Annotated in this window: 89 protein-coding genes and 2 pseudogenes; 45 read left to right on the top strand and 46 right to left on the bottom strand. The window is 71.1% G+C overall.

Features of this window, described 5'->3' with window-relative positions; all coding sequences use genetic code 11:
• Nucleotides 1–138: 138 nt before the first annotated feature.
• Nucleotides 139–321, top strand: coding sequence for a YegP family protein (locus ACZ7OH_RS46225; protein WP_470286732.1), 183 nt, complete (start codon nt 139–141; stop codon nt 319–321).
• 47 nt (nt 322–368) lie between these two features.
• Here ACZ7OH_RS46225 and ACZ7OH_RS46220 read toward each other — a convergent pair whose 3' ends face one another.
• Nucleotides 369–1,217, bottom strand: coding sequence for an SDR family oxidoreductase (locus ACZ7OH_RS46220; RefSeq protein WP_470286731.1), 849 nt, complete (start codon nt 1,215–1,217; stop codon nt 369–371).
• A 78-nt stretch (nt 1,218–1,295) separates the two neighbouring features.
• Between ACZ7OH_RS46220 and ACZ7OH_RS46215 the strand changes: the two genes are divergently transcribed.
• Both ACZ7OH_RS46215 and ACZ7OH_RS46210 read left to right on the top strand, forming a co-directional pair.
• The gene (locus tag ACZ7OH_RS46215; RefSeq protein ID WP_470286730.1) at nt 1,296–2,090 is read left to right on the top strand and encodes a helix-turn-helix transcriptional regulator; all 795 of its coding nucleotides are present in this window, start codon (nt 1,296–1,298) and stop codon (nt 2,088–2,090) included.
• A 94-nt stretch (nt 2,091–2,184) separates the two neighbouring features.
• A complete protein-coding gene (locus tag ACZ7OH_RS46210; protein WP_470286729.1) occupies nt 2,185–3,108 on the top strand; it encodes an aminoglycoside phosphotransferase family protein in 924 nt (307 codons plus the stop codon).
• Here the strand turns inward: ACZ7OH_RS46210 and ACZ7OH_RS46205 are convergent.
• From ACZ7OH_RS46205 to ACZ7OH_RS46190, 4 genes are read right to left on the bottom strand one after another with little or no spacing between them, the layout of a single operon-like run.
• Complete coding sequence (locus ACZ7OH_RS46205) at nt 3,071–3,616, bottom strand: DinB family protein (RefSeq protein WP_470286728.1); 546 nt, start codon at nt 3,614–3,616, stop codon at nt 3,071–3,073. The genes ACZ7OH_RS46210 and ACZ7OH_RS46205 overlap by 38 nt on opposite strands.
• A gap of 45 nt (nt 3,617–3,661) precedes the next feature.
• Nucleotides 3,662–4,078 carry a VOC family protein gene (locus ACZ7OH_RS46200; RefSeq protein ID WP_400891567.1) on the bottom strand — a complete coding sequence of 139 codons (417 nt, stop codon included), beginning with the start codon at nt 4,076–4,078 and terminating at the stop codon, nt 3,662–3,664.
• Between the two features lie 48 nt (nt 4,079–4,126).
• Entirely contained in the window at nt 4,127–4,486 is a 360-nt protein-coding gene (locus ACZ7OH_RS46195; RefSeq protein ID WP_400893398.1) for a helix-turn-helix domain-containing protein, read from the bottom strand.
• A 60-nt stretch (nt 4,487–4,546) separates the two neighbouring features.
• Nucleotides 4,547–5,533 carry an AraC-like ligand-binding domain-containing protein gene (locus tag ACZ7OH_RS46190; RefSeq protein ID WP_470286727.1) on the bottom strand — a complete coding sequence of 329 codons (987 nt, stop codon included), beginning with the start codon at nt 5,531–5,533 and terminating at the stop codon, nt 4,547–4,549.
• Between the two features lie 155 nt (nt 5,534–5,688).
• Here ACZ7OH_RS46190 and ACZ7OH_RS46185 point away from each other — a divergent pair, with 155 nt between their 5' ends.
• The 13 genes from ACZ7OH_RS46185 (at nt 5,689) to ACZ7OH_RS46125 (ending at nt 18,694) form a co-directional block, all read left to right on the top strand.
• Nucleotides 5,689–6,642, top strand: coding sequence for a VOC family protein (locus ACZ7OH_RS46185; protein ID WP_470286726.1), 954 nt, complete (start codon nt 5,689–5,691; stop codon nt 6,640–6,642).
• An 11-nt stretch (nt 6,643–6,653) separates the two neighbouring features.
• Complete coding sequence (locus ACZ7OH_RS46180; RefSeq protein ID WP_470286725.1) at nt 6,654–7,640, top strand: alpha/beta fold hydrolase; 987 nt, start codon at nt 6,654–6,656, stop codon at nt 7,638–7,640.
• Nucleotides 7,637–8,815, top strand: a complete 1,179-nt coding sequence (locus ACZ7OH_RS46175; RefSeq protein ID WP_470286724.1) for an acyl-CoA dehydrogenase family protein — start codon at nt 7,637–7,639, stop codon at nt 8,813–8,815. The genes ACZ7OH_RS46180 and ACZ7OH_RS46175 overlap by 4 nt, the downstream gene beginning before the upstream one ends.
• Nucleotides 8,812–9,444, top strand: coding sequence for an alpha/beta hydrolase (locus tag ACZ7OH_RS46170; protein ID WP_470286723.1), 633 nt, complete (start codon nt 8,812–8,814; stop codon nt 9,442–9,444). The genes ACZ7OH_RS46175 and ACZ7OH_RS46170 overlap by 4 nt, the downstream gene beginning before the upstream one ends.
• Nucleotides 9,445–10,442: 998 nt before the next feature.
• Nucleotides 10,443–10,853, top strand: coding sequence for a hypothetical protein (locus tag ACZ7OH_RS46165; protein WP_470286722.1), 411 nt, complete (start codon nt 10,443–10,445; stop codon nt 10,851–10,853).
• 74 nt (nt 10,854–10,927) lie between these two features.
• On the top strand, nt 10,928–12,280 hold the full coding sequence (locus tag ACZ7OH_RS46160) for a DUF6002 family protein (RefSeq protein WP_470286721.1): 1,353 nt from the start codon (nt 10,928–10,930) through the stop codon (nt 12,278–12,280).
• A gap of 41 nt (nt 12,281–12,321) precedes the next feature.
• Nucleotides 12,322–12,837 (top strand): thiamine pyrophosphate-binding protein, encoded by a 516-nt coding sequence (locus tag ACZ7OH_RS46155; RefSeq protein ID WP_470286720.1) that lies wholly within the window; start codon nt 12,322–12,324, stop codon nt 12,835–12,837.
• Complete coding sequence (gene cuyB / locus ACZ7OH_RS46150) at nt 12,834–13,616, top strand: cysteate racemase (protein ID WP_470286719.1); 783 nt, start codon at nt 12,834–12,836, stop codon at nt 13,614–13,616. Before ACZ7OH_RS46155 ends, cuyB begins: the two co-directional genes overlap by 4 nt.
• Before the next feature lie 37 nt (nt 13,617–13,653).
• The gene (locus ACZ7OH_RS46145; RefSeq protein ID WP_470286718.1) at nt 13,654–14,805 is read left to right on the top strand and encodes a GNAT family N-acetyltransferase; all 1,152 of its coding nucleotides are present in this window, start codon (nt 13,654–13,656) and stop codon (nt 14,803–14,805) included.
• Complete coding sequence (locus ACZ7OH_RS46140) at nt 14,805–15,800, top strand: aspartate carbamoyltransferase (RefSeq protein ID WP_470286717.1); 996 nt, start codon at nt 14,805–14,807, stop codon at nt 15,798–15,800. Before ACZ7OH_RS46145 ends, ACZ7OH_RS46140 begins: the two co-directional genes overlap by 1 nt.
• Nucleotides 15,775–16,368, top strand: a complete 594-nt coding sequence (locus tag ACZ7OH_RS46135; protein WP_470286716.1) for a thiamine pyrophosphate-dependent enzyme — start codon at nt 15,775–15,777, stop codon at nt 16,366–16,368. The genes ACZ7OH_RS46140 and ACZ7OH_RS46135 overlap by 26 nt, the downstream gene beginning before the upstream one ends.
• 20 nt (nt 16,369–16,388) lie before the next feature.
• Nucleotides 16,389–17,342 carry an ATP-grasp domain-containing protein gene (locus tag ACZ7OH_RS46130; RefSeq protein WP_470286715.1) on the top strand — a complete coding sequence of 318 codons (954 nt, stop codon included), beginning with the start codon at nt 16,389–16,391 and terminating at the stop codon, nt 17,340–17,342.
• A gap of 38 nt (nt 17,343–17,380) precedes the next feature.
• Nucleotides 17,381–18,694: a hypothetical protein gene (locus ACZ7OH_RS46125; RefSeq protein WP_470286714.1), complete on the top strand. Its 1,314-nt coding sequence runs from the start codon at nt 17,381–17,383 to the stop codon at nt 18,692–18,694.
• 31 nt (nt 18,695–18,725) lie between these two features.
• Here ACZ7OH_RS46125 and ACZ7OH_RS46120 read toward each other — a convergent pair whose 3' ends face one another.
• Nucleotides 18,726–19,970 (bottom strand): MFS transporter, encoded by a 1,245-nt coding sequence (locus ACZ7OH_RS46120; protein WP_470286713.1) that lies wholly within the window; start codon nt 19,968–19,970, stop codon nt 18,726–18,728.
• Between the two features lie 66 nt (nt 19,971–20,036).
• On the opposite strand from ACZ7OH_RS46120, the gene ACZ7OH_RS46115 reads away from it, so the two are divergent.
• The 3 genes from ACZ7OH_RS46115 to ACZ7OH_RS46105 all read left to right on the top strand — a co-directional run bounded on the left by ACZ7OH_RS46115 (nt 20,037) and on the right by ACZ7OH_RS46105 (nt 22,369).
• Nucleotides 20,037–21,017: an ArsR/SmtB family transcription factor gene (locus ACZ7OH_RS46115; RefSeq protein ID WP_470286712.1), complete on the top strand. Its 981-nt coding sequence runs from the start codon at nt 20,037–20,039 to the stop codon at nt 21,015–21,017.
• A 127-nt stretch (nt 21,018–21,144) separates the two neighbouring features.
• Nucleotides 21,145–21,405, top strand: coding sequence for a hypothetical protein (locus ACZ7OH_RS46110; RefSeq protein WP_470286711.1), 261 nt, complete (start codon nt 21,145–21,147; stop codon nt 21,403–21,405).
• Between the two features lie 295 nt (nt 21,406–21,700).
• Nucleotides 21,701–22,369, top strand: coding sequence for a fumarylacetoacetate hydrolase family protein (locus tag ACZ7OH_RS46105; protein WP_470286710.1), 669 nt, complete (start codon nt 21,701–21,703; stop codon nt 22,367–22,369).
• Between the two features lie 447 nt (nt 22,370–22,816).
• Here the strand turns inward: ACZ7OH_RS46105 and ACZ7OH_RS46100 are convergent, their stop codons facing one another.
• Genes ACZ7OH_RS46100 through ACZ7OH_RS46085 form a run of 4 tightly spaced genes read right to left on the bottom strand, consistent with a single transcriptional unit; the run spans nt 22,817 to nt 27,725 of the window.
• Nucleotides 22,817–24,499, bottom strand: coding sequence for an MFS transporter (locus ACZ7OH_RS46100; RefSeq protein ID WP_470286709.1), 1,683 nt, complete (start codon nt 24,497–24,499; stop codon nt 22,817–22,819).
• 47 nt (nt 24,500–24,546) lie between these two features.
• The gene (locus ACZ7OH_RS46095; protein WP_400891550.1) at nt 24,547–25,089 is read right to left on the bottom strand and encodes a MarR family winged helix-turn-helix transcriptional regulator; all 543 of its coding nucleotides are present in this window, start codon (nt 25,087–25,089) and stop codon (nt 24,547–24,549) included.
• A 47-nt stretch (nt 25,090–25,136) separates the two neighbouring features.
• Nucleotides 25,137–26,774 (bottom strand): peptidase M16 family protein, encoded by a 1,638-nt coding sequence (locus tag ACZ7OH_RS46090; protein ID WP_470286708.1) that lies wholly within the window; start codon nt 26,772–26,774, stop codon nt 25,137–25,139.
• 3 nt (nt 26,775–26,777) lie between these two features.
• Complete coding sequence (locus ACZ7OH_RS46085; protein ID WP_470286707.1) at nt 26,778–27,725, bottom strand: hypothetical protein; 948 nt, start codon at nt 27,723–27,725, stop codon at nt 26,778–26,780.
• Here ACZ7OH_RS46085 and ACZ7OH_RS46080 point away from each other — a divergent pair.
• Both ACZ7OH_RS46080 and ACZ7OH_RS46075 read left to right on the top strand, forming a co-directional pair.
• Nucleotides 27,709–28,704: pseudogene (locus ACZ7OH_RS46080) on the top strand (GH25 family lysozyme); the annotation flags it as partial. The gene ACZ7OH_RS46085 and the pseudogene ACZ7OH_RS46080 overlap by 17 nt on opposite strands.
• A 21-nt stretch (nt 28,705–28,725) precedes the next feature.
• A complete protein-coding gene (locus ACZ7OH_RS46075) occupies nt 28,726–29,607 on the top strand; it encodes an LGFP repeat-containing protein (protein ID WP_470286733.1) in 882 nt (293 codons plus the stop codon).
• On the opposite strand, the gene ACZ7OH_RS46070 is transcribed toward ACZ7OH_RS46075, so the two are convergent.
• Entirely contained in the window at nt 29,598–30,497 is a 900-nt protein-coding gene (locus tag ACZ7OH_RS46070) for a hypothetical protein (RefSeq protein WP_470286706.1), read from the bottom strand. The genes ACZ7OH_RS46075 and ACZ7OH_RS46070 overlap by 10 nt on opposite strands.
• A gap of 13 nt (nt 30,498–30,510) precedes the next feature.
• Between ACZ7OH_RS46070 and ACZ7OH_RS46065 the strand changes: the two genes are divergently transcribed.
• Together ACZ7OH_RS46065 and ACZ7OH_RS46060 are read left to right on the top strand one after the other, a co-directional pair.
• Nucleotides 30,511–31,794 (top strand): FUSC family protein, encoded by a 1,284-nt coding sequence (locus ACZ7OH_RS46065; RefSeq protein ID WP_470286705.1) that lies wholly within the window; start codon nt 30,511–30,513, stop codon nt 31,792–31,794.
• Between the two features lie 281 nt (nt 31,795–32,075).
• A pseudogene (locus ACZ7OH_RS46060) lies at nt 32,076–32,539 on the top strand (IS5 family transposase); the annotation flags it as partial.
• A gap of 257 nt (nt 32,540–32,796) precedes the next feature.
• Here ACZ7OH_RS46060 and ACZ7OH_RS46055 read toward each other — a convergent pair.
• From ACZ7OH_RS46055 to ACZ7OH_RS46015, 9 genes are all read right to left on the bottom strand, one after another.
• Nucleotides 32,797–33,129, bottom strand: a complete 333-nt coding sequence (locus ACZ7OH_RS46055) for a helix-turn-helix domain-containing protein (protein WP_400893397.1) — start codon at nt 33,127–33,129, stop codon at nt 32,797–32,799.
• Between the two features lie 554 nt (nt 33,130–33,683).
• Entirely contained in the window at nt 33,684–34,121 is a 438-nt protein-coding gene (locus ACZ7OH_RS46050; RefSeq protein ID WP_470286704.1) for an ATP-binding protein, read from the bottom strand.
• Between the two features lie 79 nt (nt 34,122–34,200).
• Complete coding sequence (locus ACZ7OH_RS46045) at nt 34,201–36,105, bottom strand: glycoside hydrolase family 127 protein (RefSeq protein ID WP_470286703.1); 1,905 nt, start codon at nt 36,103–36,105, stop codon at nt 34,201–34,203.
• On the bottom strand, nt 36,102–38,105 hold the full coding sequence (locus tag ACZ7OH_RS46040; protein WP_470286702.1) for a glycoside hydrolase family 31 protein: 2,004 nt from the start codon (nt 38,103–38,105) through the stop codon (nt 36,102–36,104). The genes ACZ7OH_RS46045 and ACZ7OH_RS46040 overlap by 4 nt, the downstream gene beginning before the upstream one ends.
• A 31-nt stretch (nt 38,106–38,136) precedes the next feature.
• Nucleotides 38,137–38,955, bottom strand: a complete 819-nt coding sequence (locus ACZ7OH_RS46035; protein ID WP_470286701.1) for a carbohydrate ABC transporter permease — start codon at nt 38,953–38,955, stop codon at nt 38,137–38,139.
• Nucleotides 38,952–39,908: a carbohydrate ABC transporter permease gene (locus tag ACZ7OH_RS46030; protein ID WP_470286700.1), complete on the bottom strand. Its 957-nt coding sequence runs from the start codon at nt 39,906–39,908 to the stop codon at nt 38,952–38,954. The genes ACZ7OH_RS46035 and ACZ7OH_RS46030 overlap by 4 nt, the downstream gene beginning before the upstream one ends.
• Nucleotides 39,909–39,912: 4 nt before the next feature.
• On the bottom strand, nt 39,913–41,166 hold the full coding sequence (locus tag ACZ7OH_RS46025) for a sugar ABC transporter substrate-binding protein (protein WP_470286699.1): 1,254 nt from the start codon (nt 41,164–41,166) through the stop codon (nt 39,913–39,915).
• Nucleotides 41,167–41,196: 30 nt separating this feature from the next.
• Complete coding sequence (locus ACZ7OH_RS46020; protein ID WP_470286698.1) at nt 41,197–42,219, bottom strand: LacI family DNA-binding transcriptional regulator; 1,023 nt, start codon at nt 42,217–42,219, stop codon at nt 41,197–41,199.
• A gap of 19 nt (nt 42,220–42,238) precedes the next feature.
• Complete coding sequence (locus tag ACZ7OH_RS46015) at nt 42,239–45,856, bottom strand: LamG-like jellyroll fold domain-containing protein (RefSeq protein WP_470286697.1); 3,618 nt, start codon at nt 45,854–45,856, stop codon at nt 42,239–42,241.
• A gap of 211 nt (nt 45,857–46,067) precedes the next feature.
• Here ACZ7OH_RS46015 and ACZ7OH_RS46010 point away from each other — a divergent pair, with 211 nt between their 5' ends.
• A complete protein-coding gene (locus tag ACZ7OH_RS46010; protein ID WP_470286696.1) occupies nt 46,068–49,193 on the top strand; it encodes an ATP-binding protein in 3,126 nt (1,041 codons plus the stop codon).
• Here the strand turns inward: ACZ7OH_RS46010 and ACZ7OH_RS46005 are convergent.
• The 5 genes from ACZ7OH_RS46005 to ACZ7OH_RS45985 form a co-directional block, all read right to left on the bottom strand.
• Complete coding sequence (locus ACZ7OH_RS46005; RefSeq protein ID WP_470286695.1) at nt 49,171–49,938, bottom strand: ABC transporter permease; 768 nt, start codon at nt 49,936–49,938, stop codon at nt 49,171–49,173. The two genes, ACZ7OH_RS46010 and ACZ7OH_RS46005, sit on opposite strands and share 23 nt — an antisense overlap.
• Nucleotides 49,935–50,870 carry an ATP-binding cassette domain-containing protein gene (locus ACZ7OH_RS46000; RefSeq protein ID WP_470286694.1) on the bottom strand — a complete coding sequence of 312 codons (936 nt, stop codon included), beginning with the start codon at nt 50,868–50,870 and terminating at the stop codon, nt 49,935–49,937. The genes ACZ7OH_RS46005 and ACZ7OH_RS46000 overlap by 4 nt, the downstream gene beginning before the upstream one ends.
• A 93-nt stretch (nt 50,871–50,963) precedes the next feature.
• Nucleotides 50,964–51,281: a DUF1048 domain-containing protein gene (locus ACZ7OH_RS45995; protein WP_470286693.1), complete on the bottom strand. Its 318-nt coding sequence runs from the start codon at nt 51,279–51,281 to the stop codon at nt 50,964–50,966.
• A gap of 1 nt (nt 51,282) precedes the next feature.
• On the bottom strand, nt 51,283–51,639 hold the full coding sequence (locus tag ACZ7OH_RS45990; RefSeq protein WP_470286692.1) for a DUF1048 domain-containing protein: 357 nt from the start codon (nt 51,637–51,639) through the stop codon (nt 51,283–51,285).
• Nucleotides 51,636–51,962, bottom strand: coding sequence for a PadR family transcriptional regulator (locus tag ACZ7OH_RS45985; RefSeq protein WP_470286691.1), 327 nt, complete (start codon nt 51,960–51,962; stop codon nt 51,636–51,638). The genes ACZ7OH_RS45990 and ACZ7OH_RS45985 overlap by 4 nt, the downstream gene beginning before the upstream one ends.
• Nucleotides 51,963–52,052: 90 nt before the next feature.
• On the opposite strand from ACZ7OH_RS45985, the gene ACZ7OH_RS45980 reads away from it, so the two are divergent.
• Nucleotides 52,053–52,817 carry an ABC transporter ATP-binding protein gene (locus ACZ7OH_RS45980; protein ID WP_470286690.1) on the top strand — a complete coding sequence of 255 codons (765 nt, stop codon included), beginning with the start codon at nt 52,053–52,055 and terminating at the stop codon, nt 52,815–52,817.
• Nucleotides 52,814–53,575: an ABC transporter permease gene (locus ACZ7OH_RS45975; RefSeq protein ID WP_470286689.1), complete on the top strand. Its 762-nt coding sequence runs from the start codon at nt 52,814–52,816 to the stop codon at nt 53,573–53,575. The genes ACZ7OH_RS45980 and ACZ7OH_RS45975 overlap by 4 nt, the downstream gene beginning before the upstream one ends.
• Before the next feature lie 182 nt (nt 53,576–53,757).
• Here the strand turns inward: ACZ7OH_RS45975 and ACZ7OH_RS45970 are convergent, their stop codons facing one another.
• Nucleotides 53,758–53,967, bottom strand: a complete 210-nt coding sequence (locus ACZ7OH_RS45970) for a hypothetical protein (RefSeq protein WP_470286688.1) — start codon at nt 53,965–53,967, stop codon at nt 53,758–53,760.
• Nucleotides 53,968–54,133: 166 nt separating this feature from the next.
• Between ACZ7OH_RS45970 and ACZ7OH_RS45965 the strand changes: the two genes are divergently transcribed.
• The 8 genes from ACZ7OH_RS45965 (at nt 54,134) to ACZ7OH_RS45930 (ending at nt 63,576) form a co-directional block, all read left to right on the top strand.
• Nucleotides 54,134–56,206 (top strand): APC family permease, encoded by a 2,073-nt coding sequence (locus ACZ7OH_RS45965; protein WP_470286687.1) that lies wholly within the window; start codon nt 54,134–54,136, stop codon nt 56,204–56,206.
• Between the two features lie 164 nt (nt 56,207–56,370).
• Nucleotides 56,371–57,132, top strand: a complete 762-nt coding sequence (gene fabG, locus ACZ7OH_RS45960; RefSeq protein WP_470286686.1) for a 3-oxoacyl-ACP reductase FabG — start codon at nt 56,371–56,373, stop codon at nt 57,130–57,132.
• Nucleotides 57,133–57,137: 5 nt separating this feature from the next.
• Nucleotides 57,138–57,590 (top strand): MaoC family dehydratase, encoded by a 453-nt coding sequence (locus ACZ7OH_RS45955; RefSeq protein WP_470286685.1) that lies wholly within the window; start codon nt 57,138–57,140, stop codon nt 57,588–57,590.
• Between the two features lie 110 nt (nt 57,591–57,700).
• Nucleotides 57,701–58,717 carry a phosphotransferase family protein gene (locus ACZ7OH_RS45950; protein WP_470286684.1) on the top strand — a complete coding sequence of 339 codons (1,017 nt, stop codon included), beginning with the start codon at nt 57,701–57,703 and terminating at the stop codon, nt 58,715–58,717.
• Nucleotides 58,718–59,941: an acyl-CoA dehydrogenase family protein gene (locus ACZ7OH_RS45945; RefSeq protein ID WP_470286683.1), complete on the top strand. Its 1,224-nt coding sequence runs from the start codon at nt 58,718–58,720 to the stop codon at nt 59,939–59,941.
• The gene (locus ACZ7OH_RS45940; protein ID WP_470286682.1) at nt 59,938–61,122 is read left to right on the top strand and encodes an acyl-CoA dehydrogenase family protein; all 1,185 of its coding nucleotides are present in this window, start codon (nt 59,938–59,940) and stop codon (nt 61,120–61,122) included. Before ACZ7OH_RS45945 ends, ACZ7OH_RS45940 begins: the two co-directional genes overlap by 4 nt.
• Nucleotides 61,119–62,213: an acyl-CoA dehydrogenase family protein gene (locus ACZ7OH_RS45935; protein ID WP_470286681.1), complete on the top strand. Its 1,095-nt coding sequence runs from the start codon at nt 61,119–61,121 to the stop codon at nt 62,211–62,213. The genes ACZ7OH_RS45940 and ACZ7OH_RS45935 overlap by 4 nt, the downstream gene beginning before the upstream one ends.
• A gap of 490 nt (nt 62,214–62,703) precedes the next feature.
• Nucleotides 62,704–63,576, top strand: a complete 873-nt coding sequence (locus ACZ7OH_RS45930) for an alpha/beta fold hydrolase (protein ID WP_470286680.1) — start codon at nt 62,704–62,706, stop codon at nt 63,574–63,576.
• On the opposite strand, the gene ACZ7OH_RS45925 is transcribed toward ACZ7OH_RS45930, so the two are convergent.
• The 4 genes from ACZ7OH_RS45925 to ACZ7OH_RS45910 are packed head-to-tail and all read right to left on the bottom strand — an operon-like array spanning nt 63,573 to nt 69,283.
• Entirely contained in the window at nt 63,573–65,996 is a 2,424-nt protein-coding gene (locus tag ACZ7OH_RS45925) for a hypothetical protein (protein WP_470286679.1), read from the bottom strand. The genes ACZ7OH_RS45930 and ACZ7OH_RS45925 overlap by 4 nt on opposite strands.
• The gene (locus tag ACZ7OH_RS45920) at nt 65,993–66,616 is read right to left on the bottom strand and encodes a TetR/AcrR family transcriptional regulator (RefSeq protein WP_470286678.1); all 624 of its coding nucleotides are present in this window, start codon (nt 66,614–66,616) and stop codon (nt 65,993–65,995) included. Before ACZ7OH_RS45920 ends, ACZ7OH_RS45925 begins: the two co-directional genes overlap by 4 nt.
• A gap of 41 nt (nt 66,617–66,657) precedes the next feature.
• Nucleotides 66,658–67,626 carry a phosphotriesterase family protein gene (locus ACZ7OH_RS45915; RefSeq protein WP_470286677.1) on the bottom strand — a complete coding sequence of 323 codons (969 nt, stop codon included), beginning with the start codon at nt 67,624–67,626 and terminating at the stop codon, nt 66,658–66,660.
• Between the two features lie 4 nt (nt 67,627–67,630).
• A complete protein-coding gene (locus ACZ7OH_RS45910; RefSeq protein WP_470286676.1) occupies nt 67,631–69,283 on the bottom strand; it encodes an AMP-binding protein in 1,653 nt (550 codons plus the stop codon).
• A 286-nt stretch (nt 69,284–69,569) separates the two neighbouring features.
• Here ACZ7OH_RS45910 and ACZ7OH_RS45905 point away from each other — a divergent pair, with 286 nt between their 5' ends.
• Nucleotides 69,570–70,379 carry a hypothetical protein gene (locus ACZ7OH_RS45905; RefSeq protein WP_470286675.1) on the top strand — a complete coding sequence of 270 codons (810 nt, stop codon included), beginning with the start codon at nt 69,570–69,572 and terminating at the stop codon, nt 70,377–70,379.
• Here the strand turns inward: ACZ7OH_RS45905 and ACZ7OH_RS45900 are convergent.
• Nucleotides 70,359–73,427 carry a glycoside hydrolase family 2 TIM barrel-domain containing protein gene (locus ACZ7OH_RS45900; RefSeq protein WP_470286674.1) on the bottom strand — a complete coding sequence of 1,023 codons (3,069 nt, stop codon included), beginning with the start codon at nt 73,425–73,427 and terminating at the stop codon, nt 70,359–70,361. The genes ACZ7OH_RS45905 and ACZ7OH_RS45900 overlap by 21 nt on opposite strands.
• Before the next feature lie 98 nt (nt 73,428–73,525).
• Complete coding sequence (locus tag ACZ7OH_RS45895) at nt 73,526–73,966, bottom strand: MarR family winged helix-turn-helix transcriptional regulator (RefSeq protein ID WP_470286673.1); 441 nt, start codon at nt 73,964–73,966, stop codon at nt 73,526–73,528.
• Between the two features lie 90 nt (nt 73,967–74,056).
• Between ACZ7OH_RS45895 and ACZ7OH_RS45890 the strand changes: the two genes are divergently transcribed.
• Both ACZ7OH_RS45890 and ACZ7OH_RS45885 read left to right on the top strand, forming a co-directional pair.
• Nucleotides 74,057–75,274: an amidohydrolase family protein gene (locus ACZ7OH_RS45890; protein WP_470286672.1), complete on the top strand. Its 1,218-nt coding sequence runs from the start codon at nt 74,057–74,059 to the stop codon at nt 75,272–75,274.
• A 33-nt stretch (nt 75,275–75,307) separates the two neighbouring features.
• Nucleotides 75,308–76,132 carry an enoyl-CoA hydratase-related protein gene (locus ACZ7OH_RS45885; protein ID WP_470286671.1) on the top strand — a complete coding sequence of 275 codons (825 nt, stop codon included), beginning with the start codon at nt 75,308–75,310 and terminating at the stop codon, nt 76,130–76,132.
• Between the two features lie 54 nt (nt 76,133–76,186).
• Here the strand turns inward: ACZ7OH_RS45885 and ACZ7OH_RS45880 are convergent, their stop codons facing one another.
• Complete coding sequence (locus ACZ7OH_RS45880; RefSeq protein ID WP_470286670.1) at nt 76,187–78,841, bottom strand: lectin; 2,655 nt, start codon at nt 78,839–78,841, stop codon at nt 76,187–76,189.
• Between the two features lie 190 nt (nt 78,842–79,031).
• On the opposite strand from ACZ7OH_RS45880, the gene ACZ7OH_RS45875 reads away from it, so the two are divergent.
• Entirely contained in the window at nt 79,032–79,544 is a 513-nt protein-coding gene (locus tag ACZ7OH_RS45875) for a dihydrofolate reductase family protein (protein WP_470286669.1), read from the top strand.
• Here the strand turns inward: ACZ7OH_RS45875 and ACZ7OH_RS45870 are convergent.
• From ACZ7OH_RS45870 to ACZ7OH_RS45860, 3 genes are read right to left on the bottom strand one after another with little or no spacing between them, the layout of a single operon-like run.
• Nucleotides 79,541–81,088 (bottom strand): acyl-CoA carboxylase subunit beta, encoded by a 1,548-nt coding sequence (locus ACZ7OH_RS45870; RefSeq protein WP_470286668.1) that lies wholly within the window; start codon nt 81,086–81,088, stop codon nt 79,541–79,543. The two genes, ACZ7OH_RS45875 and ACZ7OH_RS45870, sit on opposite strands and share 4 nt — an antisense overlap.
• Complete coding sequence (locus tag ACZ7OH_RS45865) at nt 81,085–81,855, bottom strand: SDR family NAD(P)-dependent oxidoreductase (RefSeq protein WP_470286667.1); 771 nt, start codon at nt 81,853–81,855, stop codon at nt 81,085–81,087. Before ACZ7OH_RS45865 ends, ACZ7OH_RS45870 begins: the two co-directional genes overlap by 4 nt.
• Entirely contained in the window at nt 81,852–82,604 is a 753-nt protein-coding gene (locus ACZ7OH_RS45860) for an SDR family oxidoreductase (protein WP_364449862.1), read from the bottom strand. Before ACZ7OH_RS45860 ends, ACZ7OH_RS45865 begins: the two co-directional genes overlap by 4 nt.
• Nucleotides 82,605–82,788: 184 nt before the next feature.
• Between ACZ7OH_RS45860 and ACZ7OH_RS45855 the strand changes: the two genes are divergently transcribed.
• Entirely contained in the window at nt 82,789–83,919 is a 1,131-nt protein-coding gene (locus tag ACZ7OH_RS45855) for a serine hydrolase domain-containing protein (RefSeq protein WP_470286666.1), read from the top strand.
• A 52-nt stretch (nt 83,920–83,971) separates the two neighbouring features.
• Here the strand turns inward: ACZ7OH_RS45855 and ACZ7OH_RS45850 are convergent, their stop codons facing one another.
• Nucleotides 83,972–84,736 carry a S1 family peptidase gene (locus tag ACZ7OH_RS45850; RefSeq protein ID WP_470286665.1) on the bottom strand — a complete coding sequence of 255 codons (765 nt, stop codon included), beginning with the start codon at nt 84,734–84,736 and terminating at the stop codon, nt 83,972–83,974.
• A gap of 267 nt (nt 84,737–85,003) precedes the next feature.
• Here ACZ7OH_RS45850 and ACZ7OH_RS45845 point away from each other — a divergent pair, with 267 nt between their 5' ends.
• Entirely contained in the window at nt 85,004–85,930 is a 927-nt protein-coding gene (locus ACZ7OH_RS45845) for a hypothetical protein (RefSeq protein WP_470286664.1), read from the top strand.
• A 6-nt stretch (nt 85,931–85,936) separates the two neighbouring features.
• Here the strand turns inward: ACZ7OH_RS45845 and ACZ7OH_RS45840 are convergent, their stop codons facing one another.
• Together ACZ7OH_RS45840 and ACZ7OH_RS45835 are read right to left on the bottom strand one after the other, a co-directional pair.
• Nucleotides 85,937–86,716 carry an alpha/beta fold hydrolase gene (locus ACZ7OH_RS45840; protein ID WP_470286663.1) on the bottom strand — a complete coding sequence of 260 codons (780 nt, stop codon included), beginning with the start codon at nt 86,714–86,716 and terminating at the stop codon, nt 85,937–85,939.
• Between the two features lie 20 nt (nt 86,717–86,736).
• The gene (locus ACZ7OH_RS45835) at nt 86,737–87,189 is read right to left on the bottom strand and encodes a cupin domain-containing protein (RefSeq protein ID WP_470286662.1); all 453 of its coding nucleotides are present in this window, start codon (nt 87,187–87,189) and stop codon (nt 86,737–86,739) included.
• A gap of 130 nt (nt 87,190–87,319) precedes the next feature.
• Here ACZ7OH_RS45835 and ACZ7OH_RS45830 point away from each other — a divergent pair, with 130 nt between their 5' ends.
• A complete protein-coding gene (locus ACZ7OH_RS45830; protein ID WP_470286661.1) occupies nt 87,320–87,940 on the top strand; it encodes a TetR/AcrR family transcriptional regulator in 621 nt (206 codons plus the stop codon).
• On the opposite strand, the gene ACZ7OH_RS45825 is transcribed toward ACZ7OH_RS45830, so the two are convergent.
• Nucleotides 87,927–88,430, bottom strand: a complete 504-nt coding sequence (locus ACZ7OH_RS45825) for a MarR family winged helix-turn-helix transcriptional regulator (protein WP_470286660.1) — start codon at nt 88,428–88,430, stop codon at nt 87,927–87,929. The two genes, ACZ7OH_RS45830 and ACZ7OH_RS45825, sit on opposite strands and share 14 nt — an antisense overlap.
• A gap of 65 nt (nt 88,431–88,495) precedes the next feature.
• Between ACZ7OH_RS45825 and ACZ7OH_RS45820 the strand changes: the two genes are divergently transcribed.
• Together ACZ7OH_RS45820 and ACZ7OH_RS45815 are read left to right on the top strand one after the other, a co-directional pair.
• Nucleotides 88,496–89,341 (top strand): helix-turn-helix domain-containing protein, encoded by an 846-nt coding sequence (locus ACZ7OH_RS45820; protein WP_470286659.1) that lies wholly within the window; start codon nt 88,496–88,498, stop codon nt 89,339–89,341.
• Between the two features lie 141 nt (nt 89,342–89,482).
• Nucleotides 89,483–90,424 (top strand): NADP-dependent oxidoreductase, encoded by a 942-nt coding sequence (locus ACZ7OH_RS45815; RefSeq protein ID WP_470286658.1) that lies wholly within the window; start codon nt 89,483–89,485, stop codon nt 90,422–90,424.
• On the opposite strand, the gene ACZ7OH_RS45810 is transcribed toward ACZ7OH_RS45815, so the two are convergent.
• Nucleotides 90,421–91,179 (bottom strand): SDR family oxidoreductase, encoded by a 759-nt coding sequence (locus ACZ7OH_RS45810; RefSeq protein WP_470286657.1) that lies wholly within the window; start codon nt 91,177–91,179, stop codon nt 90,421–90,423. The two genes, ACZ7OH_RS45815 and ACZ7OH_RS45810, sit on opposite strands and share 4 nt — an antisense overlap.
• Before the next feature lie 99 nt (nt 91,180–91,278).
• Between ACZ7OH_RS45810 and ACZ7OH_RS45805 the strand changes: the two genes are divergently transcribed.
• Nucleotides 91,279–92,130 carry a helix-turn-helix transcriptional regulator gene (locus ACZ7OH_RS45805; RefSeq protein WP_470286656.1) on the top strand — a complete coding sequence of 284 codons (852 nt, stop codon included), beginning with the start codon at nt 91,279–91,281 and terminating at the stop codon, nt 92,128–92,130.
• Nucleotides 92,131–92,178: 48 nt separating this feature from the next.
• On the opposite strand, the gene ACZ7OH_RS45800 is transcribed toward ACZ7OH_RS45805, so the two are convergent.
• From ACZ7OH_RS45800 to ACZ7OH_RS45780, 5 genes are read right to left on the bottom strand one after another with little or no spacing between them, the layout of a single operon-like run.
• Nucleotides 92,179–95,082, bottom strand: a complete 2,904-nt coding sequence (locus ACZ7OH_RS45800; RefSeq protein WP_470286655.1) for a carbohydrate-binding protein — start codon at nt 95,080–95,082, stop codon at nt 92,179–92,181.
• A 30-nt stretch (nt 95,083–95,112) separates the two neighbouring features.
• The gene (locus ACZ7OH_RS45795; protein ID WP_470286654.1) at nt 95,113–95,976 is read right to left on the bottom strand and encodes a carbohydrate ABC transporter permease; all 864 of its coding nucleotides are present in this window, start codon (nt 95,974–95,976) and stop codon (nt 95,113–95,115) included.
• The gene (locus ACZ7OH_RS45790; protein WP_470286653.1) at nt 95,973–96,935 is read right to left on the bottom strand and encodes a carbohydrate ABC transporter permease; all 963 of its coding nucleotides are present in this window, start codon (nt 96,933–96,935) and stop codon (nt 95,973–95,975) included. Before ACZ7OH_RS45790 ends, ACZ7OH_RS45795 begins: the two co-directional genes overlap by 4 nt.
• Nucleotides 96,932–98,296 carry an ABC transporter substrate-binding protein gene (locus ACZ7OH_RS45785; protein ID WP_470286652.1) on the bottom strand — a complete coding sequence of 455 codons (1,365 nt, stop codon included), beginning with the start codon at nt 98,294–98,296 and terminating at the stop codon, nt 96,932–96,934. Before ACZ7OH_RS45785 ends, ACZ7OH_RS45790 begins: the two co-directional genes overlap by 4 nt.
• A gap of 12 nt (nt 98,297–98,308) precedes the next feature.
• Nucleotides 98,309–99,961, bottom strand: a complete 1,653-nt coding sequence (locus tag ACZ7OH_RS45780; RefSeq protein ID WP_470286651.1) for a glycoside hydrolase family 13 protein — start codon at nt 99,959–99,961, stop codon at nt 98,309–98,311.
• Between the two features lie 96 nt (nt 99,962–100,057).
• On the opposite strand from ACZ7OH_RS45780, the gene ACZ7OH_RS45775 reads away from it, so the two are divergent.
• Nucleotides 100,058–101,086, top strand: coding sequence for a LacI family DNA-binding transcriptional regulator (locus ACZ7OH_RS45775; protein ID WP_470286650.1), 1,029 nt, complete (start codon nt 100,058–100,060; stop codon nt 101,084–101,086).
• The last annotated feature ends 188 nt before the right edge of the window (nt 101,087–101,274 follow it).

The following is a 101,274-nucleotide window of genomic DNA, read 5'->3' as shown; positions in this document are numbered from 1 at the left end:
CAACTCGTCGGGCACCAGCCGCCGCGACAACTCGTCCATCACGAATCATGATCTTGCCCGCACCGCAGCCAAGATCCAAGTGAGACACGCTCTTAGCGTCGAACGGCACCTGAACGAGCGCGGGACAAGGAGGTCACCGTGGCCGGGAAGTTCGAGGTCTACCGGGACAAGGCGGGCAAGTACCGCTTTCGCCTCAAGGCCGGCAACGGCGAAGTCGTCGCTGTCGGCGAGGCCTACGAGAGCAAGTCGAGTGCGCGAGCCGGCTGTGAGGCCGTCCAGCGAGCCGCCGCCGGAGCGTCGATCGTCGAAACCGACTCCTGATTCGCGGCAGCCGGGCTGGAGCGCGAGACCCGCGCTCCAGCCTGGATTCAGCTGAAGTCCCCGGCGTGGTCCGCGGCCCACTCGGCGAAGCCGCGCGCCGGGCGGCCGGTGACCTCCCGGACGGTCTGCGTCGTCGGCTGCGGACGGTCCACCAGCGCGGCCAGCCGCCGGATCCGGGCCTCGATCACCTCGGCCGACCCGACACTGCCGAGCCCGCGTGCCTCGAACGCCGCGGTGAGCTCGCGGCGGTAGTCGTCGAGGTCCTGGGTTTCGACGCGGACCGGCCGTCCGGCCACCCGGCCGAGCACCGACGCCTGCTGCCGCACGGTGAGGGACTCGGGACCCGTCAGCGCGTACGCCGCACCGCGGTGCCCGGAGGTCGTCAGAGCGCACGCGGCGACGGCGGCGATGTCGGCTTCGTGGATCAACGCCGAATGCGAATCCGGGAACGGGTCGCGCACGACGCCGTCGCGGACGGACCTGGCCCACAGCAAGCGGTTGGCCGCGAACCCGCCGGGACGCAGGAAGGTCCACGGGATCCTCGAGTCGCGCACCGCCTGCTCGGCTTCGCCGTGGGCGCGGGTGATGGCGTCTTCGGACGCCGGATCCGCGCCCAAGGCCGACAGCAGCACCACCTGCGTCAAGCCGCGCGCCCGGGACAGGAACCCGCCCAGACCCGCGGTACCCGCATACAGGAACGCCTTCGTGACGCCGTCGAGGGCCGCGTCCCAGCTCTCGGGCCGGGCCAGATCGGCCGCGACCACCTCCACCCCGCCGGGCAGCCGAGCTCCGCCCGGGTCGCGGCCGGCCGCCCGGACCTCGTGTCCGCCGTCGAGCAGTTGTCCCACCAGCGCGCGGGCGACGTTCCCGCGGGCGCCGGTCACCAAGATCGTCATGCGCTCACACTCGCCGCCGCGGCACGGACCGGGGTAGGCACTGGCGGTACCACCCCGGCGCGGGGTGATGATGGGAGCGTGGACAGGACGGAGCTGAGCGGGTTCCTGCGCAGCCGGCGGGACCGGCTGCGGCCCGAGGACGTCGGCCTGGCGCCCGGCCCGCGGCGGCAGGCACCGGGGTTGCGGCGCACCGAGGTCGCGCTGCTGGCCGGGATCTCCGTCGACTACTACGTCCGGCTCGAACAGGGACGCGGGCCCCGCCCGTCGGAGCAGGTCCTGACCGCCCTCGGCCGCGCGCTCCGGCTGACCGGCGACGAACACGCGTACCTGCTGAGGCTGGCGCGCCCGGCTCCCGCGTCCGCGCCGCGGCCGGTGCCCGGGAACGTCTTGCGGCTGCTCGACCGCCTCGGCGACGTACCGGCGATGGTCATCGACGCGAGCTACGACCTGGTGGCGTGGAACCGGATGCTGGTCGCGCTGATCGGCGACCCGGCCACTTGGCCGCCCCAACGGCGCAACCGGCTGCGGCGGCTGTTCGACACCGGCGACGCGATCACCGGCAACCGCCTGGACCTGGCCCGGCTGTGCGTCGCGGACCTGCGCGCGAGCGGGCGGTACCCGGCCGATCCCGCGGTGCGCGCACTCGTCGGCGAGCTGCTCGACGAGAGCCCGGAGTTCGCCCGGCTGTGGGCCGAGCGGGAGGTCGTCGTGCAGCGGACGCTGACCAAGCGGACCGTCCACCCGGTCGTGGGCCCGCTGGAGCTGGACTGCGAGATCCTCGCCGTCCCCGGGTCCGAGCACCGGCTCCTCGTCTACACGGCGGCGCCCGGCACCCCGTCGGAGGACGGCCTGAAGCGGCTGCTCGCCGGGTGAAAGCGCCTCCGGCGGCCCGGCTTGCGGCCTCGCCGGCGGTACCCGTGGCATCGTGGCCTCTCGGTGTTCCGGTCGACACGGGGGTGTGATCGCGGTGCCAGAGCTGTCCGGGCGAGGCCTGCGCTGGGTGACCGACGCGGTGGGCGGCGGCGTCCGGGTCGCCGCGGTCACCGGCTTGCGCGAGGACGCCAATCCGTGGTTGCTGCGGTTCGAACCGGCCGACCGAGCCGAGGCGGCCGTCCTGCGGCTCGGGGACCCCGCGGATCCCGAGCACTGCCTCCGGTTCGCGACCGAGGTGGCGGCACTGCGAGTCGCCGGTGAGCACCGGCTGCCCGCCGCCTGGCTGATCGCCACCGATCTCGACGGTGCCGCCACGGGTGCTTTGGCGGTGCTGACCACCGTCCTGCCCGGGCACAGCCGGATCCCGGCGGTCGCCTCCGCCGGGCGGCTGCGGGGCTTGGGAGCCGTGGCGGCCGCCCTGCAGTCCGTCCCGCTGGCGCCGCGGCCCGCTCTGCCGCTGCGGACCCGCTCGATCGCGGACGTGGACTTCGCCGCCCAACGCCGGGAAAAGGGCACCACCGCGTTGCTGGCGGCGGCGGAAGAACGCCTGGACCAGCTGCCCGTGCCCGAAAGCCCGACGGTCTTCGTGCACGGCGACCTGTGGTTCGGGAACACCCTGTGGTCCGGCGACCGCTGCACCGGACTGGTCGACTGGGACTGCGCCGGCGCCGGATCGCCGGGGATCGACCTCGGCGGGGCGCGCTTCGACGCGGCCCTCATGTACGGGCTGCCCGCCGCCGAACAGGTGCTGGAGGGCTGGCAGCGGGCCGCCGGCCGCCGGGCGGACCAGGTCGCCTACTGGGACGTCGTCGCCGCGTCGGGCACCTTGGCCGACATGGCGTTCTGCGTTCCGGCGCTCCACGACCAGGGCAGAACCGACCTCGACGCCGGCGTTCTCGGGCAACGCCGGGACGCGTTCCTCAGCGCGGCACTGAGCCGGCTCGCAGGCAGTGCCTGATGTCTTCGACGTGGTGCGTGACCTCGTGGGCGGCCTGGCGGACCAGCCACCGGGCCGTGCGGTGTTCGCCCGGCAAGCGGGTCACGACGCGTTCGCAGTCCGCCGGGGTCAGCCGGTCGATTTCGTCGCCGAGTCCGGCGGCGCAGGCCGCGAGCTCGTCACGCACGCATTCGAAGGCCCGGTCGTTGTAGCGGAAACGTCGTGCGCGCAGGTCGTTGAGCATCGGCTCGAGCACGGGCCGGTCCTCGGTGCGGGCGCGGTGCACCCGGATCGTGTACGTCACGCAGACATCGCGCAGGTGGAGGAGGTACTCCAGCGCCGACCAGCGTTCTGGCGCGGGCCGGCGCCGGAGGTCCTCCCCGGCCACGGCATCCACCGCATCGGGCAGCGACGCGATGATCGCGCGGGCGGCGTCGAGCGTGAGCGTCGGATAGGAGACTCCGCATTCGGCGCAGGTGTGGTCTTCCGCGGCCAAGGGCGGGATACCGGCGGGCGGCTCATCGGGCATGGCCACCATCATGGCCGCGATCGCCCGCAGGGTTGCGCTGAACGGTCAGGAACCGGACAGTGGCTGACTGAACCGGATGCTGTTGCCGAAGGGGTCGCGAAGGCCGCAGTCGATTCCGTACGGGCGTTCGGTCGGCTCGTCGGTGAACTCGACGCCCTTGGCCAGCAGCGTCTCGTAGGTCTTGCGGCAGTCGTCGCTGCCGAAGAACAGCGAGCCGCCCATCGCGCCCTTGGTCAGCAGGTCACGGACCTGGTTCGCCGTCGCCTCGTCCATCCGGGGCGGGCCGGGCTTCTCCAGGAGGATCTCGCGGTCCGGCTGACCGGGCACGTTGATCGTCAGCCACCGCATGAAGCCCAGGTCGGCGTCGGTGTGGACCTCCAAGCCGAGCTTGCCGACGTAGAAGTCGAGCGCCTCGTCCTGGTCGAGCACGAAGATCTGAGAGATCGTGATTGCGTTGAGCATGGGGGCGACGGTAGTTCAGGTGCGCGCCGGAGCGCTTATCCGAAACGATCAGTTTCGCGGCCGCATCCACGCCATGGCGAAGCAGGTCGGCACGCCGGCCAGCGGCCCGCGCCGCCGATAGGCGGTCGGCGACTCGCCGACGATGTCCCGGAAGGTCCGGCTGAACGTCCCGAGGCTGGTGAAGCCGACCTCCAGGCAGATGTCGGTGACGCTCCGATCGCCCGAGCGCAGCAGGAACATGGCCCGCTCCACCCGCCGGCGTTGCAGGTAGCGGTGCGGCGTTTCGCCGAAGGTGGCCCGGAAGGTCCGGCCGAAGTGCGGCACCGAGACGTGCGCGACCCGGGCCAGCGCGGGCACGTCCAGAGGCTTCGCGTAGTCCCGGTCCATGGTGTCGCGGGCCCGCAGCATCCTGCGGTTGACGTCCTCCACGGCGCGGCTCACCCCCGGATCACACCACATCGGGACGCCTCAAGGAGCACGGCGGGCGCCGCCCGTCAGCAGCTGCCGGCGGAACTCCGCGGGCGTCAATCCGTTCTCCCGCTTGAACACCTGCCCGAAGTGCGACGCGCCGGGAAAACCCCACCGCGCGCCGATGGCGGACGCCGGAACGTGCGCCAGTGCCGGGTCGGCCAGGTCGAGCCGGCAACGCTCGAGCCTGCGCTCGCGGATGCGGCGGGACACCGTGGTGCCGGTCCGCTCGAACAGGCTGTGCAACGCCCGTGACGAGAGGAAGTGCGCCGCCGCGATCCGGGCGGGGTCGAGGTGCGCGTCGGCCAGGTGGCCGTCGATGTAGGCGAGGATCCGCTCGAGCAGGTCCTCCTGCGGGGCCCGCGCGGGGACGCGGTGCCCGAGCTCGCCGCGCAGCATCGTACCGACGAGGGTCATCAGGGACCGGATGGCGGTGGGTCCGTGCGGGCCGAGCGCCTCGAGGTTGCGGTTGACGCTGAGCACCGTGCTCCACACGGTGTCGGTGAGTCCCGGTCCGCAGGCGAACGGCGTCGCGGTGATCTCGGCCAGCGGATCGTCCTGGCGGGGGGTGATCGCGGTCTTGGGGAACCGGATGCAGGTGGAGCGGTAGCCGTCACCGACGGTCAGGACGGCCGGTTTGCCCGAGTCGTACAACGCGAACAGGCCCGGCTCGAGCCGGGCGACGCGGCCGTCCTGGGCGATCCGGATGTCGCCGGCGAGCTGCAGGGTGAGCACGTAGAACCCGGCGTCGGCGGCGCGGATCGTGCGCTGGTCGCGGTAGGCGGCGTGCCGGCCGGAGGCCATGTCGACGAAGCTGACCCCGTGCAGGTGGCGGTCCCGGACCCGGCCGGTGAACTTCTCGGGCCGGTCGCAGTCGAACTCGAAGGTCAGCACGCTGCGCCGGACGGCGTCCGCCCAGGACGTGAGCGTGATCGGGCGCGGCGCGACGCCGGTGAACTGCTCCGCAAGCGATGTGAATGACGTCATCGTCAGCTCCACGGTCGGTCAGCACACGGTACCCAGCCGCCCCGGCGCGGACCAGTGCGCTGGTTCGACATCGCCGTGCGCTCTCGCGCCACCCACCGGCCCGCCGCGTTCCTAGAGTTCGCCTCGGCGGACATCTCAGTGTGGAGGAGCCACCCATGACCTACGTGCACGGTTCGCACCACGTGACGCTCTCCGTGGCGGACGCCCAGGAAGACGTCGACTTCCACGTCAAGATCCTCGGCATGCGCTTCATCAAGCGCACCGTCCTGTTCGACGGCTCCCTGCCGATCTACCACCTGTACTACTCCAACGCCGCGGGCGACCCGTCGAGCGTGGTCACGACCTTTCCGTGGGCCCAGGCCGGGTTCTTCGGCAAGCGCGGCACCAACCAGGCCCGCGAGGTCCTGCTGTCGGTCCCGGACCACTCGCTGGACTTCTGGCACGGCCGGCTGACCGAGCACGGCGTCGAGGTCACCGACGTCGAACGGTTCGGCAAGCGCCGGCTCGCGTTCCGGCACCCGTCGGGCATCGAGTACCTCTTCGTCGGCAACAGCGGCGACGAGCGCGTGGGCCACCCCGGTCACGGGGTACCGCCGGAGCACGCGATCCACGGCATCCACGGCATCGGGGTGCACATGGCGACCCCCGACCGCATGGTCGAGTTCGCCGGCGAGTCGTTCTTCGCCCGGGACGACCTCGCCGAGGAGGGCGACGTGATCGGGCTGCAGATCGGCGACGCCAAGCACGGCAACCACCTCGAGATCACCGTCAACCGCACCGACGACCAGGGCACGTGGGGCTACGGTGCCGGCACCTACCACCACTTCGCGTGGAACGCCGCCACCCTGGAGAACCAGGACGCGCTGAAGTTCGAGATCGAAGGGCGCGGCTACACCGACATCTCGGAGCTGAAGGACCGCAAGTACTTCAAGAGCGTCTACGTGCGCACGCCGAGCGGCGCGTTGTTCGAGCTCGCCGTCACGCACGCCGACGGCGGCTGGACCTGCGACGAGTCCCCGCACGAGCTCGGCACCCGCTTCCAGCTGCCGGAACAGTTCGAACACCGCCGCGACGAGATCCTGGGCCGGCTGGAACCGATCGACATCTGAGGGCGGGAACCGTGACCGCACCGCACGTGACCGGCGGGCACCGGGTCACCGTCCGGCGTGGACAGTTCTGGGTACCCGGCGAACGGGTGCGTACGGAGCACGGGACCGTGCAACGGGCGCCGCTGTTCGTGCAGTGGGAAGCACCACCGGGAGACGCCCATCCCGTCCCGCTCGTGCTCGTGCACGGGGGCGGCGGTCAGGGCACCGACTGGACCGGCACCCCCGACGGCAGGCCGGGCTGGGCGACCCGGTTCGTCGAGGCGGGCTTCGCGGTCTACGTCGTCGATCGCTGTGGGCACGGACGCTCGCCGTACCACCCCGACGTGGTCGCCCCGATGGGCGCGCCGTTCCCGTACGAGGCGGCGCGGGCGCTCTTCCTCCCCGAGGAAGCTCGCGACGCGCAGACGCAGTGGACGTACGGGCCCGAGCACGTCGACCAGCTCCTCTGCCCGATGGGACCGCTGCCCGCGGACCTGGCCGAGTCGCAGCGCCTCGACGCCGACCGCTTGGGCAGGCTGCTCGACATCGTGGGCGAGGCCGTGCTGGTGACCCATTCGGCGGGCGGCCCGGTCGGCTGGCTGACCGCCGACGCGCGCCCGGACCGGGTCGCGGCCATCGCCGCCGTCGAGCCGATGGGTCCCCCGTTCGCGGAGTTCCCCGGGCTCGGCACGCTGACCTGGGGCCTCACCAGCGCCGAGATCACCTGCGCCCCGCCGGCCGCCGACCCGGCCGACGCCGACGGCCGGCGCATCCCGGCGCTGGCGGGCAAACCGGTCGCGGTCGTGACCGGCGGCGCGTCGGCGTTCGCCGGGTTCGCCCCGCAGGTCGTCGCATTCCTGAACGCCGCCGGGGCCCACGCCCGGCCTCTGCACCTGCCGGACTTCGGCATCACCGGCAACGGGCACGGCCTGATCTTCGAGGCGAACTCGGACGAGACCGTGAAACCCGTCATCGACTGGATCCTGGCCACGCTGCGCACCCGAGGACGGACATCGTGAACCACCTGCACGTCAGCGACGAATTCGACGCGGTCATGACCCGGCTCGAAGCGATCGCACCGGTCATCGAGGAGAACGCCGACCAGGGCGAGGTACTCGGTCGCGTACCCGACGAGCCCGCCAAGGCCCTGCAGGGAACCGGCGCGTTCAAGATCGGCATCCCCCGGGAACTAGGCGGGTACGAGTTCTCGCCACGCCAGGTGATCGACACGATCGCCAAACTGTCCTATGCGGACGCTTCGGTGGGCTGGGCCTTCATGGCCGTGCAGATGGTCACCGGCACGACGGCCGCCTACCTCGGCCCGGAGGCCGCCGCGGACCTGTACCCGGACGCCGGCCACGGCGGCCACGCGCTCATCGCCGGCCAGGGCACCAAACTCGGCACGGCCGTGCGGACCGACGGCGGCTACCGCGTCAGCGGGCACTGGCACTTCGCGTCCGGGATCTCGATGGCGACCCACATCCACACCGCCGCGCTCTGCGCGGAGACCGGCGAGGCACTGGTCTTCACGCTGCCCAAGGAGCAGGCCACCGTCATCGACAACTGGGACGTCATGGGCCTGCGGGCGACCAGCAGCCACGACTACGTGTGCGAGGACGTGTTCGTGCCGGAGAGCCACGTCTACGGCATCGCGACCACCGACGTCCGGCACGGCGGCGCGATCTACCGCATGGGACTGGCGAACATGGCCGGCGTCTGCCACACCGGGTGGGCGCTCGGGGTCGGCCGCCGGATGCTCGACGAGCTGAAAGCCTTGGCGGCCAAGAAGACCGGCAGCCCGGGCGCGTCGGTGGACACCCAGCAGTTCTACGCCGAATACGCCCAAGCCGAGGCGAAGCTGCGCGCGGCGCGGGCGTGGGCGACGGAGGTCTGGGCGGACAACGAAGCCACCCTGGACCGCGGCGAGCCGCTGGACACCGGGCAGGAGACGTCGACGCGGCTGATGCTCAACAACACCACGTGGTCGGTGCACGCCGTGGGCCAGACCGTCTACAAGTGGGCGGCGACGGCGGCCCTGCGCCACGGCGTCCTGCAGCGGTTCTTCCGCGACCTGCACGCGGGCACCCAGCACATCACCTCCAGCCCGGTCGTGCTGCAGAACTGCGGCAAGCTGCTCAGCGGCCTGGCACCCGGCGCGCGGTGGGTGTTCCTCGACCTCCAGGAAGCACCGTGACCCCGTCGCTCACCGAGTGGGGAGTCCCGGCGGACCGGGCCGCCCTGGCCGTGCTCGCCGTGCACGGCCGCGACCAGAACCCGGATTTCATGCGGGCGACGGCTCAGCGGCTCGGCACGGCGTCAGCGCGGTTCTTCGCGCCGGAGGCCGAGGGCAACACGTGGTACCCGTTGTCGTTCCTGGAGCCGGTCGAGCGCAACCAGCCGGCGCTGGACCGGTCGGTGCGGGTGCTGGAAGCGTGCCTCGACCGGCTCGCCGAGACCGGTTTCGGCGGTGACCGCGTGGTGCTGTGGGGCTTTTCCCAAGGCGCCTGCCTGCTGTCGCACCTGGTGCTGAGCGCCCCGCGGCCGGTGGCCGGACTCGTCCTGTTCACCGGCGGCTACGTCGGCACGACGCCGCCGGTGCCGGACGAGAAGGCCCTGCGCGGAGTTCCGGTGGTACTGCGGAGCATCGAGGACGACCCGTGGGTCCCCCGGCACCGGGTCGAGGAGACGGCCGCGTTGTTGCGGCAGGCCGGAGCGGAGGTGGACGTGCGCATCGACCCGGGCACCGAACACATCATCACCTACGAGGCCTGCGCGACGGCCACCGAGCTGCTCAACGCGATCGCCGTGCGCGCGGCCGGCTGAGCGCCCACGCAGCTCACCTCCGCCGAATGAGCTACGGCCGGTGAACGGCTTTCTGAGGCCATCCGCACAACGCGCGACCGGCTGCGACGGCCGGGGTTCGGATTCGTGCTGTGCGCCGTTCCCCTTCGAGTCAGTGGTCGAGCGCCCTGGGCGATGTCGGCGAGATCCAGGTGGGTCTTCCGCTGCGCGCGGCCGGGCCGGGTACCGCGGCGGCGCAGCCGGCGCCGCGATCCCGCCCGAGGTGCGCGACGTCGAGACAGCGATCACGCGCCCGGCCGCTCCCGCGGTAGCTCCCCGGCAACAAGCGACAACACCTCCGGCAACCTCAAGCCAGAAAACGTAGTGCGGGCCACAGTCTGTTACGAATATCCAACCTTCATCGAAGGAGATAACGGATTGCTGCAGATATTGATTATCTGTGACTAAATGCGCCCCCATGCCTCAGACACGCACTACGCCACCCGACAACGCAGCGTGGGTCCGATATGTAGCCTTTGGCAAGGTCTTCACCTGATCAGACCATTGCATGTTGCCACCTGGCCTCAGCAAGATGGAAAAAGATGCCGGATATCGCTCATGAACCGGACCACGGCCGGTGAAGCATCCGGCGCCGAACCCGCGGAGAGGGCGGCGTTAAGGGGGGATAATGATTGTCGATACTCAATGATGAGTCGTGCCCATTTTCGGGGATGCCGCCGCCTCGATCGTCACAGTCGAGAAGCCGGCCGAACCTCGTCATCGCAGGTAGTACCACTCGCGGAGCTCGCAACACTCTGAGGGTCAGAGCACCGACCGCGTTGGCGGCCAATACCGACCACAGCCGACTACCGGCTCGTCAAGACCCGGGCTTGCCGCTGCGAGTAGTCGACATAGTCGGTTTGCTTGTAGACCGACACGCTCACATTGTCGCACTCGCGGTAATACCGCCAAACTACACTACAGCGGCGCCGGCGCCTCCGCTTCCGATGAATCCCGGCTTATCCGGCCTTCTTGAACAAGTGAATGCCACAGGCACTTCATCTCCTTCGGCCGACGCCTCCGACGCGGCAGTCGAATCCACGAATGGGTTCCTGCGCGCGCTCGACCAGGCGACACCCCGCGACGCGGAGATTTACCTGGTCAAGCACCACAAGGGCACCACGGGGAATGTCGATGCGATGCGCTCGTCATCACCCGAGGACGTCCGTCATCTCGAGACGATCGCCGAATCGAAGGAAGCATGGGCTGACGAGGTCAGCCGCTGCTTGGGGCATCGTCACGCCCGGTTTTGCCACGGACGGGCCGGTGCGCTGGCAGTGGCACTTCGCGATTGGCGCCAGACCGTGGGCCACGACGACCGCGCTTTCGTCTGGATCGGCGACCGGAAGTCTGTCGAAGAAGCGGCCGGACGTCGCCTCGCAAACTCCTGACCACGGAAAGTACGACCCGTCTCACCGAAGGCGGCCGATCAAACGCGAATGAGCAGCACCAAGAGGGGGACGCAGTGATACTCGACAACGCCATCGCGCACTACTACCCGCAGATCGAGACCGCGGTCGATCAGCTCGCCGGCGGCGAGGATCCCGCAGCGGACACCCGGTTCTCGCCCGGTGTGAAGCTGCCGACCATGTCGCAGGCGGTGCGCGAGTACTTGTCGGTCTCGTCGCTCGCACACACGACGGTCGGCGAATACCGCGGTCACCACATCTCGTTGCTCGATCTGACCAGGAACCCGGCGACCAAGACCACCAAGACCTTCGCATCACTCGTGATCGTGGGCCGGGCTGTGCGGTTCATCCACGATACCGGTCAGCGCGTGACGATCGTGACGCCTTCCTCCGCCAACAAAGCCGTGGCCCTGCGCGACGCGGTCTTCCGGGCGATTCGGTGCGGCCTGGTCGACGCGGACCAGCTCAACATCGTCACCATCGTGCCTCGCGGCTCCGCCCACAAGTTGCGCACCTCCGAACTGGCGACCGACCCCGACCTCCGTCGGCGCAATCCGATCGCGGTCTACGATGGCGCATCTCCCGGCACCGTGAAATCCATCGCCGGCGACGCAGTCGCCACCTACGGTGACGCGCTGGAAGACACCGCGAAGACGAACATCTGGTACACGCTCAAGCTCGAAAACTACCTTGCCGCCGACGTCATCCGAGCGTTCGCCGAGCAAGACTTCTTCCCACCGCAAGCCGGCCACCACCGGTGGCACGCCCACGCCGTCTCGAGTGCCTACGGTCTTCTCGGGCACGCATACGGCCGCCAGATGCTGCAGCCTACAACGGACGCGGCAGTGGATCCGGGCTACTTCCTCATTCAGCACCTCGGCGCTCCCGACATGGTCCTCGGCTTCTACGGCAGCCGCGACGACGGGTTCACCAGCGCGCCCCACTACGCCTACGACCGGTCGGAAGGCCTGTACCGCCAGGACGAAAACCGGCACTTCCCCCAGGTCACGTTCGATCCCGACGAGGTCCTGGACACCACCTTCTACACCCGCACGCCGCCCACGATCCCGCGGATGAACGCGCTCATCCACGCCCACGGGGGCGGCGGGATAGTCGTGTCCCTCGCGGAGTGCCTCAACCGCTTCGGGCAGGTCCGAACCATGCTGCGTGAAGCTCAGGTGGAGATCCCGGCAAATCCCAGCCACATCCACGAGTGGTCCCTCGTCATGGCGCTGACCGGGGTGCTCAATGCCATCGATCGCGACATCATCGACGTCGACGACGTCGTCATACACGGCTCGGGTGCCTATTTCCGCGCCGACGTCGACCCGCTCGGCTCACGCGACCTGCACCCCGTCGGCACCGCAGCAGAGCTGCGCGACCTGATCCTCGGGTCCAGCGCGCTCTGACTCCTCACCAGGCCGGCACCGAAACGACAGGCAGGACCACCATGACCACCGCAACCGCACCAACGACGCGCGGAGCGCTCCTCGCCGACCAATTGCACCGCTGGGGATTCGGTCCCTTCCTCGGAACTCCGTGCGGCATCCTCGCACCCCTGTACTCCACGCTGGAGACGCACTACGGCCTGACGACCATTGCCCGGGAGGACAACGCGATCGGCATCGCGGCCGGTGCTGCCTTGAGCGGCCAGTTCCCCGCCGTACTGATGCAGAACTCGGGTCTCGGACAATCCGTGAACGCGATCGCGTCCCTGGTCAGCCCCTACCGCCTTCCGATGCTGTTGATCGTCAGCATGCGCGGCACCGATGCCGACACGACCGAAGAGAACAAAGTCATGGGCCGGGCCACCGAGGCCTTGCTCGAGCACGCTGGGATACCCACGACGTCGCTGACCGGCGCGCGATCAGCGACGCAGCTGTCGTGGGCCCACGACCAGGTCATCGGGCAACGCAAGGCCGCAGCGGTGCTGATTCCACCCTCACTGTTCGGCTGGCGCCCATGACCGGCCTGTCCTCCGCGAAGCGGTCACCGGTGGTCGGCATCCTCGGCGGCATGGGGCCTTCGAGCACCGTCGACTTCTACGCCAAGCTCGTCCGGGCGACCCCGGCGCAACGCGACCAGGACCACCTCCGCGTCACGATCTGGGCGGATCCGAGCACACCGGACCGAACCCAGGCGTTGCTCGGCGATGGCGCCGACCCGACACCGTGGCTCGTCCGCGGCGTCCGCACGTTGATCACGGCGGGAGCGGACGTAATCACCATTCCGTGCAATACCGCGCACGCCTTCATCACCGCGATCACCGACGAAGCCGGGCGCGTTCCGGTCCTCAACCTCATCCACCACGCTTGCCGCCGCACGCGGCAAATCGACCCGCACATGCGTTCCGTCGGCCTGCTGGCGACGACCGGAACGCTGAAGGCCGGCTTGTACCACGAGCCGTTGCGGCGTGCCGGAATGACGGTCCTCACCCCGGACGCGCGCTCGCAAGCCACCGACGTAATGCCCGCCATCGCCGGGGTCAAGGCCAGTCACACGAACAACGGCGTCCTGCGCCGGCTGATCGACGAGCTGGCCGAGCGAGGAGCCCAAGCCATCATCGCCGGCTGCACCGAAGTCGCCCTCGCCTTGCAAGGCGTCCGCCCCGCGGTGCCCATCATCGACCCGGCGCAAGTCCTCGCCGACGCCACCGTCGCCTGGGTGCAAGCACAGGGCAAGGAACACCGACGCGACACCTCACCGGAGAGCCATGTCAGTCCTCACATCTCGGCATCTGCATGAACCACGCTTACCGTCGCGGCTACCTGCCTACTCGCGTGTGCAGACGCGGATCGGCTACGCCTGGCGCAACAGCGGGCACCCGCTCGTGCGGAAAGGCCGCCGCCACTGGGACAGCCGGCGGTGGGCTCGCCAGCCGGTCGTGCGCTCCGAGCTCGCCGGCCTGGTGATCACGTACGCAGGCCTGCGCGACGGTCAGGCTTACACTCTCGAGTTCACCGAGCAACGCAGGGAAACCACGAACTCGGACACCGCTGTCCGCACCGCGAGCAGCCTGCCACCACGCGACATACTCCACGGCCACCGACTTCCCGACAGCGACATCGTCATCATCGGAGCCACCGCGGCGGACGCCGACCTGCTGCCCGCCGACTCGGCGTTCATCCTGTCCATGCGTGTCCACTTCGTCGTCGACTACGACGACAGCGTCGACAACGTCATGGCCCGCATCGCCAAAGGCGAGCGACGCAACTTCCGGCAGCGGCTGCGCCAGCACACCTGGCACCTCACGATCGATCGCGACCCCGAATGGTTCGACTACTTCTACGAACACATCTACCGCGCCACGATGGCAGCTCGTCATGGCGCGCGGGAGCGAGTCGAAACACCCACCTCGGCCCACGAATGTCTCTTCCGGGAGGGGATTCTGTTCGTCCTGAGCATGGACGGGCAGCGAGTCGGAGGCCACCTGTGCCACTGGGACCGAGAACGTGGCGTGCTGACCTCACGCCTGCTCGGTGTCCGTGACGGTGACGAGAACCTCTACGCGGCAGGCGCCTTGAAGGTCATGCACTCCCTGCTGATCCAGTGGGCCGGCGAGCACGGCGTACGGCAGCTCGACTTCCAGGGCACGGAACCGTTCCTGAGCAAAGGCACCTACCAGCTCAAACGCCTTTTCGGAACGCGGGTCACCCTGCCGCCCAACCACTTCGGAGACAAGCGACTGTGGTTGCAGGTTCGCCGGGACACCCCTCAGGTACGTGACTTCCTGGTCGCCAACCCGTTCCTGTCGTTGAACCGCGCCGGCGGGTTCGAGGCGGTCTACTTCCACGACGACCAGCGCGCCTCCCGCACTGACTACAAGAGCAACTCCCCCGGCGTGACCCGGGTACGCGACATCCACCTCGACGAGTTCTTCGCGACGGCGAACGTCACCTCGCCCGGAGTCACCGCAGCACCGAAGGGAACCTGATGCGCGCAGAGGCAGAAATCACCGCCGCGCCCGCGTTTCCGCGACATGCCGTCTCCTCGGCGTCATGGAACGCAAACCAGCTCACCGCGCTGTTCAGCCGAGCGGAATGGATGAGCAGGCAATCGAGGAAGCAGCTGTCGGAACTGGCGCCACACCTGGTCGTCGGCCTGCTGTTCTACCAGAACAGCACCCGCACGATGATCAGTTTCCAGGCCGCGAGCGGGCTGCTGGGCGCCCGCTACGTCGGTTTCGCCGACGCCAAGACCACCCGGGCGGGAGACTTCTTCCAGGAGACCCTCGAAGACACCGTCAAGGTCCTGAGCTGCTACGCGGATTTACTGGTGCTGCGGCACGTCGACGACGACGCCGCGGACCGCGCCGCCGATCTCGCCGCGGTGCCCGTGGTCAGCGCCGGCACCGGCGAGTACGACCACCCCACGCAAGGCATGCTGGACGCGTGGATGATGACCAAGGTCGCCGGCGACATCGCCGACCTGCGCATCGGCCTCGTCGGTGATCCACGATGCCGGGCCCTGCGCGGCATCATCACGACCGTCGCCAAATTCAAGCCCGCGGAGATCAGGCTCCTCGCCCCGGAGGCCGCGACACTCCCGGCCGCCCAGAGGGACGAACTCGACCGCGCTGGCACGCGCGTCACGTTCACCGACAGCGCCGCCGAACTGCTTCGCCACGTCGACGTCATCAGCATGATTCCGGTGGAGCTACCCGACTTCCACCTCGCGACCGCCCCGGCACGCCGGCGCGGAGCACTCCACGACCGGTTCAAGTTCACCCGCAGCCTGATCGAGCGGTACGGCAGGGAGGTCGTCATCCTGCACACCGGACCTCGAGGTGACGAGTTGCCCGACGAGGTCGACAGCCTCTCCAACGTCCGCTATTTCGACGGCGTCCGATCCGGCGTGTTCCTGCGCGCCGCGCTGATCAGCTCACTCTGGGAGGGATGGGGACATGAACTCGGCCCAGACCATGGATAAGGCCCTGGCCATCGCGGTGATCATCGAAGCCACCCCGGCGGTGCCGGTGGTGTTCAGCACCGGCTACGCCTGCCGCATCGCCAACGCCATCGCCGATCGCCCGAACCACTTCTACATGACCGGCAGCATGGGACTGGCGGCCAACATCGGAACCGGCATAGCCCTGGCGCTCCACCGGACCGTGGTGGTCGTCGACGGCGACGGCAGCCTCGCGATGAACCCCGGTTGCCTGCTCGCGGCCGGTTCGCTCGACGAGCTCCGGTTGCTGCACGTCGTTCTCGACGACGGGAACTACGCCTCGACCGGTGGGCAAAGATCACCGACCCGGCACCTCGACTTCGCCGCGCTCGCCCTGTCATCGGGCTACGCACAAGCACACCGCGTCGACACCGGCCACGACCTCGCCGAACACCTGGCAGCGGCCGTACCGGCCTGCGCAAAACCGACGCTGCTGCACTGCGCGATCACGCCGTCCGCAGCGAAGCCACCACCTCGCATCGACATGGCTTTGGCCGAGCACGCCCGGCGCTTCACCGACTACCTGCGGCCCTTCCCGATCACCAGCTGACACCGAGAGGCAGGCAACCAGTGAACGGCAAAGTCTGGATCCTCGACAAGGCCTACGAGGACGGAGAGATGATCGCGCTACGGCGCGCGCTCGCCGCCCTCGGCGCCGCCGTCGAACGCATCGAGTGGGACACCATCCACCCCTTGGTCGTGAACGCACGCGAAGACGACAGCGACCTACTCCACGAACTGCCCGACGTCGCTCTGGTCAACGCCCGGATCTTCACCAAACACGACCAGGGTGACATGGCCCTGCTCTACGACTGGCTCGAGTTCTTCGAACGCCGCGGAGTCCGGTTGGTCAACTCGGTCGAGAGCCTGCGGCGGACGCACAACAAGGTCCTGCAGGCCGACATCCTGCGCGATGCCGACGTGCCGGTACCGCCGACGAGGATGGTCGAGTCCCAGGACGACGTGCAGCGCTGCATCGAAGAATGGGGAGAGGTCATCATCAAGCCGGTGATGGGGCACTCCTCGGTCGACGTGGTGAAGCTGCTCCCCAAGGACTACGAAGCCAGCGGCCCGCCCGGCACCCCGTTCGGCATCCGCGAGGACATCGTGCTGTGGCACTGGTTCCGCAAGCACCACGTCCTCTGCGCCCAGAAGTTCATCGACAACCCCGGTCGCGACATCCGCGCGATCGTCGTCGACGGCGTCGTCGCATCCTGCACCTACAACATCGCCACCGCACCCGACGGCAGCGTCCGCAGCCTGCTGCACCCCGCGCGCAGAGAGCCCGCCGAGCTCACCCCCGAACTCGAGAAGATATTCCTCGGCGCGGTCAAAGCACTCGACTTGGAAATATCGTGCGTTGACCTGGTCGAAGGACCCCAGGGACCGGTCGTGATCGAGGTCAACCCGGCGCTGAGCCGCTGGCAGCCCATCGAAGGGACCGACGCGGACCTCACGCCGCACGGGATCACGGCGATCCAAGCCGAACTGCTCGCTTCGCTGGCGCGCTCCACACGCGGCTAGCCGACTGCCACGCGACAGCAACAGGGAGGAAGTCCACGGTGCCGGCACCCGGAATCGACCACTACGCCGCACGGATCCCGGCGACATATCTCGGCGAGATGATGGCCGGGCAGCTGCCGTCGATATCGGTCGGCGGCTTCCCCGTCGCCGGCCAGCCGCTGGTCATGCCTCGCCGTGATTACGATGCCCTCCTGAATGCGACAGCGCGGCTGCTCCAGCTGCAACGGGAGGCCGTCGCCCAGCTCGCTCCGAACTCCCGGGGGCGGTTGGCTGCTCTGAAGGGTGACCCAGGCGCATTTCCCCGCTTCGTCGCCGACGAAGCGTTCGAATTGCGCCACGCCATCGACATGGCGAGGGCCGACGTGGTTCTCAGCCCTGCCGGACCGAAGTTCATCGAGTTCAACGTCGGCGGTGGATTCGCGGGCATGGTGCAGTTCGAAGTGCTGCGCCGAATCTGGCGGACGGCCGCTGCCGATCACCAGGACCGCCCCCTCGTCGGGAAGGACCCCTACCACCCATTCGCAAACCTCATTGCACGCACGTGTGCCGAGTACGACGCTCCGCCGGCCGCCGTGTTCCTCAGCTCCTTCGACGACTCGGGGCGAACTGCCGAGGAGCTCGACAGCCAGCTCGGGTTCCTCCGCGGACACGGGGTGCCGGCCGAGTACGCCGACGTGCGGTCGGTCGACCCCGCCGATCTTCTCTCCCGATCTCCCCGTCCGGTCGGCGTCGTGCAGCTGTCCGAACGGGAGGCGCTCGACAACGGCTGGAATCTGACAGCGCTTCTGGAGCTCGTTTCCGCGGGCATGATCGCGATACCGTCACAGTCGGCTCGGCTCATCGACTCGAAGAAGGTCATGGCGCTGCTCTCGGAGGGCCAGCCTTGGATGTCAGAGCCCGATCGCGACCTGGTCCGGCGCTACCTGCCGTGGACGCGGGTGGTCCGCGAGCAACGTGTGGACTGGTCCGGACGCACTTGGGACCTGCCTCACCTGCTCACGGCCGAGCAGCACCGATTCGTGCTCAAGGGTTCGGCCGGCCTGTCAGGCAAGGAAGTGTTCTTCGGCGCCGGCTGCTCGTCCGCCGAATGGCACCGGTTGATCGCCACGGCCGTGGACACCGAGTACTACATCGTGCAGGAAGTCGTCGACTCGCTGCGGCTTCCGGTCCGGGTACTGCACGATGCCTCCGGCACGCACGACTACCGGACGGTCAAGATGGTCGTCAGCCCGTTCTGCCTCGGCGGTGTTCCCGCCGGTTGCCACGCCCGCATGGATCCGGCCGAGGGCATCGGCTTGGTCACCCGCGGAACCGGAGCGTTTCCCGGATGTCTCCTCGGTGCTCCTTCCTGAGGCAACTGGCTGTTGTCCTCTTCGATGACGATCACCCGTTCCGGCTGTCTTCCGGCGTGTGCGCGTCCAGTGCCGCCGGACGCATCGCGGCGAGCAGTATCGGCAGTACGGCAAGCAATGCGACCGTCCGGACCGCGCCGGCCAGTTCGTACGGCGCCCGCACGCCGAACGAGTGCGCGACCACGCCGCCGGTGAGCGTGCCCAGCGGGATCAGACCCCATCCGAGCAGTTTGTAGACGCTCGTTACGCGCCCCAGCATGCCCGCCGGAACCAGCTGCTGCCGCAACGTGGTCGTGACGATGTTCCACATCGTCGTCGCGAACCCGTTCACGGCGAGGAAACCGCCCAGGACGAACGGATCGGGGCTGAATCCGATGCCCACGAACGCCGCTATGTTGATCAGCAGGCCGGTGACGAGCGCGGGCAGTGATCCGATCCTGCGCACGATACGCGCGTTGACGAGCCCTCCGAAGACGCTGCCGATCGCCGCGGCGGCCAACAACAGACCATATCCCTCCACCGACACCCGCAGTTCCTGCGTTGCGAGCAACACGAGAATCGCGTTGGCCATCTGCCCGCAGAAGGTGTTCACCCCGAGCAGCATCGCGAGCGTCCGCATCAACCGATGCCGGCGCAGCCAAGCCAGCCCGCTACGCATCGCCGCTCGCATCGATTGACGCTCGTGCTCCGCAGGCCTTTTGGGCAGCGAACGCACCAGGGAGGCGGAGAGGAAGAACGACAGCGCGTCGACACCGAACGGCAACGCTGCCGCCACCGAGAACAGGCTGCTGCCCACCGGCGGCCCCACGAACTGCTGACCAGCCGTGATCATCGCCTGCTGGTTACCGTTCGCCCGGTGCAAGAGCGAGCCGGGAACGATCTCCGGGAGAACCGCCTGAGCGGCGTTGCTGAACACGACGTCGCACGTGCCCAAGCCGAACGCCAGCACCGCCAAGATCCCGATGTCGATCCACCCGAGGGCGACCAACGCGGCCGTGACGGACACGAGGACACCGGCCGTCAACTGCGCACGCCACATCATGCCGGCCCGATCGTGCCGGTCGACCAGCGCACCGGCCAGCAAGGACACCAGCAACCACGGCAGAAAGGCCGCGGTGGTGATGGCCGTTACCAGCCGGGGGTCATGGGTGAGACTGACCGCGAGCAACGGAACAGCCGCGACGTAGGCACCATTACCGATGTTGTCGATGCCGGTCGCCACGAACAGCCGCCAGTAAGCTGCCGGCAGCTTTGTCCGAGGGACTTTCACACGCATGTTCGCAAGCGTGCCGCCGTCGCCCCCGATTCGACACCATTTAGCGTGTCACTACATACTGAGGGCATGGCGCTGACTGTCGAGATGGGTGTGGCCGAGCTCGCCGCCACGCGGTTCGCGATTTCTCCCCTGTCCGAAACCGTCGCTTGCCTGCAGCAGCTGAGCGGGCGCGACCGCAACGCCGCCAATCTGCGCTGGCTGAGCTGGGCCGAGAAGGAACTCGCCGGCTCCCCGCTCGACCTTTCACGCACGTGGCCGCTGCTGGTGAGCACACGACCCAACTGGCCCGAGTTCCTCGTCCCGGCCCCACAGGGTGCGACAGCAACCATCGACGACGATCTGGACGCCCTGCGGAGCACGTCGGCTCGCCAGGTTCGAGCAAGCCTCGCCCGCGTCTTCGGCGACGACCTGCCTCCCGCGGCGGCCGAGCTCGCGGCTCGCCCCGCTGCCGGACTGCGCGCGGTGGCCGAGGAGCTCAGAGCCGCTTACGAGCGGTTGGTCGCCCCTCACTGGGCTCGGATCCGCGGCGTACTCGAGGCCGACATCACCTACCGCGCCCGTCGCCTCGCGGTAGGAGGGGCGCAGGAGCTGTTCGCGGACCTCCACCCTGACCTGCGCTTGCAGGACGGCCGGCTGGTGTTGTCCGGGGAACGCTGGCGCGCCGACCGAGTGGTGGTACGAGGACCGGGCGGGCTCGTCCTGATGCCGGTCGTACTCGGATCTTCGTACGTCCTGATCAAGAAACGCACCTCGACGCAGACCACCGTGCGCTACCCCGCGCGCGGCGCTGCCACGCTGTGGGCAGCAGGCACGAACCCGCCGGCCGGAAGCACCGTTCGCCTGCTCGGACGTGCGCGCGCCGAGATTCTGGAAGCCCTGCGATCACCGACGTCCACATCCGACCTCGCCCGTGCCCTGGGCGTCACGCCCAGCGCCGTCTCCCAGCACCTTTCGGTGCTGCGGGCCAGCCGGCTGGTCGCACGTGAGCGGTCCGGACGCACGGTGCTCTACCTGACCACCGAGCTGGGAACCCGATTGCTCGACTAGGCCGAACATCAATGGCCGATTCGGTGTCACGCGCGGCAGGCGGCTGACCTGTTCGGTCCCCGCGTTCTGCTGCCTGATCATCGTCTTCGACGGCTATGACGTCTCGGGCTCGGTACCACGATCCCCCGTGCTGCTGAAGTGCCGGCCGTGGCACCTCGACGCCGTCGGCGCCGGGCTCATCGCGAGCCTCGCCCTCTTCGGCCTACCGCTCGGCGCCCTGCTGTGCGGCTTCGCGACCGATCTGCTGGGCGCGAACTGGTTCTCGTTGTGCAGGCCCGCCTGCGCCGCCGTACCGACCAGCCAGCCGTACCGCGCCGAGCGCGGACGCCACGTTGCCCGTCACGTCCTCGACTTCACGATCCAGCTCACAGCGCCCAGGACTCATTGACCGCCACGCTCCGCACTCCGTAGGTTCGATGCCGAACGCGGATCAGGTCACCGAACGAGGAGACTCAGGTTGAGCCATCTGGTGCGATTCCCCGACGGCACCGGCACCGTCCGGGTCGGCCTGCTCACCGACGACCGGTTGGCACCGCTCGCCGTGACGTCGATGAGCGACCTGCTGCGCCGCCCCCTGGCCGAGATCCGCGAACTGGCCGAGGCCGCCGGGGAGCCCGTGTCCGCGTCCGACGCGCGGCTGCTGCCGCCCTTGGACGGGCGGATGGAGGTGTGGGCCGCCGGCGGTGACCTACCTGCGGTCCGAGGAAGCCCGCCGCGAGGAGAGCGCCGACGAGGACGTCTACGCGCGGGTGTACCGCGCGGAGCGGCCGGAACTGTTCTTCAAGTCGGCCGCTTGGCGTGTGGTCACCGATGACGAGCCGATCGCCATTCGCACGGATTCGGGCAACAACGTGCCGGAGCCGGAACTCGGCCTGCTGCTGACCCGGGCCGGGGAGATCGCCGGGTACGTCGTGGTCGACGACGTCAGCTCCCGCAGCATCGAAGGCGAGAACCCGCTTTACCTCCCGCAGGCCAAGATCTACACCGGTTCGTGCGCGGTGTCGGCGCGGGTGCGGCCGGCGTGGGAGGTGCTGGACCCGCTGTCACTCGCCCTGCGCATGCGCATCCTGCGCGACGGTCACGAGGTGTTCGCCGGTGAGTCCAGCACCGCGCAGCTGAACCGCGAACCGGCCGGGCTGGTCGAGTACCTGTGGCGGGACAACGACTTCCCCGACGGCGCCGTGCTCTCGACGGGCACCTCCGTCGTGCCGGGGCTCGATCAAGGGCTGCAGCCGGGAGACGTGGTCGAGATCGAGATCGGCGAGGTCGGGTCGCTGCGCTCCCCCGTGGTGCCGGGCGCGGACGAGGTGCGCCGAGCGCTCGCGGCTCGACCGTCCACTTCGGACCGCTGACCGCCACGGCCGTTCGGAAGCGCCACCACGCACCGGCAGGACCCGGCCACGTGGCTGATCCGGATCCGGTCGGCCGAAGCGAACACCGCTCGGCCCGCCGCGCCGAAGTCCACGCCGATGCTGTCGTGGGCGACCTCGGTCACCGTGCCGCGGTGGACACGGGACCAGCCGGTCGCCGGATCCGGCGCGCCGAACACGAGCACCCGGTCACCCGGGGCGAAGTGGCTCCAGCGGCCACCGTCGACGTCGTTGCGGACCGTCGGGAGCTCGGCAGGCGCTGCGACACGGGTTGAAGGGAACATTCTTCTTCCTCTGGTCTGTCCGGCGAAGCCGCACCCTCTGGTTCGGGGGCTACGCGACCAGCTTTACATACTTGTTGGTCGTCTGACAAGTATGTAAAGTAGCAGCATGGACCGGCCTCCACGACTGACGGAGGCCGGTCCGCGGTCAGAGCTGTTCGGCCGCCTCGGTTTCGGTGAACACGTCCTCGTTCCGCCGCCGGCCCAGCATCGTCAACGCGATGAGGGCGGCCGCCGCGGCGGCGATGCCGCACACCAGGTAGCCGATGGCGTACGCGTGGGAGAGGGCGTGGAACGCGACGTCTTTGAGGGGGTTGAACGGGATCGGCGTGCCGTCGGGCCCCGGGACCTGCGCCGGGACGCCGTTCTGCCCGAGCGGGCCGGACTTCACCGCGTGGACGGCGGCTTCCACCGTCGGGCGCTGCGCGGCGGGGACGTGCTCCGGTGCGGCGTAGAAACTGTCCAATGCGGACTTGAGGGACGGGGACGACGCGATCTGCGCGTTGATCGCGTTCGCGGCGTTCGTCAGCGCGATCGCGCCCACGATGGCCGGCCCGAGCGTCAGGCCGCCGTCGCGCAACATGCTCGTCGCCCCGCTGGCCATGCCGGCTTTGGACGTGGGGACGCTGTTCACGGCGACGACCGTGATCGAGGTGACGGCCAGCTTGAACCCGGCGCCGACGACCAGCAGCGGAACCGCGACCGCCCCGATCGACAAGTTGGTGGCCGGGATGGCGGCGAGCACGAAGTCGCCGATCGCGATCAGCGCCATCCCGCTCCCGAGCACGACGCCGGGGCTGAAGCGCTCGACGACCCGCGTGCTGACCGGGAACAGCACCACGCCCATCACGTTCAGGCAGAAGAAGCCGAGGGACGTCGCGAGCGGCGTGTACTCCTGGATGGCCGACAGCCGGATGCTCGTCGCGTACGCGGTGCCCAGGTAGGCGAACATGCCGACGACGGTCACCACCGCGGAGACCGCGAACATCCGGTTGCCGAACAGGTCCAGGCGGATCAACGGCCGGTCCACCCGGCGCTCGATCGCCACGAACAGCACCATGAACACGACGGCCACGACGAACCCGCCGATCACCGGGAGGCTGCCCCAGCCGTCTTCGGCTCCCTGGATCACCGCGTACAGCAAAGCAAACAGGGACACCGCGATGGTGATCTGGCCGGGCCAGTCGAGGGACCGGCCCACCGGCGCGGAAGAGTTCTGCGCGCCCACCAACGTGATCACGCAGCTGACGACAGCCAGGACCGCCATGGCGAGGAAGGCGTAGCGCCAGCTCGCGTACTCGCCGCCCGAGTGCTGGATGCGGGCCAGCAGGCCGGCCAGCACCGGGGAGATGAACCCGGCGCCGGTGAGGGCGGCGGCCCAGATCGAGATGGACTGCGCGCGCTGCCGGACGCTCTGCGTGCCCGCGGCGAGCATCGCGATCGACGTCGGGAAGATCGCCGCCGCCCCGATGCCGGACACCACCTGGCCGGTGAGGAGCACACCGGTGCCGCCGCTGGGCGTGAAGAAACCGAGCAGCCCGCCGACGGCCATCAGCGCGGCGCCGGCGGCCAGCAGCCGCTTGCGCCCGAAGAGGTCGCCGACCACGCCGAAGGACAGCTCGAGTAGCGTCACCGGCACCAGGAAGGCGTCGGAGATCCACGTCAGCGTCGTCGACGAGGTGTGCAGGTCCTGGTTGATGAAGCCGTTGATGACGGCCGGGATGGACAGGCCGATCTGGGCGACGGCGACCGCTGCCGCCGCGGCCACCAAGGTGCCGCGGCGGAGCTGCGCTGGTGCGGTCGAACCGGAGGGGGCGACGGTCTCACTCACGATTGTGAAGCAAACCACACCGAAAACCAGATGTACAGGTTTCCTGACTATCGCGAGGAAGTCGGTTTCTTCCGGGGTTTGCCGTCCACCGGGCCGGGTGGTGGGTCACTTTCGACCCGGCGCTCGAGCAAGGCGCGCCGGCACAGTTCCAGCGAGCGTTGCAGTTCGCCGGCCTGGCCGTCGGAAAGCAGCGAGAGCATGTGGTCCTGCAGCGCGGCCACCTCCGGGCGCAGCCGGTCGAGCAGCCGCTGGCCCGCGGACGTCAGGGCGATGACGAGGCGGCGGCGGTCGGCGGGGTCGCGGTGGCGCTCGATCAGCCCGCGGTTCAGCAGCGTCGTCACCATGTCGGCCATGCTCTGGTCGGTGACGAAGGAGTGCCGCGCCAGGCGCGCGGCGGTGAGGTCGGGGTGGCGTTCGAGGACGGTCAGGGCGGTGTACTGCAGCGTCGTGATGTCCGCCGGCCGGACGAGGGCGTCGAGCCCGGCGCGCACGGACAGCTCGACCTGCTTCACCAGGTACAGCAGAGTCGACGGCGGCGTCGCCGGATCACCCGAACCGGCCCGGTGCGCCGGCGTGTCACCAGTCGTCATGATCAGCCAGGACCTCCCTGGACAACCATCGTAGGCGTCTCCGCCGGTCAGATCCGCCGGCGTCGCACCGCCGTGAAGGCGAACACCCCGGCGAGCAGCCACAGGAACCCCGCCCCGGCCCAGCCCGACGCGTCGGGCGGGTCCATCGCCATACCGGCCGTGGCCAGCAGCGCGATCGCGCCGAGCACCGCCGCCACGATGAACAGGATCCGCGCCGCGCGTTTCGCCGATGACGTCGGCGGCCGGGACGCCGGAGCCGGGACCGACCGCGCGGGCTGCGGCAGTGTCCGATGTGGACCGACCGCCGCGTCGATCGTCGCGGTCACCGCCGGGGTCACGCCGGCGAAGAGCGTCGGCTCGACCTGGACCGTCCGGCCGTCGAGGCCGATGAGGCGGCGGCCGCCGTCGGGCCAGGCGAGCATCGCCGCGCAGTCGGCGAAACGCACCGTCGACACGCCTTCGGAAGTCTGCACGCTGCAGCCGTCGGCGCCGACGGCCAAGTGGGCGTCCGGCTGGTTGTGCGCGGGAAAACGGGTTCCCGCGACCGCCGCCGAGGAGAAGCGCGGCACCTCGGTGTAGCCGGCCCAGTCCGCGGACCGGCCGTGCGGTGCCCGCAGCAGCATCGAGCCGCACGCTTCGACGGCGACCGCGTGGACGCTCGCGACGTCGACCGCGCGCAGGCCGGCGATCCGCTCCTCGGCGCTCGGCAGCGGCACCCCGGAAAGCAGCGCGACCGCGTGCTCGGGCAGCCGCGCCGCGTCCGCGTCCTCGCCGTAAAGCGCGGATTCGGCCTGTGTGCGAACCGTTTCGACATCGCGGGGATCGATCCGGCCGGCCTTGAACTGGGCCAGGACGTCGATGACGCCGCCGAGCACGGCGGCCTGCTTGTCCGGCAGCGCGTCGGCGAGCCCGACGACCTCCGCGAGGCCGTCGCCGCGGACCTGGTAAGACGTCGCCGCCTGGTAGGAGTAGCCGCCCTCTTGGCGCAGCGCGCGGAACAACTCCCGTTCGAGGACCTTCGCGAAGACCTGCGCCTCGGCTCCTCGGCGCACCACCGCGCTGAAGGCGACACCGCCTTCGCCGTAGGAGAAGTAGGCCGGCCCCGCGGCCAGGATGGCGGGCCGCGGCGGCACCGGACGCCGGACGCCCGGCGGAAGCCTCAGCCGCAGCCCCGCGGGCACCTGCTCCCCCGCCACCCAGAGCGCCGCGTTTTCGCGGGTGAACCACGTGCGGGCCCAGTGCGCGACCTCCGCGGGGCCCAAGCGGGGGACGCCGAGCTCGAGGAAGTCGGTCAGGCCGTACCCCTGCGCCCCGTAGCGGTGGCGGGCCAGCTGTCCCCCACCGCCGCGCCTTGACTCCTCCGTGCGCAGGACCGACTTCTCGGTCTCCAGCCGCTCCATCGGAAGATCGCTCAGCGACGCGCAGACACCGCTGAGGAACGCGACCACTTCGGCTTCCGAGCCCGCCATCTCGAAGTACGTGTGGTCGGCACCGGTCGCGCCGCCGAAGTGGTGTTCGCCGACCCCGAAGCGGTGCAGCGCGAGGTGCTCGACCAGGTGCGTGATGCCGGCCGTCGCCAGCGTCTCGTCGGCCCGGCCGACGCGGAAGACGAGGCCGGCGGTCAGTGGGCCGGATCTCTTGGCCGCCACGGCGGGAACGCCGTCGACCTCGAACGTGGACAGCACGGTTCAGCCTTTCGCGAGGGCGCGGTCGCGGTGGCGCGCGTGCGCGGCGACCGGGTCGGGCAGGTAGTGCCAGGGGGCTTCGCTCGCGCGCCCGCCGAGCGCGCGGAAGTGCACGGCCGCGCGCGGGAGGTCGCCGATCAGGCTGAACACCATGGCGAACGTGCTGTGCGCGGTGACCCAGCCGAACCGCGACCGGTAGGCGGGGTGCAGCACCGACGCCGACGCGGCGGCGGTGATCTCTTCCCGGACTCCCGGCTGACGCAGGTAATCGTTGCCCGCCTCGGATTTGAGCTCGAGCCAGCGCTCCAGGTGCAGCTCGGGGACCAGGATCCCCTGCGGACCGCCGGGCCGCGCGGCCGTCGTGCATTCGCGGACGAACGCGTGCGCGGCGTCCCAGGAGCCGCCCCACTTCGGGCAGAGCTGCTGGAGCAGGTTGCGTTGCGCGGCCAGGAAACCGGGGTGGTGGGCGGTCAGCCGGTCGTAGCGGCGGCGCGCCTCGCTCTGACCGAGCTCGAGCCCGCGTGCGGTGGTGAGCCGCAGCCACCAGGCCGGCGCGTTCGCCGGGTCGCGGGCGGTGACGTCGATCAGCAGCTGCTCGGCCCGCCGCAGGTGTTCGTGCATCCCAGCGAACTGCTCGCGGCTGACCCCGGTGGCCCGGCCACCGCCCCGGATGCTCCACCCCCGCTGGACGAACTGGGCGGCGAGCAGCACCCGGGCCAGCTCCGAGCGGGGTTCCCGCTCGACCACGGCGCGCAGCATCGGCTCGGCCGCCGGCACGGACATCGTCGTGCCGACGCCGAAAGTGTGCTCGTCCGGAGCGGTGAACCGGGCGAAAAAGCCCGAAACGGTCGGCCAATCACCCGCTTCCGCGGCGGATCGCAGCACACCCGCCTCCGGGTAGGCGGCAGCCGGGTCGAAAACCGGCGCCGGCGCGATGCCGGTGGAAGTCATGGGAGTTCCTTTACCAAAAGGGAAGGAGCGAACGCCGGACTCTACTTCGCCCGCTCGGGCCGGCCGCGCGGAGGCCGGGAAGCCGCGCCCATGTCCGATTTTCCCGTTCGCAGCCGACGTTTTCCCACCACCGCGGGTGATCCGCACCGCCATCGGTAACGCCGGCGGGTCCCCGTCGATAGCGAGGTGGACGAATACCGGGTGGAGGTTTGTGGTGGGTGGGTTTCGTGGTGCGGTGACCGCGGGTGCGGTCGCCGTTTTGGTCGCGGGTGTGCTGGCCGGAACGCCGGCGATCGCCTCGGCTTCGGGCGGTGGCGCGAGCGCGCCGGCCCATCCGGACTCGGACTTCATGGGGTCCACGATCGGTGCGCACGCGACGGCGACGCGGAAGGCCGCCGCGAGCGCGACCGCGGCCTCGGGCGTAACGACGCCGGGCATGGACGTCTCCCACTTCCAGGGCACGGTGGACTGGGGTGCCGCGGCCGGCCAGGGCGCCAAGTTCGCCTACATGAAGGCCACCGAGAGCACGACCTACACCGACCCGCAGTTCGCCACGAACTTCGCCGGTGCGGCGAACGCCGGGCTGCTGCGCGGGGCGTACCACTTCGGACTGCCCGACACCTCGTCGGGCGCGGCGCAGGCGCTGTTCTTCCTGAGCCACGGCGGCGGCTGGGTCGCCGACGGCAAGACGCTGCCGCCGGTGCTGGACATCGAGTACGACCCCTACAGCACGCAGGACTGGGCCGGCTGGTGCTACAACATGACCCCGGCGCAGGTCTCGGCGTGGATCTCCGACTTCGTCACGACGGTCCACGACCGCACGAACCGGTGGCCGGTCATCTACACCACCAACGGCTGGTGGTCGAACTGCACCGCGAACAGCCCGAACTTCGTCAACGATCCACTGTGGATCGCCTCGACGGTCACCATGCCGGCGAGCTGGACGGACTACACGTTCGACCAGACCGCGTCGTCCGGCACGTTCCCGGGTGACCAGGACGTGTTCAACGGCGGCGTGACCGATCTGCAGTCCTTCGCCACCGGCACCGAGGCCGACAAGATCGCGCAGCACTACACCGAGCTCGGCGGCGCGTCGTCCTACCTGGGCAACCCGTCCGGTGGCGAGTACGCGGCCGCCGGTGGCTGGGCGCAGAACTACGACTACGGCGTCATCGGCTACTTCCCGGCGACGGGCGCGTACGCCGTGCACGGCGCGATCTGGCAGCGCTACCAGCAGCTCGGTGGCCCCGGCGGCCTGCTGGGCCTGCCGACGACGGACGAGTCCGGCACCGCGGACGGCGTGGGGCGGTTCAACCACTTCAACGGCGCCCAAGGCGCCTCCATCTACTGGACCTCCGCCACCGGAGCCCACTCCGTCCACGGCCAGATCCGCCAGAAATGGGCGGCGCTCGGCTGGGAAACCGGACTCGGGTACCCCACCAACGACGAGGACGGCACCCCCGACGGCGTCGGCCGCTTCAACCACTTCAACGGCGCCCAAGGCGCCTCGATCTACTGGACGCCCTCGACGGGCGCCCAGTCCATCCACGGGCAGATCCGGCAGAAGTGGGCGGCACTGGGCTGGGAGGCCGGTCTCGGTTACCCGACCACGGACGAAGACGGCACCCCCGACGGCGTCGGCCGCTTCAACCACTTCAACGGCGCGCAGGGCGCTTCCATCTACTGGACTTCCGCCACCGGCGCCCAGTCCCTCCACGGGGCGATCCGGCAGCGGTGGGCGTCGCTGGGCTGGGAGCGCAGCGGCCTGGGTTACCCGTCGAGCGACGAGTACGGCGTGACCGGCGGCCGCCGCAACAACTTCCAGCACGGGACGATCACCTGGCTCAGCGCCAGTTCGACGACCCAGGTCGCCTACAGCTGATCCCGAACCGACGGGCCGCAGGGCGCTCGGGGGAGGAAATCGCCGTCTATGCTCGGCCGGTGGCGATCGATTCCCCCGCCCTGAAGGCGCGCCGGGTGGCACCCCGCGAGTGGATTCCCCAGTGGTCGACGGCCGCTGCCCTGCGTGCTGTCCGGGCCACGCTGGTGGTGCCCACGCTGTTCGCCTTCAGCGTCACCGTGATCGGTGACCTGCAGGTGGCGACCTTCGCGGCCTTCGGTGGGTTCGCCACGCTGGTCCTGGCCTCGTTCGGCGGCGACCGGCGGGACAAGCTGCGCGCCCACTTCGGGCTCGCCGTCGTGGGCAGTGTGCTGCTGGTCGTCGGCACCGCGGCCAGCGTGTCCCTGCCACTGGCCGCCGTCGTCACGCTGGTCGTGACCTTCCTGGTGTTGTTCGGCGGCGTCGCGGGACCGAACGCGGCGGCCGGGGGCACCGCCGCCCTGCTCGCCTACGTGCTCCCGGCCGCCTCCCCCGGCACCATGAGCATGGTGCCCGCCCGCCTCGGCGGCTGGTGGCTGGCGTCGGCGGTCGGCACCGCGGCCGTCCTGCTGCTGTCGCCCCGCTCCCCCGCCACCGCCCTGCGTGACGCGGCGTCCCGCGCGGCCGGCGCGATGGCCGACTACCTGGACGGGGCCCTGGGCGGCGGCCCCACCGTCGGCGCCGCCCACGACGCGGCGGTCGAGGCCAAGCACCACCTGATCGACGAGTTCACCGCGACGCCGTACCGCCAGACCGGCCTGGCCGCCGAAGACCAGGCCCTCGACAACCTGGTCGGCCTGCTCGAATGGTGCGGTTCGGTCATCGCCGACACCCTCGGCGAATACCCGGACCTCAGCGGAGCACCCGACGTCGAACGGCGGCTGCTCGCGCACGGTCGAGCGGCTGATGGCCGGCCGGGCCGCCTCCTTCGACGCGGACGAACTGGACCGCAAGATCCAGGCGAGTGTGGAGTGGCTGCGCGGCCTGGGTTCCGGCGACCCGGGTTACGCCGACGCGGTCCACCTGTCCTTCCACGCCCGCACCGCGGCTTTCGCCGTCCGCGCCGCGGCTGTCGAAGCGAGTGCCGCGACACCGGGCAGCAGGCGGAACCGCCTCCCGAGGGGGATCTCACTGGCGTCGCTGACGCGGGTCGCCTCGCCCCACACGAGCCTGCGGTCGGTGTGGTTCGTCAACAGCCTCCGCGGCGCGGTCGCCCTGACCGCCGCGGTCGTGGTCGCCGGCCTGAGCGGGGTCGAGCACGGCTTCTGGGTCGTGCTGGGCACGTTGTCCGTCCTGCGCGGCAACGCGGCGGCGACCGGGTCGACCGCGCTTCGGGCGTTGCTCGGCACCGCCCTGGGAGTCGTCGTCGGCGCGTTGTTGCTGCTGGTCATCGGCACCAGCGCGCCCGCGTTGTGGATCGCCCTGCCGATCGCGGTGCTGGTCGCCGCCTACGCACCCGGTGCCCTGCCCTTCACCGCCGGGCAGGCCGCCTTCACCGTGACGGTGTCCGTGCTGTTCAACCTGCTCGCGCCGGCCGGCTGGCAGATCGGTGTCGTGCGGATCGAAGACGTCGCCATCGGCTGCGCGGTGTGCCTGGTGGTGGGCGCGTTGTTCTGGCCGCGCGGCGCCCGGGCCGTCGTCGCCGACGACCTCGCCGACGCGTTCCGCACCGGCGGCGCGTTCCTGGCCGCGGCCGCGAACTGGGCACTCGGTCTCCGCCACGACGCGCCCACGCCGGCCGCGGCGACCGCGGCCGGAACCCGGCTCGACGACGCGCTCCGCGGCTTCCTCAGCGAACAGGGCACCAAGCACGTCCCCAAGCACGATCTGTGGCGGCTGGTCATGGGCACCGTCCGCTCGCGACTGACCGCGCAGTCCCTGGCCGGGCTGCCGAACCCGCACGTCGAACCGGACCCGTTCCGCCGGCTCCTCGGCGACCAGGCAGGACAGCTCGCCGCCTGGTACGACCACCTCGCGTCCCGGCTGGACCGCACCGACCACGGCGACGTGCCCATCCTCGCCCCGCCCGCGGTCCCCGACCTCCTCGAGCAGCCGGGCGCTTCGGTGCGCGACCTCGCCTGCGCGCTGTGGGTGCACGAACACATCAAGCACGTCTCGGCCCGGCTCGCCGAGCTCGTCGAGCCGGCCGCGGTGGTGGCGGCCCAGCGCCACCGTCCGTGGTGGCGCTAGTGCCTGTCCTCAAAGCTGGTTCGGGTGATCTGCTTTGATCTTCGGTCGTGGTGCGAGGCATGAGCTGACCGATGAGCAGTGGCTGGGACCGGGACCCCGTCCGCGCTGGTGGCGAAGGTGCAGGTGCCGGCCGAGGCGATCGACGAACTCGACCGGGAAGTGTCGGTGGATTCCAGCATCGTGCGGGCGCATCAGCACGCCGCCGGTGCTCGCCGTGGCCCGGTGTCTCACTCAAGGGGGCGAGCGAATCCTGCGGCGGGCAGAGCGAGCCAGGTGATCATGCCATCGGCCGGTCCCGCGGCTGACTCACCACCAAGATCCACCTCGCCTGCAACGGCCACGGGCGGCCCTTGTCGGTGGTGCTGACCGGCGGCAACGTCAACGACTGCACCCAGTTCACCACGGTCATGGCCGGTGTCGAGTTCCGCCGCCGGGGTCCGGAGCGACCGGCGAGCCGGCCCAGCAGGACAAGGGCTACTCCAGCCGCGCCATCCGCACTTACCTGCGCCGGCGCCGCATCCCGGCGACCATTCCCGAACGCCGAGACCAACGAGCCAACCGGCTACGCCGCGGCCGGGCCGGTGGTCGCCCACCAACCTTCGACCGTGCCGCCTACCGCCGCCGCAACATCGTCGAACGCTGCTTCAGCCGCCCCAAGCAATTCCGCGCCATCGCCACCCGCTTCGACAAGACCGCCATCTCCTACCGGAGCATGATCGACCTGGCCACACTGCTCCTCCGGCTTTGCGACAGGGCGCCAGTGCTCCGTCCGGATAGGTTCGCCGGTCGTGCGGTGAGCACGTCGAGGTAGCGGGCGTCGGCGATGTCGCCAACGGAGTAGCTTCGTCGGGCCGGCGCGAGCACCACCATCGCCCGGTGCGGCCGCACCGCGGAGCCTGGTCCTTCGTGGACAGAGCGCCGGCGGGCCGGCGGCGGCATCGGCTTCGATAGCCCGCCCGCCGGCCCCGAGAATCGCGAAACGTCGTGGCCGGGCCGGCGAGATCAGTCGCCGGCGCGGAGTTCGGTGTTGAGGCGCTGAGCCTCGTGGAGCTGATCCTCGAGACTGACGATGCGGCAGGCGGCGTCGATCGCGGTGCCCTGATCGACCAGCTCCCGCACCCGGGCGGCCAGTCGCAGCTGGTACCGCGAGTACCGGCGATGCCCACCGGCGGAACGCTGCGGCGTGATCAACCCCGCCTCGTCGAGACTGCGCAGAAAGCCTTGCGTCGCGCCGAGCATGTCCGCGGCCCGGCCCATCGTGTACGCCGGATAATGCTCGTCGTCGAACTTGTCGGCCCGGCTCGGCGTGCCCGGCCCTTCCTGATCAGGAATCAAATCCACCTCCGCATCACAAAGGACCCCGGGTGCCGTCCACGGCACCCGGGGTCCTCAAAGGGTTGGGTTTCACCATTGTCAACCGGCGCGACCGCCGGCTTCCTGCACCCGCGTCCGGCCGAAAACCGGGTATCGCGGGGATCGCTTACTCGTGACCGAGCACCACCTCCGAACTCGATGGGACTGCGGCACCCGCGCGGCGCTACTACCCAGCCGCTGCGGGCGATCCAATGATGGCTCCGTTCCCTTCTTTCCTGGGTTTTCCACTTACTCGGTACTGCCACTTCACTTGCTGCTGGCGTCACCGCTGGGACCCTTCCACTGATCGGTCCCAGCACGCTGACGCCGCTGGTCACTGCCCGGAGCCCCGTTCACTGATCGGCTCCGGCCACCTGACCGGTCCTGCCACTGCACTTGCACACAACTCGCGGGTAGTTACGTCCTCTCCCGCGCTTGCTTGACGTTGTCTTCCTCGTTACGAGAAGAACACTACACACACCCGCAACCCAATGTCTACTTCAACCGGCATAGATTTTCTGACGCGTGTCGGAGGCCTACGTACGGGTCGCCGCGCACGGGACCGCGTCGACGCCGTCGCAGGACACCTCGGCCCACACCGTCTTGCTGCCCGCCGGGTGGTCGAGCACACCCCAGGCGCAGGCGAGCTTGTCCACGATGTACATGCCGCGGCCACCCAGGCGCTCGGGTGACGGTGGGGCCGGCACCGGGTGGTCCGGGCAGTTGTCGTCGACTTCGATCCAGACCCGGCACGGGCTCGGGGTGTGTCTCATCCGGACGCCCAGCGGCCCGTTGCCGTGGTCGTAGGCGTTGGTCACCAGTTCCGTGGCCACCAGCAGCACGTCGCCCAGGTGGGCGTCATCGACCCGGGCCAGCGTCCGCGACGCCCAGCGGCGGATCTCGACCAGCGCCGGCGCGCTGGTACCGCGCAGATCCATCGACCACGACGTCGGGTCCTCGCTCGGCTCGGGCATGAGGAACCAACCCTTCCGGGGTCTCCGTCCTCGCTGCTGAAGACGTCCGCTACTCGGCGGTACCCCGGGAGAAGCCGAGTCAACCGTCGCCCGTGCCGGCCGGGAGCCACACGCGCATCGCCGCCGGCCCGCGTTCGGCCCACTGCCAGTACGGGGTCATCGGCAGGTCGAACGCCGGCCCGCGGCCGGGCCGGGCACGCGGGCCGTACGGCCAGGCCGGATCTTCAGGGGAGAACGCGTTCGCTCGCACCACGGTCCGCCCGTCGCGCTCGACCACGCCGGCCGCGACATCGATGCCGACGGCGTCGAGGCCGACGCCGTCGGGCAGGTCGACGGACTCGGCGCAGAGCACGAGCGGGCCGCGTTCCACCGCGACGCAGCCCCGCAGCGCGTCCACCCGGGGATCGGGCCACGTGAGCCGGGGTCGCACGGGCAGCCGCAGCCGCAGCGTCTCCCCTGCCGTGAACCGGCGGGTCGTCGCCACCAAGCCCGGCGCCACCTCGCGCCGGCGCCCGTCCTCTTCGAGGGACGCGCCGTCCGCCCACGGCGGGACTCGCAGGCGCAGCGTGACCGGATCCGGCGGCGCTGCCTCCACCCGGATCGTGACGTCACCGTCGTGCGGGTACCGGGTTTCGACGTCGAGGCGGAACCGGCCGCCGCCGAGCTCGGTGTCGATGCGGGCGGACGCGTACTGCAGCACGGTCAGTTCGCGGTCGCCGGCGGTGGCGACGTAGGCGGGCCAGGACGCGAGCGTCCGGGCCACGTTGGTGGGACAGCAGGAAACGTCGAACCAGGCGGCGCGGCTGCCGCCCTCGGCACGCGGGTTGACCTCGTCCTCGTCGCCCGGGGCGCCGGGAACGCGCTGGTGCAACGGGTTCGCGTAGAAGAACGCGCGGCCGTCGGCGCGGGGCGAGGTCGCGATGACGTTGTAGAAGGTCCGTTCCATGAGGTCGGCGTACCGGACGTCGCCGGTCGCGAGGTGCAGCCGCCAGGCCACCATTAACGACGCCACCCCGGCGCAGGTCTCGCAGTAGGCGCGGTCCGGAGGCAGCTCCCAGTCTTCGCCGAACCCTTCGTCCTGGTGCCGGGACCCCATGCCGCCGGTGAGGTGCGTGCGCCGGGCGACGGTGTGCCGCCACTGCCGTTCGATCGCCGCCAGCAGTTCGCGGTCGTCGAACTCGACGGCGACATCGACGGCGGCCGCCGCCAGGTAGAGGGCCCTCACGGCGTGCCCGCGGAAGGCGCCGGCCTCGCGGATCGGCCGGTCGTCCTGGAAGTACGCCCGGCCGAGCGGGATGTCGCGCAGGCTGCCGTGCCCGCGCCGGTCGAGGAACCGCCGGGCCTGCTCGAGGTAGCGGGGCTCGCCGAGGGCCCGGCCGAACTCGGCCAGGCCCACCTCGATCTCCGGGTGGCCGCACAGGCCGGCGTCCGCGAACCGCTCGCACACGTGGTCGGCGGCTCGGCGCGCGATGTCCACGAGGTCGTCGGGTCCGGACGTGCGCAGCCGCGCGACGGCCGCCTGCAGGAGGTGGCCGGCGTTGTAGAGCTCGTGGCCCGCTTCAAGGTCGCTGTAGCGCGGCGGCTGCCCGGGGTGCCCGAAGGCGGTGCTCAGGTAGCCGTCGGGGTCCTGGGCGCGGCCGATCCGGGCGGTGAGCCGGCGGATGCGCTCGTCCAGCGCGGGGTCGCCGGTGCGGCCGTGTTCCCACGCCAGCGCTTCGAGCAGCTTGTACGCCTCCGAGTCGGCGAAGACCCAGCCGGTGCGGCCGAGGCCGATCGTCCCGTCGGCGACGCGGTCGAAGTTGGCCAGCCAGCCCAGCCGTTCCATCCAGGCTTCGCAGTGGTCGAGCGTCGCGACGGCGTTGACCTCCTGGCGGTCGGCCCAGAACCCGCCGGTCAGCGTCGTTTCCCGCAGCCCGAGCGGCCGCAGCGGGCCGCGGGAGGGCACGACGGGACGGCCGCCGGCGGTGGTCGTCGTCTCGGTCACCGCGGCCCCCACGGGACGCCGGCGCCTTCGCGGGTGAACACCGGGATCCGGTCGAGGGGCGCGGCGGCCTCGACCGTGGTGCCGCCGCCGAACACCGCACCGCTCGCGTCGACCCAGCGGGTCCCGGCGGGCAGGTACACCGGCCGGGAACGCCAGCCGGCTTCGGTGACCGGGGCGACGAGGACGTCCGGGCCGAGCAGGAACTGGTCTTCGACCTGCCACGCCCGCGGGTCGTCCGGGTGGTCGACGAACAGCGGCCGCATGGGCGGCACGCCGTCGCGGGCGGCGGCGCGCAGCTGTTCGTGCAGGTAGGGCCGGAGCCGTTCCCGCAGGTCGAGCAGCCCCACGATGATCTCGTAGGCCTCGTCGCCGTAGGACCAGACTTCGTTGGGGCCGCCGGTCATGGCGTACCCAGTGGGCGTGCGCGGCTCGCGGTCGCCGTGCAGGCGGAACAGCGGGCAGAACACCCCGTAGGCGAACCAGCGGACGAACAGTTCGCGGTAGGCGGGGTCGGCCGGGTCGCCGCCGTGGAACCCGCCGATATCGGTGGTCCACCAAGGGATCCCCGAAATCGCGATGTTCAGCCCCGCCCGGATCTGCTGCCGCAGCGACTGCCAGGTGGCGGGGATGTCCCCGGACCAGACGGCGGCGCCGTGCTTCTGCGAGCCCGCCCAGGCCGACCGGCACAGCAGCACCGTGGGCTCGCGCCCGGCCGCCGCCATGCCCTCGGCGAACAGGCGGGCGTTGTCGCGCGGGTAGATCGAGGCGACCTCGGCCCCGGGGCCGGCGTGGAAGGCCAGGTTCCCCGGGTGCGCCGGGTTCAGCTCGGGTTCGCACGCGTCGAGCCAGAACACCGAGATGCCCTGGTCGAGGTAGTTGCGCCGGACCAGGTCCCAGACGAACGCGCGGGTCTCGGGGTTCGTCGGGTCGTAGAAGGCGACGGGCATCGGCACGTCCATGCCCTTGTCCTGGATGGTCTGGTGGAACTCGGCCCCTTGGTCGGTGCCCACGAGCAGACCGTGGTCGCGGTAGGTGTCGAAGTGCTCCGAAAGCGGCGACACCGTCGGCCAGATCGACACCATGAGCTTGATGCCCAGCCCGTCCAGCTCCGCGACCATGCCCGGCACGTCGGGCCACTCGGTCTCGTCGAACCGGTAGTCCCCCATCGCGCTCCAGTGGAAGAAGTCCGCGACGATGACCGACATCGGCAGCCCCCGGCGGTGGTGCTCCCGGGCGACGTCCAGCAGCTCCTCCTGGGAGCGATAGCGCAGCCGGGACTGCCAGAAGCCGCTCGCCCACTCCGGCAGGTCCGGGCTGTGGCCGGTGGCGTCGGCGTAGCGGGCGAGGATCGCGGCGGGCGTCGGCGCGGCGGTCAGCCAGTAGTCGATCTCGCGGGCCTGGCCGGCCGTCCAGCGCGTGGCGTTGTCGGAGAACTCCACCCGGCCGACGGCCGGGACGTTCCACAGCAGACCGTAGCCGCGGCTGGAAAGCACGAACGGGATGCTGACCTCACCATTGCGCTGCACCAAGTCCAGCGACAGTCCTTTGAGGTCCAGCCGGCCGTGGGTGCGCTGCCCGAGCCCGTACAGCTTTTCGTCGTCGTAGGCGGCGAACTGCTGGTGGATCTCGTGGGCGCCGGACCGGTTGCCCTGGAAGAACCGGGCGCCGGGCAGCCAGAAGTGCTCCCGGCGTTCGGCGAGCAGCTCCTGGCCGGTGCTGGTGCGGCTGAAGGTCAGCAGCGGCTCGGGGTAGGCGGCGCCAGCGTCGAACACGACGTCGACGGTCAGCTCGCCGTGCACGAAGACGGCGTGCCGGTCGGCGGTCTTGATGACCGGCGGCTCGGACGGCGGCGGCCGGTCGAGCGCGCCGTGGCTCTCGGCCGGGAGCCGGAACTGCGCGGCGCGCACGCGGACGCTGTCGGGGCCCCAGGCTTCGATGGTGAGCACCTCGTGCCGGTGGCGGACCTCGAGCGCGGTCTCCGCCGGGAAGAACCTGACCAAGTTCGGTCTCCTTGCTTCGGAAGGGAGGTGGCTAGTCCTTCACCGCGCCCGCCGTCACGCCACCGGCGACGTACCGCTGGGCGACGACGAGCAGGACCGCGGCCGGCACCGACGCGACCGCGGCGGTGGCCATGATCGAGTTCCATTCGGTGGTGTTGTTGCCGATGTACCGGTAGATGCCCAGCGTCACCGGGATCATTGAGCCGTTGCGGTCCAAAGTGGACGCGAAGATGAAGTCCGACCACGCCCACAGGAAGGCGAACAGCGACACCGTGATCACGGCGTTGCGGCTGACCGGCAGCACGATCGAGGTGAACGTCCGGACGGTGCCGGCGCCGTCGATCTTCGCCGCCTGCATCAGCTCCCCCGGGATTCCGGACATGAACGCTGTGAACACCAGCACGCCGAACGGCACCGCGATCGTGGAGTCCGCGACGACCAGGCCCCACAGCGTGTTGAGCCAGCCGAGGCGCACGTAGATGGCGTAGAACCCGATCGCCATCACCACGCTCGGGATCATCTGCGCCACCAGCAGCACGAAGTTGACCGTGCCGGCCCCGCGCACCCGCAGCTTGGCCAGCGCGTAGCCGGCGGGCGCGGAGATCAGCACGGTCAGGACCACGCACCCCAGCCCCACGAGCAGGCTGGTGCCGAGCGCGGGCAGCTGGTCGCCCAGCGCGTTCGCGTACCCGTCCAGCGTGGGGTTCCACGGGAACCAGTGCGGCGGATCGGTCCGCATGTCCTCGGTCCGGGTGAGCGAGACGTTGACCATCCAGTAGACCGGGAAGAGCATCAGCCCGGCCAGCACGACGCCGAGCGCCGTCTTCCACCCCCCGCGCCGCCGGGTCATGACCGCTCCTGACGTCGTTGTAGGTGCACGTAGAGGAAGCCGAACACCAGCGCGATGACGATCAGCAGGTTGCCGATCGCCGCGGCGGGCGAGAAGTCCGGCTGCCCGGTGCCGAAGGCCTCGTGGTAGGACCAGACCGCCAGCGTCGTCGACACCGTGCCGGGCCCGCCGGTGGTCATGATCCAGATGATGTCCACCACCTTGAGCGTGTAGACGAGCCCGAGCAGCAGGGTGATCGCCGAGACCGGCCGGAGCATCGGCATGGTGATCCGGCGGAACTTCTGCCACGCGGTCGCGCCGTCGAGCTCGGCGGCTTCGTACAGCTCGGCGGGGATGTTCTGCAGCCCGGAGTACAGGATCACCAGGTTGAACGGGATGCCGAGCCAGATGTTGGCGATCACCACCGAGGTCAGCGACCAGTGCGGTGAGGTCAGCCAGTCGATGCCGGCCAGGCCGAACGCCCGCAGGACCGCGTTGACGATCCCGTTGTCGCTGCCCAGCATCCAGGCCCAGGTGGAGCCGGACACGATCAGCGGCAGCAGCCACGGCACCAGGAACAGGCCCCGCAGCAGCCCGGACAGCCGGAAGTTGCCGCGGAAGAACACCGCCAAGGCCAGGCCGATGGCGTACTGGAAGGCGATCGACACGAGGGTGAACACGGCCGTGTTCCCCAGCGCGAGGCCGAAGTCGGGCGAGGAGAAGATCGCCGTGTAGTTGTCCGCGCCGACGAACTTCGCGTTGCCCTGCACGAACGCCCGCGCGTTGTAGTGGTGCAGGCTGAGGTCGATGTTCCGGTAGAGCGGGTAGACGTAGAAGATCAGCAGGTACGCGGTGAGCGGCGCGAGGAAGCCGGCGGTCGCCCACCGCGCCGGGCGGCGCACCCGGCGCGGCGGCGGGCTCGCCGAGCGGGCGCTCGACCGCTCGGCGAGCAACGTCGTACTGGTGGTGGGCATGGCGTCAGCCGACCGCCTTGGCCGCGGCCTTCTGGGCCTCGCCGAGCGCGTCCTGCGGGGACTTGGCGCCGCTGAGCGCGTTCTGCACCGCGGTCCAAAGGGGCTCGGAGATCTTCGGGTACTTGGTGCCGAGGTTGTCGGCGGTGCGGCCCTTCGCGGTGCGCACGGCATCGACCCACGGCTTGAGCTCGGGGTGCTGGGCCAGCAGCGCGTCCTGGCCGGCCCGGGTCGGCGGGACGTAGTAGGCGAAGGTGTTCGCCGTCTCGACCATGCCCTGCGGCGTCGTCATGCAGTCGACGATCTTCTTGGTCACCTCGTAGCGCTTGGTGTCCTTCTGCACGGGCGCGGTGAGGAACTCGCCACCGGTCGGGGTCGGCGCCACGCCACCGGAGCGGCCCGGGAGCTGGACGACACCGGTCGGGAACTTGGCCTTCGACGCGCTGGTGACCTGCCAGGTGCCGTTGACGGCGAAGCCGAACTCGCCGGTCAGGAACTCCTCCCAGCTGGTGTTCTGCGAGTCGTGGATGACCGAGTTGGGCGCGTACCCGGACTTCAGCCAGCCGGTCCACAGGTCGAGCGCCGCCACCGCCTCGGGCGAGTCGAGCTGACGCAGGTTCCCGCCGGCGCCCCAGAAGAACGGCAGGAACTGGAACGTGCCCTCTTCGGTGCCGATGCCGGCGAACGTGATGCCCTTGTGGTGGGCCGCGGTGACCTTCTGCAGCGCCGCGGTCAGGCTCGCCCAGTCCTTGATCGACGCCGGGTCCACGCCGGCCGACTCCAGGACGGTCTTGTTGTAGTACAGCGCGAGCGTGTTGGCCCCGATCGGGACGCCGAAGGTCTTGCCGTCGACGACGCCGGCGCCGAGCAGGTTCTGGTCGATCCCCTTGGTGTCGACGCCGAGATCGTCCATTGTGGACAACATGCCGGTGTCGGCCAGCGTCGAGACGGCCGGGTTGTCCAGCAGGATGACGTCCGGCGAGGTCCCCTCCTGGGCGGCGAGCAGGGACTGGTTCGTCAGCGCGGTCGTGTCGTAGGCGGTGCGCTTGATGCTCACCCCGGCCTGCGTTCCGCACGCCTCGACCCGCTTCGCCCAGCCGGAGGACGCGTCGTGCTGCGGGTACGGGTCCCACCACGTGTAGGTGGTGGGCGTGGCGCCGGCCGCCCCGCCGTCGCCGGACGACGAGGAGCAGGCGGCGAGGCCGGTGACCAGCGCCAGGGTGCCGGCGGCGGCCGCCAGCCGGATGGGTGAAGGCTTCACGGTATTCCTCCTTGAACTGCGTGAAGGGGGTCAGCTTCGGTGCGGGGTGCCGGTGCTGCCGCGGTCGACGAGCTCGGGCGCGAGCAGGTGCAGCACGTCGGGTTCCTCGCCCGCTTCCAGGGTCTCGATCCGGTGGACGAGCTGGCGCACGGCCAGCTCGCCCAGCCGGTCCGGGGCGCTGTCGATCGACGAGAACGGCAGGGAAAAGGTGCGGGCGAACTCGTCGGAGTACCGGCCGATCACCGACAGGTCCTCCGGCGCGCGCAGCCCGCGGTCGTGCAGCACGGACGGCAGCGCGGCGGCCGCCGCCTCGTTGTTGAGCAGCAGCCCGGTCACGCCGGGGTGGGCGTCGAGCAGGGCGTGCAGCTCCCGGCCCACCTCCGGCTGGCGGGAGGCGCCGAACACGGCGTGCAGCACCATCCCGCGCCGCTCGGCCTCGTCCTGGCCCCCGTTGCGCAGCCGCCAGACGTACGAACCGCCTCGCTCGACGACGTGCTCCGGCTGGGAAACCAGGATCAGCTCGCGGTGCCCGGCGGCGTGCAGGTGCCCGACCATCAGCCGGCCGGCGGCTTCGAAGTCCAGGTCGAACACGTCGACGCCGCTGGGGTCGCGGGTGAGGCCGACGAGCGCGCCGGGCTGGGGCGCCGCCCGCAGCAGCGGGACCCGGTCGTCCTCGTGGGCCACGTTGAGCAGCACGATCCCGTCGACCATGCGGGAGCTGGTGATCCGGTCGAGCGCGTGCGCCCCGTCGGACTCCGTCACCAGCAGCGTGTCGTAGCCGAGTTCGCGCGCGGTGTCCGAGACGCCCAGCATGTACTGCAGCATCGCGGGCTTGAACTCGTCCTCCAGGAACTGCGCGAGCAGGCCGATGACCATGGTCTGGGCCGTGGCCAGCGCCCTGGCGCCGGCGTTCGGCGTGTAGCCGAGCTGCCGGGCCAGGTCCTGCACCCGCACGCGGACCTCCGCGGAGATCGGGCGCTTGCCGGAGAAGGCGTAGGACGCCGTGCTGCGGGAGACCCCCGCCGCCTTGGCGACGTCGCCGATGGTGACCACTGTTTCCTCCGAAGGTGGCTCAGCGCACCGGGGCGCTGAACGGGGCGATCGCGATCCGGTCGAGCACCGGGGCGTACGGCGACCGCAGCAGGACGCCGGGGTAGGTGTCCGACGCGTAGGTCGTGCCGTCGAAGTCCGGCAGCTCCTCGGACCGGAACGAGAGGGTGTTGTCCCCCGGCTTCAGCTGGACGGGCACGGTCAGCTCCCAGAAGTTGTTCTGGTGGAAGCTGTGCGGGAAGAGCACCCGCCGCGCCGCACCGCCGTCGACCGAGATGTCCGCGTGGCGGGCCAGCGGATCCGGGTTGTAGTGCGTGGCTTCCGACTGCTCCGGGTTGGCGTAGCGGATCCGCAGCGCGTAGGTGCCCGGCCGGTCGGCGGTGACGTGGAACGTCACGGTGTTGCCGTTGCCGGGCGCACCACCCACGCCGGTGACCGCCTGGCCACCGTCCGCATGGGACAGTGCGGTCACCTGCGCCGTCCCGGCAAGCTGGGCGTTCTCCGCCTGGTAGGTCTTCACGGGCAGCGCGCCGTCGGTCCGGCGCACGTCGAGCCGGTCGACCCAGGACGCCGCCGCGACCCCGGTGAGGGTGACCTTGTTGATGCCGCCGGACAGCGACACCGCGGCCGAGCCGGTGCCGGCGACCTTCCGGACGTCCTGGCCGTTGACCACCAGGTTCGTCAGCCCGAGGCCGCGCACGGTCAGCGTCGACTCGGCGTCCTGCGGCGAGTACACCCAGAACGTCGCCGTGTCCCCGCGGCCGAGCCGGAGCGTGCCGGCGCCGGAGCCGGGGCCGTAGACCGGTTTCCCGCCGGACGTCGTGGCCAGTTCCGCCTCGTACACCGAAGTGGCCGCGGCGGGGTTCGGCAGCGACAGCTGGAGGCTGTCGACGATCGCGTCACCCTGCGTCGCGCGGGTGCCGTCGAGGCTGCGGGCGGCGAGGGAGAGCGTGTGCTTGCCCTTGCTCAGCCGCACCTTCGTGTCGGCGTGGTCCCAGACCACCCACTTGTAGCCCAGCGGCAGCAGCAGTTCCTGTTCGGCCGCCCCGTCGACGCGCAGGAACACGTTCGTGGGCCCGTTCGCCTTGACCAGGTCGTAGGTGTTGAGGGAGTTGGCGAACACGCTCAGGTCGTAGGTGCCGTCGCCCGGCACGTCGACGCCGAAGCTCAGCACGCCGTCGGAGCCGGTCCGGAGGCCGCCCACGTCGTAACCGCCCGAGGTGTAGAACTTCGAGACGTCGTTCGGGGAGCCTTCCGGGCCGTTCTTGCTGTAGCCCGAGCCGGTGTAGGTGGCGGCCTCGGCTTCGTAGCGCTGCTCCCACAGCTTCGGGCTCGCCGCCGCCGGAGCGCCGGTGCCGCCCGGGCTGAGCACGATCTCGTACGCCGACGACTCCTTCAGCTTCGGCAGCGAACCGCCGAAGTCGAACGCCGCCACGCCGTTCCGCACCTTGACGTCACGTTCGGAGATCAGCTCCGGCTGGGCCGAGTCCCCGATCTGCCCGGTCCACGGGATCTCCCGGATCCAGGCGTGCACGGTGCCGCCGAGTGCCTTCGGCACGTTCGCGAACTCGACCCAGGCGTTGCCGTCCTTGCCGCCGAAGATCGCCCGCGCCTGGGCCTTCGCCGGGTCGAGGGTCGCGACGCCCTGCAGCGAGTAGTTCTGCCCGGGAAAGGGCGGGGTCACCTCGACGGTGTGCCCGCTCATCTCGCCGTAGGCGTTGAAGAGCCACCACTGGCCGTTGCCGCGGTTGGCCTGCACGGCCGAGTCGGACAGGTTGCCGTCGATGTTCCAGTACGCGATGTCGGCGTCCACTTTGGACTCTTCGATCGCGGAGACCCACTGGATCATCTGGCCCGGGACCGAGGTGTGGTAGTTGAACGCGTACTCGTCGATGTTGATCGGCAGCTGCTTGCCCGCATGGGGCGTTCCCGCGAAGACCTGGGCCTCCCAGCCGCGGTACTTCGCGACGCTGGTGCGGATCTGCTCGGGGTGGCTCAGCTCGTGCCACGTCATCACGTCCGGCACGGTGCCGGCGGCGACGGCGTGCTGCAGGAAGCCCTTGACCTGGTCGTAGAGGACGCTGGTGTTCGGCCCGGCGATCCGCGCCGCGGGCAGCTTGCCCTTGATCAGCCGGTAGGTCTGGTCCCACGCGGCGAAGTAGTCGGCCGGGTTCGTCAGCCAGCTGACCCCGTTGTAGCTCCACTCCCCGGTGCCGAACATGTTGCCTTCGGGTTCGTTGAACGGCACGAACACGACGTTGTCCCGGTACTTCGGGTCCAGCTTGAGGACCTGGTCGACCTGCTTGGCGATCTTCTCCGAGTAGAGCCGCAGCTTCTCTTCGGGGGTGCTTCCCGGCCACTGGTAGGGGAAGCCGCGGTGGATGTCGGTCATGTAGACGTAGACGTCGCCGTTCGTGCTGTCCGCCAGCGGCTTGACGATTTCCAGGGCGTCGGCGCCCGGGTGCTGGGGGCCGTCCTGCGCCTTGGTGGCGATCGTCCGGACGTGCATGCCTTCGATGAGGTTGTCGGTGGGGACGCCGTCGCCGTACAGGCCGTAGAGGCTGCCGGCGGCGCCGCCGTGGAACGGCCCGGTGTCGCTGCCGAGGTCGATGGTCAGCTGGCCGTCGCGGACCACCGTGACCGACGCCGTCACCGCCCGGCCCGCGGCCGTCCCCGGCACGGTGAACGCGCCCGGGCGGCTGTAGGCCGCCGGGTCCACGGTGGACCACTGGATCGGCACGTCCCGGTCGTAGCCGTCACCGAACGTGCCGCGGACCGCGGCCGGGAGCGCGGGCGGCGTACCGACGGTGGCGCGGAGGTCGAACTTCGTCCGGGTCAGGCCGGTGACGGCGGGTGCCGGTCCGGCCAGCTCGGCGACCTGCGCGGCGGACAACGCCCTGTCGTACATCTGGAAGTCGTCGATCGCGCCCTTGAACAAGGGGTCGGCGTAGAAGCTCTTGCCGAGGTAGCCGGCGAACGAGGTGCCCGCGTCGGCGAGCTGCGCGGCGGTGACGTCGGTGCTCGCCGACGAGACGGCGGCGCCGTCGAGGTAGGCGGTGAGCCGGTGCGCGGCCGAGTCGAGCGTCACCGTGACGGTCTGCCACGTCGTCGGGAGCGCGGCGTAGCCGGTCACCTGGGCCTCGGCGCCGCCGCCGGCGGTGGTGACCGCGCCGCGAAGGCGTCCGTCGGAGTTCGACGGCGTCGCGAACAGGTACTTCGTGGTGTCCTTGCCCAGCGCGAAGAGCCACTGCCACGGCGCGGCGTTCGCGTTGTCCCATTTCACGCGCACGGAGACGGTGACATCGGGTGCGCTGCCGAGGGCGGCGCGCGGGAGCTTGACGTAGGCGCCGTTCGAGGTCGGCGCGCCGCCGGGCAGGGCCAGCGCGCCGCCACCGCCGGCCCCGGCGACGACCTGGGCGGTGGCGCCGTTGACCAGCGTGCCGTCGAGCCCGTGCCCGGAGGAGTCGGACACGACCCCGGTGCCCAGGTCGGTGGTGTCGAAGTCGTAGTGCACCAGCGGCCCCGGCGCCTCGGCCGCCACCGCTGGTAGCGCTAACAGCTGGCCGGCGCCGAGCAGGGCGGCGGCCAGCACCAGCGTCACCGTGCGGACCGGCGTCCGCGTTCCTCTCGATAGCACCATCGTCGCTGCTCCTGAGTAGGTCCGAACGGCTGAGCGTGTCGACCGAGGCGGTGATCATCGAACCGGTTCGACGGCCAGCCTCAAGCGCACATTGTGAGCGTTAACACGATCCGGTGGCAAGACCCTTCACGGATCGAGTGCCGACGACGCCGGATTGTGACGGCGGCTCGACCGCGGGAGCGCCACCAGCCGGCGCCGCTAGCCTGATGCGGTGACGATCGAGCTGGTCCTGCTGCCGCGGGTGGCCCACCGCGGCCGGGAGATCACCAGCCCCCGCCTGGGCGGGCTGCTCGCCCTGCTCGCCGACGACCTCCGCACCGGGGCGAGCACCGCCCGCCTGATCGACGGGCTCTGGCCGGACGAGCGGCCGGAACACCCCGCCAAGGCGCTGCAGGTGCTCGTGTCCCGCGCCCGGGCCCAGCTCGGCCACGACGTCATCGAGGCCACGCCGGCCGGCTACCGGCTCACCCTGGCCGAAAGCGAGGTGGACACCGGCGCGCTGCTCCTCAGCGCGACCGCCTGCGCCCGGCTCGCCCGCGACGGCGACCACGAAGCCGCGCTCGCCCAAGCGGAAGCAGGCCTGGCGCTCTGGACGCCGCGCGACGACCCCGGCAGTGCCGATCCGCTCGGCGCGCTGAGGACGGCCCGGGCGTCGACCGCCCGGTGGCTGGTCCGGGCCCGGGCGCTGTGCCGCTCGCGGCTGGGCCGCGCCGCCGAGGTGGTCGACGAGCTGACCGAGCTGGCGGCCGAACGACCGCGCGACGAGGAACTGCTCGTCGAACTGCTGCGCAGCGAAGCCGCGACGGCCGGGCCCGCCGCCGCGCTGGCCCGGTACGAGGACTACCGGCGCCGGGTGCGCGACGAGCTCGGCACCGACCCCGGACCCGCGTTGCGCGAGGTGCACCAGCAGCTCCTGCAGGGCGAAGCCCCCGTGGTGCGCCACGGCATCGCGCACGAGCCGAACCCGCTGCTCGGCCGGGACACCGACCTGGCCGCCGTCGCCGGGCTGCTGCGGACGTCCCGGGTCACGTCGATCGTCGGCGCCGGCGGGCTGGGCAAGACCCGGCTGGCGCACGCGGTGAGCCGCCGGGCCGAACAGCGGACCGTCCACTTCGTACCGCTCGCCGGAGTCACCCACGACGACGACGTCGCCGCCGAAGTCGCTTCGGCGGTCGGCGGTGCCGACACGGGAGGCCCGCCGGGCAGCCACCCGCCCGCACCGCGCGACACCGTGACCGGCATCCTCGACGCGCTGGGCCCCGGCCCGGCACTGCTGGTGCTCGACAACTGCGAACACGTCGTGCGTGGCGTCGCCGACCTCGTCCGGACGCTGGTCGCGCTCAGCGCGGACCTGCGGGTGCTCACGACCGGCCGGACACCCCTGGGCCTCTCTTCGGAGTCAGTCCACCCGCTGCCGGAACTGGATCCGGCGACCGCCGCCGAACTCTTCCGCCAGCGGGCCCGCGCCCTCCGCCCGGACCTCGACCTGCCGGACGCGGCCGTCCGGCAGCTGTGCACCCACCTCGACGGCCTGCCGCTCGCCATCGAGCTGGCCGCGGCGCGGACGCGTGTCATGTCCGTCGCCGAGATCGCCCACCACCTCGGCGACCGGTTCTCGCTGCTGCGCGGCGGCGCCCGCGACGCCCCGCCGCGGCACCGCACGCTGGCGGCGGTGATCGGCTGGAGCTGGGCTCTCCTCGACCCGCGCGCGCAGGCCGCCATGCGGGCCCTGTCGGTCTTCCCCGACGGCTTCACCGCGGGCGCCGCCCGGTATCTGCTCGGCGCCGACGCGGTCGACCTGCTCGACCGGCTCGCCGGCCACTCGCTGCTCAAGGTGCTGGACACCCCGGCGGGCACGCGGTTCCGGATGCTGGAGACCCTCCGCGAGTTCAGCGCCGCCCGCCGGGAGGAAGCCGGCGAGACCGACCGGAGCACGACCGCGTTCCTCACCTGGGCCGTCGACTTCTCCCTGGCCCACCACGAATCCCTCTTCGCAGCCGACCTCGTCCCGGCCATGCGGCGGGTCGGCGCCGAACAGGACAACCTGGTGCACGCGCTGCGGCACGGGCTCGACCAGGAGGACGGCGCGACCGTCGCGGCCACCGCCGCCGTCCTGGGCGGCCTGTGGACCTTCGAGTCGAACTTCGGCCGGATGGCCGCGCTGGTCGAGGACACCGCCTGGCTCCTCTCCCACTTCCGGCCCGGGCCCGGCCTCGTGGCCGCGACCCGCGCGGCCCTGGTGCTGAGCGCGGTGAACAGCTTCCTGCTGCAGGGCCCCCGGCCCACCCGCGCGCTGGTCGCCCTCCGCCGCCTCCCGCCCGCCGCACCCGGCACCCTGGTCCACGCCGCCGAGACGGTGCTCCGCACCGTGGCCGCACCGGACTTCGCCCCGCTGTTCGCGTTGTGCGGCAACGAGAATCCGCTCGTCGCCGGGCTGGCCGAGGGCGTCGCCAGCTACGCGTGGTCGGCACTCGACGCCCCCGAGCGCGCCTTGGCCGCGGCCGAGCGCATGGTCGCCGTGTTCGACGACCGGGAGTCGCCGTGGCTGCGCGCCGTCGCCCACGCGCGGGTCGGGGAACTGTGCCTGGAGCTGGAACGCGGGAAGGAAGCCCGGCGGTCGATCGGCACCGTGCTCGCGGTGCTCGACGAGACCGGCGCCTGGCCCGGCGCCGCCCGCGTCCGGGGTGCGCTGGTGCTGGCCAACCTCCAGCTCGGCGCGATCGACGAAGCGGAGCACTGGCTCGAACAGGCCATGCTGACCGGCGGCCGCGAGGTGGCCGGAGCGTCCATGGTGGACGTCGGCGCCCGCGCGGAGATCGCCTTGGCCCGTGGCGACGCCGACACGGGCCTGCGCCTGTGGCGGCAGGCCGCCGACCGGCTGCGGTCCACAAAGGACACCGGGCCCGGCGCCGACGGCTGGGCGTGGGAAACCCAAGCCGTCACCGTGGTCGCCCACGCCCACCACGGCCGCCTCGACCTCGTCACCGAGATCACCGGCGAGCTCCCCCGCGCGCTGCCCGGCCTGCTCGAAGACCCCGCGACGTCGCTCCCGGTCTCCGGCGCCCTCCTGCTGGCCCTGGCCCTGACCGACCTCGACCGCGCGGAAACGGCCGGCGAGCGGGCCGCGGCGGTGCGCATGATCGCCCTCGCCGAGCGCTTCCGGTACGTGCGCGGCTTCCACCCGACGATGTCCTCCGCCCGCATCCGGGCCGTGGCCGAACGGGCCGACGAGCCGGCGTACACCGGCGCGGTGCCGGAATACGCCGGCCTCGGCCGCGAAGAGCTGCGCGCAGCCGCCCTCGCCGCGTTGACGCTCAGGCCGCGGGATCGCGCCTGAACAACGCCCGCGCCCAGACGTACCCCGCGACGGCGAACCCCGCGCACCAGGCGACGGCGACCCAGGCGCTGCCGCCGACCGGGGTGCCCAGCACCAGCCCGCGCAGGGTGTCGATGACCGGGGTGAACGGTTCGTTGCGGGCGAACCAGCGCACGGCTCCCGACATCGTGTCCGTGGGCACGAACGCGCTGCTGACGAACGGCAGCACCTGCACGACCAGGATGAACAGGTTCGCGCCCTCGGCGTTCTTCGCCAGCAACCCGACCGCGACCGCGAGCCAGGTCAACGCGAGCGCCAGCAGCAGCACCACGCCGAGCGCCGCGAACCAGCCACCCGGCCCGGCGGCGGGCCGGAACCCGAACAGCAGCGCCACCGCGACGACCAGCACCGCGCTGACCACCGTCCGGAGCACCGCACCCAGGACGTGCCCGGTCAGCACCGACACCCGCGCGATCGCCATCGTCCGGAACCGCGCGATGATCCCCTCGGTCATGTCCCGGTTCACCGCCAGCGCCGTCATCGACGCGCCGTACCCGACGGTCATCAGCAGGATCCCCGGCACCAGGTAGTCGACGTACGCCCCACCGCGGACGCCCGCCTGCATCGCGCCGCCGAACACCCCGGCGAACAGCAGCAGGAGCAGCACCGGCATGCCCAGGGACATGATCATCATCCCGGGGTACCGGCGCAGGTGCCGCAGGTTGCGGCGCAGCATGGTCGCCGAATCACGCACCGCGTAGCTCATCGCACGGCCTCCTTCTCGGTCGTGAGGGCGAAGAAGACGTCGTCGAGATCCGGCGTGTGCACCGACAGGCTGCCGACGTCCACCCCCGCGCCGTCCAGCCGGTCGAGCAGCCCGCGCAGCGAGCGGACCCCGCCGTCGCCGGGCACCGACAGCGTGAACGCGGCTTCGTCCCGCGTGCCCTCCCCGAGCGCCCGCTCGGCGGCATCGAGGCTTTCGGCGTCGGCGAACTGCAGCCGGACGTGGCCGCCGGGGACCCGCCGCTTGAGCTCGTCCGGGGTGCCTTCGGCCACCACCCGCCCGTGGTCGAGCACCGCGACCCGCCCGGCCAGCTCGTCGGCCTCGTCGAGGTACTGCGTCGTCAGGAAGACGGTCACGCCGCCGGCGACGAGGTCGCGGATGATCCGCCACATCGTGTGCCGGCTGCGGGGGTCGAGCCCGGTGGTCGGCTCGTCGAGGAACAGCACGCGCGGGGCGCCGACGAGCGTCATCGCCAGGTCGAGCCGCCGGCGCATCCCGCCCGAGTAGGCCGAGACGAGCTTGCCCGCGGACTCGGCGAGGTCGAACCGCTCGAGCAGGCCCGCCGCCTTCCGCCGCCCGTCGGCGCGGCCGAGGTGGTGCAGGTCCGCCATCAGCAGCAGGTTCTCCTCGCCGGTCAGCAGGTTGTCGACCGCCGAGAACTGCCCGGTGACGCCGATCGCGGCGCGGACGCCGTCCGGCTCGGCGGCCACGTCGTGCCCCGCGACCGACGCCTGCCCGCCGTCGGAGTGGATCAACGTCGACAGGATCCGGACGGCGGTCGTCTTGCCCGCGCCGTTGGGCCCGAGCAGGGCGAAGATGGTGCCCTCGGTGACGTGCAGGTCGATGCCGTCGAGCACGACCTGGTCGCCGAAGGACTTGCGCAGCCCGCTGGCCGCTATCGCCGGGGTGGTCACGGTTCTCCTCTCGTCCGCCCGTGACCTCGGCGGCCACGGCTGCGACGAGGGTGCGCAACCCCGGTTTCAGCCCGGTTTCACACCGCTTTCCGGCTACTTCCCACCGTTGCCCTTGAGCGACTCCTGGTAGCGATCGGCGTAGGTCGGCGAATCCTTGATCAGCTCGTCGCAGAAGGCGGCGACGTCCTCGCCGGTCACTTCGAGGACGCCCCGGCCGGTCGCGGCGTTCTCCTCGAAGAAGTCGACGATTCCCGAGAGCAGGTTTCCCTCGAGCAGGTCGACCGGCCCGACCTTGAACAGGTACTTCTGCATCTCCTTGTAAACGATCTGGTAGTCCGGCGGCAGGGCTTTGACCCGAGCCATGTGCGCCCGCCACTGCTTCTTGCCTTCGATGACGTCCTGGATGCCCATCTCAGCCTCCCAGCCGGCCCAGTTTTTTCGCGACATTCCGGTTCAGCTGTTTCCGCCACCGGTCGCGGAAGTTCTTGGCGCCTTCACCGCCGGCGAGCGCCGCGCAGAAGCCCCCGACGTCATCTCCCAGCACGTCCTGGACGCTCTGCCCCTCCGCCGCGGTTTCTTCGAGCAGCCCCAGCGCGCCGTCGAGGATCGGCATCAGATTGCGGCCGGAGAAATCCCCGTACGGGAAGAGGTTCGCCTTGATCTGCTCCCACGCCGACCGGTAGTCCTCCGGCAACGCCCCGGCCCTGGCTTCGAATGCCTGGTATTCCCGGGTCATGTCGCTGCCGGTGATGGTCTCCCAGAAGTTCATTCCCCACCTTCCTTCAGTTTGTCGATACGCGAGGAGACGTACTCCCACTTCGCCCAGAACCGCCCGAGCTCTTCGCGACCGGCGTCGTTCAGCCGGTAGAACTTGCGCGGCGGCCCCTTCTCGGACGCCCGTTTCGTCACCTGGACCAGCTTGTTCTTCTCCAGCCGCAACAAGATCGTGTACACGGTCCCCTCGACGACGTCGCCGAAACCGAGGTCGTTCAGCCGGCGCGTGATCGCGTAGCCGTAGGTCTCCTCCTTGCCGATGATCTCGAGCACACAGCCTTCGAGAGTGCCCTTCAACATCTCCGTCAGGTCGTCCATCACTCCTCCGGGCTCACCCTGGCACTACTACCTAGTACTACTGTATACCAGTACTCAGCAGTACTGACTAGCTGGACGAGAGGATGACCGATGACAGCGATAAGAGTTCGCGGCCTCGAGAAGTCGTACAAACAGCTGCACGTCCTGCGCGGCGTGGACTTCGACGTCGCCCGCGGCAGCATCTTCGCCCTGCTCGGCTCGAACGGCGCGGGCAAGACCACCGTCGTCCGGATCCTGTGCACGCTGCTCGAGCCGGACGCCGGGACGGCCACCGTCAACGGCTTCGACGTCGGCACGCAAGCCGGCGACGTGCGCGCGGCGATCAGCCTCACCGGCCAGTTCGCCGCCGTCGACGAGATCCTCAGCGGCCGGGAAAACCTCGTGCTCGTCGCCCGGCTGCGGCGCCTGAAGCAGCCCGGCAAGATCGCCGACGACCTGTTGGAGCGCTTCTCGCTGACCGACGCGGCCACGCGGAAGGTGTCGACGTACTCCGGGGGCATGCGCCGCCGCCTGGACATCGCCATGAGCCTCATCGGCGATCCCCCGGTGATCTTCCTGGACGAGCCGACCACCGGGCTCGACCCCGAAGCCCGCCTGGAAGTCTGGGGCGCGGTGAAAGGTCTCGCCGCCCGCGGCACGACCGTGCTGCTCACCACCCAGTACCTCGACGAGGCCGAGCAGCTCGCCGACCGGATCGCGATCCTGCACGAGGGCCGGATCATCGTGAACGGCACCCTCGCCGAACTCAAGCGGCTGCTCCCGCCCGCCAAGGTCGAGTACGTCGAGAAACAGCCGACCCTCGAAGACGTCTTCTTCACTGTCGTCGGCGCCCGCACGGAAAGTGAGAACCGATGACCACGCACGCCCTCGGCGACACCACCGTCCTCTTGGGACGGTCACTGCGCCACATCACTCGCAGCTTGGACACCATCATCACGACGGTCATCACGCCGGTCGCGATGATGCTGATGTTCGTCTACGTGTTCGGCGGCGCGATCGACACCGGATCGGGCTCCTACATCGATTACATGCTGCCCGGCATCCTGCTGATCACGATCGCTTCGGGCATCGCCTACACCGCGTTGCGGTTGTTCACCGACCTCAAGAGCGGGATCTTCGAACGCTTTCACTCCATGCCGATCACCCGCTCGGCCGTGCTGTGGGCGCACGTGCTGACCTCGCTGGTCGCCAACCTGATCTCGCTCGTGATCGTCGTGGGCGTTGCGCTGTTGATGGGCTTCCGCTCGGGAGCCGGACCACTGGCCTGGCTCGCGGTCACCGGCATCCTGATCCTGTTCACCACGGCCCTGACCTGGATCGCGGTGCTCGCCGGCCTCACCGCGAAGACGGCCGAAGGCGGCGGCGCGTTCTCCTACCCGCTGATCTTCCTGCCGTTCCTCAGCTCGGCGTTCGTCCCCACCGCGACGATGCCCGGCCCGGTGCGCTGGTTCGCCGAGCACCAGCCGGTGACGTCGATCGTCAACACCATCCGCGCACTGTTCACCGAGCAGCCGATCGGCGGCGACATCCTGGTCGCCCTCGCCTGGTGCGCGGGAATCCTCGTCGCGGCCTACGTCTTCGCCACTGCCGCGTACCGCCGCAAGATCTCCTAGCCCGGCAACACGGCCGACACGACGCTCGCGTTCGGCGACCCGGGGCCGGCGCCGGCTTCGGCTACGTCACGAACCTCCGGAACTATCGCCCGGACGGCGAACCTCGCCACAGCGGTCCGGGCCTGCCGCGGCCACGCGTGCCCATCCCCGCGGTGGGCACGCGTCGGCGTCGCAAACCCGCGCTATTCGTCCTCGAGCTCGGCCAGCACCTCGGCCGCGGTCCGGCTGCCCTCGTCGGCGAGCCGGCGGAGCTCGTCGAGGTCCTCTCGTTCAGTGGCGGCCTCGATGAGCAGATCGACGGCGTCGGACTGCCCCGCGGCCGCCCACCTACGAAGTTCGGCGGTGTCGCCGCGCTCGGCCGCCAGCTCGATGGCTTCATCGGGATCGGTCACGGCTCGAGCTTACGGCGCGGCCTGGCCGGGCAGGCCGGCGAAGACCAGCGCCGTTGACGAGAACCTGACGATCACCCCGGAGACACTTACGATTTCCCTACGCCGACGCCCGGATCTTGACGTTTTCTCTACGCCGGCTCTCCTCCGGCCGAGGCACGCTGCGGTGGTGCCGGCACCCACCTCATGGCTCAAACGGCTGGTACTCGGCCGGCCGTTCCGGAGCGACACGCTCGGGGAGACGCTTCTGCCGAAGTGGCTCGCCCTGCCGATCTTCGCCAGTGACCCGCTCTCCTCGGTGGCGTACGCGACCCAGGAGATCCTGCTGATCCTGTCGATCGGAGGGCTGGCCTACCTCACGATGGCGCCGTGGGTCGGCTTGGGCGTGGCCGTGCTGCTCACCGTCGTCGTGATCTCCTACCGGCAGGTGGTGCGCGCCTACCCCAGCGGCGGCGGCTCGTACGAAGTCGCTTCCCGCAACCTCGGCAGCCGCGCCGGGCTGGTCGTCGCCGGGGCCCTGATGGTCGACTACATCATGACGGTCGCGGTCTCGGTCGCGTCCGGGGTGGACAACATCATCTCCGCCGTCCCGGAGCTCAACGACTACCGGATCGCGCTGAACGTCGGCTTCATCGTCGTGCTGATGGCGATGAACCTGCGGGGCATCCGCGAGTCCGGCCGGGCGTTCGCCGCGCCGACGTACCTGTTCATCGCCTCGGTCATGCTGCTGATCGTCGTCGGACTGGGCCGCGCCCTCACCGGGCACGCTCCGGTGGCCGAAAGCGCCGGTTACGACGTCCGTCCCGAACAGGTCGGCTTGACCGGTTTCGCCCTGGTCTTCCTGCTGCTGCGGTCGTTCGCGTCCGGCTGCACCGCGCTGACCGGGGTCGAGGCGATCTCGAACGGCGTGCCCGCGTTCCGCAAGCCCAAAGCCCTGAACGCGGCCCGCACGATGACCGCCATGGGCACCATCGCCGTCGTCATGTTCGGCGGCATCACGGCGCTGGCCCTGATCACCAAGGTGCACATCGCCGAGAACACCTGCGACCTGACGGGTTTCGCCGGCGATTGCCGGAGCGACCCGCAGCGCACGGTGATCAGCCAGATCGGCGCCGCGGTGTTCGGCGGCGACCACAGCGTGCTGTTCTTCGTCCTGCAGGCCGCCACCGCGTTGATCCTCATCCTGGCCGCGAACACCGCGTTCAACGGCTTCCCGCTGCTGACCTCGATCCTCGCGCAGGACCGCTACCTGCCGCGCCAGCTGCACACCCGCGGCGACCGGCTCGCCTTCTCCAACGGCATCATCGCCCTGTCGCTGGTGGCCGGCATCCTGATCTTCGCCTTCGACGGCTCCACCACGCGGCTCATCCAGCTCTACATCCTCGGCGTCTTCACCTCGTTCACGCTCTGCCAGGTCGGCATGGTCAAGCACTGGAACCGGGTCCTCGCCGACACGACCGGCGCCCGCGACCGGCGGGCCGCCCACCGCTCACGGCTGATCAACGCGGTCGGGGCCGCCCTCACCGCCATCGTCCTCGTCGTCGTCCTGGTCACCAAGTTCACCCACGGCGCCTACCTCGTCGTGATCGCGATCCCGTTGCTGTACGGGCTCATGCGCGCCGTCCACCGTCACTACACGCACGTCCGCGAAGAACTGCAGCCCGACGACGAGTTCGAGCTGCTGCCCAGCCGCGTCCACGCGATCGTGCTGGTGTCCACATTGCACAAACCGAGCCAGCGCGCGGTCGCGTTCGCCCGCGCCACCCGGCCCGACACCCTCACCGCGATCACGGTCAACGTCGACGACTCCGACACCCGCGAACTGCAGCGGCAGTGGGAGCGGCGCGGAGTGAAGGTCCCGCTCAAGGTCCTCGAGTCGCCGTACCGGGAGATCACCCGGCCGGTCGTGCAGTACGTGAAGAGCCTCCGCCGGTCCAGCCCCCGCGACGTCGTCAGCGTCTACATCCCCGAGTACGTCGTCGGCCGCTGGTGGGAGAACATCCTCCACAACCAGAGTTCACTGCGGCTGAAGGGGCGGCTGCTGTTCGAGCCGGGCGTCATGGTCACCAGCGTCCCGTGGCAGCTGAGCTCCACCCACCGCCGCGACCTCCAGCGCGTCCGCCCCCTGCCCGGCGACATCCGCCGGGGCGTCACCACCCAGCGGGTGACCGCGCCTGCTGAAAGTCGCGTCTACAGCAGCGCGCAGCGGCAAGTCAAGACTCCCGAGAAGCGGACTACCTGAAGCGGTTCCCCCAAGCGGAGCAACCGGCTTCCCGCCCTCCGCCGTGGCTATGATCCTGCGCATGGTGTCACCACTTCGGGGGTCGATCCCGCGTATCGTCAGGTGACCGACTGCTTAGTAGGCTCGCGGGCACGAGCCCGTTTCTCAACGACGAGGAGGTCCCCGTGACCGATTCCCCTTCCCGTGTCGCCGTGGTCACCGGTGCCGGCCGCGGCATCGGTGCCGCCGTGGCCGGACGGCTGGCCGAAGACGGTTTTGCCGTCGGGCTGCTCGACCTGGACGAGGCCGGCGTCAAGCAGGGCGCCGAGGCCATCGTCGCCAAGGGGGGCAAGGCCGTCGGCGTTGCCCTCGACGTCAGTGACGCCGAGCAGGTCGAGGCCGCCGTCACCCGGGTCGCCGACGAGCTGGGACCGCCGGTCGTGCTGATCAACAACGCCGGCATCACCCGCGACAACCTGATCTTCAAGATGACCGAGCAGGACTGGGACTCCGTCCTCGGCGTGCACCTCAAGGGCTCGTTCCTGATGACCCGCGCGGTGCAGAAGTACATGACGCAGGAGAAGTACGGCCGGATCGTCAACCTCTCCAGCACCTCGGCGCTGGGCAACCGCGGCCAGGTCAACTACTCCGCCGCGAAGGCCGGCATGCAGGGCTTCACCAAGACCCTCGCCATCGAGCTGGGCAAGTTCAACGTCACCGCGAACGCGATCGCGCCGGGGTTCATCGCCACCGACATGACCGCCGCGACGGCCGAGCGGATCGGCATGGGCTTCGAGGAGTTCAAGGCCGCCGCCGCGTCGCAGATCCCGGTGCAGCGCGTCGGCACCCCCGACGACATCGCCCACCTGGCCTCCTTCCTGGTCAGCGAGGGCGCCGGGTTCATCTCCGGCCAGGTCATCTACGCCGCCGGCGGACCGAAGGACTGAGGCCGATGCGCGAGTTCGAGAACCTGGACGCCTTCGCCGCCGCGGTCGGCGAGCACCTCGGGTACAGCGAGTGGCTGAAGGTCACCCAGGACCGGGTGAACCTGTTCGCCGACGCCACCGACGACCACCAGTGGATCCACGTCGACGAGCCGATGGCGACCGCGGGCCCGTTCGGCGGCACCATCGCCCACGGCTTCCTGACGCTGTCGCTGCTCTCGGCGTTCGGCCCCAAGATCTACAAGGTCAACGGCATCAAGATGGGCATCAACTACGGCCTCAACAAGGTCCGCTTCCCGCAGCCGGTGAAGGTCGGCTCGAAGGTGCGCGCCGGGGCCGAGCTGGTGGAGATCACCGACATCCCCGGCGGCAAGCAGGCGGTGTCGAAGTGGACCGTCGAGATCGACGGCGAGGCGAAGCCCGCTTGCGTCGCCGAGTGGGTGACGCGTTTCCTGGCGTGATGCCATCCGGGAAGCGTCACTTTCGTGGGGAAAGTGACGCTTCCCGGTGCACTCTGTACGTCATACCGACTAGTCGGTATGCTCGCCGGGACGATGCTTGAGGAGGCTGGATGAACCCGCCAGGACTCGACCTGGACCGCCTGCGCGCCCACCTGGACGCGCACCGGCCCGGCCTGGTCGCCGGGGCGCTGACCGCGGACGTCGTGGAGGGCGGCCGGTCGAACCTCACCTACGTGGTGGGCGACGGCCGCTCGCGCTGGGTGGTGCGCCGCCCGCCGCTCGGGCACGTGCTGCCCACCGCGCACGACATGACCCGCGAGTTCCGGGTGATCTCCGGCCTGCGCGACACCGCCGTCCCGGTGCCCGAAGCGCTGCTGCTCTGCGAGGACGCCGACGTCGTCGGCGCGCGGTTCTACGTCATGAGCTTCGTCGAGGGCACGCCCTACCGGACCGCCGACGAGCTCGCGGAGCTCGGGGAAGAACGCACCCGGGCCATCGCCGACGCCCTGGTCGACACGCTCGTCGACCTGCACGCCGTCGACCCGGCGGCGGTCGGGCTCGGCGACTTCGGCCGGCCGGAGGGCTTCCTGGAGCGGCAGCTGCGGCGGTGGAAGAAGCAGCTCGACGCGTCCCGCAGCCGCGACCTCGACGGCATCGAGGAGCTGCACGACCGGCTCGCCGCGGCGGTGCCGGTGTCCGGCAAGCCGTCGATCATCCACGGCGACTACCGCCTCGACAACGTCCTGGTCGACGGCGACGACAAGATCTCCGCGGTGCTCGACTGGGAGATGTCGACGCTCGGCGACCCGCTGACCGACCTCGCACTGCTGGTGGCCTACGCCGAGCGCGACAAGGTGTCGCTGCAGTTCGTCTCCAACGCCAGCTCCGCGCCCGGCTACCCGACCACCGACGAGGTCGTGCGGCGCTACGCCGAACGTTCGGGGCGGGACGTCTCGCAGCTGAACTGGTACGTCAGCTTCGCGTTCTTCAAGCTGGCCGTGATCCTGGAAGGTATCCACTACCGCTACACGCAGGGCAAGACGGTCGGCGCGGGCTTCGAAGGCGTCGGAGCCGGTGTCCCGCTGCTCATCTCGCACGGCAACGAGATTCTCAAAGAGGAGAAGTAAATGGACTTCGCGTTCGACGAGAAGACCGAGGAGCTGCGCGGGAAGCTCCTCGAGTTCATGGACTCGCACATCCACCCCGCCGAGCCGGTGTTCGAGCAGCAGCTCGCCGAACGCGACGACCCGTGGGCCATCCCGCCGGTCATGGAGGAGCTGAAGGCCGAAGCGCGCAAGCGCGGCCTGTGGAACTTCTTCCTCCCCGGCGAGCACGGCGCGGGCCTGACGAACCTGCAGTACGCGCCGCTGGCCGAGATCACCGGCCGCAGCATCCGGCTCGCCCCGACCGCGCTCAACTGCGCCGCGCCGGACACCGGGAACATGGAAGTGCTGGCCATGTTCGGCAACGAGCAGCAGCAGAAGCAGTGGCTGGAACCGTTGCTGAACGGCGAAATCCGCTCCGCGTTCGCGATGACCGAGCCGGACGTCGCCTCCTCCGACGCCCGCAACATCGAGACGGCGATCCGGCGCGACGGCGACGAGTACGTCATCAACGGCCGCAAGTGGTACATCTCCGGCGCGATGAACCCCGCGTGCCAGATCTTCATCGTGATGGGCAAGACCGACCCGGAAGCCGCGCCGCACAAGCAGCAGAGCATGATCCTGGTCCCCCGCGACACCCCGGGCCTGACGGTCAAGCGCGGCATGCACGTCTTCGGCTACGACGACAGCGACCACGGCGGCCACGCCGAGGTGCTGTTCGAGGACGTCCGCGTGCCGGCGGAGAACCTCATCGCCGGTGAAGGCGACGGGTTCGCCATCGCGCAGGCCCGCCTCGGGCCGGGCCGCATCCACCACTGCATGCGGGCCATCGGCATGGCCGAGCGCGCGCTGGAGCTGATGTGCAAGCGCGCGATCTCCCGCGAGGCGTTCGGGAAGCCGATCGCGCAGCAGGGCGTCGTGCAGGACTGGATCGCCGAGTCGCGCGTCAAGATCGAGCAGCAGCGGCTGCTGGTGCTCAAGACCGCGTGGCTGATGGACACCGTCGGCAACCAGGGCGCGCACACCGAGATCCAGGCGATCAAGATCTCGACCCCCGCCGCGGTCGAGTGGATCCTCGACAAGGCCGTGCAGGTGCACGGCGCGGGCGGCGTCAGCCAGGACTTCCCGCTGGCCGCGATGTGGGCCGGGAACCGGACGCTGCGGCTGGCCGACGGGCCGGACGAGGTCCACAAGCGCTCACTCGCCCGGCGTGAGCTGAAGAAGTACCTCTCGGAGGGCGCCAAGTGACTGTCACCGCCGAAGACCTGACCCGCCAGGCGACGGAGTTCCTGGCCGCGCACGACCCCGCGTCGACGGACCGGATGGACTTCCTGCGGGCCCGGTTCGACGCCGGCCTCGCCTGGATCCACTTCCCCGCCGGCCTCGGCGGCCAGAACGCGCCGCGCGCGCTGCAGTCCGCCGTGGACAGTGTGTTCACCGAGGCTGGCGCGCCGGACAACAACCCGCGCCGGATCGGCATCGGCCTCGGCATGGCCGCGCCGACCATCCTCGCCTTCGGCACGCCGGAGCAGCGCGAGCGCTACCTGCGTCCACTGTGGACCGGCGAGGAGGTGTGGTGCCAGCTTTTCAGCGAGCCGGGCGCCGGCTCCGACCTCGCCGCGCTGGGCACGCGCGCCGTCCGCGACGGCGACGACTGGATCGTCACCGGCCAGAAGGTCTGGACGTCGGGGGCGCACGAGTCGCAGTGGGCGATCCTGGTGACGCGCACCGACCCGGACGTCCCGAAGCACCAGGGCATGACGTACTTCCTGTGCGACATGACCGCGCCCGGCGTCGAGGTCCGGCCGCTGCGCCAGATCACCGGCGAGGCCGAGTTCAACGAGGTCTTCCTGACCGACGTCCGGATCCCCGACAGCCAGCGCCTCGGCGCGGTCGGCGAGGGCTGGAAGGTCGCGCAGACGACGTTGATGAACGAGCGCGTCGCGATCGGCGGGCACGTCCAGCCGCGCGAGGGCGGCCTGATCGGGATCGTCGCGAAGACCTGGCGCGAGCGGCCCGAGCTGCGCACGCCGGAGCTGCGCGATCGCCTGGTCCAGCGCTGGGTCGAGGCGGAGACGCTGCGGCTGGCCGGCACCCGGCTGCGCCAGCAGCTGACGGCGGGCGCGCCCGGGCCGGAGGGCTCGGCCATGAAGGTCGCGTTCTCCGAGCTGAACCAGGCGCTGACCGGCCTGGAGGTCGAGCTGCTCGGCGAGGAGGGGCTGGCCTACGACGACTGGACGTTCCGGCGCCCGGCGATCGTCGACTTCACCGGCCGCGAAGCCGGCTACCGCTACCTGCGCGCGAAGGGGAACTCCATCGAGGGCGGCACCTCGGAGGTCCTGCGCAACATCATCGCCGAGCGCGTGCTGGGGCTGCCCTCGGAACCGCGCGTCGACAAGGACGTCGCCTGGAAGGACCTCCCCCGATGACTGATCTGCTGTATTCGGACGTCGAAGAGGATCTGCGGGCCTCGGTCCGGGACCTGCTGAAGGACAAGGCTTCGGCGGAGGCGCTGCTGGCGCGCGTGGAGACGGCCGAGGGGTACGACCTGAAGCTGTGGCGCACGCTGGCCGAAGAGGTCGGGGTGGCCGGGCTGGCGGTGCCCGAGGAGCTGGGCGGGCACGGCGCGTCGGCGCGTGAGGTGGCCGTGGTGGCCGAGGAGCTGGGCCGCAGCGTCGCGCCGGTGCCGTTCCTGGGCAGCGTGGTGCTGGCGACGACGGCGCTGGTCCGCGCTTCGGCCGGCGACTACGTCCGGCAGCTGGCTTCGGGTTCGGCGATCGGCGCGCTGGCCGTGCCGCTGTCGACGGCGCCGGGCGCGGGTTTCCCGTCGTCGGTGACGGTGTCGGCCGATGGCTCTCTTTCTGGCCGGGTCGGCACGGTCGCGGACGCGTCGGTGGCGGACCTGCTGGTCGTCCCGGCGGCGGGCCCGGACGGTCCCGCGCTGTACGTGGTCTCGGCGGCCGATGCGACGGTCACGGAGCTGGTGTCGTTCGACCTGACCCGGCGCGTAGCCGACGTGGAGCTTTCGAACGCGCCGGCGACGCTGGTGGCGTCGGGCCCGGAGGCGGCTTCGGCGCTGGAGGAGGCGTTGCTGTTCGGGGCCGGGATCCTGGCGTCGGAGCAGACGGGCGTCGCCGAGTGGGCCCTGACGGAGACGGTGTCGTACCTGAAGGGGCGCTACCAGTTCGGCCGGCCGGTGGGCGGGTTCCAGTCGCTGAAGCACCGGCTCGCGAACTTGTACACGGACTTGGTGCTGGCCCGGGCGGCGGCGCGCTACGCGGCGGACTCCCTGGCGACAGGGACCGACGTACCGATCGCGGTGGCGGTCGCCCAGGCACGGGTGTCCCCGATCGCGGTGAAGGCGGCGGAGGAGGCGATCCAGCTCCACGGCGGCATCGGGATGACGTGGGAGCACCCGGCGCATCTGTACTTGAAGCGGGCGAAAGCGGACGAGCTGGCGTTGGGGACGCCGGGGAGGCATCGGGCTCGGTTGGCCGAGTTGGTTGATTTGCCTGCTTGAGGGTGTTGGCGGCCGGGCGGGGATAGCTTTGCTCTAGTGGTCCTTCCGGCACCCCGAAGCTGTCATTGTGACTACGGCCGGCAACACCGCGTCAAGGCGGGAAAGATGCCTTGACCCGGCGCTGCCGGCCGTGTTCTGGCTTCGGATCGGGGTGCGGGGGAGTCTGGGTGCTCGTCAGTGCCTGTTCTCGTGTCGGCTTGCCTGTGAAGCGGCGGGGCGGGGCGAGCAGGGGTGCGGCCGGGCCGCCCGCCGCCGCCTTCACGGGCCCGCCTCGCCTCGCGCACTCCTCATCCACCAGTGCGGGCACCCGGGCCCGTGGCCCCGCACGGTGGCGGCGACTCCCTTTCGTGAATCCCGTTCATTTTTCTTCCGAATTTTCGCTCATCTGAGCGAAAATTCTGTGAGCCGCACCACTTACGGGGCAAAAGGGTGGCAAAACTGCCCCCGTTCCCATGGTTCTCCCCACCCGTCGGGATCTAGCCTGGGCGCCATGGAATTCGCCGTCGCACCGACGGAAGCACTGGAGGAATCGACCGTCGTCGTCGGCGGGCATCGGCACAGCGCGCTCGCCGCCGGGCCCGCGTCCGGTGAACTCGTGCTGCTGCTGCACGGCTGGCCCGAATTCGCCGAGTCCTGGACCGAGCAGCTGCACGCCCTCGGCGAGGCCGGGTACCGCGCCCTCGCCGTCGACCAGCGCGGGTACGCCCGGGACGCCCGGCCCGACGGTGTCGAGCACTACTCGATCGAGCACCTGGTCGGCGACGCCCTCGCCTTCGCCGACAGCCAGGGCGCCGACCGGTTCCACCTGGTCGCGCGCGACTGGGGCGGCATGGTCGCCTGGGCCCTCGCCACCGCGCACCCCGGCCGGCTGCGGTCGCTGACCGTCCTCTCCACGCCGCACCCGTCGGCCCTGCAGCGCGCCGCCGCCACCGATGACGGGCAGTTCCACGACCTCGGCTACATCCGCTTCTTCCGCCGCGGTGTCGGCAAAGCCGAGAAATTCCTCTTACGCGACGAAGCCGCGCAATTACGCGCTGTCTACAATCGGCGGATTCCGGTCGAAATCGTCGAACGCACGGTCGCGCGCCTTTCCGAACCGGGCGCGCTGACCGCGACGCTGAATTGGTACCGCGGCGCCACGAACGACGTTTTCGACGTCCCGGCGGGCCGCATCACCGTGCCGACGCTCTACCTCTGGGGCAGCGAGGACCCGTACCTCGGCCAGAGCGCCGCGGAGCTGACGGTCCACCACATCGACGCGGAGTACCGCTTCCAGATCATCGAGGGCGCGAGCCAGTGGATGGCGATGGAGGCTCCCGACGAGGTCATCGCCCTCCTGCTGGACCACCTCCGGCGCCACTAGCCCGTCTTGCGGACCAAGCCCGTGTAGCCGACGAGCGCCAGCGTGGCCAGCGCCCAGATCACGGCCTGGACCAGCCAGATCGCCACCGTGAACCACTGCCCGGCGGCGATCCCGGTGTTGAGGTCGCACCGCCCGCGCACCCCCGGCGACAGCGGCAGCCCACGGTCGAGGCCGACGCCGACCAGCTCCACCGTCGTGCACGGCGTGCCGGTCGCGGCGGTGAGGTCCGCCGTCCGCTCGGCCGCGCGGTGACCGCCGTCGCCGACGTGCCCGGCCCAGAGCCCCAGTCCCCCGGCGGCGACCACGGCCAGCAGCAACGCCGCCGCGGTCCGGCGCGCGCGGTAGCCGTACCCGGCCAGCGCGCCCCACAGCCAGTGAAACCGGCGGGCCGGCCAGCCGCCGATGGCCTTCGGCGCCCGCCGTTGCAGGTCCCGCTGCTGGGCGATGAGGATCCGCCGCGCGTTCCCGTCGTGCCCGGCAGCGCGTTCGGACGCGGCCAGCTGCTGGTACGGCCCGGGCCGGTAGGCGGCGGTGTGCGACCGGATCAGCGTCAGCCACTCGCGCCAGGTGACGTCGCCGAGCGAGCCGAACCGGAACCCGTCGAGGTCGACGAGACCGTCGAACCCGGCGGGCGGGAAGACCGTCCCGTCGACGACGGCGTCTTCGAGGCTGACGAGCGTCCCCTTTTCGTCGCGCGTGTCCAGCTTCGCGCCGGAGAACGCCAGCTGACCGCCGATGTGGGCGCCGAGCAGGTGGATCGCCGGGTCCTCGCCCGCGCCGGTCCCCCGCAAGCCGGTCAGCGACAGGCTGTCGCGGATCTCGCACCGGTCGGCGACCAGCACCGGTCCCGCGTCGTTGACGACCTCGGCGTCGGCGAGGACGGCCGAGCCGCCGATCCGGGCCGACCGCAGGCTCAGCGCGCCGAACTCGGACGAACAGGTCACCTTCACGCCGGCGAGGTCCAGGTACGGCCCGACGCGGAGGTCATCGGCACCCAGGGCGGGCCCGGACGCGTTGGCCAGCTCCGCGCCCGGCAGCCGCAGCTGGCCGGCGATCCCGGCGTCCCGCAGCCGGAGCGCCCCCTCTTCGCCGGCGCCGGTGATGTGCGCCCCGGCCAGGTCGAAGCTGCCGCCGATCTCCAGCCGGTCGGCGTGCAACGCGGGTCCGGCGTCGTTGGCCAGCCTGGCTCCTTCGAGGTAGAGGTCGCCGTCGATCCGGGCGGTGAGCAGGCGGATCGTGCCCAGCTCGCCGGCTCCGGTCGCGGTCAGCCCGGAGAAGTGGACGTTGCCGCCGACCCGCAGCCGGTCGCCGCTCAACGCCGCCCCGGAGTCGTTGGCCAGCTCCATGCCTTCGAAGTAGCAGTTCCCGCCCACGTGCGCGCCGAGCAGGCAGAGCGCCCCGTACTCGCCCGAGGCCCGGGCTTTCAGGCCTTCGGCGGAGAAACTGTCCTCGACCCGCATGCCGTCGGCGCTCAGCCCCCGGCCCTCGGTGGTGGTGAGCACCGCGCCGCCGAAGTCGACCTGGCCGCCGATCCGCGCCCCGAGCAGGGAGACCGCGGCGTCTCCCCCGGCGGCGGTCACGGTGACGCCGGTGCAGCGGAGGTCGCCCGCCCGGAGGCGGTCGGCCTCCAGGCCGGGTCCGCTGTCGTTGGTGAGCACAGCTTCGTCCAGCGCCACCTCGCCGCCGATCCGGGCACCGTGCAGGAGGGCCACGCCGTCGGCGCCGGCCCCGGTCAGCTTCGTCTCCGCCAGGCGCAGTTCGTCGTCGACGACGAGGCCGCCGGCCACCAGCGCGGGCCCGGACCCGTTGGTCAGCTCGGCGCCGTCGAAATCGGCGTCCCGGGCAATGTGCGCGCCGATCGCGCGGACGGCGCCCAGCGGTCCCGCGCCGGTCGCCCGCAGGTCGACGCCCCGGAGTGAGCCGCTTTCGAGGCCGTCGAGGTAGACGGCGGGGCCGTCCTCGTTGGTGACCTCCGCGTCGGAGAGGAGCGTCCGCCCGGTGATCCGGGCGTCGCGCAGGCAGATCGCGCCGTACTCGCCGGAACCGGTCGCGCGGACCCAGGTGAAGTCGAGGTCGTGGCCGATCCGGAGGCCGGTGCCGTCGAACCCGGCGATCCGGCCGCCGGACAGGTCGAGCCACGGCAGCGTCGCGGCCCGCGCGGAGATCGGGTTCACGACGACGCAGCCGGCCAGCGCCAGTCCCACCGGCGCGTCGACGTGGTCCAGGTTCAGCGTCCCGGCGATCCGGGCGCCCTCGACGCGCACCCCGCGCGGGTCCACCGGACCGCGCAGGCCCAGCAGCAGCTCGCGCAGCACCGCGGCCCGCAGCGGAGCGTCGGTCACATACGCGAGGCCGCTGCGGGCCGCGTCGAGCAGCTCTCGTTCCGCTCCGGTCAGCTTGTCGAGGACGGGCAACGTCACCCGGGTGGCCGCAGGGCGTCCAGCAGCAGGTCCGCGTAGTGGTCCCCGACCTGACGCGCCGACAGCGTGCCGCCGCGGCGGTACCACGAGCCCAGGTGGTGGACCGAGCCGAAGAAGAAGTCGACGACCACGTCGGCCGGCTTGTCCGTGCGGAACTCGCCCGACGCCTGGCCTTCCTCGATCAGGCCGCGGAAGCGCTCGTGGTACTTGCGGCGCTCGGCGCGGACCGCCTTCTGCTTGTCCGGGGACAGCTGGTGCATCGACTGCAGGAAGATCGTGTTGTCGTCGAGGTTGTCGATGCTGGACACCACGACGTCGGACGCGGCGGCGACGAGCCGCTCGCGCAGCGGGGCGCCCGACGAGGCGACGCTCTCCAGCTGCCGGGTCTGCTCGCGCAGGACACGCGCGTAGATCTCGTAGAGCAGGTCGTCCTTCGAGCCGAAGTAGTGGTACATCGCGCCCTTGGTGACGCCCGCGGCTTCGACGATCTCCTGGACGGACGTGCGGTCGAAGCCCTTCTTGGCGAACAGCTTCGTGGCGTGCTCCAGCAGCCGCCGCGGCACGGCGGCCTGGTCGTCGCCGGAGGCCTCGCCCGGCTTGCGGGTGCTTGCTCGGGTCACGGCAAGACCCCCTTCTCAAGTCGAACGCACAGAATAACGGCTCAGCCCTGCCAGGACAGGAACCGCCGCGGGTTGTCCACGAGCATGGTCGTGATGTCCGTTTCGGACACCCCGCGCTCCCGCAGCGCGGGCAGCACGTCCCGTGTGATGTGCAGGTAGTGCCAGTTCGGCGTGAGCACGGGGAGCTGCTCGGCCGGCAGCCAGTCGATGTAGCAGGACGCGTCGTGCGAAAGCACCATGCTGCCCGCGTAGCCGCGTTCGCACAGCGCCGCGACCGTGTTCACGCGCTCCTCGAACGGCAGCAGCAGGTCGAGGCCGAAGCGGTCCATGCCGAGCAGCGAGCCGCGGTCGGCCAGCTCGGTCAGGTACCCGAGGTCGGTCGAGTCGCCGGAGTGCCCGACCAGCACCTTGCCCAGGTCGACGCCCTCGTCGTCGAAGATCGCCTGCTGCTCCAGGCCCCGCCGGGTGCCCGCGTGCGTGTGGGTCATGATCGGCGCGCCCGTCTCGACGTGCGCCTTCGCGACCGCCCGCAGCACGCGCTCGACGCCGAGCGTCACGCCGGGTTCGTCGGTCGCGCACTTGAGCAGCCCCGCCTTGACGCCGGTGCCCGCGATGCCCTCGCGGATGTCCCCGACGAACATCCCGACGAGCGGGTCCTCGCCCTGGAGCATCGTGCCGGGCCCGCGGTAGTGCAGGTAGTGCGGCACGTCGTTGTAGGTGTACAGCCCGGTCGCGACGACGATGTTGACCTCGACCTCGGCGGCGACCCGCTGCACGCGCGGGATGTAGCGGCCCAGGCCGATGACGGTCGGGTCGACGATCGTGTCGATCCCCGCGTCCTTCAGCTCCTTGAGCCGCCGGATCGCCTCGGGGACGTGCTCGTCTTCGCGAAACCCTTCGTGCTCCGGGTAGTTGGCGACGAACTCGGGGCTCAGCACGAAGAGGTGCTCGTGCATGAGGACCCGGCCCAGCGCTTCCGGCGCGATCGCGCCGCGAACGGTCTCGACCACCTCGTCACCCCCGGGCCCGGAGCTCGCGGCGCAGGATCTTGCCGCTGGTGGTCTTGGGCAGCTCGTCGAGCACCACGATGGTGCGCGGGTACTTGTAGGCGGCGAGCCGTTCCTTGCACCAGGCGACCAGTTCCGCGGGGTCGGCGGTCGCGCCCGGCGCCGGGCTGACGTACGCCTTGACCGTCTCGCCGCGGTACTCGTCGGCGATCCCGACGACCGCGGCTTCGCGGACCGCCGGGTGCGTGTACAGGACGTCTTCGACCTCGCGCGGCCACACCTTGAAGCCGGACGCGTTGATCATGTCCTTCTTGCGGTCGACGACGTAGACCCAGCCGCGTTCGTCCATGAAGCCGATGTCGCCGGTGAGCAGCCGCCCGCCGGGCAGCGCTTCGGCGGTGGCGTCGGGGCGGTTCCAGTAGCCGGAGACGACCATCGGGCCTTCGACCGCGATCTCGCCCGCCTGCCCGAACGGCAGCTCTTCGCCGTTCTCGCCGAGGATGCGGACGATCGTGTCCGGCACCGGCAGGCCGATCGAGATCGTGCCGGACTCGGGGTCGATCGGCGCTTCGAGCGTGCCGGGGACGACGACGCAGCCCGCCGTGGTCTCGGTGAGGCCGTAGCCGTTGTGGATGTAGTGCCCGGTCTTGGCGCGGAACGCCTCGACGACGGCGGGCGGCAGCGCGGCACCGCCGGAGTAGAGCAGGGCGAACGAATCGAAGTGCTCGCGGCTGAACGACGGGTGCGCCATCAGGGCCATGTAGGCCGTCGACGGCCCGACCGTGTACGACGGCCGGTGCTCGAGGAAGGCGTCGAGCACCACACCCGGTTCGAAGCGGTACGCGAGGGCGAGCGTGCCGCCGATGTCGATCGCGGAGCCGACTTCGCAGACCATGCCGGTGATGTGGAACAGCGGCGCGAGCCCGAACAGCGTCGAGCCCGCGGGCAGGCCGCTGAAGGACCCGAGGCCGGCGGCGTTGATGCCGATGTTGCCGTGGGTGTTGGTGGCGCCCTTCGGCATGCCGCTGGTTCCGGAGGTGTAGCTGATCAGCGCGGTGTCGTCGAGCGCGAACGCGGGTTCCGGCGGCTTCGGGCCCGGCGTCGCCGCGGCTTCGAGGAGCTCGGTCGCGCCCGGGGTCTCCTCTTTCTCGATCTTGGCGAGGACGCGCTCGTCGTCGCGGGTCTGGAACTCCAGTTCGCTGGTGGTGAGGGCGATGCCGACGCCGTTGTCCGCGGCCGTCTTGCCGATGTAGGCGTTCCAGCCGCGCTGCGAGCAGACGACCGCCTTGACGCCGGCGTCGGTGAAGACGTGGGTGAGCTCGCGCTCGCGGTACATCGGGTTGACCGGCACGACGATGCCGCCGGCCTTCCACGCGCCGAGCAGCGCGATCACGAACTGCGGGATGTTCTGCAGCACCAGCGCGAGCCGGTCGCCGCGCTCGAAGCCGTTCTGCGTGAGGTAGCGCGCGAAGCCGTCGGAGAGCTCGTCGACCTCGCGGTAGCTCAGCCGCGCGTCGAAGTAGGCGATCGCCGCCCGCTCCGGACCGGCGTCCACGGCGCGGCGGAACGACTCCGGCAGCGTCGTCGGCCGGGCCGGTTCGGCGTCCCGCACCCGTTCGTCGTAGCTCGCGAGCCAGGGCTTCGCGTCGTACCAGCTCATCCAGTGACCTCCCTTGGACACCGACCGGTCGGTATGCCGACGCTAGGAGGCCGGGGCGGTCCGCGTCAAGACCCGGCTTCGCGGGAATCGCAGAAGCCGCCTTTCACCGCTTAATACGGACGCCGGTTCGGAATGGTTCAGCATCTCTCCGATTACCGTTTTTCCCTGGACAAATCCCGGTCGGAGCAGCCACGATGACGGCCGCGGCCCGCTCGGCCGCGCCATTCGGAACAACCGCGCGCTGCCCGTGTGGACCCTCTCTGTTCACGCTAACTTGGAGTGATTCATGCCTGCTACCGGTGGACGGCACCGCCTCTCGCGGCGGACGAAGATCGCGACGGCGGCCCTCGGCCTCGCGCTCGCGGCCGGCGCTCTCGTGATCGCGACGACCGTCGGCGACCCCGGCGCGGCCAACGCGGCCGGCGTGGCTTCGGGCGGTCGGATCACCTGCCCCGACGTCGCTTCCCGGCTCCCCGTCCTCCCGGCGTCGGCCCAGGCCGAAGTCCAGCGCAACCTCGATCTGCTGAACACGCAGCTCACCGAAGCCAACAACCGGCTGGTCAGCACCGTCGGCCAGGGCGGCCCGAACTTCGTGCAGAACGCGATCCTCGGGCCGCTGAAGGACAAACGCGTGTCGACGATCGACCGGATCGCCATCGCGATCGGCCGCCAGGGCCAGAAACCGCAGGGCCTCGACAGCCTCGCCGCGTGCTCGCAGGGCGGGCAGGCGAACACCGGCGCGGGCACCGTTTCGGCTGCTCCGGCGCCGGCCCAGGGCACCGGAAACACGGGGAACACCGGGAACGCCGCCGGGCAGATCACGTGCCCCGACGTCGCGTCGCAGCTGCCCGCCATCCCGGCGTCGGCCCAGGCCGAGGTCCAGCGCAACCTCAACCTGCTGAACACGCAGATCGCCGAGGCCAACAACCGCCTCGTCAGCACCGCCGGCCAGGGCGGCCCGAACTTCGTCCAGAACGCCATCCTCGGCCCGCTCGAGGACAAGCGCGTCGCGACGATCAACCGCATCGCGACCGCCATCGGGCGCACCGCGGCCAAACCGCAGGGGCTCGACGCGCTAGCCCCGTGCAGCCGCTGACAGGGCGCTGATCCGCAGGAAACCCTGCGCGGCCATGGTGAACCGCACTTCGGTCGTCGTGACGGGATCGAACTCGAGCGTCGTCGGGTCGTTCGAGCCGCTCCCCCACGTCACCTTCGGGTTCCGCACCGGCTCCCAGCCGCGCGCGGTGCGGTGAGCGACTTCGATCGCCGATGGCAATGCGTGCTTCCCGTCCACGACGAAGTTCGCCGTCACCGCGCCGATCCGCCGGGCCGCGGGGAAGGCGAGCGACACCCAGTCCCGCGCACGCGGCCTGCTCACCGCGGGCAGTGTCGCGGTTGCTTGCTTGACGTAGAAGTTCGACCAGCCGGTCGCGGGGTCGCCGTCGAGCATCGCCGTCGGCAGCGTGTCCGGCGCGCCTGAATAACTCGCGTCCGCCGCGACGAAAGCCGGAACCACCGGCCGGTCCGCAGCCCGGGCGCCGGGACCGTTGCGCTGGCCGAGGTTGGTCCCCGGCAGCGTGGTCTTCCCGGGGGCCAGGCCGGGCGCGCTCGCCGTCACGGTGATCGGGCCCCGACCGCCGGTCGCGGCGATGACGGCGACCGCCTGGCCGCGGAACGCCGGGATCGTCGGCTGCTGGTAGCTCTGGGCGAGCTCCTGGCGCCCGTTGTCGACGCCGGCGACCCGCCCCGGCCCGCGGACGGCGAACCGCAGCACCGGTTCCGCGCCGGGCACCACGACCCCGCGGGAGTCCACGACGGACGCGGTCACGAACGCCATCGCGCCGTCGCCGCGCGGCTCGGCGGTCAGCGTGACCGCGTGCGGCGGCCCGGCCGTGACGAGCCGGTCGCGCGCCACCTCGCGGCCGCCGGACGTGGCGATCGCGGTGAGCGTGCCGGGTTCGAACGGCACGGTCCAGGTCAGGTGCAGCTTGCCGGTACCACCGTTCGGGCTGGTGTAGCTGCCGGACGGGTCGTTCTTGTCGTCACCGGCGGGTTCCGACGTCTCCAGGTACGGACGTCCGTCCACAGTGGTCTTGCGGTCGAACCGCTTGACGCCGAGCGACCGTCCGTTGAGGACCAGCTCGACGGTGTCCACAGTGGAGTAGACCCACACCGCGACCGGTTCGCCCGGCCGGTGGGTCGTCCAGTCCATCGGCGTCAGGTGCACCATCGGCGCGGTCGTCCACTGGCTGCGGAAGAGGTGGAAGGCGTCCTTGGGCAGGCCCGCGCTGTCGATCGCGCCGAAGAACGACGTCTTGACCGGGAAGACGTCGTACGGCGTCGGCTCGCCCAGGTAGTCCTGCCCGGCCCAGAGGAACTGGCCCTGGCAGAACCGGCGGTCGCGGTCCTTCTTGTGGGAGTACTCGCCGCTGAACGTCCACGAGGCCAGGTTGTTGTCGTACGACGACGTCGCCCGCTTGCCCGGTGTGTGGTTTTCGCCGGTGTTGAGCAGGTCCGGGTCCTGGTAGACCCCGCGCGTCGAGGTTTCCGACGACGACTCGGACTCGAAGAAGAACTTGTCCGGGTACTTCGCGTGCAGCCCGTCGATCGACTGGGCGGTGTTGTAGTTGACGCCGAGGCCGTCGAGCTGCCGCAGGATCAGGTCCTGCGGCGAGCCGGGCGCGGGCACGCTGCGGTAGCGGTCGGAGCCCATGACGGCGGGCCGGGTGGGGTCGATCCCGCGAACTGTCTTGATGAGCTCCGCCGCGATCGCCGGGCCGCCCGCCATGGACGCGTCCGGCACCTCGTTGCCGATCGACCACAGCACGACGGCGGGCGAGTTCTTGGCCGCGTGCACCATTTCCGCGATGTCGCGCCCGCTCCACGCGTCGAAGTCGCGGTGGTAGTCGAACTCGACCTTGCCGGTCCGCCAGCAGTCGAACGCCTCGACCATCATGAGGATGCCGAGCCGTTCGCAGACGGTCACCAGCTCGGGCGCGGGCGGGTTGTGGGCGGTCCGCAGCGCGTTGGCGCCCATCGCGAGCATCAGCCGCATCTGGCGTTCGAGCGCGGCGGGGTCGATCACCGCGCCGAGCGGCCCCTGCGTCGCGTGCAGGTTGACGCCACGCAGCTTCATCGGCTCGCCGTTGAGCGAGAACCCGCGGTCCGGGTGGAACTCGGTGTACCGGAAGCCGAAGTCCGCGGTGGTCGTGTCGAGCACGTGCCCGGCGACGACGACGTCCGTGCGCACGCGGTACAGCCGCGGCTCGCCGACCGACCAGAGCCGCGGGGCGGCGACGGTCTGGGTGGTGACCACCGTGGCGGTCTTGCCGGCGGCCACCGGCACGGTCGCCGCGCCCGTCGCCACGACCCGGCCCGCGAGGTCGGTGACGGTGGTGCGCACCTGGGCGGCCAGTGCCCCGGCGGAGTCGTTGACGACGTCGGTGGCCACTTTGACGGTGCCCCGCCCGGCGGCGATGTCCGGCGTCGTGACGAAGGTGCCGTGCCGGCCGATGTGCACCGGTTCGGTGACCACCAGCCGGACGCGGCGGTGGATGCCGCTGCCGGAGTACCAGCGGCTGCTGGGCAGCGGGTTCACCGCGCGGACGGCCAGGACGTTCGGCGTCCGGCCGTCGGTGTGCAGGCGGCCGGTGAGGTCGAACGCGAAGCCGGTGTAGGCGTAGGGGTGGTTGCCGAGCAGTTCGCCGTTGAGGAAGACGTGGGCGTCGGAGTAGACGCCGTCGAACTCGACGGACACGCGCTTGCCGGCGAGCGACGGCGGCAGCGTGAAGGTCCGGCGGTACCAGCCGAGGCCGCCGCGGAAGAACCCGGAGCCGCTGTCGGTGCCCTGAGCGGTGGGCGGGAGTTCGATGCTCCAGTCGTGCGGGACGTCGACGACCTGCCACGTCGAGTCGTCGTAGGCGGGGTTCGCGGCGTCGGCGAAGCGGCCGTCGGGGTCGGTGACGCCGTCGGGGTTGGCGAGGGCGAACCGCCAGCCGGTGCCCAGGTCGGTGGCCCGGCCGGTGAGGTCGAGGTCCGGCCGGGAAAGGGCTTCCGCGGCGCGGGCGGCGGGCGCGAGGGCCGAGGTGACGACGGCGGCGCCGAGGCCGCCGAGGACGAGGCGTCTGCTGGGGGTGGTCGGCATCGACGAAGTCCCTTCCGGCGGCGGACGCGGCGGAAAGCACTATTGCACAAGGGTTTCCGAGCGGACAAAGGGTTCGACATTTTCGAACCGCAACGCCGTCAGCGGCCGTTCTGGCTCCGGGACCAAGCACCCGCGTCGGCGCTGTAGCGGACGAGCAGCCGGGCGAACTGGGTGCGGTCCTCCGGCGACCAGCCGGCCGTGATGGCTTCGAACACCCGGCGCTGCTCGGCCGCGAACCGGTTTCGCTCCGCTTCGCCGCGTTCGGTGAGCTCCAGCACGGTCCGGCGGCCGTCGGCCTGGGACGCCGCCCGCCGGACCAGGCCGACGGCGATGCAGGCCGCGACCGTGCGGCTGGCCACCGGCTGCGCGACGCCCATCTCGGCGGCGAGCCCGCCGACGGTCAGCTCGCCCGGCGCGTCGGCGATCACGTTCAGCACCAGGTTGCGGGACAGGTCCCGGCCCGACGCCGGGGTGCGCCGGCGCAGCCGCGACAGCGCCGGGCCGATCCGGTCGAGCAAGGAGTCCTCAGCGCTGTCCACTCCTGGATCGTAGTACCCCCCGCATTTGCATGCCAGTCGTTAACTGCATAGCATTGGGTATGTAACTGCGAACGAGAAAGCGAGGCCACCATGGCCACCACCGCCATCACCGGAGCCCGGGTCTTCGACGGGGAGAAGGCCCTCGGGGTGCGGACCGTCGTCCTCGACGGCCCGAAGATCCGCCGGATCGGCGGCGACGTGCCCGCCGGGGCCGAGGTCGTCGACGGCCGGGGCGCCACCCTGCTGCCCGGGCTGATCGACGCGCACGTCCACTCCGCGCCCGGCTCCCGGGCGCTGGCCCTGCGGTTCGGCGTCACCACCGAGCTGGAGATGCAGGGCATGAACACCCGGGAGAACCGGGAGCGCGTCGCCGAGGACGACACGGTGGCCGACATCCGGTCGTCCGGCTTCGCCATCACGCCGCCGGGCGGGCACCCCAGCGAGCTGATGCCGGAAGGGTTCCGGCCGGGCGGCGACCTGCCGCCGGTGATGCCGCTGATGCCGTTCTCCACCACGCCGGAAGAGGCCGCCGCGTTCGTCCCGCGACTGCTCGCGCGGGGCTCCGACTACATCAAGTTCATGATCGACGACGGCAGCGTCGAGGGGCATCCCGGGCTGCCGATGCTCGACCAGGCCACGCTCGACGCCGGTGTCGCCGAGGCCAAGAAGTACGGCGCCCTCACCGTGGCCCACACGCTGACCCTCGACGCGACCCGGATGGCCGCCGAAGCCGGCATCGACGGGGTCGTCCACGTGTTCATGGACCGGCCGCACACCGAGGAGATCGTGGACCTCGTCGCCGCGGCGGGGATGTTCGTCGTGCCGTGCGTCTGCCTCGACGCGTCGATGATGGGCATCACCGGCAGCGACCTCGCCGACGACCCGCGCGTCGCCCGCCACCTCGACGGCAAGTGGGAGGAGACCCTGCGGGCCAGCTACGACCGCTACCCGCAGGGCAAGCTCGAGGACGTGCTGGAGACCGTCCGGGCGCTGGACGCCGCGGGCGTCGACATCCTGGCGGGCACGGACGCCTCCATGGCGGAGACGTTCTTCGGCGGCCTGGCGCACGGAGCCAGCCTGCACCGGGAGCTGCGGTACCTCGTGGCCGCCGGGCTGACGCCCGAGAAGGCGCTGCGCGCCGCGACGGCGACGACGGCGCGCCGCTTCGGCCTCGGCGACCGGGGCCGGATCGCCGAAGGGCTCCGCGCGGACCTCCTGCTCGTCCACGGCGACCCGACGGCGGACATCGACGACACGCTGAACATCCGCGCGGTCTGGCGGCGGGGCACCCGGCTCGGCGAATCGTGACACACCTGGCCAGGAGCCAAGCGACCGCTTAGTATGGTCTCCGACCCCGAGGAGGCCGCCTTGTCCACTGTGGATGGTGTCCGGTACGCGGCGGACAGCGCCGTCGCGACGCTGACGTTCGACAAACCCGACCGCAGCAACGCGATGGACGTCCCCATGCAGGCCCGCTACGGCGCCCTCCTCAGGCAGGCCGACGCGGACCCGGACGTGCGCGCGGTGGTCGTCACCGGGGCCGGCAAGGCGTTCTGCCCCGGCGCCGACCTGGGCCTGCTGGACGACATCGCAGCGGCACCCCCGGCGTCCGGCGGCGGCCACGAAAACTTCCGTGACGTCCTGGCGGCGTCCTCGGTGGGCGTCCCGGTGGTGGCGGCGATCAACGGCGGCTGCGCGGGGCTGGGCTTCGTGATCGCCTGCTCGGCGGACGTCCGCTTCGCCGCGGCGGATGCGAAGTTCACGACGGCGTTCGCCCGGCGCGGGCTGATCGCGGAGTACGGGATCGCGAAGCTGCTGCCGTCACTGGTCGGCGAAGGCCGGGCGCGGGACCTGCTGTTGTCCGGACGCACGTTCACCGCGGAGCAGGCCATGGACTACGGCTTGGTCCAGGAGGTGGTCCCGGCGGAGGAGCTGCCGCTGCGCGCCCACGCGTACGCGACGGAGCTGGCGACGTACAGCGCGCCGCGGTCGATGGCGGTGATGAAGGCGCAGTTCACGCGGGAGGCTTTGCTGCCCCTGGAGGAGGCGGCGCGGGAGGCTACGGCGTTGATGATCGAGTCGTTCGGGCGGCCGGAGCTGGCCGAGGGGCTGGCCAGCTGGAACGAGCGGCGGGAACCGAAGTTCCCACCGCACCCGGCGGAGTGACCCGGTCGTGAGTGGGAAACAGTGTTCCGACCCTGTTTCCCACTCACGACAGCGTCAGCCTCGGGTCCAGCTCTGGGCCGCGCTCTGGTTGCAGTCGTAGATCTGCAGCTGGGTCCCGTCCGTCGTCGTGCTGCCCGGGTCGTCCAGGCACTTGCCCGACTGGGGGTTGACCAGCGCTCCCGCGGTTCCTGCCTGCCACTTCTGGGCTCCGGAGCTGTTGCACTGCCACAGCTGGACCTTCGTGCCGTTCGCGGTGCCGCTGTTGCTCACGTCCAGGCAGCCGCCCTGGGCCTGCAGTGAGCCGTCCGCCGCCGAGAACCACTTCTGGGCTCCCGTCGAATTGCACGTGTACAGCTGGACGTGCGTGCCGTTCCCCGTGCCGCTCTGCGCCACGTCCGCGCACTTCCCCGCGATCCCCGACGTCAGCGGGCCCAGGTGCGGCAACGTCCCGTCGTACGACGGCGGCGGGTTCGACGCCGCCCACGACGTGTTCGCCGTGGTCCCCAAGGTGAACGCCAACGTCCCGCCGGACCCCAGCGCCGACGTCGGCGCGTACGCGTTGTTCCACGCCGAGCCGTTCCAGGTCGCGCTCTGGACGTACGGGGCGTTGTCCGCCGCCGCCGGGGCGTTCACCGTCAGGGTGGCGCCGCTCGGCAACGTCACCACCGCCTGGGTGAACAGCGGGCTGCCCAGCGCCAGGTCCGCCGTCCCCGGCGTCATCGGGTAGAAGCCCAGCGCCGAGAACACGTACCACGCGCTCATCGCGCCCAGGTCGTCGTTGCCGGCCAGGCCGCCCGGCGCGTCCGTCCAGATCTGGTCCTGGACCTGCCGCACGACCTTCTGCGTCTTGTACGGCTGCCCGACGTAGTCGTACTCCCACGGCAGCTCGAGGCTCGGCTCGTTGCCGAGGTCGGCCTGCGAGCCGCCGCTGCCGTGGAACCCGGCCAGCACGCTGTCGAGGTAGCTCACGAGCGAAGCGTTGCCGCCGCGCGCCGCGGCGAGACCGGCCACGTTGAACGGCACCATGCCGGTGTACTGCCACGAGGTGCCCTCGACGAAGTTCGACCCGCTCGCCGGGTCGAAGCCGCCGGTCCAGGCGCCGCTCGCGTCCTTGGGCTGCATGAACCCGCTGGACGGGTTGAAGGTGTTCTTCCAGTTCTGCGCGCGGCCCGCGTAGAACGCCTGGTTCGCGGTGTCGCCCAGCGCCCCGGCGAACGCGGAGAGCGCGAAGTCCGCCGTGTCGTACTCCAGCTGCGTCGAGACCGGGCCGTAGAAGTTGCAGCACTGGTAGGTGCCGTTGGCCGGCAGGTAGCCCGGCGCGTTCGTCGCGTTCAGGCCCGGCCGGACGTTGTTGAGCACGCTCGCTTCCTTCAGCATCGCCTGCAACGCCGCCGAAGTGTCGAAGTTGCGCGCCCCGAAGGCGTAGTAGCTCGCGAGGATCGCCGTGCCGGGGTCGCCGACCATCACGTACGTCTCGCCGTTGTTCTGCGCCCACTTGGGCAGCCCGCCGCCTTGGGCGTAGTCGGCGATCATCGACTGCGCGATGTCACCGGTCTGGGACGGCGCGACCAGCGCGGAAAGCTGCGCCTGCGTGCGGTAGATGTCCCAGCCGGAGAAGTTGGCGTAGTGCGCCGAGTGTCCACTCGCGACGGTGTGGACCTGGTTGTCGAAGCCGATGTACTGGCCGTTGCGGTCGGAGAACACGTTGGGGTGCAACAGCGAGTGGTAGAGCGCGGTGTAGAAGACGCGCTGCTGCGCCGCGGTGCCGCCGGCGACCTGGATCCGGCCGAGCAGGGAGTTCCAGCTGTCGTGCGCGGCCTGCTTGGTCGCGGCGAAGTCGAACGCCGGGATGTCGGCCGCGCGGTTGTCGACCGCGTTCGCCACCGAGACGTAGGAAATGCCGACCTTCGCCTGCACGGTCGGGTTGCTCGTCGTGTCGAACCGGACGTACGCGCTGCCCGGACCGGCGTCCGGCGCGGCCTTGGCCGTCGCGGTGCCGTGCAGCTTCCCGGGCGATGCCTTGGGCGTCACCGCGGTCGCGGCGGCCGTCCCGCTGGTGCTGAACGCCCGGTCGAAGACGACGTCGAAGTACAGCGTGTAGGTGAAGCCCGCGCCGCAGAAGTGCCCGGACGTCACCGACCCGGACACCTCGGTCGGGCTGACCACCGTCCACGTCTGGTTCGACGTGCCGTTCTGGCTGCCGTTGAGCTTGAACTGCAGGTTCGCCTGCGACGTCGCCGGGAACGTGAACTTGCCGATCCCGGACCGCAGCGCGGTGGTCAGCTCGGTCTTGACGCCATTGCCGAGCCCGGCCGAGTAGTACCCCGGGCTCGCAGACTCGTTGCCGTGGCTGAAGGACACGGTCGCGCCGGTGTTCACCGCGCCGACCGTCGGCAGGATCGGGACGTCGCCGTCGGCGCCGCAGCCCGGGCCGGACAGGTGCGTCAGGCTGAAGCCGGTGACGGACGAGTCGTTGTACTCGTACCCGCCGCCGTCGGGCCGGCTGGGTGTGTCGGGACTCCACTGGACCATGCCGAACGGGACGTCCGCGCCGGGGAAGTCGTCGGCGGCGTTGGACGTGCCGATGAACGGGTTGACCAGCGACGCCGGGTCGGTGACCAGCTGCGCCGCGGACGCGGGTACGGGGATCAGCCCGGCCAGAGCCAGGACGGTGGCGGCGCCGAGCCGCGTGAGGGTACGCAAGACCATGAGACTTGTCCTTCGCCATTGAGCACAAGTTCAGCCGATGCGAGTCGGAACGGTCCTCGCGCGCTGACACCGTTGTCAACGGTCCGTGGTGATCCTGTCGCGTTCCGGACACGGCCGGGTGAAAGCGATGACTTTTCCCGGCCGCCGCCGTCAGTACTGAAGTCCGCGAACCCGTTCAAAGGAGACATCGATGGCGAAACTGCTCTACGGCTTCAGCTGCTCGGTCGACGGCTTCGTCGCCGGCCCCGGCGGCGACATGTCCTGGCTGACCCCCTACCTCGGCCCGGATCCGCTGGTCGACGAGCTGATCCCGGAGATCGGCGCGCTGCTCGTGGGCCGCCGGACGTACGGCGGCGACGATCCGCACCGCGGTACCGAGGGCGAGGGCAAGGCGTTCGGCGGCGGCTGGGAGGGACCGCAGTTCGTCGTGACCCACCGGCCCGCCGCTCCCGCGCCCGGCGTCACGTTCGTCGACAACCTTGTCGACGCGGTCGCCGCGGCGAAGGAAGCGGCGGGCGGGAAGTACGTCAACGTCCTGGGGGCCGACATCGCCCGGCAGTGCCTCGAAGCCGGGGTGCTCGACGAGATCCTGGCGATGCCCGTCCCGGTGCTGCTCGGGGACGGCGTGCGGATGTTCGACCGGCCCGGCGGCAAGCCCGTGGGCCTCGAAGAGTTGCGGCCGCACTGGTACCGGGTGGTCTAGGGCCGCATCCCGAACGATGGGCGGCCGAGCAGCTTCGGCAGCACCGCGTAGGCGTCCGGCACCCAGTCGCACAGCCGCGCGCGGGTCTCGCGCGGGTCGATGACGTCCTCCACCGAGAACCGCTCCGCCGTGCGGAACGGCGAGCGCACCGCGTCCAGGCGGGCGCGGATCTCCTCGATCCGCGCCGCCCGGTCGTCGGCCGCGTCGAGCTCGGCGCGGTAGGCCGCCTCGATGCCGCCCTCGACCGGGAGGGAGCCCCAGTCGCCCGAGGGCCACGCCCAGCGGCGGACCAGGCGGTGGCGGTTGACCTGGCCCGCGCCGCCGACGCCGAACACCCGCCGGACGATCACCTCGGCCATCGGCACCCGCGCCTGGTAGACCGCCGTCACCGCGCGGGCGCCGTGCCGGATCGCGCCCGCGCGCTCGGCGGCCGCGCCGATCACCATGCCCGCCTGGTCGGTCAGCGACACCAGCGGCAGGTGGAACGTCTCGCACAGGTCGACCAGCCGCGTCATGACGTCGGCGCCCTCCGGCGTCAGCGTCGCGCCGCGGTACGGGTCGGTGGCCAGGACGCCGACCGGGTGCCCGTTCAGCCGCGCCAGTCCCGCGTACGCCGAGCCTCCCGACACGGCGTAGTCGAAGACCGACCCCTCGTCGAAGACGCCGTCGAGCAGCGGCCGCAGCCGGTACGGGTGGCGGCGGTTGCGCGGCACCAGCGACAGCAGCGCTTCGTCGCGCCGGTCCACCGGGTCCGAAGTGGACCCGACCGGCGGCAGCGCGTCCACAGAGGACGGCAAGTACGACAGGAACCGTTTCGCCACCGAGAAAGCCTCGGCCTCCGACGCGACGATCCGGTCGACCGCGCCGCTGCGCCGGTGGACGTCGGCGCCGCCCAGCTCCTCCTTGGTGAGGTCCTCCCCCGTCGCGTGCTTGACGACCGGCGGCCCGGCGACGAACAGCTGCCCGGCGCCCTCGACCAGCACGTTCAGGTGCGACATGACCGCCCGCGCGGCGCCGAGCCCGGCGACCGGGCCCAGGCAGAGCGCGACCACCGGCACCGTCGAGAGGTTGTCCACCACGAGGTCCCAGCCCGGGTTGACCGGGACGTAGGTGAACCCGTGCTGCTCCAGCATCTTGACGCTGCCGCCGCCCCCGGTGCCTTCGATCAGCCGCACCAGGGGCAGGCCCAGCTCGTTCGCCAGCCGCTCGGCGTGGACCTGCTTCTCCATGATCGCCGCGTCGGCGGCGCCACCGCGGACGGTGAAGTCGTCGCCGCCGATCGCGACGCGGCGGCCGTCGAGCCGGGCGGTGCCGATGACGAAGTTGGCCGGGGTGAAGGCTTCCAGCGTGCCGTCCACATAGGACGCGGTGCCGGCGAGCGCGCCGATTTCGTCGAAGCTGCCGGGGTCGGCCAGGGCCGCGATCCGCTCCCGGACCGTCGACCGCCCGGCGGCGTGCTGGCGGGCCACCTTCTCCGGCCCGCCCATGCGCTCGGCCAGCTCGCGCCGCCGCGCGATCTCGTCGACCTCCGGCTGCCAGCTCATCCGGCTTCGACGGCCGCTTCGACCTTGCGCTGCAGCTTGTTCATCCCGCCGAGCCACCGGTCGGTCTGGGTGGCGCGCGCCGCGTAGTAGTCCGCGACCTCCGGGTGCGGCAGCACGAGGAACCGCTTCGACTCCATCGCCGCGAACAGCGCGTCCGCGACCTGCTCCGGCTCGATCGCCGACGCGCCCATCAGCAGCTGCCCGGCGGTGCCGGTGCTCTCCAGCATCGCGGTGCGCACGCCCTGCGGGCAGATCGCCTGGACGGTGATACCGCGGTGCCGGTAGGTCGCCGACAGCCACTCGGCGAACGCGAGCGCGCCGTGCTTGGTCACCGAGTACGGCGCCGAGCCGAGGCTGGTCAGCAGGCCCGCGGCGGAGACCGTCGCGATGAAGTGGCCCCGGCCGCGCTCGAGCCAAGCGGGCAGCAGCAGGTTGGCCGCGCGGACGTGCGCCATGACGTTGACGTCCCAGGTGCGCGCCCAGACCTCCTCGGGGCTTTCCGCGCCGCCGAAGGGCGCGATGCCCGCGTTGGCGCAGAAGACGTCGATCTCGCCGAGCGTCTCGCGGGCGCTGTCGATCAGCTTCGCGACACCTTCGGGGCTCGCGACGTCGCCGGCGAAGGCCGTTCCCTTGACCTCGGCGGCGACTTCGGCGGCCTTGTCGCCGTCGAGGTCGGCCACGACGACCTGGGCACCATCCGCGGCGAAGCGGCGGGCCAGCGCGGCACCGATGCCGCCGCCACCCCCGGTGACGACTACGCCGGTCACAGGCCACCGCCCAGGGTGACGCCGCCGTCGAGGACCATCGTCTGGCCGGTGATCCAGCCCGCGTCGTCGGACAGCAGGAACGCGACGGCGCCGGCGATGTCGGCCGGCACGCCGAGGCGCTTCATCGGGTAGGCGGCGGAAACCTCTTCCTCGCGGCCCTCGTAGAGCGCGGTGGCGAACTTCGTCTTGACGACGGCGGGCGCGACGGCGTTGACCCGGATCTTCGGGCCGAGCTCGGCGCCGAGCTCGACGGTCAGCCGGATCAGCGCGGCCTTGCTGACGCCGTACATGCCGATGCCCGGCGAGGCGCCGAGGCCGGCGACGGAAGCGACGTTGACGACCGCGCCGCCGTGCTCGCCCATCCACGCGTCGCGGGCGCGCTTGGTCCAGCCGAGCGGCGCGAGGACGTTGACGCCGAGGATCTTCGCCGCGGCGGCGGGGTCGATGTCGAGGGTGGGCCCGTAGACGGGGTTGATGCCGGTGTTGTTGACCAGGTAGTCGAGCCGGCCGAAGGTCTCGATCGTTTTCGCGACGGCCTCGTCCTGGTGGTCGGTGTCGTCGGCCTTGCCGGGCACGAACATGGCGACGTCCGGCCCGCCGAGCTCGTTGACGGCCTCTTCGAGCGCCTCGGGCTTGCGCGCGGTGATGCACACCTTGGCCCCGCGTTCGACGAGCGTCTTCGCGATCCCGAGGCCGATGCCCCGGCTGGCCCCGGTGACGATCGCGACGCGATCCTTGAACGAGTTCACGGCAGTGTGTCTCCTTCGCGGTGTGGTACCCGGCACATGCTAAGCGGTCGGTCAGGTGCCCATTATGCGCGCCCGCGCCATCCTCTCAAGCCGACGCGCGTCACACCGGCGAAGCGCAGGGGACAGGGTCGCCGTCGATTCCGCCCTTGCCCCTGACATCAATGTCAGGTTTTAGCGTACGAGCATGACCGAAGTGCACGGAAGCCACGATCCTCGCTTCGCCCCCGTCCGCGACGCGCTGCGGCGGAACCTCGCCGCCGGCGAGGAGCTCGGCGCGTCCCTCGTCGTCGACCTCGACGGCGAACTCGTCGTCGACCTCTGGGGCGGCTTCCGCGACGAAGCACGCACCGCGCCGTGGGAGCGGGACACCATCACCAACGTCTGGTCGACCACCAAGACCGTCGTCAGCCTGGCGGCGCTGGTGCTCGCCGACCGCGGCGAGCTCGACCCCTTCGCGCCGGTCGCGCGGTACTGGCCCGAGTTCGCCGAAAACGGCAAGGAGAACGTCGAGGTCCGGCACCTGCTGTCGCACACGTCCGGGGTGTCCGGGCTGGAGCAGCCGGCCGTGGTCGAGGACCTCTACGACTGGGACAAGACGACCGCCCGGCTCGCGGCGCAGGCGCCGTGGTGGGCACCGGGCACCGCCTCCGGCTACCACGCCACGAACTTCGGCCACCTGGCCGGCGAGGTGATCCGGCGGGTCAGCGGCAAGACCGTCAAGGACTTCGTCGCCGAGGAGCTCGCCGGACCGCTGGACGCCGACTTCCGGATCGGGGCCGCGGAAGCGGACTGGCCGCGGATCGCGCCGGTCGTGCCGCCCCCGCCGGGGCAGTACGACCTCGAGCCCGGCAGCGTCATGGCCAGGACCCTGACCGGCCCGGCCGTCGACGCGGCCGTCGCCAACACGCCGGCGTGGCGCCGCGCGGACCTCGGCGCGGTGAACGGCCACGGCAACGCCCGCTCGGTCGCCCGGCTGCTCTCGGCCCTCGCCCTCGGCGGCACGGCCGGCGGCGTCCGCCTGCTCGGCCAGGACACGATCGACCTCGTCTTCGCCGAACAGGCGAACGGGACCGACCTCGGCCTGGGCATCCCGCTGCGCTGGGGCATCGGCTACGCCCTCCCCCGGCCCGACGCGGTGCCGTGGATCCCGCCGGGCCGGGTCTGCTTCTGGGGCGGCTGGGGTGGTTCGGTGATCATCATGGACCTGGACCGGCGCCTGACGATCTCGTACGTGATGAACAAGATGGCGCCCGGCACCATCGGCTCCGACCGCAGCACGACCTACGTCGACGCGATCTACGCCGCACTCGGGTGACGTGGGTCCGGGTCGCCGGCCGGTCGGGGCACGGCCGGCGACCCGGGTCTCCTCAGACGCCGCTGACCTGGCGGATCCAGCCCCGGCCGGCGGCGACGCTGCCGTAGGTGGTGGTGCTGGACCGGTCGCTGGTCGAGCAGACGCCCACCTGCACGCCGTCGTCGAGCATCGGGCCGCCGGAGTCACCGCCGGCCACCGCGCCGTCCGGGGTGTCCGCCGAGATCGCCGGCCCGCCGGAGTAGTCGCTCGCGCCGGTGTCGGAGATCCGCACCGACGCCTTCTTCAGCACGCTCGACTGGTGGCTGCCCTCGTCGGTGGACTGGGTCGCGCCCCAGCCGTAGACGGTCGCGCCGTCGCCTTCCTGCGCGTCCGAGGAGCTCGACGCGAGCCGCGCGTACGTGCTGCCGCCGTTGGTGTTCAGCTTGATCAGGGCGAGGTCGCCGCCGGAGTACACGTAGGTCGCCGACGCCTTCGCGTGCACGCCGCCGGAAGCGCTGTTCGAGCCGACATAGAGGTCGATGTCGGACAGCCGCTGCCCGTTGTCGTCGTACATGCAGTGCTTGGCGGTCAGCACCCAGCGCGCGCCGATCAGCGTGCTGGTGCAGAAGAACGTGTAACCGTTCGCGTGCCCGTTGAAGCGGGTGATGTAGCCGGGGTTCTGGGCGGTGCTGCCGCCGATGATCGACGGCTGGGCGGCGGGCGGAAGCGGCGTGACGGGCGCACTGGCCGACGCCGGAGCGGCGAGCGCGGCGAGGGCCGCGGCCGAACCGGCGAGCAGGGCGGCGGCGCGGGCGAACGGGCGGGATGACTCACGCATGGGGACTCCTCGGGGGGACCGGTGGGGATTCACCGAACGTAAGCGCGTGGTCCGCCGCCGGTAACCGTCCGAAGATCCGAGCCGATCAACGGAACAAGACAGTTCCTTCGACGGGTTGCCCCGCCCGCGGCCGACGTTCGTCGGGTGACAGCGGTGATCGACGGCTGCTAAACCGAAGGCGTCCGGCACCACCGGACGCCCGTGCCGGCCGCGCGTGATCCGCCTGTCCCGGAATCCCTTGCCCCGCACCGACAGCGAGGATCACCGATGCCGTTGTTCACGGTGCCGCACCCGGACTTCGCCGAGCGGGAACTGGCGCGCGCCCTCGCCGCCGGCCCGTTCAGCCGGGCGCTTTCGCTGGCCATCGACCGCAGCGGGCTGGGGCTGGCCCGCCTCCGGGACCGGCTGGCGGGCGCGGGCGTCCCGGTCAGCACCACGACGCTCAGCTACTGGCGCACCGGGCGGACCCGGCCCGAGCGGCCGGACTCGCTGCGGGCGGTGGCGGTGCTGGAGGACGTCCTCGGCGTGCCCGCGCGAGCGCTGACCGAACTGCTGGCCCGCCCCGGCCTCCCGGGCGCGCCGGACCCGGTCCGGTGGGAGCGGTTGTGGGGTCCCCGCAACGGGGTTCTCCCGGCGCTGCGGTCGTTCGACGCGGCGGAGGAGACGTCCTTGGTGGCGGTCAGCCTGCACGAGGAGCTGCACGTCGGCGCCGACCGGTCGCTGACCCGGCTGCGGGTGCGCGAAGTCGTCCGCGCGGTCGAAGAACCGGTGCAGGCCAAGGTGGTGGTGCTGCGTGGCTGCGTGCCCGGCCACCCGCCCCGGCTGGTGTCGACGCGCTACTGCCGTCCGGTCCGCACCGAGGTGCTGCCGGAGCCGGGGTTCGTGCTCAGCGAACTGGTGCCGAGCCGGTCGCTGGCGGTCGGCGAGACGGCGATCCTCGAGTACGAATTCGCTTACACGGACGGCGTTCCGGACACCAGCTACGACCGCCGGTTCCGCCACCCGGTGGCCGAGCACCTGCTGGAGGTCCACTTCGCCGGCTTGCCGGCGACCTGCCACGGCTACCGGCTCGATTCCCCGGGTGGCCCGGAGCGGGACGTCACGGAGGTCCCGCTGGTCCCGGCCGCGCCGGCGCACCTGTTCACCAGCGGCGGCGGCCCGGGCATCCGGGGCATGCGGTGGAGCTGGCCGTGACCCCGCTCAGGCTCCCTTCGCGAACTCCGTGATGAGGTCCTGCAGCTTCCCGGGCGTCTCCAGCTGCGGCAGGTGCCCGGCGTCCTCGATCACGACGAGCTTCGCGTCCGGAAGCGCGTCGCTGTAAGCCTTTCCGTGCTCGGGCGGGACGATCCGGTCCGCCGCACCCCAGACCACCAGCGCCGGCGCGGCCGCGGCCGGCAGGCGGCCCAGCAGCGTCGGGTCGGTCATCGCCGTGCCGCCGTAGGTCTGCAGCGCCCCGCGGTTGCCGGCCATCGCCGCCTGGCGCTCCGGCGGCAGCTTCGCCGGGTCGATGCGGAACGCGTCCGGGTTCGCGTAGCTCAGGTCGGCGACCTCGTCCATCGTGAGGCTGAAGAAGTCCGCGACCGGCGCTTCCGAGAGGTCCAGGCCGACGGCGTCGACCAGCACCACCCCGGCGACCCGCGGGGAGCTCAGCAGGGCCAGCTCCGCGGTGATCCACCCGCCGATGGAGTTGCCGACCACCGTGACGCCGGTCAGGTCGAGCTCGGTCAAAAGCGCGGAATAGACCCGCGCCAGCCCGCTGATCGTCGTCAGCGGCTCGGGGCGCGGGGTGCCCTCGAACCCGGGGTGGATCGGCACGAGCACCCGGAAGCCGTCCGCGGCGAGGCGCTCGGCGAACCCGGTGACCGACTGGGGACCCGCGCCGCCGTGCAGCAGGAGCAGCGGGCGGCCGGAGCCGTACGCGGTGTAGGTGAGGTCGACCGGACCGAACTCTTCGAGGTCGACGCGCTGGATGTTCGTCATGGGGATTCTCCTGGGGGTTGTCAGTCGGTGACGGGCTCGGTGGCGTAGGCCCGCATGACCTCGGTCACCGCTTCCGGCGTCGGCGGGCGGCCGGCGGCGATCATGTCGCGCAGGTCGCGGAAGTAGTTGACGTAGAGGTCCGGGGTGAAGGTGTTGAGCATGACCGCGGGCTCGTCGCCGTGGTTCGCGAAGGTGTGCGGGGCACCCGGCGGGACCATCACGAGCGTGCCCGCCGGCGCGTCGTGGTCCTGCGTGCCGACGGTGAAGGTCACCCGGCCCGACACGACGTAGAAGCCTTCGTCGTGCTGGGCGTGGCGGTGCTGCGGCGGCCCGTCGGTGTGCGGGGCGACGACGATCTCCGCCATACCGATCCGGTGCTCGGTGGTGCTGCCGTCTTCCAGGATCCGCACCACGGTCGTGCCGATGCTGATCGACTCGCCGCCATCCGGTCCGACGACCGATACGTCCGCCATGCCGTGCTCCTTGATCGGGGTTCTGGCACCAACCTACTTACGAGAGTCAACTCGCGCAAGTACACTCTCACGAGTACGACTGGCGGCCTGGGAGAGAATCGGACGCGGAGATCGGACGAACAGGAGCGGGATGCCCACGACGAGCAAGCGCGAACGGGTCAGCCGGACGGAGCAGAAGGCGCGGACCCGCGCCGCGATCGTCGACGCGTGCCGCTCCCTGATCGCCTCCGGCCGCATGCTGACCATGCCCGAGGTCGCCGAGCTGGCCGGTGTCTCGGAAGCGACCGCGTACCGCCACTTCTCGGAGATCGTGGAGCTGATCAACGCCGCGCTGGTGGGCATGTGGCCGACACCGGCCGAGGCGCTCGAACCGGTCGCCGGCAGCACCGACCCGGCGGACCGGCTGGAGTTCGCCACGAACGTCCTGCTGCGGCACGTAGTCGCCTACCAGGGATCCGTCCGCGCGGTCATCGCCGCGACCGTGGTCAACCCGCCGCGCGCGCAGGCCCGGCCCGGCTTCCGGTTCGGGCTGATCGACGAAGCCCTCGACCCGGTCATCCCGGCGGACACACCGGCCACTGCCCGCCGGCTGGCCCAGCTGAAGCAGGACCTCGCGGCCGTCGTCAGCGCCGACGCGTTCTTTTCGCTCACCGACCTCTGCGGCCTCGACACCGAAGCCGCCATCGCGAGCCTTCAGCGCACGGCACGCACCCTGGTGACGGCCGCGCTGCCCGAACTCACGGCCGGCTGACCTTCCGGCGGGGCGCGGCCGACCGGGGCGGCGTCGAGCGCATGTGGTCGCGCACCGGCGCCAGCAACGCCGCCAGGTTCACGACGTCCTCGCGCGACAACGGCTCGAACAGCAGGCCGCTGACCACCTCGACGTGCCCGGGCAGGACGGCGGCGAGCCGCTCGCGGCCCGCGTCGGTGATGGTCACCGTGATGCCGCGCTCGTCGTCCGGCGAAGGGGCGCGCACCACCAGCCCCGCCTTCTCGAGCAGGCCCGCCTGGTACGTCAGGCCGCTGCGGCTGTAGACGACGCCGTCGGCCAGGTCGGTCATGCGGTGGCTGCCCGAGGGCGAGTCGCCGAGCCGGGCCAGCAGCTGGAACTGCACGTAGCTGAGCTCGCCGGCCTCGCGCAGCTGCTGCTCGACCGCGTGCCGCAGCAGGCTGGTCACCTCGATGAGGTCGAAGTAGGCACCCAGCTGCACGGGGTCGAGCGACGGTCGCGTGTCGGACATGACCGGAGTCTACTGCTTCGAATTCGAAGGTCCCACGGGAACGCGAACCCGGGCACACTGGCGCCATGTCGCTGTCCGAGCTCGGCGCCGCCGTGCGCTGGTTGCGCGAGCACACCGAACCGGCCGGCGGGTCTCGGGCCGGGCGGCGGGTCCGCGGCCTGCGCCGGGAGGAGCTCGCCGAGCTGGCCGGGGTGTCCGCGGACTACGTCCGACGACTCGAGCAGGGGCGCCGGCACCCGTCGGCCGGCGTGGTGACCGCGATCGCGCGCGCGTTGCGGGTCAGCCGGGCGGACTACGAGCGGCTCTGCGCCCTCGCCGGGTACGCCGCGTCCGACGGGCAAGTCCCGCGCGAAGCCGGCGTGGCGGCGATCCGGCTGCTGGAGCGGTTCGGTGACACCCCGGCGTTCCTGACCGACGCGGCGTGGAACGCCATCGCGGTCAACGGCGCGTGGCTGGCGCTCGGCGGCGCGGCGTCGGCCGGGGCCCGGGACTGGAACGTCGCGTGGCGCACGTTCCGCGACCCGCGAAGGGAAATCGCCCGGACCGACGAGCACCAGGCCGGGTTCCGGGCCGCGCTCGCCGCCCGGCTGCGGGACACCTCCCTGCGCTACCCCGCCGACGCGGCGCTCGCCGAGCTCGTCGACGAGCTGCGGAGCACCAGCCGCGCGTTCGACACCTTGTGGCGCAGCCCGAAAACCGTTGCCGCTTATGAGAACCGCGCCGTGTTCCAGACGCCGGACGGCGAGGACATCGCGCTCGACGGCAACCTGCTCGGGGTGCCCGGGGACGACCTGATGGCGGCGGTCCTCACCGCCGCGCCGGGCTCGGCCGACGCGGCCCGTCTCGGCGAGGTCGTCCGCGCCTCCGCCGCGCCGGCCGTGCTGAGGGTGGGCCAAACCGGCCCAGGCTGACCGGGCCCGCGACCACGATCCTGAGAGCCGGGTGATCAAGAACCCGGCGGTGAGCGGCATCACTTGCTTCGAATTCGAAGCAGCAGTACCGTGCTCGATAGTTGCTTCGAATTCGAAGCGTTCCTGAAAGCGAGAAGCCCGATGAAGGCAGTGCGTTTCCACGACTACGGCGACCCCGACGTCCTGCGCTACGAAGACGTGGCGGTGCCCGACCCCGACCCCGGCGCCGGGCAGGTCCGCGTCCGCGTCGCCGCGACGTCGTTCAACTCCGTCGACGGCAACATCCGCGGCGGCTTCATGCGCGGCCCCATCCCGGTCGAGCTGCCGCACACCCCCGGCCTCGACGTCGCCGGCACGGTCGACGCGCTGGGCGAGGGCGTCGACGGCCTCGCGGTCGGCGACCGGGTCGTCGGCTTCCTGCCGATGGACAAGGACGGCGCCGCCGCCGAGTACGTCCTCGCGCCGGCCGACGTCCTGACCGCCGCGCCGAAGGACGTCCCGCTCGCCGACGCCGCCGCCCTGCCCCTGGTCGCGCTGACCGCCTACCAGGCGCTGTTCGAGCACGGGAAGCTGGCCGCCGGCCAGCGCGTGCTGATCAACGGCGCCGGCGGCGCGGTCGGCGGCTACGCCGTCCAGCTGGCCAAGGAGGCCGGGGCCCACGTCATCGCCACGGCCAGCCCGCGCAGCGCCGACGCGGTCAAGTCCGCCGGGGCGGACGAGGTCGTCGACCACACCGCCACCGGCGTGACCGCGGCGGTGACCGAGCCGGTCGACGTCGCGCTCAACCTCGCGCCGGTCGACCCGGCGGAGCTGGCCGCGCTGGTCACCGTCGTCCGGCCGGGCGGGGTCGTGGTGAACACGACGGTGTGGATGCCCGCGCCGTCCGACGAGGACCGCGGTGTGCGCGGCGTCGACCTGTTCGTCCGCAGCGACGCCGGGCAGCTGGCGAAGCTGGTGGCGCTGGTCGACTCCGGCGAGCTGCGCGTCGACGTCGCCGAGCGGGTGCCGCTGGCCGAGCTGGCGGCCCTGCACGCCCGCGCCGCCGAGGGCGCGGTGCACGGCAAGGTCGTCGTGACGGTCTAGTGCGGGTCGGTGCCGTTGAGGGTCGCGACGACCTGGTCGTAGTCGCCGCGGACCTCGCCGTAGCGGAGGAACTTGACCCGCTCGACCTGGATCTCCCGGGCGTCCGGCCGGGTCTCGAGGATGTCCACGACCTCGGCGACGAACTCGCCGAGCGGCATGGCGTGTTCGTTCTCGGCCTGGCCGGGCAGCAGGTCGGTCTGCACCGACGGCGGCACCAGCTCCACGACCTTCACCGACGTGTCCGCCAGCTGCAGCCGCAGTGATTCGCTGAGCAGGTGGATCGCGGCCTTCGACGCGTTGTAGCTCGGCGTCACCTTCAGCGGGGCGAACGCCAGGCCCGAGGAGACGGTGACGATGGTGGCGTCCGGCCGGGTCCGCAGGTGCTCGACGAACGCGGCGATCAGCCGGATCGGGCCGAGCACGTTGGTCGTCACGACCTCTTCGGCCGACTCGAGGAAGGTGTCCGGCTGGTGCCAGTCCTCGACGCGCATGACGCCGGCCATGGTCACGAGCACGTTCAGCTCGGGGTAGCGGGCGAGCACCTCCTTCGCCGCCGCCTGGATGCTCGCGGGGTCGGTGGTGTCGATCCGGACGGTGCCGAGGCCGGGGTGCTCGGCGGCGAGCTTCTCCAGCAGTTCGGTGCGGCGGCCGCCGACGACCACGGTGTTGCCCCGGTCCTTGAGGGCAAGGGCCAAGGCCAGACCGATGCCGCTGGTGGCGCCGGGGATGAAGAGGGTGTTTCCGGTGATGTCCATGCCCCGACTCTCGCCGGCGCCGGCGGGCGGCGGCAGAGAGCACTCATCGGGGGATCGGCGATCCCTGGTTGCGGCCGCGGCGGGCGCGATACTGGGGGTATGGATCGTGCGGAACTGGCGGCCTTCCTGCGGCGGCGCCGGGAACAGCTGCGGCCCGGGGACGTCGGCCTGCTGCCGGGCGCGCGCCGCCGGACGGCCGGGCTGCGGCGGGAGGAGGTCGCGTCGCTGGCGGCGATGTCGACGGACTACTACACGCGGCTGGAGCAGCAGCGCGGTCCGCAGCCGAGCGAGCAGATGCTGGCCGCGCTGGCCCGCGCGCTGCGCCTGACCGACGCCGAGCGCGACTACCTGTTCGAGGTGGCCGGCCGCACGGCCCCCTCCCCCGCCGCGACGGCCGCGCACGTGGCGCCGGCGTTGCTGCGGGTGCTGGACCGGCTGTCGGACACGCCCGCGCTGATCCTGTCCAACCTCGGCGAGGTCCTGGTGCGCAACCGCCTCGCCGAAGCGCTCTACGGCGGCAAGGCCGAGCACACCGGCCTGGCGCGCAGCGAGATCTACCGCTGGTTCACCGACCCCGACGAGCGCCTGATCTACCCCGAGGGTGACCGCGACCGGCAAAGCCGGGCGTTGGTGGCGAACCTGCGTGCCGCGCACGGCTCGATGGGCCCGCGCTCGCGGGCCGGGGAGCTGGTACGGGCGTTGATCCGCGAGAGCGAGGAGTTCGCGCAGTTGTGGGAGCGGCACGAAGTCGCGAAGCGGTTCGAGGACCACAAGGTGCTTGTGCACCCGCAGCTCGGCGAGATCGAAGTGGACTGCCAGGCGTTGTTCACCGAGGACCAGTCCCAGGCGTTGCTGGTGCTGACGGCACCTCCGCGCACGGAGGCCTTCGAGAAGCTGCAGCTGCTGCGAGTACTGGGCAACGAGCGGTTCGAGGACGCCGCCTCGTCCTGACCGTCGGAGGTGCGCTCCGCCCGGATCGGCGGAGCGCACCTCCCCCGGTCAGAAGCCCGAGTTGCCCGGTCCCCGGGTGAGGGTGAAGCCGCCCGGGTTGGTCAGCCCGCCCGAGGCCGCGCCCGTGACCGCCGTGTTCGACACCGAGCCCGACCCCGCCGAGCTGAGGTCGATCCCGTACGTGCCGGCCCCGGTGATCGTCACCGTGTCCAGGCTCAGCTGGGTGACCTTCCGGCCGACGATGGCCGCGCCCGGGTCGAGACGCTCGTCGGAGACCTGCACGGCTTGCCGGGTCGTGTCGGTGATCGTCAGGTCCGCCACCACGATCGGCGCGCTGATGTCCTTGCTCAGTGCGAAGATCTGCAGCGCTCCGAACGGCTTCTTCCAGTTGGGCTCGTCCCCGCCGGTGCGGGTCAGGGTGTTGCGGCGCACCGCCGTCGTCCCGCTGAACGCCACCGGGTTGAACCGCGTGCTGACGGCGATGCCCGACGACGCCGCGACCGTGTCGCTGATGAGGTTGTCCTCCGCGCGGTTGCCCGTGCCGCCGTAGAGGCCGATGCCGTTGGCCAGCGTCGGCACCTGCACGGTGTTCGCGGTGAACGCGCTGTTCGTCACGGCGTTGCCCTCCGAGTACATCGCCAGGGCGTCGTCGCCGGTGTTGCGCAGCACCGACTGGTCCACGCGGACGTCGTTCGTGACGCCGCCCCCGGCGTGGATGTTCACGCCGTCGGCGTAGGTGTCGCGGATGCGCAGGCCGACGACGTACAGGCCGTCGGTCCCGGAGTCGGCCCAGAGCCCGACCTTCGTGTGCTCGATCCACAGGTTCTGCAGCAGCGACCCGGTGCCGAAGTTGCCTTCCAGCGCGGCGTTCCCGTTGGCGTCGTCTCGGGCGCGGTTGTCGCCGAAGATGGCCAGGTCGGCGATCGTCACGTTCGGTCCGGTGGCGAAGAACCCGCCTTTGAGGCCGGTGCCCTGGAGCACCGACGACCACGGTCCGGCGCCGAAGATCTTCACGTCGGCGACGCTGATCGGCGCGCTGATCCGGAACGTCCCCGCCGGGACGTAGAGCGGCTTGTTCTGCGACCGGGCGGCGGCGATGGCGGCGGTGATCGCGTTCGTCGCGTCGGAGCCGTCGTTCGGCACGGCGCCGTACGAGGTGATCGACAGCGAGCCCGCCGGCGCGGGCGTGGCGGCGGGCGCCTGCTCGGCGTCGACGAGGTCGACGTCGATGGTCGACGCGGCGGCCGAGTCCTTCTGGAGCTTCAGCACGGTGCCGGCCGGGAAGTCCCCGATCGTGGTGCGGACCTCGTCGAAGAACCGGTGCGGCAGCCCCTGCGACGGCGTGTTGGAGAACGGGTAGTCGCCGTAGACCCAGCTGTACTGCGAGGTCAGGGTGAGGTCCTTGACCTTCGTGCCGTTCGCGTAGAGCGCCAGCGGGGCGGTGCTGCCGGTTCCGTCGGCCGAGTCCGGGATCGAGAACCGCACGACGAGCGCGTTGGCCGGCTTCGTCAGGGTGACGGCGACCGACTGGCCGGTGCCGCTGAGCCGCACCGCGCGGCGGCCGCTGGCTTCCGAGGACACCGTCCGGTACGTGCGATCGGCGGCCAGTGTGGTGGCGCCGCCGGCGAGGGTCCCGGCCTCGGCCTCGTACTCGGTGTACGGGGTGGTCGCGCCTCGGGTCGCGGCCGCCGTCTCGCCGCCGACGGTGACGCTGTCGACGAGCACGTCACCCCCGGTGGCGGACGTGCTCGCGAGGCCGAGCGTGTTCAGGCCCGCCCGCAACGGCACCGACACGGTCGTGGTGCGCCAGCCGGTCCCCGGTGTCAGGGAGACGCTGCCCGCGTCCTGCCCGTCGGCCGAGACCGCGAGCACCCGGTTCGCGCCGCTGCTGTTGGCGAACCGCACGGTGGCCGTCGCGGTACCGGCCGAAGCCATGACGACGGTCCGGATCATCCGCGCGCCGACGTGGTCGAAGCCGGAGACGTAACCCGTGCCGTTGTACCCGGAGGTCGCGGTGGCGGCGGTCGCGCCGGACGACAGGAACGCGCCTTCGGCTTCTCCAGGGCCGGCCGGGGTGTTCGTGCTCGCCGAGACGGTCAGGTTGTCGAGGTTGACGTTCCCGCTGTCGGTGGTGTCGTAGAGGTAGGCGACGGTGTGAGCGCCCGCGGACAGCGTCACGGTCTCGGTCGCGGTGGCCCAGGTGTCCCAGTTCGCCGTCGTGGGCAACGAAATCTGTCGAACCCTGACTCCGTCGGCCAGGAGGGAAAGCGTTTGCGCGACACCGCTTCCGTTGGCGTAGCGCAGGGCGAGGTTCGTGGCGCCCGTAGCGGTCACGGAAAAGGTCGTCTTGGCGGTGCCGCGGTTGCCGTCGGTGTAGCCGCCGACGAACCCGCTGCCGGTGTAGCCGGCGTGGTCGGCCGCCACCACCGCGCCGCCCGACAGCGTCGCGGACTCCGCTTCCAGCGCACCCGATTCCGACGCCGAGCCGGTGGTCACGTCGAGGTAGTCCAGGTTGACGTTGCCGTTGTCGGCCGTGCCGAAGGAGTACGCGATGTGGTGGACGCCGGACGACAGCGTGGCGGTCGTGCTCGACTGGCCCCAGGTGTCCCAGTTCGCCGTCGCGGGCAACGAGATCTGGCGGGTGACGCCGTCGACCGCCAGGGACAGCGTCCGGGCCGAGCCGGTGCCGTTGGCGTAGCCGAGGACCAGGGTCGTCGAGCCGCCGGTCGAAGTGACCGTGAAGTCGGTCTTGGCGGTGCCGCGGTTGCCGTCGACGTACCCGCCGACGAACCGGCCGCCGCTCGCGCCGGGGTGGTCGCTCTGGACCACGGCGCCGCCGGACAGCACGGCCGACTCGGCTTCCAGCCTGGTGGTCGCCGCGGCGGCCGGTGGTGCGGTGGCGAACGACGCGACGACCGCGGTCACCGCGAGAAGCAAGAACGGTTTCTTCATTGAATCGCTCCTGAACAGGGGACTGGTGGGTCAGCCTTTGACCGCGCCGCTGAGCGCGTCGCCGCGCAGCACCAGGCGCTGGAACACGAGGAACAGGGCCACCGGGATGACCGTGGCGATGGCCAGCGCGGCGAGGAAGACGTCGAGCTCGACGAAGGTCTGCAACGCCGGCAGCCGCACCGACAGCGGCTGCACCGCCGGGTCGGGCAGGACCAGCATCGGCCAGAGGAAGTCCTTCCAGGACGCGATGACGGCGAACACCGAGACCACGCCGAGGATCGGTTTCGACATCGGCAGCACGACCGAGGCGAAGATGCGCAGCGGCCCGGCGCCGTCCACCCGGGCCGCCTCGAACACCTCACGCGGCAGGTTCGCGAAGAACCGTTGCACGAGGACGACGTTGAACGCGTTGGCCCCGGACGGCAGCCACACCGCCCAGAACGTGTTGATCAGCGACAGGTCGACCATGCTCAGGTACAGCGGCACCAGCAGCACGACCGACGGGACGAACAGCGTCGCCAGCACGATCGCGGTGACCACCTTGTGGTAGCGCGGTTTCAGCACGGCGAGGGCGTACCCGGTGGTCGTGGCGACGAGCAGCTGGACCAGCCACGCGCCGAGCGCCACCCAGATCGTGTTGAGGAAGTACCTGCCGACCTCGACGCGGGTCCACGCCGTCGCCAGGTTGGCGAAGTCGAGGCCGTTCGGCCACAGCGCGAGCGGGTTGCGCAGGGTGTCCTGCGTAGGCGTGACCGCCGCCTTGGCCAGCCACAGCAGCGGGCCGAGACCGGCCGCGAACAACGCGGCGAGCAGCGCGCCCTGCAGGGTCCGGGTGAGCCGCCGGACGCCCGGGCGGCGCCATTCCGTCGGGGCGATCAGCCCGCGGTCGCTCATGACGTGCTCCAGGACCGGGTCAGCCGCAGGAACACGGCGGAGAACACCGCGAGCGTCCCGGCGAGCAGGACGCTCAGCGCGGTGGCCGCGCCGTAGTCGCCGCCGAGGCTGTCGGCGAAGGCGTAGTTGTAAATGAGCAGCAGGATGGTCGTGGTCGCGTGCGCCGGGCCGCCGCCGGTGAACAGGAACGGCTCGAGGAACACCTGCGTGGTGCCGATGATCTGCAGGATGAACGTCGTCAGCAGCACCCCGCGCAGGTGCGGGAGGGTGACGTGCCGGACCTTGCCGCGGATGCCCGCGCCGTCGAGCTCGGCGGCTTCGTACAGCTCCGGCGGGACGCTGGTGAGCGCGGCGAGGTAGATGATCACGGTGCTGCCGGCCGCGGCCCATGTCGCTTCGATGACGAGTGAACCCATCGCGGTCGACGCGGACTGCAGCCACGGCACCGGCCCGAGGCCGACCAGGCCGAGGATCTTGTTGAACAGGCCGTCCGGGCCGGCGTCGTAGAACACCTTCCACAGCAGCACGGCCACCACCGGCGGGATCACCACGGGCAGGTAGGCCAGCGCGCTGAACAGGCCGCGCGCCTTCCGCACCTCGCTCATCAGGACGGCCAGCGCGAGCGGGACCGGGTAGCCGATCAGCAGCGCCAGCAGGGCGAACAGGCCGGTGTTGCCGACGGCGGTCCAGAACATCGGGTCGCTCAGCACGGTCCGGTAGTTGTCCAAGCCGACGAACTCCGGCGCCGTCACGAGGTTGGTCTGCTGGAAGCTCATCAGGGCGGACTTGCCGATCGGCAGCCAGGCGAAGAGCCCGAAGACGAACAACGCCGGCAGGAGGAACAGCACCGGGGCGAGGCCGCCGCGGCGCGCCCACCGCAGCGGCGTCCGCCGGGGCCGGCTTGCGCGCTCCCGGGCCGGGGCGGGCGCTTTGATCCGGGGTGGTGCCGCGGCCGTCACGACCGGTCCAGCAGAGCCTGGGCCTGGGTCTGGGCGTCCGCGAGCAGGGCGTTGACGTCGGCGCCCCGGTCGGTGAGGACCTTTTGGACCACGGTGTCCAGCACGCCGTAGACCTTCTGGGTCGCGCGGGTGGGCTCGGGCAGCAGCGGCTGGTCGAACATCTTCGCGGTGTAGGGCGTCATCTGCGGCAGCGGCACGTTGACGTACTGGCCGATCCACCGCAGCCGCTCGTCGTAGGTGGCCTTGTCGAACACCGGCAGCTCGGGCGAGCCGACCGCCTGCTTGGCGTCGGCATTGGTCTTCGCGTCGGCCTGGGCCGCGGCTTCGTCGGTCAGCTTGCGCAGGTAGTAGAAATCGATCCACTTCACCGCGGCCGACTGGGTCTTCTTCGACGCCTTGACGTTCACGACGGCGAGTGTGCCGCCGCCGAGGGCGCCGGCGTCCGGGCCGGTGAGCGGCAGCACGGTCACGCCGTAGTCGGCGGGCTTGATCGCGTTCTGGGCCAGGAGGTCCTTGTAGTTGCCGCCGCCGGAGACGTACATGCCGATCCGGCCGGCGGCGAAGTCCTGGTTGATGCCGTTCCAGTCGTAGAGGAAGTTCGCGCCCATGCTGTTGTCGTCCCAGCGCATCGCGCGCAGGTTCTGCAGCACCTGCCGCAGCTGCGGGGTGTCGATGGTGGCGGTGGCCTTGTCGCCGTCGAGCTTCTCGGTGCGGCCGCCGAACGCGTAGTCCTGGGTGACGAGGATCCAGCCGCCGGTGTTGTCCTTGGTCATCTGGGCGTAGCCGGCGGCGCCGGTGCGCTGGGCGATCCGCTTCGCGTCGGCGCGCACTTCGTCCCAAGTGGACGGTGGCCGGTCCGGGTCGAGGCCGGCTTGCTTGAACAGCGTGCGGTTGTAGTGCAACGCCTGGGTGTAAGCCGCGATCGGGATGGCTTCCTGCTTGCCCGACGCGTCCTGGCCCGTCTTCGCGACCTCGGGGTTGAATTTCCCCGCGTAGGGCAGCTGGGCGACGTCGCCGCTGATGTCGGCGATCTGGTGGCGCTCGATCAGGCCGCGCCCGTCGGTGAACGGGACGGTGACGACGTCCGGCAGCGTGCCGCCGGCCAGCTGCGCGGTGAACTTCGTCGGGTCCCACTTGAACTCCTGGACGACCAGGTCGACCCCGGGGTTCGCTTGCTCGAACTGCGCGACACGGGCGTTGAACGCGTCGACGGCGCTCTTGTCCTGGCCGGGCTCGAGGGCGACCTTGACGACGGTCTTCCCGTCGGCGGTGGTGTCCCCGCCGCTGTCGGTGCCGCAGGCCGCGAGCACCGTCAGGCCGAGTGCGGCGGTGAGGACGGTGGCGAAGGTTTTCGAGGACATCCTTGTCCCTCCTTAGTTCCGAAGGCGCAGCCAGACGGCCGTGTCGGCGGGCAGCAGCCCGCGGTCGAGCGCGCCGCTGCTCAGCAGGACCTCCGCCGGCGGCAGCGGCTGGGGTTCGGCGGTGAAGTTGACCAGGCAGGCGAAATCGTCGCCACGGTGGAAACCGAGCACGCCCTCCGGGGTGTCCAGCCAGGCGAACTCCTCGCCGGTCAGCGCCTGGGTCGTGCGGCGCAGCTCCAGGGCGGCGCGGTAGAGCGTCAGCATCGACGTCGGCGAGTTCTCCTGGCTCCGCACGGAAAGCCCGGCCCACTCCGGCGGCTGGGGCAGCCACGCCGTCGCTCGAGGATCGACGCTGAAGCCGTGGGTGGCGCCGGTTTCGTTCCACGGCAGGGGGACGCGGCAGCCGTCGCGGCCGGGGTCGGTGCCCCCGGTGCGGTGGAAGACCGGGTCCTGGCGGGCTTCGGCCGGCAGATCGTCCACTTCGGGCAGTCCGAGCTCGTCACCCTGGTAGATGTAGAGGGAACCGGGCAGGGCCGCGGACAGCAGTGCCGCGGCGCGCGCCCGGCGGTGGCCGAGCGCGAGGTCCGTCGGGACGTCGAAGGTGCGGGCGTGCAGGAACGAGCTGTCCTCGCGGCCGTAGCGGGTGACGGGCCGGGTGACGTCGTGGTTGGACAGCACCCACGTGGGCGCCGCCCGCACCGGCCGGTGGCTGGCGAGGGTCTCGGCGATCGACTCCCGCAGCTGCCGCGCGTCCCACGGGCGGCGCATGAAGTCGAAGTTGAAGGCGCTGTGCATCTCGTCCGGACGCAGGTAGCGGGCGAACCGGGCCGCGTCGTCCAGCCACACTTCGCCGATCAGCACGCGCTTTTCGGGGTAGGAGTCGGCGACGGCGCGCCAGGAGCGGTAGATCTGGTGCACCTCGTCGCGGTCGACGAACGGGTGCGGGCCCCCTTCGTCCAGCTCCGGCAGCGCGGGGTCCTTGACCGGCATGGTCGCGGAGTCGATCCGCACGCCGGCCACGCCGCGGTCGAACCAGAAGCGCAGGACGTCCTCGTGCTCGCGCCGCACCTGCGGGTGGCTCCAGTTGAGGTCGGGCTGCTCCGAGGCGAACAGGTGCAGGTACCACTCCCCCGGCCGGCCGTCCGGCTCCGTCACCCGGGTCCAGGCCGGGCCGCCGAACGTCGAGGGCCAGTCGGTCGGCGGCAGCTCGCCGTCGTCACCCCGGCCCTCGCGGAACCAGAACCGTTGCCGCTGCGGCGATCCCGGCCCGGCGGCCACCGCTTCGGTGAACCACGCGTGCCGGTCCGAGACGTGGTTCGGAACGACGTCCACAATGGTCCGGATGCCGTGCTCGCGCGCCTCGGCGATGAGCGCTTCGGCCTCGGCGAGCGTGCCGAAGGCGGGGTCGATCGCCCGGTAGTCGGCGACGTCGTAGCCGCCGTCGGCCAGCGGCGAGGCGTACCACGGCGTGAACCACAGGGCGTCGACGCCGAGCGAGGCCAGGTACGGCAGGCGGGACCGGACGCCGGCGAGGTCGCCGGTGCCGTCGCCGTCGCCGTCGGCGAAGCTGCGCGGGTAAACCTGGTACACGACGGCGGTGCGCCACCACCGGTCCCGGGTGGTCTCCGGCGGCGCGGCCACGGCCGGTGAGCTGAGGGTCGTCAACGGTCCCCCTTGAAGGGTTTAGCGCTATACCTGATGGCAGGACGGTAATGTGCGCTTGATACGCTGTCAACACTCGAGCCGGGAAGGACGGTGCGCGTGCGGGTCACACTGCGAGAGGTCGCCGAAGAGGCGGGCGTCAGCATGATGACCGTGTCGAACGTGATGAACGGCAAGGCGGCGCGGGTATCGGCCGCCACCCGCGAGCGCGTGCACCGGATCGCGGCGGACATGGGGTACGTGCCGAGCGCGTCGGCCCGCAGCCTGGCGAGCAGCTCGTCGAAGCTGATCGGCCTGCTGGTCCCCGCGGCCGACGACGACAGCCTGATGATCAGCCCCCACCACATGGCGATCGCCGGCCACGTCGAGCGGGCGCTGCGCAAGTCGGGCTACCACTTGCTGCTCCGCGGCATCGCGCGGCTGGAAGAGGTGACCGAAGCGCTGCACTCGTGGAGCCTCGACGGCGCGATCCTGCTGGGGTTCGTGGACGAGCAGATCGACAAGCTGACGAAGGCCACGGCGGGCCCGGTCCCGATGGTGGCGATCGACAGCTACTCCCGCAACCGCCTCACGACGGGCCCCCGTTCGGATGACTTCGTCGGCGCGCGCCTGGCCGCCGCGCACCTTCTCGCACTGGGTCACCGGGAGATCGTGTTCGCGGGTCCGTCGTTCGGCCGGGCGGGGGTGGTCCACGAGCGGTTCGAGGGCTTCCGCGCGGCGTTCACCGAGGCGGGGGTCGCCTGGGACCCGTCCCTGGTCGAGGTCGTCAACACGACGCACGCCGAGGGCGTCGGGTGCGGTTCGACGCTGCTCCGGCGGCACCCGACTGCCACGGCGGTGTTCGCGACGGCGGACATCCTCGCGGTCGGGATCATGGAGGGCCTGGCCGCGGCGGGCGCGGTGATCCCCCGGGACGTCTCGGTGGTCGGCTTCGACGACCTGGAGTTCAGCGAGTACGTGACGCCGAAGCTGACGACGGTCGCGCAGGACATCGGCCGCAAGGGCGCGACCGCGGTGGCGATGCTGGTGGAGGCGATCGAGCAGCGGACCCGGCCGCGCCGTCCGGTCACTTTGGACGTCAGCCTCACGGTCCGCGACTCGACCGCCCCACCCGCCGAACGTCGTTGACGCCCCGGTCGGGCAGCCGCTAGCTCTAAAACTGACTGAGGTTGTTGACAGTCTGGGCCCCTTGATCGAGGGAGGCCCATGGCTGAGCGAGTATGGAGTGAGAAGGACCTGGTCAGGCGCGCGAACCGGCGCCTGGCCGTCCTTCGCCACCCCGAAGAAGTCAGCGGGAACGTCGCGGCGACTTGCCG

It is taken from the genome of Amycolatopsis sp. NPDC114478 (genome assembly GCF_055633805.1).
Note: the sequence above shows the minus strand (reverse complement) of the source record. Positions and strands in the feature narration are given on the sequence as shown.

Coding starts and splice junctions, on each gene's coding strand:
- ACZ7OH_RS46220 (WP_470286731.1), bottom strand. CDS start 1,217: ATGACGATCTTGGTGACCGGCGCCCGCGGGAACGTCGCCCGCGCGCTG.
- ACZ7OH_RS46205 (WP_470286728.1), bottom strand. CDS start 3,616: ATGCCCGATGAGCCGCCCGCCGGTATCCCGCCCTTGGCCGCGGAAGAC.
- ACZ7OH_RS46200 (WP_400891567.1), bottom strand. CDS start 4,078: ATGCTCAACGCAATCACGATCTCTCAGATCTTCGTGCTCGACCAGGAC.
- ACZ7OH_RS46195 (WP_400893398.1), bottom strand. CDS start 4,486: ATGCTGCGGGCCCGCGACACCATGGACCGGGACTACGCGAAGCCTCTG.
- ACZ7OH_RS46190 (WP_470286727.1), bottom strand. CDS start 5,533: ATGACGTCATTCACATCGCTTGCGGAGCAGTTCACCGGCGTCGCGCCG.
- ACZ7OH_RS46185 (WP_470286726.1), top strand. CDS start 5,689: ATGACCTACGTGCACGGTTCGCACCACGTGACGCTCTCCGTGGCGGAC.
- ACZ7OH_RS46155 (WP_470286720.1), top strand. CDS start 12,322: ATGACCACCGCAACCGCACCAACGACGCGCGGAGCGCTCCTCGCCGAC.
- cuyB (WP_470286719.1), top strand. CDS start 12,834: ATGACCGGCCTGTCCTCCGCGAAGCGGTCACCGGTGGTCGGCATCCTC.
- ACZ7OH_RS46140 (WP_470286717.1), top strand. CDS start 14,805: ATGCGCGCAGAGGCAGAAATCACCGCCGCGCCCGCGTTTCCGCGACAT.
- ACZ7OH_RS46135 (WP_470286716.1), top strand. CDS start 15,775: ATGAACTCGGCCCAGACCATGGATAAGGCCCTGGCCATCGCGGTGATC.
- ACZ7OH_RS46120 (WP_470286713.1), bottom strand. CDS start 19,970: ATGCGTGTGAAAGTCCCTCGGACAAAGCTGCCGGCAGCTTACTGGCGG.
- ACZ7OH_RS46115 (WP_470286712.1), top strand. CDS start 20,037: ATGGCGCTGACTGTCGAGATGGGTGTGGCCGAGCTCGCCGCCACGCGG.
- ACZ7OH_RS46095 (WP_400891550.1), bottom strand. CDS start 25,089: ATGACGACTGGTGACACGCCGGCGCACCGGGCCGGTTCGGGTGATCCG.
- ACZ7OH_RS46085 (WP_470286707.1), bottom strand. CDS start 27,725: ATGACTTCCACCGGCATCGCGCCGGCGCCGGTTTTCGACCCGGCTGCC.
- ACZ7OH_RS46065 (WP_470286705.1), top strand. CDS start 30,511: ATGGCCGGCCGGGCCGCCTCCTTCGACGCGGACGAACTGGACCGCAAG.
- ACZ7OH_RS46050 (WP_470286704.1), bottom strand. CDS start 34,121: ATGCCCGAGCCGAGCGAGGACCCGACGTCGTGGTCGATGGATCTGCGC.
- ACZ7OH_RS46035 (WP_470286701.1), bottom strand. CDS start 38,955: ATGACCCGGCGGCGCGGGGGGTGGAAGACGGCGCTCGGCGTCGTGCTG.
- ACZ7OH_RS46030 (WP_470286700.1), bottom strand. CDS start 39,908: ATGCCCACCACCAGTACGACGTTGCTCGCCGAGCGGTCGAGCGCCCGC.
- ACZ7OH_RS46015 (WP_470286697.1), bottom strand. CDS start 45,856: ATGGTGCTATCGAGAGGAACGCGGACGCCGGTCCGCACGGTGACGCTG.
- ACZ7OH_RS46005 (WP_470286695.1), bottom strand. CDS start 49,938: ATGAGCTACGCGGTGCGTGATTCGGCGACCATGCTGCGCCGCAACCTG.
- ACZ7OH_RS45995 (WP_470286693.1), bottom strand. CDS start 51,281: ATGGGCATCCAGGACGTCATCGAAGGCAAGAAGCAGTGGCGGGCGCAC.
- ACZ7OH_RS45990 (WP_470286692.1), bottom strand. CDS start 51,639: ATGAACTTCTGGGAGACCATCACCGGCAGCGACATGACCCGGGAATAC.
- ACZ7OH_RS45985 (WP_470286691.1), bottom strand. CDS start 51,962: ATGGACGACCTGACGGAGATGTTGAAGGGCACTCTCGAAGGCTGTGTG.
- ACZ7OH_RS45980 (WP_470286690.1), top strand. CDS start 52,053: ATGACAGCGATAAGAGTTCGCGGCCTCGAGAAGTCGTACAAACAGCTG.
- ACZ7OH_RS45975 (WP_470286689.1), top strand. CDS start 52,814: ATGACCACGCACGCCCTCGGCGACACCACCGTCCTCTTGGGACGGTCA.
- ACZ7OH_RS45955 (WP_470286685.1), top strand. CDS start 57,138: ATGCGCGAGTTCGAGAACCTGGACGCCTTCGCCGCCGCGGTCGGCGAG.
- ACZ7OH_RS45950 (WP_470286684.1), top strand. CDS start 57,701: ATGAACCCGCCAGGACTCGACCTGGACCGCCTGCGCGCCCACCTGGAC.
- ACZ7OH_RS45945 (WP_470286683.1), top strand. CDS start 58,718: ATGGACTTCGCGTTCGACGAGAAGACCGAGGAGCTGCGCGGGAAGCTC.
- ACZ7OH_RS45935 (WP_470286681.1), top strand. CDS start 61,119: ATGACTGATCTGCTGTATTCGGACGTCGAAGAGGATCTGCGGGCCTCG.
- ACZ7OH_RS45930 (WP_470286680.1), top strand. CDS start 62,704: ATGGAATTCGCCGTCGCACCGACGGAAGCACTGGAGGAATCGACCGTC.
- ACZ7OH_RS45910 (WP_470286676.1), bottom strand. CDS start 69,283: ATGAGCTGGTACGACGCGAAGCCCTGGCTCGCGAGCTACGACGAACGG.
- ACZ7OH_RS45905 (WP_470286675.1), top strand. CDS start 69,570: ATGCCTGCTACCGGTGGACGGCACCGCCTCTCGCGGCGGACGAAGATC.
- ACZ7OH_RS45900 (WP_470286674.1), bottom strand. CDS start 73,427: ATGCCGACCACCCCCAGCAGACGCCTCGTCCTCGGCGGCCTCGGCGCC.
- ACZ7OH_RS45890 (WP_470286672.1), top strand. CDS start 74,057: ATGGCCACCACCGCCATCACCGGAGCCCGGGTCTTCGACGGGGAGAAG.
- ACZ7OH_RS45885 (WP_470286671.1), top strand. CDS start 75,308: ATGGTCTCCGACCCCGAGGAGGCCGCCTTGTCCACTGTGGATGGTGTC.
- ACZ7OH_RS45880 (WP_470286670.1), bottom strand. CDS start 78,841: ATGGTCTTGCGTACCCTCACGCGGCTCGGCGCCGCCACCGTCCTGGCT.
- ACZ7OH_RS45875 (WP_470286669.1), top strand. CDS start 79,032: ATGGCGAAACTGCTCTACGGCTTCAGCTGCTCGGTCGACGGCTTCGTC.
- ACZ7OH_RS45870 (WP_470286668.1), bottom strand. CDS start 81,088: ATGAGCTGGCAGCCGGAGGTCGACGAGATCGCGCGGCGGCGCGAGCTG.
- ACZ7OH_RS45855 (WP_470286666.1), top strand. CDS start 82,789: ATGACCGAAGTGCACGGAAGCCACGATCCTCGCTTCGCCCCCGTCCGC.
- ACZ7OH_RS45850 (WP_470286665.1), bottom strand. CDS start 84,736: ATGCGTGAGTCATCCCGCCCGTTCGCCCGCGCCGCCGCCCTGCTCGCC.
- ACZ7OH_RS45845 (WP_470286664.1), top strand. CDS start 85,004: ATGCCGTTGTTCACGGTGCCGCACCCGGACTTCGCCGAGCGGGAACTG.
- ACZ7OH_RS45840 (WP_470286663.1), bottom strand. CDS start 86,716: ATGACGAACATCCAGCGCGTCGACCTCGAAGAGTTCGGTCCGGTCGAC.
- ACZ7OH_RS45835 (WP_470286662.1), bottom strand. CDS start 87,189: ATGGCGGACGTATCGGTCGTCGGACCGGATGGCGGCGAGTCGATCAGC.
- ACZ7OH_RS45830 (WP_470286661.1), top strand. CDS start 87,320: ATGCCCACGACGAGCAAGCGCGAACGGGTCAGCCGGACGGAGCAGAAG.
- ACZ7OH_RS45825 (WP_470286660.1), bottom strand. CDS start 88,430: ATGTCCGACACGCGACCGTCGCTCGACCCCGTGCAGCTGGGTGCCTAC.
- ACZ7OH_RS45820 (WP_470286659.1), top strand. CDS start 88,496: ATGTCGCTGTCCGAGCTCGGCGCCGCCGTGCGCTGGTTGCGCGAGCAC.
- ACZ7OH_RS45815 (WP_470286658.1), top strand. CDS start 89,483: ATGAAGGCAGTGCGTTTCCACGACTACGGCGACCCCGACGTCCTGCGC.
- ACZ7OH_RS45810 (WP_470286657.1), bottom strand. CDS start 91,179: ATGGACATCACCGGAAACACCCTCTTCATCCCCGGCGCCACCAGCGGC.
- ACZ7OH_RS45805 (WP_470286656.1), top strand. CDS start 91,279: ATGGATCGTGCGGAACTGGCGGCCTTCCTGCGGCGGCGCCGGGAACAG.
- ACZ7OH_RS45800 (WP_470286655.1), bottom strand. CDS start 95,082: ATGAAGAAACCGTTCTTGCTTCTCGCGGTGACCGCGGTCGTCGCGTCG.
- ACZ7OH_RS45795 (WP_470286654.1), bottom strand. CDS start 95,976: ATGAGCGACCGCGGGCTGATCGCCCCGACGGAATGGCGCCGCCCGGGC.
- ACZ7OH_RS45785 (WP_470286652.1), bottom strand. CDS start 98,296: ATGTCCTCGAAAACCTTCGCCACCGTCCTCACCGCCGCACTCGGCCTG.